Source organism: Mycobacterium seoulense, from assembly GCF_010731595.1.
Lineage (GTDB): Bacteria > Actinomycetota > Actinomycetes > Mycobacteriales > Mycobacteriaceae > Mycobacterium > Mycobacterium seoulense.
On the sequence record NZ_AP022582.1, the window covers coordinates 5,310,971 to 5,426,313 of the forward strand.

Genomic DNA, 115,343 nt, shown 5'->3' on the forward strand with positions numbered 1-115,343 from the left:
CGCAGGCCAAGGGATTTCACGAATTCGACGACGGCGATGCGTAGCTCCGGTTCGCCGTAGCGCGCGCCGGGGACGATGTCGGACCATCCCATGCCGGGCAGATCCAGCGCGTAGACCGTGAATTCGTCCCAGAGCCCGGGGATGACACGCTGGAAGTAGTCCAGCTGGGTGCGAACGGTGTGCAGCAGGACGAGCGGGGGTCCGGTTCCGGTCGTGAAGTAGCGCAACCGGGATCCGTCGGACCGTTGGAAGAAACTGGTCTCACCTCGGCCGCCGCTCCATTTCGTCGTGTAGCGCCGGTCTGGAATATCGTTGGGCTGCATGATATTCAGCGCCTGCAAATGGCCTGGACGGCCCGCAGGCGTCCGTCGGCAAGGGCGTGGGTGAGATTTTCGACTTTGCGTGGGAAGTCGGTGACGAAGGCGTGCAGGCCCAGCGGGTTGGCGGGCTGCGCCACGAGGGCCCGCATCACCGAGGCCGCCTCGTCGGTGAGGTCCTTCCAGTGTTCGACGGTGAACCCCGCCGACTCGACGGTGGCCCGCAATTCGTTGGGGGTGACCAGATGGCTGCGGCTAGGGTGATCGGCCCACGGCAGCGGATAGTCGAGTGGGGTGCCATCCCCAATCGCGATGTCCCACAGCGCAAGTAGTCCGCCATCTTTGAGCACCCGCCGTGCTTCAGCGTACAGGCGCGCCTTGTCGGCGATGTTCATCTGGACGTGCTGGCTGATGGCGGAGTCGAAAACCGCGTCGGGAAAGGGGAGTTCGGTGACGTCCGCTTGATGAACGGAAATCCGATCGTCGAGGCCGACGAGTCGATTGAGCCAGCGGTTCGTTTCGCAGTACTCGTCGGTGAGGTCGACGGCGGTGACCTGGCTGCCGTAGCGCCCGGCGATGTAACGGGCGGTGCCGCCGACCCCGCTGCCGGCGTCGAGCACGGCGCTCTCGCCGGTGATCTGCGCCAGCTCCACCAGCTGCGCGGTGGCGATGCGACCCATGGTGTGGAAGTCCTCCAGCAGGCCCAGGTCGGCGGGGGCGAGGCGGTCGAGGTCCTTCCCGGCGGAGCGTAGCGCCTGCTCGATGTTGTTGCGCGACAGGCCGGTCGAGTACTGGCTCTGGATCGTCTGGTTCATTTTTGCACCTTTGTCCATGCGGTGATGATGGGTGGCATCGTGATGAGGGCGTTGGCCGCGAGGGCCTCCTCCCGGAAGCGCGGCACGAAATTGTCGATGTCGGCGACCTCGTCGATGGCGAAGCCCCCTTGTCGTGCGATGGGGGACACCAGCCGCCAGACCTCCGCGGCGTAGGCCAGGATGTCGGTGTCGGCGGCCGTGCCGATCGGTGTGCCGAGGGTCAGCCGCGGCGCGCCCAGGCCGGCGTCGGCGAAGATCGTGTGCAGCGTGGTGCCGAACCGCGGACTGAGGCCCATGGCTTCGAAGGCGCGCACGATGCCCTCCGTCACCTGTCCGAACAGCGGCATGTCGGGGACGCTGCTCGCCCCGGTGATGTCGTTCTCGGAGAACGCGATCACCCCGCCGGGGCGAACCAACGAGCTGAGCCGGCGCAGTGTGGCGGCCGGGTCGGGCAGATGCATCAGGATCAACCGGCCGACGACCGCGTCGACGGGCTCGTGGACTTCGATCGCGTCTATCGCGCTCTGGATGAAGTGCACTGTGGACAAGCCTTGTTCGGCGGCGCGGGCGCGGGCCAGCTCGATCATCTTCGGGGCGGCGTCAACGCCCAGGACGCTGCCCGCCGGACCGACCAGCCGGGCGGCGATGAACGACACGTCACCGGGCCCGCAACCGATGTCGAGCACACGCATGCCCGGCCGCAGCCCGGCGAGTCGCAGCGCATGCTCGGTGTAGTGGTCGTACAGCCGGCCCTGCAGGAGCAGTCGCTGCACCTCGACGTCGGCGTGGCCCAGGACGTACGTGCTGCCGGTGGCAGACGACGACGGCGTCGTACTCATCGCGCATCGATCCTCTCCCGTGCAGGTGCCGGTTGGCCGGCCCGGGCGGGTAGCAGCCAGCCGACGATGATCGCCGCACTCAGCGCGATGCCCGCGCATACCAGGGAACTCACCTGCAGGCCGTCCAGGAATGCGTGATTGACGACGCCGCGGACGTAGCCGGCTTGTGACACCGGCAGCTGCTCGATCACCCCGTGCGCCAAGGCCATCGAGTGCCGCATCGGCTCGACGGGCAACCCCGGCAGGGCTGTCGCCCCGAGATGTCCCGAGTACACCGAGGCGAAGATGCTGCCCGCGATGGCCACGCCGAGCGTCCCCCCGAGTTCTCGGGTGGTGTCGTTGACGGCCGAGCCGACCCCGGCCTTGTCGGCGGACAGCGACCCCATGATCGCCTCGGTGGCCGGTGAAACGGTCAGGCCGAGGCCGCCGCCGAGCAGCAGCATCTGCGTGGCGATCTGGGTGTACGGCGTGGCGGCATCGGCGGTGGAAGCCCAGGCCAGCCCGGCGGCGAAGACGGTGAGGCCGGCGGCGACGACGCCGGTGCTGCCCACCCGTTCCACCAGTCGGGGACCCGCGATGCTGGCCAGCGCGATGGAGCCGGCGACCGGGAGCAACCGCACCCCACTCTGAAATGCGGTGTAGTCCTTGATGAATTGGAAGTACTGGGTGATGACGAAGATGAATCCGAACAACGTCAGGAAGCCGGCGGTCACCGCGAGGCTGCCGCCGGAGAATCGGCGGTTGGCGAACACCGACACGTCCAGCATGGGGTGGGTGCTGCGCCGCTCCCACAGCGCAAAGCCGGCGAGAACCATTGCGGCGACGGCGAATCCGGCCGCGGTCCGGACGTTGGTCCATCCCCAGGTGGGCGCCTCGATGACGGTGTAGACCAGCGCCGTGATGCCGACCGCGGACAACATGAGGCCGGGGACGTCGACGCGCGGGGCCGCCGGGTCGCGCGACGTCGGCACGAACAGGGCGCCCCCGACGATGGCCAGCGCGGCGATCGGGATGTTCACCATGAAGATCGACCCCCACCAGAAGTGTTCGAGCAGCCAGCCGCCGCTGATCGGCCCTACGGCCACCCCGACTCCCACCATGGCCGCCCACAGCCCGATTGCCTTGGCGCGCGGTACCGGGTCGGTGAAGATGTTGGTGATCAGGCCCAGCGTGGTCGGGAAGATCACCGCCGCGCCCACGCCCATGGCGGCGCGGGCCGCGATCAGCGCGTCGGACGAATGCACCTGTGCCGCAACGCCGGAAGTCACAGCGAACAGGGCGAGGCCGAGGCTCAGAGCGCCGCGTCTGCCGTACCGGTCGGACAGGCTGCCCGCCGAGAGCAGCAGGCCCGACATCACCAGGGTGTAGGCGTCGACGATCCATTGCAGCTGCGCGGTGTCGGCGCCGAGGTCGCGCGACAAGGTGGGCAGGGCGACGTTGACGATGGTGGCGTCGACGCTGATGACGAAGACCGCGAGGCAGATGACGGCGAGCGCGGCGATCGGGCGGTTCCGAAGCAGGGGTTCGTTGCTCATGAACAAGACGGTAAAGCTAGAAGACAAACAAATCAAGTAAAGAGTAGAAAAAGTTGTCTGTCGTGCTAGGATGGGCCGGTGGCGTCCCGCAGGAACTACAACCAGAACTGCCCGATCGCGCGCGGCCTCGACGTCCTCGGCGAGCGGTGGACCCTGCTGATCCTGCGCGAGCTGGTCGGCGGAGCCCGCCGCTACGGGGACCTGCGCGACGCGCTGCCCGGCATCGCGACCAATCTGCTGGCCGAGCGGCTCAAGGAGCTGCAGGAGGCCGGGCTCGTCGAAAGGACCGACCTGCCCGCCCCGATCGGGCGCACGGTCTACACGCTGAGCGACATGGGCTGGCAACGGGTGCTGCCGGTGTTGCGAAGCGTCGCGTTGTTCGGGTTGGACCGGCTGGACCCGATCGGGGACGGCCCGGCATCGCCGTTGAACGGATTCCTGGCCGGATTCCTGCTCGGCTTCGATTCGGGCGGCGCGGCCGGGCTGGAAGCGACGATCCGTATCGAGATCGACGGCCGCCGTTTCGAATTCGCGGTGACGCAATGCCGGCTCGCCGGCGCTCGCGGTGAACCCGCGGTGACGATCACCGCCCAGGCGGCGGATCTGGTCGCCGCACGCCTCGGGACCAGCGACGCCAAGCGCAAGGCGGCGCTGCGGCGCGTCACCTTCGATGGGGACCCGGACACCGTCGGGGCGGTGCGTCGGGCGTTTGCGCTGTAGAGCTCACTGTTCGAGCAGGGCGGCGATCCACGCCTGCGCGATGAACTTGCCGTAGCGCGTGGCCGACCAACCGCGTTCGAGGACGAGCAGCTCGTACAGCTCGGGTGCGTGATACGTCCACAAAATGTCACGCGCCTGTCTGGCGCTGACCCGGAGCTGTCCCGTGCCGGCCAGATCGGAGGCGAACATCGTCATGCCGGTCAGGGTTTCGTCCCTGATCTGCTTCCACACATTCGCGGCGTCCGGAGAGGAGGCCGCGCCGTCGCGCGCGAGCAGCTGGACCGGTGCGCTGCGCGGCATGCTGGCGGCCAGGTGCTTGGCGTAGAGCTCCAGCTTGTCGACTGCCTCGGTCGCGTTGGCCACATTCTGGATGACGTCTCGCTCGACCATCGGGATCGGTTCGTCGTCGCCGGCCACGGACACATCGAAAAGTGCTTTCAACACGCCCGCTTTCGTCGAGAAGGCCTTGTACACCGTCTCGACTGAGACGCCCGCGTCGCGGGCGATCTCGCCGATGGTCGTCGCCGCATAGCCCTGGGCCAGGAACCGCCGCCGGGCGGCCGCCAGCACCGCATGCCGGTTGTGCTGTGCCTGCTGTCTGCGACGGGTGGAGTCGTACCGCCGTGGAGGCTGGCGCTTGACAGATCCCATAATTCAGTACATTCGCCTATATCTAATACAAATCACTGTATCAGAAGTGGGGAGCTCGACATGACAACCGCAACCCGCCACGCCGCCGGCATTCCGGACGTCCGCCATCCCGCCGACGTGGCGCGCGCCCTGGCACCGGAAATCTCGCGGCGCGTCGCCGAGGCCGAAACGCTCGGCGCCTTGCCGATCGACTTGGTCGAACGGATGCGCGCCGCCGGTGTCTTTCGTGCCCTGCAACCACGCTCTCTCGGCGGATTCGAAGTGGCCCCGATCGCGTTCGTCGAGATGATCGAGGAACTGGCGCGCGCCGACGGTTCGGTGGGCTGGCTCGCGGCCATCGGGGCGGGCGCGCCCGCGTTCACCGCGTGGCTCGAACCCGCTGTCGCCGCAGCGCTGTTCGGCCCGGACGCCGACTTCCTCGCGGCGACGGTGTTCGCCCCCACCGGGCGTGCCGTCCCGGACGGCCGTGGCCACTTCGTGGTCGACGGCCGGTGGCCGTTCGCCAGCGGTTGCCGCCATGCCGAATGGATGCTGGGCGGGATGTTCGTCCTCGACGGTGACGCCCCGCGCATGATCGCCGAGCAGGGCCCGGACTGGCGCCTCGCGTTCTTTCCACGTGCCGACGCCGAGATCGTCGAGAACTGGGACGTCCTGGGGCTGCGCGCCACCGGCAGCAACGACGTGGTCGGCCGAGATCTCGACATCGCCGAGGAACACACCATCAGCCCCTTCTTCCGGTCGGCCCGCCACGACGGGCCGCTGTGGCGGTTACCGTTCTTCACGCTCGTGGGAGTAGGCCTAGTCGGTGTCCCGCTCGGGATCGCGCGGCGCGCACTCGACGAATTCGCCGAGCTGGCGGTGACGAAGACGCGTGCCGGCACGTTCGAGCCGGTCGCCGCCGACCCCGCCGCCCAAGTCGAATTCGCCCGTGCCGAAGCCGGTTTGAAGTCCGCCCGCGCCTTCGTTCTCGACGAGGCCGGCGCTTTGTGGGAAACCGCCCGCGCCGGCGATCCGCCGTCGCTGGTGCAGCGCGCCGGCTTCCAACTCGCCGCCCAACAGGCGATGCGCGCGGCGCTTCAAGCGGTGGATGCGGCGTTCAACCTGACCGGCGCCAGCGCGGTGCATGCGGGCCACCCGCTGCAGCGATGCTTCCGCGATATCCACACCGTCAGCCAGCACGTGTACTTCAGCCCGGCGGCCCTGAAGCGCTACGCCGGTACCCGATTCGGGATCGCTCAACCGACGCACCTGATGTGACGCGGCGACGGTACGGCCCCAGCCGGGCGGTCATCGCCAGCCACTAAGCTGGCAGCCGTGGAAACATCCTCCCCGCGGCCCGTGCTGGTGGTCGATTTCGGCGCCCAATATGCGCAGTTGATCGCCCGGCGCGTCCGAGAGGCGCGGGTCTTCTCCGAGGTCATCCCGCACACCGCCTCGATCGACGAGATCAAGTCCCGCCAACCGGCGGCGCTGGTGCTCTCCGGTGGGCCGTCCAGCGTCTACGAGGAGGGCGCGCCGCAGCTCGATCCGGCGGTGTTCGACCTCGGCGTTCCCGTGTTCGGCATCTGCTACGGATTTCAGGCCATGGCGCAGGCCCTGGGCGGGACCGTCGCCCGCACCGGCACCAGCGAGTACGGCCGCACCGAGTTGAAAGTGGTTGGGGGCGAGCTTCATTCGGGGCTTCCGGGCATCCAGCCGGTCTGGATGAGTCACGGTGACGCGGTCACGGCCGCGCCGGACGGATTCGACGTGGTCGCCAGCAGCCCGGGTGCGGCGGTGGCGGCCTTCGAGAACCGGGCACGCCGGCTGGCCGGCGTGCAGTATCACCCCGAGGTCATGCACACCCCGCACGGTCAGCAGGTGCTCAGCCGGTTCCTGCACGACTTCGCCGGGCTGGGCGCGGACTGGACGCCCGCCAACATCGCCGAGGCCCTGGTCGAGCAGGTGCGAGCACAGGTCGGTGACGGCCACGCGATCTGCGGGCTGTCCGGCGGGGTCGACTCGGCGGTGGCCGCCGCCCTGGTGCAGCGTGCCATCGGCGACCGGCTCACCTGTGTGTTCGTCGACCACGGGTTGTTGCGCGCCGGCGAGCGCGCCCAGGTGCAGCGCGACTTCGTGGCCGCCACCGGCGCCAACCTCGTCACCGTCGACGCCGCGGACACCTTTTTGGCCGCGCTGTCCGGGGTGACCAATCCCGAGGGCAAGCGCAAGATCATCGGACGGCAGTTCATCCGCGCGTTCGAGGGCGCGGTGCGAGATATCCTGAGCGACACCGGGTCTGAGGTCGACTTCCTGGTCCAGGGCACGCTGTATCCGGACGTGGTGGAATCCGGCGGGGGCAGCGGCACCGCCAACATCAAGAGCCACCACAACGTCGGCGGCCTGCCCGACGACCTGAAGTTCAAGCTCGTCGAGCCGCTGCGGCTGCTGTTCAAGGACGAGGTGCGCGCCGTCGGGCGTGAGCTCGGACTGCCGGAGGAAATCGTTGCGCGCCAGCCCTTTCCGGGCCCCGGCCTGGGTATCCGGATCGTCGGCGAGGTCACCGCGCGGCGGTTGGAGACCCTGCGGCGCGCCGACTTGATCGCGCGCGAGGAACTCACCGCCGCCGGCCTGGACAACATGATCTGGCAGTGCCCGGTGGTGCTGCTGGGCGAGGTCCGCTCGGTGGGTGTGCAGGGCGACAACCGCACCTACGGGCACCCGATCGTGCTGCGGCCGGTCTCCAGCGAGGACGCCATGACCGCCGACTGGACCCGGGTGCCCTACGAGGTGCTGGAGCGCATCTCCACCCGCATCACCAACGAGGTGGCCGAGGTCAACCGCGTGGTGCTGGACATCACCAGCAAACCTCCCGGCACCATCGAGTGGGAGTGACCGGCGGGGCGAAATCCCCGCCACATCACACCCATCCGCCCCACCGGTATCGATCGCATAAAGCCGCCCCTCGCGTTTCTTGACGGTTGTCGGAGGGCGGGTGTTTACTCTCAATTAGTCGAACATACTTTCGAAAATGGTCGTGCGAGAGCGGTGGTAGGAGGCTGGTCATGACTGCGGCTTTCGCCCCGGATCAACGCCGGGAAACCCGCGTTGAGCAGCTCGAATCGCTGCGCCGACGGATGGCCGTGATCGCCGGGAAGGCGCCGGGGCCCGCATCCGGCCGCGCCGGCGACCTGCTGCCGGAAACGGAATCCCAGCTGGCGCTGCCGCAGTGGCTGGCGGAGTCGCTGCCGGCGCCGCTGCCGCGGGGGACGGTGGCGGTGCTCTCGGGCGCCCGGTCGCTGCTGCTGGGCATGGTGGCCGCGGTGACGGCGGCGGGCGGCAACGTGGCAATCGTCGGCCAGCCGGACATCGGACTGCTGGCCGCCGCGGAGATGGGGGCGGATCTGAGCCGGCTCGCCGTGATACCGGATCCCGGCAACGATCCGGTGGAGGTGGCCGCGGTGCTCGTCGACGGCATGGATCTGGTGGTCCTCGGCCTGGGCGGGCGCCGGGTGCCGCATACCCGGGCGCGGGCGGTGGTGGCGCGGGCCCGCAACAAGGGGTGCACCGTGTTGGTCACCGACGGCGACTGGCAGGGGGCACCCACCCGGCTGGAGGCCCGGGTCTGCGGCTACGAGATCACGCCGGGGAGCCGCCCCGGATTCGGTCGGATCAGCCGGGTGCGGCTGCAGGTCAGCGGGGTGTGTGCGGGACGACGGGTGACCACCCGGGCACGAGCCGGGTGAATTCCGGTGACATCCCGGGTGTTGGCCATCTGGTGCATGGACTGGCCGGCGGTCGCGGCGGCCGCGGCCGCCGGCCTGCCCGCGACGGCCCCGGTGGCGGTCACGCTGGCCAACCGGGTGATCGCCTGCTCGGCGGCCGCCCGGGCGGCGGGGGTGCGGCGGGGGCTGCGGCGCCGGGAGGCGGCGGCGCGGTGCCCGCAGCTGCACGTCGGCACCGCCGACGCGGACCGCGATGCCCGCTTCTTCGAGGCGGTCATCGCGGCGGTGGACGACCTGGTGCCACGCGCCGAGGTGTTACGGCCCGGGCTTCTGGTGTTGCCGGTGCGCGGCGCGGCCCGCTATTTCGGCTCCGAGGCCGACGCCGCCGAGCGGCTGATCGACGCGGTGGCCGCAGCCGGCGCCGAGTGTCAGGTCGGGGTCGCCGACCGGTTGTCCACCGCGGTCTTCGCCGCGCGGGCGGGCCGGGTGGTCCCGCGGGGCGGTGACGCGAAGTTTCTGTCGGTGCTGTCGATCCGCCAACTGGCCACCGAGCCGAGCCTGTGCTGCCCGGGGCGCGAAGAGCTGACGGACCTGTTGTGGCGGTTGGGGATTCGCACCATCGGACAGTTCGCCGCGCTGTCGCCCACCGATGTGGCGTCCCGGTTCGGCGCCGACGGGGTGGCCGCGCACCGGTTGGCCCGCGGCCAACCCGAGCGCGGCCCGTCCGGGCGGGAGCCGCCCGAGGAGCTGGAGGCCGTCCTGGACTGCGACCCACCGATCGACCGGGTCGACGCCGCGGCCTTCGCCGGTCGCTCGCTGGCCGGCGCGCTGCACCGGACGCTGATGGCCGCCGGGGTGGGCTGCACCCGGCTGGCCATCCACGCCGTCACCGCCAACGGCGAAGAGCTGCACCGGGTCTGGCGGTGCGCCGAGCCGTTGACCGAGGACGCCACCGCCGACCGGGTGCGCTGGCAACTGGACGGCTGGTTGAGCAGCCGGACCGCGCGCAACCCCCGCCCGACGGCGGCGGTGACGGTGCTGCGGCTGCAGGCCGTCGAGGTGGTGTCGGCCGGGGCGCTGCAGTTGCCGCTGTGGGGCGGCCTGGGGGAGGAGGACAGGCTGCGGGCCCGCCGGGCCCTGGTGCGGGTGCAGGGCCTGCTCGGCCCGGAGGCAGTACGGGTGCCGGTGCTGTCCGGCGGGCGCGGGCCGGCCGAGCGCATCACGTTGACTCCGCTGGGTGACGAACTCCTCCCGCGGGCCGACCCGGGTTTGCCGTGGCCCGGCCGGCTGCCCGACCCGTCACCGGCGGTGTTGCTCGACGACCCGGTGGAAATGCTTGACGCCCAAGGCAACCCGGTGCGGGTGACCAGCCGGGGACTGTTCTCCGCCGACCCGGTAGCGCTGATGGTGCACGGCCGGGACGAGCGGCTGCACTGGTGGGCCGGGCCGTGGCCGGTCGACGAGCGGTGGTGGGATGACCGCCCGGTGGGCGGCCAAGGGGGTAGTCGCACCGCCCGCGCGCAGGTCCTGCTGGAGGGCGAGCGGGCGTTCCTGCTGTGCTATCGCCAGCGGCGCTGGTATCTCGAGGGCAGCTACGAGTAGGCCGGCTCGGCGCGGGCCGCCTGCGCCTGAGCCATCAGCCCGGCGCCGCCGGGCAGCGCGCCCACGACGGTGCGGGCCAACCGGTCGCGCCCGCTGACGCCGTCGGTCCTGGCCTTGCCGGCGCGCAGATGGCGCCAGCCCAGGCCCGCCCACGACGCCGCGACGGCGGCGTCGGTCACCCCGCCGCGGGCCCTCCGCCGATCGACCACGGCCAGGCCGAGCGCGCTGGCGGAGTGCACGGCGTCGACCCAGACGCCGGCCGCCAGCACCTCCGGGCCCGGGTTCACTCCCGACAGCAACGCCTGGCCGAGATGGCGAGCGCCCAGGATCCGGGTGACGACGAGCGCCTTGCGATCGACCTGCACCCCGTGGATGTGGTCGAGCACCTCGGACGGGGCGGCCAGCAGCACGGCGCCCCATCCCGCGCGCAGGACTTCAATGAGACGAACCTTCATGGAATAGGGGTAACCCGCGCGCGAAGGGCCCAACCCGTTCGATGTACCGGTCGAAGAAGGCCGCCGCGTCCACGTCGACGCCGATCAGCGCGTTGGGGTCCCGGCGGCCTGACCAATCGGTCACCGTCATGGCGCGGGTCAGCGTCCCCGTGAGTTCGATGTCCACCGTCGCGGGACGGGTGGTGACGAGCCCCGGATCCAGCGCCACGGCGGCGGCCAGCGGATCGTGCAGATGCGCCTGGTATCCGTGGCCGATGTCGTGGTAGGCCTCCAGGTAGAACCGCATCGCGTCCTCGATCACCCGGATCAACGGATTGGACGCCGTGGACCGGGTGCCGGGCTCGTCCTTGTCGCTCATCGGCGTCGCCGTCGACCCGGCGGCGGCCGCCAGCCTGGCGAGGTGATCCGGCGTCATCGCCACCTGGCGGGTCAGGTCCAGGCCGCACAGGATCGGAAGACGCTGTCGGCCAACGACTTCGGCGTCCCAGGCGGCCAGCACCTCTGCCGCGGCCTCGGGGTCCACGCTGATGTTCCACTCCGCGACCGCGGTGGTGTTGCCCCGGTGATCGTAGGAACCGCCCATGACGACCAGTCGGCGCAGCAGCCTCGGCAGCTCCGGTTCGGCGCGCAGCGCCAGCGCCAGATTGGTCAGCGGGCCGGTCGCGACGCCGATGAGCTCGCCGGGGAACGCGTGCGCGGCGCGCACCCAGGCGGTCGCCGAATCGTGGTCGGTGAGCCGGTGATCGGTGGGCGGCAGGTCGGCGTAACCCAATCCCCTCGGCCCGTGGACCTTTGACGGCAGGCGCATCGGTCCGGTCAGGGTTTCACCGGCACCCCGCGAGACCGGCACGCCGGTGACACCGCACAACTGCAGCAGGCCCAGATTGTTCTCGCAAACCTGCTGCACCGCAACGTTTCCCCCGGTGGAGGCGATGCCGACCACGTCGGCGTCCGGGCTGGCGAACAAGTAGATCAGTGCGAGCGCATCGTCGACGCCGGTGTCGACGTCGACGAAAACGGGCGACTTCATTGTGTCCAAGATACTCAGACCGGCGGTTAGGCTGTCACGATGCCAACGACGTCGGAGCCCCCCGAGGGGACAGATCTAACGCCGCACTTCGACGATGTGCAGGCCCACTACGACTTGTCGGACGACTTCTTCCGGCTGTTCCTCGACCCGACCCAGACGTACAGCTGCGCCTACTTCGAGCGCGACGACATGACGCTGGAAGAAGCGCAGATCGCCAAGATCGATCTCGCCCTCGGCAAACTCGGGCTGCAACCGGGCATGACCTTGCTGGACGTGGGCTGCGGTTGGGGCGCCACCATGATGCGCGCCGTGGAAACCTACGACGTCAACGTCGTCGGCCTCACCCTCAGCCGCAACCAGGCCCATCACGTCGAGCAGTTGATCGCCGAGTCCGACAGTCCCCGCTCGATGCGGATCCTGCTGCAAGGCTGGGAGCAGTTCGATGAGCCCGTCGACCGGATCGTGAGCATCGGCGCCTTCGAGCACTTCGGGCACGAACGCTACGACAAATTCTTCAGCCTGGCGCATGGCCTGCTGCCCGACGACGGGGTCATGCTGCTGCACACCATCACCGGGCTGCACCCGACGGAGATGGTCGAACGCGGCATGCCCTTGTCGTTCCTGTTTGCCCGCTTCGTCAAATTCATTGTCACCGAGATCTTCCCGGGCGGGCGGTTGCCGTCGATACCGATGGTGCAGGAGCGCGCGACCGCGAACGGCTTCACCGTGGGCCGCGTGCAATCGCTGCAGCCGCATTACGTGAAGACGCTCGACATCTGGGCCGCCGCATTGCAGGCGCACAAGGACCAGGCCATCGCGGTGCAATCCGAGGAGGTCTACGAGCGGTACATGAAATACCTGACCGGTTGCGCCGAGATGTTCCGCATCGGCTACGTCGACGTCAATCAGTTCACGCTGCTCAAGTAATTCCCGGCGCACCGCGCGGGCGGCCACCGGGACCTACTACGGCCAGGCCGAGGCGAAGGTGATCACCAGGACGTCGCGCTGCGCCGGGCCCGAGCCGTCGATCGGCCGGATCGGGGAGACGCCGTGCAGGGTGCGGCGGTCGTCGCCCAGCATCAGCGTGCCGGGCTCGGCCAGCGTCGTCGCCAGCAGCTGCCGGCCGTCCAGGTCGCACACCGCGCTCTCGCCGCCGATGGCGTTGCGCCGCCCGACCAGCAGCGAGCTGACCAGGGTGACGCCGTCGCGGTGCATGCCCTCGGGCGTGGGATGGCCGCCCTCGTCCGTCAGCGACCGAATCCGGAACGGATGGACCTTGACGTTCCACTCCGCCACCTCGTCGAGGGCCGCCGCCACCCGGGCCAGCAGCCCGATCAGCTTGTGCAGCAAGGGATCCCGGGCAAACGCATCCGTCAGCGGTTCGAAGTCGCGGTCCCTGCCGACGTAGAGGGGGTTGGAGTCCTGCGGCTGCACGAACGTGGTCCTGGGCATCGGGCGCAGCACGCCATCGCGCAACGAGTACCGGCCATACCGGCGCATTCGCTGCACACCGAGCTCGGCCGCGTAGGGGTCCGGGCCCAGCTGCTGCCAGTGCCGGGCGAACCGGGTCCACTCCTCGCGGGCCGCGCCGAGGCTGCGCGTTACGTCGAGCGAGGACATCACCGCGGCGCCCGTCGTGGCGACCAGCCGGGCCGCGGCGGCCACCGGGTCGGCGTCCGCCCGCTTCTCGGTAAGAGTCCGGGTCATCGCGCCGGAATACCGCAATCGGATGGGGTTGAAACGCCTGACCTACCAGTGCACGCCGGGCACCAGCCGCACCAACCGCTTGACTCCTCGCGGTGTCCGGATGCCGGCGGTGACCGCGCGGACGGGCCGCCTCGGCTTGCGTCGTGGCGGGGGAGCCGCGGCCGGTTCGGTGGGCAGGCCGCGGGCGGCGGCCGAGTCGGGGTAACCCAGGTAGAGCTGGTGCAGGATGCGCCGGGACGTCCGCGGTGCGAAGTAGTTGCCGGCCTCGGCGAGCGTGCCCAGCGGGGTGTCGATGCGCGCCGGCTTCTCCACCAGGGCCCGCACCACCATGGCGGCGGCCCGCTCCGGGCTGATCGCGGGCACCGGGTTGAGCCGGTGCGACGGCGCGATCATCGGCGTACGCACCAGGGGCATATGGATATTGGTGAACGTGATGTGGTCGGACAGCGTCTCCGAGGACACCACGTCGGCGAACGCGTCCAGCGCCGCCTTGGTGGGCAGGTAGGAGCTGTACTTGGGGTTGCGGGCCTGCACCCCGGCGCTGGAGACGTTGACCACGTGGCCGAAGCGGCGCTCGCGCCAGTGCGGCAGCAACGCCAGCACCATGCGCACCGCGCCGAAGTAGTTGACCGCCATCACCCGCTCGTAGTCGTGCAGGCGGTCGGTGGAGTTGACCACCGAGCGGCGGATCGACCGCCCGGCGTTGTTCACCAGGTAGTCGACGTGGTCGAACCGGCCCAGGATGTCCTTGATGGTGTGCTCGACCGAGGTGGAATCGGTGACGTCGCAGGTGAAGGCGTGCGCGTCGCCGCCGCCCGCGCGGATCTCGGCGACCAGTTGGTCCAGCGCGTCGGCGTTGCGGGCCAGAGCGAAGACCGTCGCGCCCTTTTCCGCCACCGCGATCGCCGCCGCCCGGCCGATGCCGCTGGAGGCGCCGGTGATGATGACGTGCCGCCCGCGCAGCGGATCGCTGCGCCGGGCGCGGTCGGGGTCGAGGTGTTCGGCCCAGTAGCGCCACAGCTTGGGGGCATAGCTGGAGAACTCGGGTACGCCGATTCCGCTGCCCCGCAGCGCTTCCCGGGTCTGGTCGCTGACGAAGGTGGGCTTGAGGTCGACGAGGTCGAAAACCTCGGCCGGGATCCCGAGCTGGGTGGCGGCCATGTTGCGCAGCACCCTGGCCCGACCGCGCACCTTCAGCACCGGTGCGGCCACCGAGCCGGGCAGCGACCCGCGCGCCGGCGGTAGCCCGGCCGCCTTCGCGACACCGCGGTAAATGCCGCGCAGCCCAACGGTTTTCGGGGCGGTGAGGTGGAACGCGCGGCCGTCCAAGCCGTCGATATGCATGAGCGCGACGAGCGCGTCGGCGACGTAGTCGACCGGCACGATGTTGGTGCGGCCGGTGTCGGGCAGCAGGATGGGCGTCAGCGACGGCAATGCCGCCAACTTGGCCAGCACGCCGAAGAAGTAGTACGGCCCGTCGACCTTGTCCATCTCGCCGGTGCGCGAGTCGCCCACCACCACCGCCGGGCGGTAGATCCGGTAGCGCAGCGCGGGCGCCGACCGCACCAGCAGTTCGGCTTCGAACTTCGTCCGGTGGTACGGGGTCGGCAGTCGCTGGCCGACGTCGAAGTCGTCCTCGGTGTACTCGCCGGGGTGCTCGCCCGCCACGGCGATCGAGGACACGTGATGCAGCGTCGCGCCCAGCCGTTGCGCCAGCTCGATGACGGCGCGGGTGCCCTCGACGTTGGTGGCCCGCTGCTCGGCTTCGCCGGCGGTGATGTCGTAGATGGCCGCGCAGTGCACGACATGGTCGATGCGGCCCAGCTCGGCGAGGGTCTCGTCGGTCAGCTCCAGCTCCGGCAGCCCCGCGACCAGTGGTTTGACCCGCTCACCCCACGCGGACGCGAGCCGTTCGAAGTGGCCCAGCGACGGCCGCCGGACCAGCACCCACACCTGTGCGTCGGGCCGGGCTTCCAGCAGGCGACCGACGACGTGGCGCCCAATAAACCCGGTACCGCCGGTAACGACATACCGCATGCAGCCATCGTGGCGGCTGGGGGCCACCGCGTCAACCGTTCCCCGCGCGTCAGCTGTGGAAGTCGCGAATGCCGTCCCAGTCCACCAGGGTCCAGCCGGTCACCGGGTTACCCGTGATCACCACGCGCCCGATGTTGGGCAGCGGGTGGCTGGTCAGCAGGGTGTCCTTGGCGTTCTTGGTGTTCATCAGCGTCCAGTACTCGATGGCGAACTTGTGCGAGAACAGCACGGGATTGTGCTGGCCGCTGGCGTAGACCTTCTGGATGGCCGCGGTGAACCTGTCGTTGAACTCCTTGCCGTTGATCGACCCGGGGATGCTGTCTTGCACGTCGCCCCTGAGCCAGTCCGCCGGCGCCAGCAGGTATGTCGCGCCCTCCTGGGCAACCGGCTTGCCCTCGAACCAGCCGGCGTTGATCTCCTGGATGCCTTGCAGCACCTCGACCTGCTTGCCCAGCTCGGCGGCCAGCGGCGCGGCGGTCTGCTGGGCTCTGGCCATGGTGGAGGCGTAGACGCCGTCGTAGTCCTTATGACCCGCCTGATGGGCGACCTGCTGGGCCTGCCCCTTGCCCTCGGGGCTCAGGCCCGGGCCCGGCACCGAGGTGTCGATTATCCCGCCGGCGTTGGCTTCGGACTCGGCGTGCCGGATGAACGTCACCGTGATGCTGCGTGCCTGCGGCGATCCGCCACAGGCGCCGACGATTACGGCCGCGGTGAGAACCGCGACGGCCTTCGAGACGGTCCGGACCAAGCTGCGCTTCGGCATGTCGATAGCCTGCCCTGCCGACGGTATCGGTGGGAAGGGTTTGCGATGGTTGAGTGGGAAAATACTTCAGAAGGAGACTCAGATGGCGATTGACCCGAGTGCCGTCGGCGCGGTGACCGAACCGATGCTGTTCGAATGGACCGACCGGGACACGCTGCTGTACGCGCTCGGCGTCGGCGCCGGCCTCGACGACCTGTCCTTCACCACCGAGAACAGCCACGGCATCGACCAGCAGGTGTTGCCCACCTACGCGGTGATCTGCTGCCCGGCCTTCGGGGCGGCCGGCAAGGTCGGGACGTTCAACTGGGCCATGCTGTTACACGGCTCGCAGGAGATCCGGCTGCACGCCCCGCTGCCGCCCGCCGGGAAGCTGTCGGTGGTCACCGAGGTCGCCGACATCCAGGACAAGGGCGAGGGCAAGAACGCGATCCTGGTGTTGCGCGGCCGGGGCACCGATCCCGACTCGGAGAAGCTGATCGCCGAGACGCTCACCACCCTGGTCATCCGCGGCGAGGGCGGGTTCGGGGGCGTGCCGGGGCAGCGGCCGGTGGCCCCGGAGATCCCCGACCGCGAGCCCGACGCCCGGGTCGCGCTGCCCACCCGGGAAGACCAGGCGCTGATCTACCGGCTTTCCGGTGACCGCAACCCGCTGCACAGCGACCCGTGGTTCGCCCGGGAGATGGCCGGGTTCCCCAAGCCGATCCTGCACGGGCTGTGCAGCTACGGGGTGGCGGGCCGCGCGCTGCTCGCCGAGCTCGGCGGCGGGGTCGCGGCCAACATCACCTCGATCGCGGCGCGGTTCACCTCGCCGGTGTTTCCCGGCGAGACGCTGACCACGCTGATCTGGCGCACCGAACCGGGCAAGGCGGTGTTTCGGACCGAGGCCTCGGGCGCCGAGGGTTCCGGCCCCCGCGTGGTGCTCGATGACGGCGCGGTGGAATACGTCCAGGCCTAGCGGGACAGCTGGCCCGCCAGGCGGGCGGTGAACTCGCTGGCCCGCGCGGGGCTGTCCAGCGCGAACTCCGCCGCGGTGGCCCGGTCGCCGTCGTCGTAGTGCCGCACCAGGATTGGCACGCCACCATCGTGGATCGCGTCGAACGCGTCCTCGTCGGTGATGTCGTCGCCGAGATAGACCGGCGTCCGCAGGCCGGCCTCGGCCTCGGTCAGGTGATCGAGCACCCAACGCAGCGTCTTGCCCTTGTCCCAGTCCAGGTCCGGGCGCAGCTCGATGACCTCGCGGCCGGTGGTCACCCGGAGCCCGTCGCGCCGGCCCGCCGCGCGCACCGCGGCCGCCACCTCGCCGACCCGGTCACGCGCCGCGTTGCGGTAGTGCACGGCGACGCCAAACCGCTTGTGCTCCACCACCACACCCGGGACGGAACCGAGTCGCTCCCGCAGCTCGCCGGCCGCGCGCTCCAGCACCGGCACGGCCGTCGCGGCGGCGTCGTTCTGGTGGTGCGCGCCGTCGGGCGCGGTCAGCTCGAAACCGTGACTACCGGCATACCAAATGCCTTGCACCCCAACCCGCTTCGTTACATCGGCCAGATCACGGCCCGACAGCACCGCGACCGGGCACCGGGCGGCCAGCTGCTGCAGCGCCTCGGTGGCGCCGGCGACCGGGGTGGCGGCATCCGGGTCGTTGACGATGTCGGACAGGGTGCCGTCGAAGTCGAAGAACACCGCCGGCCGGCGCGCGGCCAGGTCGTCGAGGGCCGTCAGCGCGTCGGGCAGCTGCGACATCCGCCGGTCCCCGGTGCGCACGGTCACCTCGCGGGGGTCCGCGACGACGGCGTCCGCGCCGGCGCCTCGCAGCGCGTCGCCATGTCCGGTGTCGACGCCGATGACCAACGCGAACCCGCCCGCACGTGCGGCCTCGACGGCCGCCTCGTCGGTGGTGACGACGACGCACCGCCCGGGTCGGGCGCCCAGGTCGTCGGCCGCCCCCGACAGGCTCTCGGGGGAGGAGAAAACGGCGGTGGCCACCCCGACCTCACGCAGCCGCCCGTCCAGGGTGGGTTCGGATGCGTCGAAGAGCACCGCGTCATGGCGGCGTGGGTCGATGACGACCGGCCCCGGCTGTGGCATGACCCAACCTTCTCACGGTGGCCGGACCGGCCGGGAGCGGGTCAGTGCCGCGCTTGTCCGGGGAACGGCGGGCGCGGCCCCGGCGCGCGGCCGGGGAACGCGCGCGGCGATCGCTTGCGGCGGCGACCGCTGAACAGCAGGACCGAGTCCTGGCTGAGCGCAACCAGCCGCGCCATGCCCAGCTCGATCCCGGCGGCCAGCTGCTTGACATCGAACGCGGCGCCGGGTTCGGCGGTGATGCCGAACACGAGTTCGTCGCCGTAGCTCAGCACCGCGACCCCGGTGCTCAACTGAACGGCGGTCGGCGGGATGGGCAGCACGCGCTCCATCGTCTGGCCCATCAGGCGCAGCCGGTACCGGGGTCCGGGCACGTTCGTCGTCAAGGTCACGATGGCGCGCTGCGGCAGCCGCGACAGCAGTTCGATGACGTTGTCCCGCACCACCGTCGGCAAGGAGTTGAGCGCCGACTCGACGATGCCGCCGGTGTGGGGCGGGGGAGTTGTCTTGTCATTCCACCTCGTCTGCACCGCGCGCAAGCGCTGGACCGGGTCGTCGTGTTCGACCGGCAGGTACGGCGAACGGGCGGGCGTCGGCACCAGGGCGCGCAGCGAATCCGCCCGCGGCTCCTCGCCGCGGCCGAGCAGCACCGTCCGGAAGCCCTCGGTGGTGGCGGCCAGCGCGACGTCGTTGATGGTGACACCGAACCGGCGGCAGACGCGGTCAACGTCGGCGATCGGGACCCGCACCGTGGCGTAGCGGCGCAGGACGGCGGCCCGGTCCTGCGTCCGCAGCGCGGGCCAGACCGCGGCGAGCACGGCGCCGGTCGCGGTCCACGACGCCCGCCACAGCGCATCGGCCCAGCCCTCGCGCCGCCTCGACGGTCGCGAAAGCTGCTTGTCCACAGGGGTGTTCACGAAGGCGTCGTCGTCGGCGTCGTCGCACAGCCTGGTGAGCAGGTGCGCGGGTGAGCTGCCCCCCAGCAGGCGGTGATGGGTCTTCATCAGGATCGCCCACCGGTTACCTTTCAGGCCCTCGATCACCCAGCACTCCCACGGCGGACGGTCCGGGCGCAGGGGCCGTTCGAGGGCGTGGGAGATGGCCCCGGCCAGCTCGGCGTCGTCGCCCGGCCGGGGGATCGCCACCCGGTGCACGTGCTGGGCGAGGTCGAATTCCGGGCAGTCGACCCAGTCCTGATGCGGCGGGTGCGCGCGCGGCAATTGCGTGCAGCGCGGTATCGTCCGAATGCGTTCGGCCAGAAGGCGACTGAGGCGCAGGTAATCGGGTGCGCCGTCCACGATCGCCACGGCGCCGATCGCCAGGCCGGCGTGCTGGTCGGGATCCCGCGCCGTCAGGAATGCCGTATCCAGTGCCTTCACCTGCGCCATGCTCGCCCCCGCCGAAAATTTCGCCTGGTTACCAGTGTCTGCCCGGTCCCTGCGCCCGCGGTAGGCGCGCGGCGTTAAGAGCTTGTTTAGGAGTTGAAGATCGGTTTAACAACCGTTGTCCCGGGCCGCGGCAATTCGAACACACATTCGATAGACTGTCGGCCGTGGGGTGGTTCAACGGCCCGCCGAGCTGGGCGGAAATGGAGCGGGTGCTCAACGGCAAGCCCCGCCATGCCGGCGTGCCGGTGGTGCCCGGGGAAGACGCCCCCCTGTCGCCCAAGCGCGGAACGTACCGGCCGCCGGACGACACCCGGGCGCCCCGCTCGTCCGTTCCATACGCCGAGCTGCACGCGCATTCGGCGTTCAGCTTTCTCGACGGGGCCAGCACGCCGGAGGAGCTGGTCGAGGAGGCCGCCCGGCTGGGGTTGCGCGCGCTGGCGCTGACCGACCACGACGGCCTGTACGGTGCGGTGCGGTTCGCCGAAGCGGCCGCCGAGCTCGACATTCGCACCGTGTTCGGCGCGGAACTGTCCCTGGGGCGCGGGGCCCGCACCGAGACGCCGGACCCGCCCGGCCCGCACCTGCTGGTGCTGGCCCGTGGCCCGGAAGGCTACCGGCGGCTGTCGCGTCAGCTGGCCGCCGCGCACCTCGCCGGCGGCGAGAAGGGCAAGCCGCACTACGACTTCGACGCGCTTACCGAGGCCGCCGGCGGGCACTGGCACATCCTCACCGGGTGCCGCAAAGGCCATGTCCGCCAAGCGCTTTCCAATGGCGGTCCGGACGCGGCGGAGCAGGCGCTGGCCGACCTGGTGGACCGTTTCGGCGCTGGCCGGGTCAGCGTCGAGTTGACTCACCACGGCCACCCGCTCGACGACGAGCGCAACGTGGCGCTGGCCGCCCTCGCGCCGCGCTTCGGCGTCGGCGTCGTCGCCACCACCGGGGCGCATTTCGCGGGGCCGTCGCGGCGCCGGCTGGCCATGGCTATGGGCGCCATCCGGGCCCGGCAGTCGCTCGATTCGGCCGCGGGGTGGCTGGCCCCGCTGGGCGGCTCGCACCTGCGGTCCGGCGACGAGATGGCCCGGCTGTTCGCGTGGTGCCCCGACGCGGTGGCCGCCGCCGCCGAACTCGGTGAACAGTGCGCGTTCGGGCTGGCGCTGATCGCCCCGCAGCTGCCGCCGTTCGACGTGCCCGACGGGCACACCGAGGACAGCTGGCTGCGGCAGCTGACGATGACGGGGGCCCGCGACCGCTACGGGCCGGCCGATGCCGCTCCGCGCGCGTACACCCAGATCGAACACGAACTGAAAGTCATTGCGCAGCTGACGTTTCCGGGCTACTTCCTGGTGGTGCACGACATCGCCCGGTTCTGCCGCCAGAACAACATCCTGTGTCAGGGCAGGGGGTCGGCGGCCAATTCGGCGGTCTGTTACGCCCTCGGGGTCACCGCGGTGGACCCGGTGGCCAACGAGCTGCTGTTCGAGCGGTTCCTGTCACCCGCCCGCGACGGCCCACCCGACATCGACATGGACATCGAGTCCGACCAGCGGGAAAAGGTCATCCAGTACGTCTACGACCGCTACGGCCGCGACTACGCCGCCCAGGTCGCCAACGTCATCACCTATCGGGGCCGGATCGCGGTGCGCGACATGGCCCGCGCCCTGGGCTTCTCGCAGGGGCAGCAGGACGCGTGGAGCAAGCAGCTCGGCCACTGGGACGGGCTGGCGGATTCGCCCGACGTCGAGGGCATCCCGCCGCCGGTGGTCGACCTGGCCAACCAGATCCGCAACCTGCCGCGGCACATGGGCATTCACTCCGGCGGCATGGTGATCTGCGACCGGCCGATCGCCGACGTGTGCCCGGTGGAGTGGGCGCGCATGGAGAACCGCAGCGTCCTGCAGTGGGACAAGGATGACTGTGCGGCAATCGGTTTGGTGAAGTTCGACCTGCTCGGGCTGGGCATGCTGTCGGCGCTGCACTACGCCATCGACCTGGTGGCCGAGCACAAGGGGATCGACGTGGACCTGGCCAGGCTCGACCTCTCCGAGCCGGCGGTGTACGAGATGCTGGCGCGCGCCGACTCCGTCGGCGTGTTCCAGGTGGAGTCGCGCGCGCAGATGGCGACCCTGCCGCGGCTGAAGCCGCGGATCTTCTACGACCTGGTGGTCGAGGTCGCCCTGATCCGGCCCGGGCCCATCCAGGGCGGGTCGGTGCACCCCTACATCCGGCGGCGCAACGGGCTGGACCCGGTCGTCTACGACCATCCGTCCATGGAGCCGGCGCTGCGAAAGACGCTGGGGGTGCCGCTCTTTCAGGAGCAGCTGATGCAGCTCGCGGTCGACTGCGCCGGCTTTTCGGCCGCCGAGGCCGACCAGCTGCGCCGCGCGATGGGCTCCAAGCGTTCCACCGAGCGCATGCGGCGGCTGCGCGGCCGGTTCTACGACGGCATGCGCGCGCTGCACGGCGCCCCCGACGAGGTGATCGACCGGACCTACGAAAAGCTGGAGGCCTTCGCCAATTTCGGCTTCCCGGAGAGCCACGCGCTGAGCTTCGCGTCGCTGGTGTTCTACTCGTCGTGGTTCAAGCTGCACCACCCGGCGGCGTTCTGCGCGGCGCTGCTGCGGGCGCAGCCGATGGGTTTCTATTCGCCGCAGTCGCTGGTGGCCGACGCGCGCCGGCACGGCGTCACGGTGCACGGCCCGGACGTCAACGCCAGCCTGGCGCACGCCACCCTCGAGAACGCCGGGACGGAGGTACGCCTGGGGTTGGGCACCGTGCGTCACATCGGCGACGATCTCGCCGAGCGGCTGGTCGAGGAGCGAAACACCAACGGCCCGTTTGCTTCCCTGCTGGACCTGACGACCCGGCTGCAGCTCTCCGTGCCGCAGACCGAGGCGCTGGCGACGGCCGGGGCTTTTGCCTGCTTCGGCATGTCCCGGCGCGAGGCGCTGTGGGCGGCCGGGGCGGCCGCCACCCAACGCCCGGACCGGTTGCCGGGCGTGGGCTCGTCGTCGCATGTCCCGGCGTTGCCCGGGATGAGCGAGCTGGAGCTGGCCGCCGCCGACGTGTGGGCCACCGGCGTGTCCCCGGACAGCTACCCGACGCAGTTCCTGCGGGCGGACCTGGACGCGATGGGGGTGGTGCCCGCCGAGAAGCTGCTGTCCGTACCCGACGGCGACCGGGTGCTGATCGCCGGCGCGGTGACCCACCGGCAGCGGCCCGGGACGGCCCAGGGGGTGACGTTCCTCAACCTCGAGGACGAGACGGGGATGGTCAACGTGCTCTGCACGCCGGCGGTGTGGGCGCGGCACCGCAAGCTGGCCAACACCGCGCCCGCGATGCTGGTGCGCGGTCAGGTCCAAAACGCCAGCGGCGCAGTCACCGTCGTCGCCGAGCGGCTGGGCCGCATCACCCTGGCGGTCGGCTCGCGCTCGCGCGACTTCCGGTGAGCCCGTGCGCCATCAACCGCCTCGGTAGTCTCCAGGCATGACCCTCAACCTGTCCGTCGACGAAGTCCTCACCACCACCCGCTCGGTCCGCAAACGCCTCGACTTCGACAAGCCCGTCGGCCGCGACGTGCTGATGGAATGCCTCGAACTGGCGCTGCAGGCGCCCACGGGATCCAATTCGCAGGGCTGGCAATGGGTGTTCGTCGAGGACGCCGAGAAGCGGAAGGCGATCGGCGACGTCTACCTCAAAAACGCCCGGGACTACCTGAGCGCGCCGGCACCGCAATACGGCGAGGGGGACACCCGGGGCGAGCGGATGGGCAAGGTCCGCGACTCCGCGACCTACCTCGCCGAGCACATGCACGAGGCGCCCGTGTTGTTGATCCCGTGCATCGAAGGCCGCGACGACCAGACGCCGTTGGGCGGGGTGTCGTTCTGGGCCTCGCTGTTCCCCGCGGTCTGGAGTTTCTGCCTGGCGTTGCGCTCCCGCGGGCTGGGCTCGTGCTGGACGACGTTGCACCTACTCCGCGACGGCGAGCGGCAGGTGGCCGACGTGCTGGGCATTCCCTACGACAAATACAGCCAGGGCGGCTTGTTCCCGATCGCCTACACCAAGGGCACCGACTTCCGCCCCGCCAAGCGGCTGCCCGCCGAGCAGGTCACGCACTGGAACGGCTGGTAAGACCTACACCGCCCCGTCATAGCCGTGTTGCCGCCACGCCTCGTAGACCGCGACGGCCGCGGCGTTGGACAGGTTCAGTGATCGGCGGCCCGCGAGCATCGGGATGCGCACCCGCTCGGTGATGTGCGGATCGGCCAGCGTCGTGGCGTCCAGGCCCGTGGGCTCGGGCCCGAACAGCAGCACGTCGCCCGCCCGGTAACCGACGTCGGCGAACGAGGTGGCCGACTGCGCGGTGAAGGCGAACACCCGCGCCGGCGAGAGCGCGTCCCACGCGGCCTGAAGCGACGGGTGGACGGTGACCGACGCCAGGTCGTGATAGTCCAGCCCCGCCCGCCGGAGCTGCGGCTCGGACAGGTCGAACCCCAGCGGCTCGACCAGATGCAGTTCGCAGCCGGTGGCCGCCGCGGTCCGGATGGCGTTGCCCGTATTCGGGGGGATGCGCGGGGAGTAGAACATCAGCTTGAACACAACGCGATAATGGTCGCATGGTCGAGCAGAGCCTCTGGATGCGGAAAGTCGCTGCCGATCCCGGACACTCGCACTGGTATATCGAGCGGTTCCGCGCCATGGTCCGGGCCGGCGACGATCTGGCCGGCGAGGCCCGCTTCGTCGACGCGATGGCGCCCCGCGGCGCCCGGATACTGGACGCCGGTTGCGGACCCGGCCGGCTGGGCGGGTACTTGGCCGCCGCCGGTCACCACGTCGTCGGCGTCGACGTCGACCCGGCGCTCATCGAGGCGGCCGAGCAGGACCACCCCGGCCCGCGCTGGCTCGTCGGAGACCTCGCCGAGCTGGACCTGCCCGCGCGCGGCATCGCCGAACCGTTCGACGTGATCGTGTCCGCCGGCAACGTCATGGCGTTCCTCGCCCCGAGCACCCGGGGCCGGGTGCTGAGCCGGCTGCGGGCCCACCTCGCGGACGACGGCCGGGCGGCGATCGGCTTCGGCGCCGGCCGCGACTACGAGTTCGCCGAGTTCCTCGGCGACGCGGCGGCGGCCGGGTTCGCGCCCGATCTGCTGCTGTCCACCTGGGACCTGCGACCGTTCACCGATGACTCGGATTTCCTCGTCGCGGTCCTCCGCCCGGCCTAGGTTTCCGGCGGCCCCTGTTTGCCAGGGCCGTCCGCCCGCGCGCGGGTTCACCTTGGAGGGGCCTGTCTGCTCAGTAAGGATTGTGGTGAGCTGGGCCGCGGGCTGTCATACTCGTCGGATTGCCACGTTGACGCGCTCGCGCCCATCTGGCGTGGCACGGGTGGATAAAGCAGGAAGTCTCATGAGCCTCTCGTTTTCTCGAGCGCTGAGCGTCAGCGCAGCGGCCGGTCGCACGGCCGTGACGACGTGACCATGTTCGCCCGCCCGGCCAACCCGGCCGAGGCGGCCGCCCCCGACACCGCACAGCCGTCCGGCGCCGTCGCGGCGCCGGGCAAACGCCCGCCGGCCTGGTCGCTGAGCAACTGGCCCGTCGGGTGGAAGGTCCTGGCGATCGTGCTCGTCCCGCTGCTGCTGGCGACGGTGTTCGGGGCGCTGCGCATCGAGGGCGCGATGGCGAACTCGAGTGGTCTGCGGCTGGCCGCCGCCCGCGCCGACGTGGTCCCGGTGATCACCAAATACATGTCCGCCCTGGACGTCGCCCTGGTGGCGGGCAGCACGGGGCGCGACGTCGAAGGGGCCAAGAAGAACTTTGAGGCGCGCAAGTACGAGCTGGACACCCGGCTGCGCGACACCGACGTGAGCCCCGAGGTCCGATCGGGAGTCAACAACCTGCTCGACGGCGGTCAGATGCTGGTGAACAAGGCGTCCGACACCGGCCTCGGCTTACGGGAGCGGGTGACCCTCTACGCCCCCATCCTGCTGACCGCGGAGGACGTCATCAACGCGTCGGTGCGCGTGGACGACGAGAAGATCCGCGCCCAGACCCAGGGCCTGAGCCGGGCGGTCGGGGCCCGCGGCCAGATGACGATGCAGAAGATCCTCGTCACCCGCGGCGCCGAGCTGCCCGAGCCGCAACTGCGGACGTCGATGATCACCTTGGCGGGGACCGAACCGTCGACGCTGTTCGGGATGAGCGAAGTCCTCGGCGCCGGTTCGCCCGAGGCCAAGACGCTCCAGCAGCAACTGGTGACCCGGATGGCGATCATGTCCGATCCGGCCAGCGTGCTCGTCGACAACGCCGACCTGCTGCGCTCGATACAGACCACCGACGAGACCGCCGACCAGGTCATCAAGGACGCCACCGCGTCGGTGACCAAGTCCGTGCACGCCCAGGCCGCCGACAAGCGCAACGCCGCGATCGTCGACACCGTCCTGGTGCTCTCCGCCATCGTCATCGCGCTGGGCGTCGTGCTGCTGGTGGCGCGCGCCCTGGTGCGGCCGCTGCGCATCCTGCGCGACGGCGCACTGAAGGTGGCCCACACCGACCTCGAGGAGGAGATCGCCCGGGTCAAGGCGGGCGGCGCCGAGCCGACGCCGCAACCGCTGCCGGTCTACACCACCGAGGAGATCGGCCAGGTCGCCCACGCGGTCGACGAACTGCACACCCAGGCCCTGCTGCTCGCCGGCGACGAGGCCCGATTGCGGCTGTTGGTCAACGACATGTTCGAGACCATGTCGCGGCGCAGCCGCTCGCTGGTCGACCAGCAGCTGTCGCTCATCGACCGGCTGGAGCGCAACGAGGAGGACCCCGAACGCCTGGACAGCCTGTTCCGGCTGGACCACCTCGCGGCCCGGCTGCGCCGCAACAGCGCCAACCTGCTGGTGCTGGCCGGCGCGCAGCTCGCCCGCGACCAGCGCGACCCGGTGCCGCTGTCGACGGTGCTCAACGCCGCGGTGTCCGAGGTCGAGGACTACCGCCGCGTCGAAATCGCCGGGCTGCCCGACAACAGCACGCTGATCGGTGCGGCCGCCGGCGGCGCCATCCACCTGTTCGCCGAGCTGATCGACAACGCCCTGCGCTACTCGCCGCCCTCGACGACCGTGCGGGTGTCGGCGGCCCGCGGCGGTGACGGGGGAGTCGTGGTGCGGATCGCCGACGCCGGCCTGGGCATGAACGACGCCGATCGGCGCATCGCCAACATGCGGCTGCAGGCCGGGGGCGAGGTCAGCCCCGACAATGCCCGCCACATGGGCCTGTTCGTGGTCGGCCGGATCGCGGCCCGGCACGGCATCCGGGTCGGGCTGCGCGGCCCGGCGGTCAACGAGACGGGCTCCGGTACCACCGCCGAGATCTACCTGCCGCCGGCCATCCTCGAGGGCGGCGCCCAGCCGGTCCGCACCGCGCGGATCCGCGCGGTTTCGTCGCCCAGCGCGCAACTCGCCGCGGCGATCGCCGCGCCGGACCCCACCGCCGAACCCACGCCTGAGCCGGCCGTCCAGCACGCCGCCGAGAACCCCGCGCCGCCGGTCACGTTGCTGCCGCGCCGCAACCCCGGTTCCAGCGGAATCACCGAGGTGCCCGCCCAGCCCGCCGAGCAGCCGCCCCGGCGGCACCGGCGCGAGCTGCCCACCCCGTGGTGGGAGAGCGGCACCCCGGCCGCCCCCGCGGGCCCGGCGGAGCCCGAGCCGAAGCCCGCGCCGGCGCGGACCGCGTCGGACACGTCGGCGTTCTTCTCCGCGCGCTCGCGCGAGGCCGACAAGCCGGCGACTCCGGCGCCGAGCGTGCCCGGCCCGTCGATCCCGGCCGCACCCAAGAGCGAGACGACGACCCCGGCTGACGACGACGTGATCTACCGGCGGATGCTGTCGGAGATGCTCGGCGATCCGCACGACCTCGTCAACAGCCCCGACCTGGACTGGCAGTCGGTGTGGGACCGCGGTTGGACGCTGGCCGCCGCGGCCGAGGACAAGCCCGTCGAGTCGCGCACCGCCGAGCACGGCCTGCCGGTCCGCACGCCCGGCGCCCGGCTGGTTCCCGGCGCGGCCAACGGGACGAGCCTGCCCGACCAGGACCAGCCGGCTGCCTCCGCCCGCGAGCCGCAGCACGCGGCCGCGGGCCGTGATCCCGAGGCGGTTCGCGCCACCTTCAGCAGTCACTTCGGCGGGGTGCACACCGGCCGGTCGCACGCCCGCGACGCGAGTCAGGGGTCCGATCAGGAATGACTTCACCGGACAACTTGGACTGGTTGGTGACGCGGTTCGCCCGCGAGGTTCCCGGCGTGGCGCACGCGCTGCTGGTCTCCGTCGACGGGCTGCCCATCGCCGCCAGCGAGGATCTGCCGCGCGAGCGCGCCGACCAGCTGGCCGCGGTGGCCTCCGGCCTGGCCAGCCTCGCGACCGGCGCCGCGCAGCTGTTCGAGGGCGGCCAGGTGCTGCAGTCGGTGGTCGAGATGCAGCACGGCTACCTGCTGTTGATGCGCGTCGGCGACGGCTCGCATCTGGCCACGCTGGCCGCGACATCGTGCGACATCGGTCAAATCGGCTACGAGATGGCCATCCTGGTCGAGCGGGTCGGGGGCGTGGTGCAGTCCACCCGCCGGTCTGGCGTCTCGTGAGCCGCGATGGACGAACGCGAGCCCCGGCCGACCGCACGTAAAGGCAACCTGGTCCGCCCCTACACCCTGACGGCCGGACGGACCGGCACCGACGTCGAGCTTCCCGTGGAAGCGCCGATTCAGACGCTGCAGGCCGGCCTGGTTCACCGATGGCCCCCCGACGACGCGAAAGGCAAGATCATTCAACTGTGCGTCGGCAGCCCGTCGGTGGCGGAAATCTCTGCCCGGCTGGATCTTCCGCTCGGCGTCACGCGCGTCCTGGTCGGTGATCTGGTTTTGTCCGGCTACCTTCGGGTGCATAGGACGTTGTCCGAGCGTTCGACCAGAGATGAGCGCCACGAACTGATAGGAAGGACGCTGCGTGGCCTTAAGGCACTCTGACGCGCACTCCGAGATGCGGCCCGATTCCGGGGCCCACGCCTCGACGAAGATCGTCATCGCCGGCGGGTTCGGCGCCGGCAAGACGACGTTCGTGGGGGCGGTGTCGGAGATCATGCCGTTGCGCACGGAGGCGATGCTCACCGACGCCTCGACCGCCGTCGACGCGCTGGACGCCACGCCGGACAAGCGGACCACCACGGTCGCAATGGACTTCGGCCGGATCACGCTGGACGAGGACCTGGTGCTCTACCTGTTCGGGACGCCGGGTCAGCGCCGGTTCTGGTTCATGTGGGACGACCTGGTGCGCGGCGCCATCGGGGCGATCGTGCTGGTGGACTGCCGGCGCCTGGAGGACAGCTTCGCCGCGGTCGACTTCTTCGAGCACCGCAACCTGCCGTTCCTGGTCGCGGTCAACGAGTTCGACGGCGCGCCACGCTATCCCGTCGCCGAGGTGCGCGAGGCGCTGACCCTGCCCGCGCATATCCCGGTGATCACGGTCGACGCCCGGGACCGCCGCTCGGCCACCGACGCGCTGATCGCGGTCAGCGAATACGCGCTGACCAGCCTGACTGCCAGTTGACCACGCCGTGGGCCGACCGCGAATTTTCCGGCCACGACTTCACCGACGAGGACCTCAGCCGGCTGCACACCGAACGGGTCGTGTTCGACGAATGCAACTTCAACGGCGCCAACCTGGCCGAGTCCCGACACCGCGGGTCGGCGTTCCGCAACTGCACGTTCCGACGAACATCGTTGTGGCACAGCGTGTTTACCCAATGCAGCATGCTGGGCTCGGTGTTCGTGCAGTGCCGGATGCGGCCCATCACCTTCGACGAGGTCGACTTCACGCTGGCGGTACTCGGCGGTAACGACCTGCGCGGCGTCGACCTGAGCGGGTGCCGGTTACGGGAGGCCAGCCTGGTCGAGGCCGACCTGCGCAAGGCGGTGTTGCGCGGCGCCGACCTGTCCGGGGCGCGGGCGACGGGCGCCCGGCTCGACGGCGCCGACCTGCGCGGCGCGACCGTCGACGCCTCGTTGTGGCGGGCCGCGTCGCTGGCGGGCGCCCGCGTCGACGTCGGGCAGGCGGTGGCCTTCGCGGCGGCCCAGGGCCTGCGCCTCGACGGCTGATCGGCTCAGTGCTTGAGCCGGATGCGCCAGCGCACCAGGCCGGCATAGGCGACTGACAACGCCGCGAGCATGCCCATGTCGAACAGCCAGGCGCCCGGCGTGTGCTGGAAGTGGCTGTCCCGCGGGTTCTGCGGGCCGGGCGCCACGGTCCACAAATCGACCGTCGACGCCTGCGCGGCGTACCCCCAGCGCGAGGGCACCACCCAGGACAGCTGGTCGAGGAAGATCCGGTTGGTGACCGGCACCATCCCGCCGGACAGCACCATCTGCCCCATCAGCGACACCACCAGCAGCGGCATGATCTGCTCGTTGGAACGTGCCAGCGCCGACAGCAGCAGCCCCAGCATCGCCGCGGCCACGCAGGTCGCCGCGACGGCGACGAACAGCTCGAGCGTCGCGTTGCCCAGCAGCACCGCCGGCCGCTTCGGCGTGCCCTTGCCGGCCACCACGATGGCCGTCGCGATGGCCGCCTGGACCACGGCGAACACGCAGAACACGGCAATCTTGGCCAGCAGGTAGGCCGTGGTCGACAGGCCGACCGCCTGCTCGCGCCGGAAGATCGGGCGCTCGCCGATGAGGTCGCGGATGGTCAGCGCGGTGCCCATGAACGCCGCCGCCATGGTCAGCAGGGTCAGGATCGTCCCGGCTTCGCCGGCCGAATCGCTCGTCGGGTCGGCGTAGCCGAAACCGGTGTGGCCCGGCACGGTCAGCGACAGCGCGCCCATGATGAACGGCAGCAGCGCCAGGAACACGAAGTAGGCGCGGTCGGAGACGACGAGGCGAACCTGGCGGCGGGCGACGGTGGAGAACTGGCGGCGCATGCCGGTGCGCGGCGCGACGCCCAGATCGGCCGGCGCCTCCGTCTCCACGGGCGGCGGCGGTTTGTTCTGCGCCAGGAAGCGCCTGTTGGCCTCGTCGGGGTCGGCGCCCACCTTCGCAAAGATCTGCGCCCAGTTGGTGGTCCCCATGACCGTCCCGATCTGGTTGGGCGGCCCCAGGAAGGCGGTCTTGCCGCCGGGCGCCATCAACAGCACCTGGTCGCACACGTCGAGGTAGGTCAGCGAGTGGGTGACCACCAGCACCACCCGGCCCGCGTCGGCCAGCTGGCGCAGCATCGTCATGACCTGCAGGTCCAGCGCCGGGTCCAGGCCCGAGGTCGGCTCGTCGAGGATCAGCAGCGAGGGCCCGGTGAGCAGCTCGAGGGCCACCGAGGCACGCTTGCGCTGCCCGCCGGACAGCTTGTCGACCCGGGTGTCGGCGTGCTGCGTCAGCCCCAGTTCGTCGAGCACCTGCGCGACGACCTCTTCGCGGTCGGCCTTGGTGGTGTCGGGCGGCAGCCGAAGCTCGGCCGCGTAACCGAGGGCCTGGTTGACCGTGAGCTGGCGGTGCACGACGTCGTCCTGGGGGACCATCCCGATCCGGGTCCGCAGCGACGCGTACTCGGTGTGGATGTTGTGGCCCTCGAAGGTGACCAGCCCCGAGGTCGGGGTGGCGTACCCGGCGATCAGCCGCGACAGCGTGGTCTTGCCCGCGCCGGACCCGCCGATGAGGGCGGTCAGCGTGCCCGGGCGGGCGGTCATTGAGATCTTCTCGAGCAGGTTCTTGCCGTTGACGGCGAAGTCGACGCCGCGCACCTCCAAACCGCCGGTGCGCGTCGCCGCCTCCTGACGGCGGACCAGGATGCCGCCGGAGAACACCAGGTCGACGTTTCCGATGGTCACCACGTCGCCCTCGGACAGCACGGCCGACGCGGCCTTGACGCCGTTGACGAAGGTCCCGTTGCTGCTGTTGGCGTCGCGGATCTCGGGCCCCGCGGGCGTCGGGGTCAGGAACGCGTGGTGGCGCGACGCCAGCACGTCGTGGATGACGATGTCGTTGTCGAGCGCGCGCCCGATCCAGGCGGGGCGGCCGGGCCGGTCGGTCAGCCGCTCGGCGTCGGGCCCCAGGTTCTTCACCCGGGTGGTCGGGAACTCCGCCGCCTGGCCGCTCACCCCGATCTCGGTCGGCTGGTTCACCTCGGGCGGCCCGCCGGACTGCGGCACCGACCGGGTCGCGGCGTCCGGGCGGACGATCGGGACGGCGGTGGTGCGACTCGGGCCCTGCCACGGCTGGGGGCGTGGCGGCCGGGCCGGGGGTTGGCGCGGCGGGGCCGGTGGCCGCTGCGCGCGGCCGGCGTCGCCGGGGGGCGCGATGACCGGGATCGACTCGGTGGTCGGCGGAAGCATGCCCACGCTCCCGGTGTGGTGGCCGATTTCGAACGTGATCCGGGGGCCGTCGGGTTTGCCGATGTTGATGGTCTGGCCGTCCTCGATGTCGACCAGCGGCACCCGCTGGCCGTTGACGTACAACCCGTTCAGCGACTTGTTGTCCAGCGCCACCCACTTGCCGCGATCGAAGCGCAGCAGCAGGTGCGCGCGAGCGACCAGCGGGTGTGCGACCCGCAGGTCCGCGCGCAGGTCGCTGCCGACGACCACGTCGCGGCCGGCCGCGAAGCTGCCCTTCGATCGGTCGGATCGAACGGTCAGCACGGGCTCGGCGGCTTGGGTCATCGGACCGCGGCTTCTCGCGACCGTGAGCTCAGCGTTTGAGCCGGATGTGCCACCGGACGAAGCCCGTGTAGGCGGCGGACAGCAACAGCAGCATGGCCATGTCGAACACGAAGATGTGTTTCGAGTGCTGCCAGATCGGGTCGTTGGTCGGGATCTGTTTGACCTTCACCAGCGACGGAAAGTCGATGGACGAGGCGCCCGCGGCGTAGCCCCAGCGTGCCGGTGTCAGCCATGCGAGCTCCTCGAGGCCGAAGCGCTGATAGACGGGAATCATGCCGCTGGAGAACACCAGCTGCGACATGATCGACACCACGAGCAGCGGCATGATCTGTTCGTTGGACTGCGCCAGGGCCGACAGCAACAGGCCGAGCATCGCCGAGGCCACGCAGGTGCCCGCGACGGTGACGAACAGCGAGAAGGTGGAGTTGCCGAAGAATTGGGGGTGTGCCGTCGGCGCACCCTTGCCCAGCCGGACGATGATCGTCGCGACCGCGGCCTGAGCGGTGGCGAAGACGCAGAACACCGCGATCTTGGCCATCAGATAGGCGGTGGTGGACAGGCCGACTGCCTGCTCCCTGCGGAAGATGGGGCGCTCCCCGATGAGGTCGCGGATCGTCAGCGCGGTCCCCATGAAGACGGCGCCGATGTTCAGCAGCACCATGATGTACTGCGGCTGGGTGGGGGCTACGCCCAACGGGTCGGCCGGGCCCAGGCCCGGTTTGGGGCCTTTCACCGTCAGCGACAACGCGCCGATGAGGAACGGCAGGACCGCCAAGAAGATCGTGTAACCGCGGTCCGACACCACCAGGCGAACCTGGCGGCGCGCGATCGTGGACAGCTGCCGCCAAAAATCGGTCTTCGGTGGCTCGCCCAGGTCGGCCGGGCTTTCCGGGGATGGCGGCTTGGCCGAGTGCTGGCTGCGTTCCTTGAAGCGGCGGTTGGCCTCGTCGGGATCCGCGCCCACCTTGGCGAAGATGTCGGCCCAGTTGCGGGTGCCCATGGCCGCCTCGACCTGGTCGGGCGGCCCGCAGAACGCGGTCTTGCCGCCCGGCGCGACCAGCAGGATCTGGTCGCAGACGTCCAAGTAGGACACCGAGTGCGTCACCACCAACACCACGCGGCCCGCGTCGGCGAGCTGGCGGAGCATCAGCATGACCTGACGGTCCAGCGCCGGGTCGAGGCCCGAGGTCGGTTCGTCGAGAAGCAGCAGCGAGGGCTGGGTCAGCAGCTCGAGCGCCACCGAGGCGCGCTTGCGCTGGCCGCCCGACAGCTTGTCGACCCGCGTCTCGGCGTGCTTGGTCATGTCCAGTTCTTCGAGGACCTGGGCGACGACCTGCGCCCGCTCGGCTTTGCTGGTGTCGGGCGGCAGCCGCAGCTCGGCGGCGTAGTTCAGCGCCTGGTTGACGGTCAGTTGGCGGTGCACCACGTCGTCCTGCGGCACCATCCCGATCCGGCTGCGCATCGACGCGTACTCGGCATGGATGTCGTGACCCTCGAAGGTCACCGAGCCCGACGTCGGACTGGTGTAGCCCACGATCAGCCGCGACAGCGTGGTCTTGCCGGCGCCCGAACCGCCGATGATGGCCGTCAGCGTGCCCGGCCGCGCGGTCAGCGAGATGTGGTCGATCAACTGCTTGCCGTGGTCGACGGCGAAGCAGACGGAGTTCACCTCCAGCCCGCCGGTGCGGGTCGCGGCCTCGGTGCGGCGGAGCAGCTCACCGCGGGTGAACACCAGGTCGACGTTGCCGATGGTGACCACGTCACCCTCGGTGAGTACCGCGGACCCCACCCGCACGCCGTTGACGAAGGTGCCGTTGACGCTGTGGGCGTCGCGGATCTCGGTGCCCAGCGGCGTCTGGGTCAGGAAGGCGTGATGGCGGGACGCGAGGACGTCCTGGATGACGACGTCGTTGTCGGTGGCGCGGCCGATCGTCAGTGCGCCGGACGGCTTCTGCAGCGCCCCGGACCGCGAAGGCCTGAGCGCCTGGAACATCTTCGTCGCCAGGTTCGCCACCTCGGGCTGCTTGGCGGCGCCGCGCGACATCTCGGTCTGCGGCGACGCCAGGCCGGAGATCTTGGGCTGCGGCGGGAAGTTGGGCGGCGGTGGCGGTGGGGCCGGCGCGCGTCCGGCGCCGGCATACGTCGGTTGCGGCGGCGGCGCGGGGCGCGGCCCCGGCGCGCCCGGGTGCGGCCTGCGCGGCGGCGACGCCCAGCCGGGCGGGCGGCCCGCCGGGCCCGGCGGCGGGCCGGGCGGGGCGGCGACCGGAGGACCCGCCGGCGCGGCGGACCACGCCATCCCGGACTGTTGGGCCGCCATCGGGATGCCCATCGACTCGGTTTGCGGTGGGCGCCCGGCCATCCCCTGGTGCCGCCCGACCTCGAACGTCAGTTGCGGCCCGTCCGGATTCCCGATGTTGAGGCACTGGCCGTCGTGGATCTCGACCACCGGCACGCGCCGGCCGTTCACGAAAGTGCCGTTGAGCGAGCCGTTGTCGATCGCCAGCCACCGGCCCTGGTCGAAGCGCAGCAACAGGTGCGCGCGCGAGATCAGCGGGTGCGTGATGCGCATGTCGGCGCGCAGATCGCGCCCCACCACCACGTCGTGACCGGCGGCGAAGGTGCGTTCTGACCCGTCATGGCGAACCGTCAAGACGGGCGGGGCTGGTGCACTCATCGGTCCAACTGTATCTCGTGAACCCGAGGCCACCCTGAGGCCCAAATGTGTGTTAGCGGTCCGGCTCTCGTCGGCGCGCTAGGTGCGATTGCCCGTCAAGACATCCGGGGCGCCCGTGACCACACACCGCGTCCGGGTGTAGATCGTGGGCATGCATTGGTTGCAGTGGGTGCAGGCCGACCGCACGCTGTGCTGGGCGCCGTCGGCGGCGATCCGATTGATCAGGTCCGGCTCGGCCAGCAGCGCGCGGGCCATCGCGACGAAGTCGAATCCCTCGGCCATCGCCAGGTCCATGGTTTCCCGGTTGGTGATACCGCCGAGCAGGATCAGCGGCATCGTCAGCTCCGCGCGGAACAGCTTGGCGTCGCGCAACAGATAGGCCTCGCGGTAGGGGTACTCGCGCAGGAACTTCTTGCCCGTCATGCGCATGCCCCAACTCAGCGGCGGTTTGAATGCACCGGCGAACTCCTTGAGCGGCGCGTCGCCGCGGAACAGATACATCGGGTTGACCAGCGAGCTGCCCGCGGTGAGCTCGATCGCGTCCAGGCCACCGTCGTCCTGCAGCCATTTCGCGGTGGTCAGCGATTCCTCGGTGCTGATGCCGCCGCGAACGCCGTCGGCCATGTTGAGCTTGGCGGTCACCGCGATCGGGGTGCCCTCCTTTTCCACCGCGCGGCGCACGGCCATGACAATGCCGCGGGCCACCTTCGCCCGGTTCTCCAGCGATCCGCCGAACTCGTCGTCGCGGCGGTTGATCAGCGGAGACAGGAACGAGCTCGCCAAGTAGTTGTGGCCCAAATGGATTTCGACCGCGTCGAAACCGGCTTCGATCGCCAGGCGGGCCGCGTTGGCGTGCCCCTCGATGACGTCGTTGATGTCGTCGCGGGTCGCCTTCTTGGCGAATCGCATTCCGATCGGGTTGAAGAACCGCACCGGCGCCAGGGCCTTGGCCTTGTTGGATTTGGCGTTTGCGACCGGGCCCGCGTGGCCGATCTGCGCGCTGACCGCGGCGCCCTCGGCGTGGATCGCGTCGGTGAGCCGCCGGAACCCGGGCACCGCCTCGGGGCGCAGCCAGATCCCGTTGCCCTCGGTGCGGCCGCCGGGGGAGATGGCGCAGTAGGCGACGGTCGTCATGCCCACGCCGCCTGCGGCGGGCTGCCGGTGGTATTCGATCAGATCGTCGGTCACCAGGGTGTCGGGGGTGCGGGCCTCGAAGGTGGCCGACTTGATGGTGCGGTTGCGCAGCGTGATCGGGCCGAGCTTGGCTGGGCTGAACACGTCCGGAGGGGTAGACATATCGGGAGCGTAAACCTTCGGCATGGAACACTGTCAGGCGTGGGCGCAATCACACTGGACGGCAAGGCCACCCGTGACGAGATCTTCGTCGACCTCAAACAACGGGTGGCCGCCCTGACAGCGTCGGGCCGCACCCCCGGCCTGGGCACCATCCTGGTCGGTGACGATCCAGGGTCGCAGGCCTATGTCCGGGGCAAGCACGCCGACTGCGCCAAGGTCGGCATCACGTCGATTCGCCGCGACCTGCCCGCCGACATCAGCACCGCGGCGCTGGAAGACACCATCGACGAGCTGAACGCCAACCCGGACTGCACCGGCTACATCGTGCAGTTGCCGCTGCCCAAGCATCTGGACGAGAACGCGGCGCTGGAGCGTGTCGACCCGGACAAGGACGCCGACGGGCTGCACCCGACGAACCTGGGCCGGCTGGTGCTCAGCGTTCCCGCGCCGCTGCCGTGCACCGCACGCGGGATCGTGCACCTGCTGCGGCGCTACGACGTCGAGATCGCGGGGGCGCACGTGGTCATCATCGGCCGCGGCGTGACGGTCGGTCGCCCGTTGGGGCTGCTGTTGACCCGCCGTTCCGAGAACGCCACGGTCACGTTGTGCCACACCGGAACTCGTGATCTGGCGGCCTACACCAGGCAGGCGGACATCGTCGTGGCCGCGGTCGGGGTGCCGCACATGCTGACCGCCGAGATGGTGCGTCCGGGCGCCGCCGTCGTCGACGTCGGGGTCAGCCGAACCGACAACGGATTGGTGGGCGACGTACACCCCGACGTGTGGGAGGTGGCCGGCCACGTGTCGCCGAATCCCGGTGGAGTGGGCCCGTTGACCCGGGCGTTCCTGCTGAGCAACGTCGTCGAGCTCGCCGAGCGGGAATGAACGCGAGGTCCGTCGTCAGGGCCCAGTGGCCAATCCTGCTGGTGGGCTTGACCTTCGCCGCGGCGCTTGTCCTGGTGGGGGCAAACTTCTGGCGTCGCGGTTCGCTGCTGATCGGGATCGGTGTCGGCCTGGCCGCGGCGCTGCGACTGGTGCTCCCCGATGAGCGGTCCGGTCTTTTGGTGGTGCGCAGCAAGGGAATTGACTTCGTCACCACCGCGACGGTCGCGACCGCGATGGTTTACATCGCGTGGACGATCGACCCGCTGGGCACCGGTTAGCTACCCGGCACCCGGCGAGATCTACCGCGGCAGGCTGGGGATCTGCCCCGCCATGCCGGGAATCTGTCCGGTCATGCCGGGGATCTGTCCGGTCATGCCGGGGATCTGCCCGGCCATCCCGGGCATTCCCGGCACCTGCGGCACCGAAAGATTGCCGTTGGCCAGGTTCGCCATCTGCTCGGGGCAGTAGGTCTGTATCGCGATGGTGGTGAACATGCGCGCCATCATCGGTGACATGCCGCGGCCGGAGACACTCGAGGCGGCCGCGGCGAAGTTGCCGCCCGGCTGGGCGAGCATCGGGCAGATGGACTGACCCACCGACATCGCATTTCCCGGTTCGCCGAAGTCGATGCCCGCGTGGTTGAGCGCGTCGATGAAGTTGTCGTCGGGGTTGTCCGCCCCGGCCGGCGCGGCGAACGCCGACGCGACGGTGAGCAGGCCCGCGGCAACGGCCAGCAGGCGAACGGTGAGGGGCTGATTCCGAAACAGCCAGACCCAGTGATGCGTTCGCGCCGCTGCCTTCATGCAGCCTCCCCCTCGTTCGTGGAGTGCGCCGAGGGCACTCGAATCACGTTACGAACTCTGAACCATCACAGTCACGTTTACGACACGTTGGGGTAAAGGTTCGCACAATAAGCGTTTTGCGAGGTCGCCGATCCTCGGACGTCGCTTAAAAGGCGCCACGCGCGGCGTCGGGCCGCCCGGCGGATCGAAGCCACACTGTGATCTGACACGGGCGCCCAGGCCGGGCTTTTGCGTGCGAAATGTTTGAGAATCTCCGCACATGACGACGAATCACAGCCGTCCGCCGGACCCGGGCTTGCAGCGGGCCATCTCGCGCCAGGCCTTCCTTCGCGGCGCCGTCGGAATGTTGGCCACCGGCGCGGTTTTGGGCACCGCACGGGCGGCCGCCGACCCCGTTACCGGCTGGGGCGGGCTGGCGTCCTCCATCGGCGGCAGCGTCGTGCTGCCCACCAACAGCGCTCAATTCGCCACCAGCAAAAAGGTTTTCAACTCGTTCTATGACAGCTCCAGTCCCGCTGCGGTAGTGACGGTTTCGTCGCAGGCCGACGTGCAGAAGGCGCTCGCGTTCGCGGCGGCCAACAATCTCAAGGTCGCCCCGCGCGGTGGTGGGCATTCATACGTCGGCGCGTCCAGCGCCAACGGCACATTGGTGCTGGACCTGCGCGGGCTCCCGGGCGGCGCCAACTTCGATGGCAACAACGTCACCGTCACCCCGGCGACCACGCTGTACGCGATCCAGCAGGCGTTGTCCGGCCGGGCGATACCGACCGGCACCTGCCCGACCGTGGGCGTCGCCGGACTCGCGCTCGGCGGGGGGATAGGCCCCGACAGCCGCCGCGCGGGCCTGACCTGCGACGCGCTGCAGTCGGCGACAGTGGTGTTGCCCAGCGGCGACGTGGTGACCGCGTCCGCCAACGACAATCCGGATCTGTTCTGGGCGCTGCGCGGCGGTGGCGGAGGCAATTTCGGGGTGACGACGTCGATGACGTTGTCCACCTTTGCGACGGCCGACAGCGACGTCGTGCGGCTCGACTTCCCGCCCGCGTCCGCCACCCAGGTGCTCGTCGGCTGGCAGTCCTGGCTCAGTGCCGCCGACCGGAACACCTGGGGCATCGTCGATCTCATGGTCGGCTCCGCCCCGAATTGCCATGTGCTGGCGACGTGCCCGGCGGGTGCCGGCTCCGGCGTGGTCGATGCGCTCAAGTCCGCGGTCGGGGTGGCGCCCACGTCGGTCTCGAACAAGACGATGAGCCGGACCGACTTGATGATGTTTCTGGCCGGCGGTACTTCGACGCCACCGGCGCGTTCGTTCGTCGCCGGGTCGGACGTCATCGGCCCGGTCGATTCCACCGCGGCGCACGCCATTGCCACCGCGATCGGGCAGTGGCCCTCAGGCGCCGGGCAGGCATCGGTCCTGGTCGACCCGCTCGGTGGCGCCGTCGCGGACGTGGCAGCGGGCGACACCGCGTTCCCCTGGCGCAATCAGTCCGCCGTCTTGCAGTGGTACGTCGAGCCGGCCGGCAACCAGGTCACCGCCGCGAACGCCTGGCTGAGCTCGGCACACCAAGCGGTGCAACAGATTTCGGTCGGCGGATACGTCAACTATCTGGAGGCCGGCGGCGCGCCGGCGCGCTACTTCGGCTCGAATCTGTCGCGGCTGACAACCGTGCGACAGAAGTACGACCCGAACCGGATCATGTTCTCCGGGTTGAACTTCTGAGGTTTGCGTCTGTCGGAACGTCCAGCGCGGGTCCTTTGGCCCACAAAGCGGGCCCGAAGGCCCTACCGAACGTGTTGGCCCGGTGCGGAAACTGTGCGTATCACGGCTCCACACCGAAGGCAGGTCAGACATGTTCACGCAGGTACTCAAGCGCTTGGCTGGTGCCGCCGTCGTCGCGGCGGGTCTTTGCGCCGTGGGCACACCGGGAACGGCCGGCGCCGACTACCCCGGCGTCCCGGAGTGGTACTCCCAGGCCCAAGAGCATCTGGCCAACACGGCGAATTACATGCAGGCGGTGGTCGACGCGATCAAAGCCAACGACCTCGGCGCTCTCCGATCGGCGTGTTCGGCCGTCCACGACGAGCAGACGATCGGCCTGCAGGCCCACCTGCCCACGCCGGACCCCGCGCTGACCAAAGCCCTGCAGTCCGAGATCAACGACTTCCACACGGCGACGCACCTCTGCATGTCGCTGGGGCCGAACAGCACGCTGGCCGATCTGGACCAAGCCGACTTGTTTACCCAGCGCGCGATCGACGACCTCAAGACGGTCAACGACATCCTCGTCGAAGACCTGGGCTGAGGCCTTTTCGGCCGGTGACCACGAGGTTCGTGGCGGCGTGCTCCCTCGTAGAACGGATGAGAGCGATCAGCCGCCGGTGGTGGTGGCGACGAGCCCCAGCCCGATCACCCGGCGAGCGTCGCCCTGATGCACACGGTGACATAGGGCAACGCCAGCCCGGTCGAATTCGCCAGCGCCGGATGGGTGGCCAGCAGTTCACGCACCTGGTCCAGGGTCCTGGTGCGGACCTCGGTGGGTGAGGTGATGCAGTAGCTGCGCGACGCGACGAGGTCGATCAGGGCTTGCGGCGTAAGGTAATTGGTCCACTCGACCTGGTGGCGCTCCGGCTCGGTGAACGCGTCGGACAATGCGACGTCGAAGCGGTCCCGGTCACCGTCGGAGCCGATGATCTCGCCCAGCTCCCGCACCCAGCCCAGCCGCTCGTCGCGGGTGTTCCACACCAGGCCCAGTCGCCCGCCCGGCCGCAGCACGCGGGCCACCTCGGGAATGGCGCGCTCGGGGTCCACCCAATGCCAGGCCTGGGCGACCAGGACGACGTCGACGCTGTCGTCCGGCAACGGAATGCCCTCCGCCGTGCCCAGCAGCGCCCGGGTCTCCGGCAGGGAGGTCCGCAACACCTCGAGCATGTCGGGAATCGGGTCGACGGCCACCACGTCCAGCCCGCGTTCCACCAGCCGGGTGGTCAGCTTGCCGGTGCCCGCGCCCAGGTCCAGCACGTGGCGCGCGCCGCGCGGCAACAGCCAGTCGATGGCCTCCGGTGGATAGGAGGGACGTCCCCGCTCATAGGCTGCGGCCGCCGAACCGAACGACAGGGAGCGGTCGTGGCGAGAGCGGGTCACCGCCGACACGTGCCTTCGGCCTCGCTGGTCAGCAGCGCCAGGTCCAGCGTCTTGCGAATCAGGTCGCCGACCGCCTCCGATTCCACCAGGAAGCCGTCGTGGCCGCAGATCGACTCGACAACCTGCAGGCCGCCGCAGCCCGGCAGCAGGTCGGCGAGCTCCTGCTGCAACCGCAGGGGGTAGAGGCGGTCGGAGGTGATGCCGCCGACGACGGCAGGCACCGGGCAACCGCGCAGGGCCTTGCGCACGCCCCCCCGGCCGCGGCCGACGTCGTGGCTGTTCAGCGCCTCGGTCAGGGTCACGTAGCTGCCCGCATCGAAGCGGGCCAGCAGCTTGTCGCCCTGATGTTCCAGATAGCTCTGCACCGCGTAGCGGCCGCCGCTGGCCGGGTCCTCGCCGGCCTGTGCGTCGTTGCCGAACCGGGTGTCGAGCTCGGCCTCCCCCCGGTACGTCAGGTGGGCGAAGCGGCGGGCGATGGTCAGCCCGGTGTCCGGCGTGCGGCCGGTGCCGTGGTAGTCGCCGCCCTGCCAGTTCGGGTCGGCCTTGATGGCCGCGATCTGCGTGGTCTGCGTGCCGATCTGGTCCGCGGTAGCCCGCGCGCCGACCGCCAGCAGCAGCCCGGCCCGGACCCGGCTGGGATGGCCCACCATCCACTCCAAGGCCCTTGCGCCGCCCATGGATCCCCCGACGACGGCGGCCACCTGTTCGATTCCCAGCGCGGTCAGGGCGGCGATATCGGCCTCCACCTGGTCGCGCACGGAGATCATCGGAAACCTTGAGCCCCAAGGCTTTCCGTTCCGAGCCAGCGAGCTCGGCCCGGTGGAACCGCGGCACCCGCCCAGCACGTTGGTGGCCACCGCGCACCAGCGGTCGGTGTCGATCGGCGCGCCGGGCCCGGCCACCCCGTCCCACCAGCCGCCGGTCGGATGTCCCGGGCCGGCGGGTCCGGTGATGTGCGAGTCGCCGGTCAGCGCGTGCAGCACCACCACCACGTTGTCGCGGGTCGGCGACAGCTCACCCCAACGCTGAACGGCGATGCAGACGTCGTCGATCACGGAGCCGCTCTCCGTGGTCAGCGAGCCGATGTGCACCAGGCCGATCTCGCCTTCGGCCGGCAGCGTCTGGGTGGGGACGTCGGAGATCGTCATGGCCGGGCTCCTAGAACGCCGCCACTGCTTGGGGGTCGGCGCCCGACGTTTGCGCGTCCGCACCAAACTTGCGCGCCGCGGCGAAGCCGAGTTCCAGGTCGGCCAGGATGTCCTCGATGCCCTCGATCCCGACGGCCAACCGCACCAGGCCCGGGCTGACGCCGGTGCGCAGCTGCTCGGCCGGGCTGAGCTGGGCGTGGGTGGTCGACGCCGGGTGGATCACCAGAGAGCGCACGTCGCCGATGTTGGCGACGTGGCTGTGCAGCTTCAGCGCGTTGACGAACGCCTTGCCGGCCTCTACGCCCCCGGCCAGCTCGAACGAGAGCACCGCGCCGGTTCCCTTGGGCGCCAGCTTCTTTGCCCGCTCGTGCCACGGCGAGCTGGGCAGCCCCGCGTAGTTCACCGACAGCACGCCGTCATGTCCCTCGAGGAATTCGGCGACCCGTTGCGCGTTGGCGACGTGGCGCTCGACACGCAGGCTCAGCGTTTCGATGCCCTGGGCCACCAGGAACGCGTTGAACGGCGAGGCGGCGGAGCCCAGATCGCGCAGCAGCTGCACGCGCGCCTTGAGCGCGTACGCCGGCGCTCCGAGCTCGGCGAACACCACCCCGTGATAGCTGGGGTCGGGCGTGGTGAACCCTGGAAAGCGGCCCTGCGTCCAGTCGAAGGTGCCGCCGTCGACGATCACCCCGGCGATCGCGGAGCCGTGCCCACCCAGGTACTTGGTGGCGGAGTGCACCACGATGTCGGCGCCGTGGGAGAACGGCTGGATCAGGTAGGGCGTGGCGATGGTGTTGTCGACGATCAGCGGTAGCCCGTTGGCGTGGGCGACGCCGGCCACCCCGGGGATGTCCAACACGTCGATCTGCGGGTTCGAGATGGTCTCGGCGAAGAACGCCTTGGTGTTGGGTCGCACCGCGGCCTGCCAGGAGTCCAGGTCGTCCGGATCGTCGACGAAGCTCACCTCGATGCCGAGCTTGGCCAACGAGTAGTGGAACAGGTTGTAGGTGCCGCCGTAGAGCCGCGGGCTGGAGACGATGTGATCCCCGGCACACGCGAGATTCAATATGGCGAAGGTCTCAGCGGCCTGGCCCGAGCTCAGGAACAGCGCGGCCACGCCGCCCTCGAGCGCGGCGACGCGCTGCTCGACCACATCGGTGGTCGGGTTGCCGATCCGGGTGTAGATGTTGCCCGGAACCTCCAGCCCGAACAGGGCGGCGGCATGAGAGGTGTCGTCGAAGGTGTAGGACGTGGTCTGGTAGATCGGCAGGGCGCGGGCGTGGGTGGCCGGGTCGGGTCGCTGACCGGCGTGCACCTGCTTGGTCTCGAACGACCAAAGCGCGGTCGGGTCGGCGTCGTCGTTGCTGGTGGTGCTGTTGTCGGGGCTCACGTGGGTTGCTTTCTGGGTCGAGATTGGCGAATCGGTATCGGGGTTGCCTGCGGCGGGCGGCCGCGGCTTAACAGCGAAACACGAGTCGACACATGAGCCGATCCGACGGAGGTGGAGATGTGCACATGACGTGTCCCCTCTAGTCAGGGGTCCGTGATGGCGGACCCGCGCTTGCCGCGCAGCCTGTGGCTACTAGACCTGGTCATCACCCGGGGCACCCCACCGCGGTTGGAGGGTTGCCGGCCAGCAAGCCGGGGCTTGATGCTGGCGCTCATGACCAATACGAAGACTAGCTTACTGTGCCGACTCAGTGCCAATGGCAGGTCGACACCTGCTTAAACGCCCTTGATAACGTGGCAGCAAGAACGCTGAGCCCCCCAAGGGAGGCTGACCCATATTTGAATATTTGACGCCGGGAGAGGGACCGTGAGCGCCGAACAGCCGACCGTCATCTACACACTGACCGACGAGGCGCCGTTGCTGGCGACCTACGCGTTCCTTCCGATCGTGCGCGCGTTCGCCGAGCCGGCGGGCATCGAGATCAAGACCAGTGACATCTCCGTGGCCGCACGGATCCTCGCCGAGTTCGGCGACGACCTGACCGAAGAGCAGCGGGTTCCCGACAACCTGGGGGAGCTGGGCCGGCTGACGAAGCTGCCCGATACCAACATCATCAAGCTGCCGAACATCAGCGCCTCGGTGCCCCAGCTGATCGCCGCCGTCAAGGAGCTGCAGGGCAAGGGATTCAAGATCCCGGACTTCCCGCAGAGCCCGAAGACCGACGAGGAGAAGGAGATCCGCGCCCGCTATGGCAAGTGCCTGGGCAGTGCGGTGAACCCGGTACTGCGGCAAGGCAACTCGGACCGGCGCGCGCCCAAGGCCGTCAAGGAGTACGCGCGCAGGCACCCGCACAGCATGGGGGAGTGGTCGCCGGCCTCGCGCACCCACGTCGCGACCATGCGGCACGGCGACTTCTACCACGGCGAGAAGTCGATGACCCTGGACCGCCCGCGCAACGTGAAGATGGTGCTGGAGACCAAGAGCGGGCAGACCCTCGAGCTCAAGCCCAGGGTCGAGCTGCGCGAAGGCGACGTCATCGATTCCATGTTCATGAGCAAGAAAGCCCTGGTCGAGTTCTACGAGGAACAGATGCAGGACGCCTACGAGACGGGCGTGATGTTCTCGCTGCACGTCAAGGCGACCATGATGAAGGTCTCGCATCCGATCGTCTTCGGCCACGCCGTGAAGGTCTTCTACAAGGACGCCTTCGCCAAGCACCAGGAGCTCTTCGACGAACTCGGGGTCGACGTCAACAACGGGCTGGTCGACCTGTACAGCAAGATCGAGTCGCTGCCCGCGTCGCTGCACGAGGAGATCATCCGCGACCTACACGCCTGCCACGAGCACCGCCCGGAGCTGGCGATGGTCGATTCGGCCAAGGGCATCACCAACTTTCATTCGCCCAGCGACGTGATCGTGGACGCGTCGATGCCGGCGATGATCCGGGCGGGCGGCAAGATGTGGGGCGCCGACGGGCGGCAGAAGGACACCAAGGCCGTCAACCCCGAGTCCACCTTCTCCCGCATCTACCAAGAGATCATCAACTTCTGTAAGACCCACGGGCAGTTCGATCCGACGACGATGGGCACGGTGCCCAACGTCGGCCTGATGGCGCAGCAGGCCGAGGAGTACGGCTCGCACGACAAGACCTTCGAGATCCCCGAGGACGGCGTCGCCAACATCGTCGACCTCGACACCGGGGAAGTCCTGCTGACCCAGAACGTGGAAGCCGGGGACATCTGGCGGATGCCGATCGTCACGGACGAAGCGATCCGCGACTGGGTCAAGCTGGCGGTGACCCGGGCGCGAAACTCGGGCATGACGGTGGTGTTCTGGCTGGACACCGAGCGGCCGCACGAGGTCGAGTTGCGCAAGAAGGTCAAGAAGTACCTGAAGGAGCACGACACCGAGGGCCTGGAGATCCAGATCATGCCGCAGGTGTGGGCCATGAGGTACACGCTGGAGCGCGCGATGCGCGGCCAGGACACCATCGCCGCGACCGGAAACATCCTGCGCGACTACCTCACCGACCTGTTCCCGATCCTCGAGCTGGGCACCAGCGCGAAGATGCTGTCCATCGTGCCGTTGATGTCCGGCGGCGGGATGTACGAGACCGGTGCGGGCGGTTCGGCGCCCAAGCACGTCCACCAGCTCCTCGAGGAGAATCACCTGCGCTGGGATTCCCTCGGTGAGTTCCTGGCCCTGGGTGCGTGTTTCGAAGACATCGGCATCAAGGCGCACAGCGAGCGCGCCAAGATTCTGGGCAAGACGCTGGACGCCGCGATCGGCAAGCTGCTGGAGAACAACAAGAGTCCGTCGCGCAAGGCCGGCGAACTCGACAACCGCGGCAGCCAGTTCTACCTGGCGCTGTACTGGGCCCAGGAACTCGCCGCGCAAACCGACGACGACGAGCTGCGCGAGCACTTCGCCGCGCTGGCCGAGTCGTTGAGCAAGAACGAGGACACCATCGTGGCCGAGCTCGCCGAGGCGCAGGGCGAGACGGTCGACCTCGGCGGCTACTACTACCCGGACAGCGAGAAGACGACTGCAGTGATGCGGCCGAGCAAGACGTTCAATGAAGCGCTAGCCGCTTCGCAGGGCTAAGGGCCGCGAAGAGAAAGTCGGACTCGACATGTCAGGCGAACACAAGATCAAAGTCAAGGGGCCCGTAGTCGAGCTCGACGGTGACGAGATGACCCGCGTCATCTGGAAGTTCATCAAGGACCTGCTGATCCTGCCGCATCTCGACGTCAACCTGGACTACTACGACCTCGGCATCGAAAACCGCGATCGCACCAACGACCAGGTGACGATCGACGCCGCCTACGCCATCAAGAGGCATGGCGTCGGCGTCAAGTGCGCCACCATCACTCCCGACGAGGCCCGCGTCTCCGAATTCAACCTGAAGAAGATGTGGCTGTCGCCCAACGGCACGATCCGGAACATCCTGGGCGGCACCATCTTCCGCGAGCCGATCGTGATCTCCAACGTGCCGCGCCTGGTGCCGGGCTGGACCAAGCCGATCGTCATCGGACGGCACGCCTTCGGCGACCAGTACCGGGCGACGAACTTCAAGGTGGACAAGCCGGGCACCGTCTCGATCACCTTCACGCCGTCGGATGGCAGCGCGCCGATGGTGCACGAGGTGGTGACCATCCCCTCCGACGGCGGCGTCGTGATGGGGATGTACAACTTCAAGGAATCCGTCCGCGACTTCGCGCGCGCCTCGCTGGCCTACGGCCTGAACGCCAGGTGGCCGGTGTATCTGTCCACCAAGAACACCATCCTCAAGGCCTACGACGGCATGTTCAAAGACGAGTTCCAGCGCATCTACGAGGAGGAATTCAAGGACAAGTTCGAGGCCGAGGGCCTGACCTACGAGCACCGGCTGATCGACGACATGGTCGCCGCCTGCCTCAAGTGGGAGGGCGGCTACGTGTGGGCCTGCAAGAACTACGACGGGGACGTCCAGTCCGACCTCGTCGCGCAGGGCTACGGGTCGCTCGGGTTGATGACGTCGGTGCTGATGACCGCCGACGGCAAGACGGTCGAGGCCGAAGCCGCGCACGGAACCGTCACCCGGCATTTCCGGCAGTACCAGGCCGGCAAGCCGACCTCGACCAACCCGATCGCCTCGATCTTCGCCTGGACGCGTGGGCTGCAGCACCGCGGCAAGCTGGACAACACGCCGGAGGTGATCGAGTTCGCGCAGACCCTGGAGGACGTGGTCGTGGCGACGGTCGAGAGCGGCAAGATGACCAAGGACCTCGCCATCCTCATCGGCCCCGACCAGGAGTGGCAGCAGAGCGAGGAGTTCCTCAACTCGATCGCCGAGAACCTGGAAAAGAAACTGGCTAACTAGCCGAGGGGTTGGCGCCCCGGCTCGCCGGGCTGCACTCCGCGAGGAACTCGGTGATCACCCGGGTGACGCGCTCGGGCGCCTCGAACATCGGGATGTGCCCCACGCCGTCGAGCTTGGTGACCTGGTGGTCGTCGGGCAGATGCGTGGTGAAATGCCGGCTGAACCTGGGCGCGGGCACGATCCGGTCCTTTTCGCAGATCACCAGGTGCGCCGGGACGGCGTTGTCGGCCAGCTCGCGCAGGCCGTGCAGCAGCAGCGACTTGACCAGCAGCTGGAAGTAGGCCGGGCAGTGCGCGACGTCGTCGATGCAGCCGAGCAGTTGCTCGTCGGTGACCCCGTCCGGCGTCGCGCTGATCGCGTAGGTGGCCAGGTGCCGGCTGAACGGCAGGCGCATCACCTTCGGGCCGAACAGCCAGGCCAGCACCAGCAGCGGGATGCCCAGGACGAATTTGGCGATCACCTCGAACTTGGCCGGGCTCCAGCGTGTCCACCCGCCGGCCGGGGCGATGCCCATCACGCTGCGCGCCCGTCCGCGCCGCTCGAGTTCGAACGCGACCCAGCCGCCCAGCGAGTTGCCCACGATGTGCGCGGTGTCCCAGCCCAGCTCGTCGAGTTGGTGCTCCACGTGGTCGGCCAGCACCCCCGAGGACAGGAACCAGGTGCCCGCCGGCGGCCCGCCGTTGTGGCCGGCCATCGTCGGGGCGAAGACCTCGTACCGCCCGGTGTCGGCCAGCCGCCGGGCGACGTCCTCCCAGACCGCCTGCGACAGCAGGAACGGGTGCAGCAACAGCACCGGCTCCCCCGAGCCGAGGTGGATCGGTGGCCGGGTCCCCGTGTTGCTGTTGGTCCGCTTGCTCCCCATACCGCCGACATTAAAGGCGGTACCGCCGGTACCGCAAGCGAGGTGCGGCGCGGGCGCCCGGCCGGCCGGGCATCCGAGGGCGAGCGCCCGGCTGGCCGGGGACTCGGCGGAAGCGGGTCGCGTGAAAAGATCGGGGCATCATGAGCACCGCTACCGGATCCCGCCGGATCTTCTCCGGCGTGCAGCCCACCTCCGATTCGCTCCACCTCGGGAACGCGTTGGGTGCCATCACCCAGTGGGTGGCGCTGCAGGACGACCACGACCCCTTCTTCTGCGTGGTCGACCTGCACGCCATCACCATCCCCCAGGACCCCGAGGCGCTGCGCCGCCGGACCCTGGTCACCGCCGCCCAATACCTGGCGCTGGGCATCGACCCCGCCCGCAGCACCATCTTCGTGCAGAGCCACGTGCCCGCCCACTCCCAGCTGGCCTGGGTGCTGGGCTGCTTCACCGGCTTCGGGCAGGCCTCGCGGATGACGCAGTTCAAAGACAAGTCGGCCCGCCAGGGCGGCGACTCCACCACCGTGGGCCTGTTCACCTATCCGGTGTTGCAGGCCGCCGACGTCCTGGCCTACGACGCCGAGCTGGTGCCGGTGGGCGAGGACCAGCGCCAGCACCTCGAGCTGGCGCGCGACGTGGCGCAGCGGTTCAACAGCCGGTTTCCCGACACGTTCGTGGTGCCCGACCTCCTCATCCCGAAGGTCACCGCCAAGATCTACGACTTGCAGGATCCGACGTCGAAGATGAGCAAATCGGCGGCCACCGATGCCGGGTTGATCAACCTGCTCGACGAACCGGCCGCGTCGGCCAAGAAGATCCGCTCGGCGGTCACCGACAGCGAGCGCGAGATCCGCTTCGACACCGACGCCAAGCCGGGCGTGTCCAACCTGCTGACCATCCAGTCCGCGGTCACCGGCGTCGGCATCGACAAGCTCGTCGAAGGTTACGCAGGGCGGGGTTACGGCGACCTGAAGAAGGAGACGGCCGAGGCGGTCGTCGAGTTCGTCAGCCCGATCAAGGCCCGCGTCGACGAATTGTTGGCCGACCCGGCCGAGTTGGAGGGGATACTCGCGGCCGGAGCGCAGCGGGCCGAGGATGTCGCCGGCAAGACCGTCCGGCGGGTCTACGATCGGCTGGGTTTCCTTCCGCAACGGGGATGAGTCACACCATGGGCGAGCCGGCCAAGGCGGGCATCCTCGACCGGCTGCGGGACCGGCACCGGTGGCTCGACCACGTCATCCGCGCCTACCAGCGCTTCGACGAACGCAACGGCGGGTTCTTCGCCGCCGCACTCACCTATTACACGATCTTCGCGCTATTCCCTTTGCTGATGGTCGGTTTCGCGGCCTTCGGGTTCGTCCTCGTCCGCCGGCCGGAACTGCTGAAAACGATCGACGAGCACATCCGGTCCCAGGTGACCGGCGCCCTGGGGGATCAGCTGCTGCACTTGATCAACTCGGCGATCGCCGCGCGGGCGTCGGTGGGCATCATCGGCCTGGCCACCGCGCTGTGGGCGGGCCTGGGCTGGATATCGCACTTGCGCCAGGCGCTGACGGAGATGTGGTGGGACGAGCGCATCGAGTCGCCGGGCTTTGCGCGCAACAAGCTCTCCGACCTGCTGGCCTTGATGGGGACGTTCGCGGTGACCATGGCCACCGTCGGTCTCACCACCCTCAGCCATGATGCGCCCCTCGCCGCGGCGCTGAAATGGCTTGGGGTGCCTGAGCTTTCGGTGCTGGACTGGCTCTTCGGGCTGCTGGCGATCGTCATCTCGACGGCGGTGTCGTGGTTGTTGTTCGCCTGGATGATCGCCCGGCTGCCACGCGAGAAGGTCAGCGTGGCCGATTCGGCGCGGGCCGCGCTGATGGCGGCGATCGGGTTCGAAGCGTTCAAACAGGTCGGCTCGATCTATCTGCGGGTGGTGCTGCGCAGCCCCGCCGGCGCCACCTTCGGCCCGGTGCTGGGTCTGATGGTGTTCGCCTACATCACCGCGTATCTCGTGCTCTTCTGCACGGCGTGGGCGGCGACGGCATCCGGTCGCCCACGCACCCGCCACATCCCGCCTCCCGCGCCGGCGATCATCGCGCCCCGCGTGCAACTGGACGAGGGGATCGGCACGCGGCAGACGTTGACCGCGATGGCGATGGGGGCGCTCGGGGCGCTGGCGCTGTCCCGCGTCACCCGGTGGCTGCGCTAGCCGCCCCCCGCCAGCGGCCGGCCACCATGACCGCGGCCACCCGCAGATTGCCGTCCAGCACAACGAGATTCGCGTCGTACCCGGTGCACAGGCCGCCCACCCGCTCGAGGCCCAGCGCCCGCGCCGGCGTCGCCGAGGTGGTCTGCGCCGCGACGGCCAGGCCCGCCTGGGCGTGCACGGTGCGAAAGATGCGGTCCATGGTGGCGGTGCTGCCCGCGATCGTCGGCGTCCCGCGCACCCGCGCCACACCGGACACGACGTCGACGGTGACCGCGCCGAGGCGAAACGCCCCGTCGTCGCGGCCGGCCGCGGCGATGGCGTCGGTGATCATCGCGACCCGCTCGGGCCCGGCGGCCTCGATCACCGCGCGCACGACGGCCGGGTGCACGTGCACGCCGTCGGCGATGACCTCCACGGTGACGCCAGGGTGGCGCAGCAGGGCGAGCGCCGGCCCGGGCTCGCGATGATGCAGCGGCGGCATGGCGTTGAACAAGTGGGTGCCGACCGTGGCGCCCAGCGCGACGGCGTGCTCGGTCTGCTCGTAGGTGGCGTCCGTATGCCCCACCGCCACAACGACTCCGGCGTCACGAAAACGCCGGATCGCATCGTCGGCCCCGGGCAGCTCGGGGGCCAGGGTGACCATCCGGATCGTGCCGGCGCCCGCGTCGAGTAGGGCGTCGATTTCGGCGGGGTCCGGGTCGCGCATCTGGGCGGGGTCGTGCGCGCCGCAGCGGGCCCGGCTCAGCCACGGCCCCTCCAGGTGGACACCCGCGACGACGCCTCGCCGGGTTGCGTCGGCGAGCGCGCGCACCCCGGCGAGCAACTCGGCGGGCGGGGCGGTCACCAAACTGGCGAGCGTCGTCGTGGTGCCGTGCCGCAGCCCGAATTCCGCCGCCGCGGTGATCCCGTCGGCGTCGGTGTAGGACGCCCCGCCGCCGCCGTGCACGTGCATGTCGACGAAGCCGGGCACCACCGTGCCGTCGGGAAAGTCGGCGTCGACCGGGCGGGGCGGAGCGCCCCCGCCGCAGGCCAGGATCCGCCCCCCGGCCGTTTCCAGCCAGCCCGGCCGGCGGACCTGCCCGTCGAGCACCATGGTGCCCGCGGCGATCACTGGCACGGGCCATCCCAGCGGCCGCCGTTTTCCCAGAAGTGCCGGATCTCCTCCAGCTGGCGTCCCTTGGTCTCCGGCGCGTACCGGTAGACGACGACGAGCGCGACCACCGCCAGGGACGCGAACACCGCGAAAGTGCCCGCGCCCCCCAGGGAATGCAGCATGGTGAGGAACACGGCGGCGACGATCGCGTTGGCCACCAGGTTCGACGTGAGCATCGTGCTCGACCCGATGGACCGTAGCCGGGACGGGAAGCTCTCGCTGGCGTACACCCAGCCCAGCGAGCCGAACCCCATGGTGTAGCCGATGATGAACAGCAGTATGCCGGCGAAGCCGAGGAATGCGCCGCCGAGGCCCCGCCCGAACACGGCCATCAGCACGACGTCGGCGGCGACCATCATGGCGATGCCGGACAACAGGATTGGGCGCCGGCCCACCCGGTCGACGAGCAGCAGCGACGCGCCCACGGCCGCGAGGCCGGCGACCTGGACCAGGGCGGGCAGGCCCAGCAACGCGAAATTGCCCGTGAAGCCCATGGCCGCGAATATCCGTGGGCTGTAGTAGATGATCGCGTTGATGCCGGTGATCTGGATCAGGAAACCGAGCGTGATCACGAAGGCGGTGGCCCGCGAATACGGGGGGCGCAGCATCTCCGACCAGCCGCCGCTACCTTCGCTCAGGGCGTGGCCGATCTCGGCCAGCTCCTCGTCGACCCGGGCGGTGGGCTCGACGCGCAGCAGCGCTCGGCGGGCCTCGTCGTACCGGCCCTTCAGGACGTACCACCGTGCCGTGTCGGGCGCTCGAACCAGCATGGGCAGCAACAGCATTGCGGGCACGGTGGCCAGTCCCAGCATCCAGCGCCAGCTGTGGGTGCCGGCCAGCAGGTAGCCGGTCAGATAGCCGACGATGAGTCCGCTGACGATGGCCAGTTGGTAGGCCGTCAGCAGCGAGCCGCGCACCGCCGTCGGGGCCGACTCCGCCACATATACCGGGACGACCACCACGGCCACCCCGAGGGTCAAGCCCAGCAGGAACCGGGCTGCCAACAGCATCGGTAGCGACACCGCGAGCGCGCCGAGCAGCGCGAACGCCGCGTAGGCGACCAGAAGCAGCACCACCGACTTCTTGCGGCCGATCGCGTTGGCCAGCACGCCCGCACCGAGTGCTCCGGCGATCTGCCCGAGCACCACCATCGTCGTCAGCAGCTCCTGTTGCCGCGTCGAGAGGCCGAAGTCCTCGGTGACGTACAGCTGCGCGCCGGCGATGATGGACAGGTCGTAGCCGTAGATGACGCCCACGCTGGCGGCGGTCAGCCCGACCAGCAATCCCCGCCGGTCGTTGGTCATCTGGGTGAGTTTAGTGGGGACTTGTCCCCCAATCGGGGGACCCGCAATTCCACCCGCAGTAGCCGATCGGCGGATGTTTCCCACTCTTCACCGGATCTAAATTCATTTGTTATGTCCGTCACGGTGATGCCCCCCTCGGCGCAGAGGAACTCGTTCGGGCGACTGCTGTCGCAGGGCACGCTCTACACGGCGGGGATGCAACTCAGCAATTGCGCCGTCGTCCTGCCCATCATCTGCACGCACCAGGGCATCAGCTGGGCGGCCGGCCTGATCTTTCCGGCGTACGGAATGGGCGCGATCACGGGAAACTCGATCTCGCCGGCGGTCCTGCAGCGATCGGGCCGGATGCGCCACCTGTTGCTGGCGGCGATCGGGGCGACGGCGGCGGCCATGGTCCTGCTTGACGCTTTGATTCCCTGGACGGGCAGGTTGACCGCCGCCGTGTTCCTGCTGACCTGCGTGGTCAGCGGGGTCGTCGTCGGGATCGGCTGCGTCGCCTACCCGGACATGGTGTCCAACAAGCTGTCGGCATCGCGGCGGGGCGAACTGTTGCTGGTCCAGGGGGCCATCGGGTCGGTGCTGGCCACCGGCGTCACGCTGCTGGTGGTGCCGATGCTGGCCCATGGCAACGAAATGGCATTTCGCCGCGACCTGCTGTGGCTGGGCGCGGCGGGGCTGGTCGCGTCCGCCGTCGCGGCGCTGTTCGTCGGCCCGATGCGGTCCGCGTCGGTCGCCACCCGGATGTCGGTGCGCGACACCTACCGCCAGGGCTTCGTGGTCGCCAGGTCCCAGCCGTGGTTCCGCCGGTACGTGCTGACGTACCTGTTGTTCGCTCCGGTCAACCTCGGCACCTTCTTCTACACCCTGCGCGCCGCCCACCACCACGGCAGCCTGCACGTGCTGATCGTCCTTTCCAGCATCGGACTGGTTGCCGGTTCGACGCTGTGGCGCAAGGTGTTCCGCGTGTTCGGGGTGCGCGGCATGCTCTTCGGCAGCGCCCTGCTCAGCGTCACGGCCGTCGTGCTGTGCCTCGCCGCGGAGTCGAGCGGCCAGTGGTCCCACGCGTGGGCGTACGGCACGGCGTTCTTCCTGGCGACGGTGGGAGCCCAGGCCATCTTCCCCTCGGCGGTCTCGTGGATCAGCGTCCTCGCCGCCGAACAGCACCGCGGGACGCTGATCGGCTTCGCCACGACACTGTTCAACGTCGCATCCGCGGTGCTGGGAGCCGCCCTCGGCGCGATCGCGCAGATCCACACCACGGTCTGGCCCGACGTCATCCTGCTGATCCTGACTGTCGCCGCGGCCCTTGCCGCGCTGGGCGCGCCCGCGCCGGAGCGGCGGCGGGCGGTCAAGTGTCGCGTCGCAAGCCCGGACCGGTCCCTGCCGGCGATGTCGCCGTCGCTGAGCCTGCAGGCCGCCTAGGGCCGCACCGTCTCCGGCGATTTGTCGGCGGGCGTCAGCAACAGGGCACGCACCAGACGGCGGGCCGCATAAGGCCGAAGCATCTGACTGGCCGGGCGTGGGCGCACCCGTTGCGGCCACCAGAACCACCGGCCGAGCAGCGCGGCGATCGACGGCGTCAGGAACGAACGCACGATCAGGGTGTCGAACAGCAGGCCCAGGCCGATGGTGGTGCCGATCTGGCCGATGATGCGCAGATCGCTGAACACGAACAGGGACATGGTGACGGCGAACACCAGGCCGGCGGCGGTCACCACACCCCCGGTGCCGGCCATCGCCCGGATGATTCCCGTGTTCAGGCCGGCGCCGATCTCCTCTTTGAGGCGGGAGATCAGCAACAGGTTGTAGTCCGATCCCACGGCCAACAGCAGGATCATCGACATCGCCAACACCAGCCAGTACAGGTCGATGCCGAGGATGTCCTGCCAGAGCAGGACGGACAGGCCGAAGGAAGAGCCCAATGACAGCAGGACCGTCCCGACGATGACGGCGGCGGCGATCACGCTTCGGGTGACGACCATCATGATGATCAAGATGAGACTGATCGCCGCCACCCCGGCGATCAACAGGTCGTACACGGCGCCCTCTTGGATGTCCCGGTACGTCGAAGCGGTGCCGCCCATCGAGATCTCAGCGCCCTGCAAAGGAGTTCCCTTGATGGCCTCCTTGGCCGCCAGCTGAATCGGCTCGACGCGAGAAATCCCCTGCGTCGTCGACGGATCTCCCTCCATCCCGATGATGAAGCGGGCCGCCTTGCCATCCGGGGACAGGAACATCTTCAGGCCGCGCTGGAAATCGGGATTGTCGAAGGCCGACTGCGGCAGGTAGAACGAGTCGTCCACCTGGGCGGCGTCAAAGACCCGGCCCATGGCGCCGGGGTCTTTGCTGTTCATCTCCTGCTCCTTGTAGAAGGACAACAGGGTGCCGTGCCAGACCACCAGCATGTCGCGCATGATCGTCATCGTCGAAATCATCGGCAGCATTTGCGCCCGCATCTCGGGCAGGAGCCGGGTGAGGACGTCCAGATCCTTGACCAGGCCCTCCAACTTCTGGCTCAGCTGATCGACGTTGTCGAACGTGTCGAACACCGACCGGATGGCCCAGCACGCCGGGATGTCGTAGCAATGCCTTTCCCAGTAGAAATAGCTGCCGATCGGCCGGAGGAAATCCGAGAGGTCCGCGAGGTGATCCCTGATGGTGTCGGTGGTGTTCGACATGTCGTGGGTGAGGTGGTCCATGTCGACGGTGTTGTCGACGATCTGACCCATCAGGTCATACATGTGCTTCATGGTTTCGATGGACACGGTCATGGCCTGCTGCTGCACCACCATGTCGTCCAACCGGTCCTTCATGAATTGCATGTTCTCCGCATTCGAGACGCCCTGCATGCTCATGATGAACGGGATCGAGGTGTGTTTGAGCGACGTTCCCAGGGGACGGGTTATCGATTTCACCTGAGCGATTCCGGGGCTGTGAAAGATATATTTCGCGACCTTGTCGAGCACCAGCATGTCGACCGGGGTGCGCATATCGTGATCGGTCTCGAGCAACAGCACATCGGGGTTCAGCAGCGCCTGCGAGAAGTGGCGACCGGCGGCCCTGTCCCCGACCAGGGACGGCATGCTGGCCGGCATGAACCCGCGCAGATCGTAGGTCGTCCGGTAGCTCGGCAGCGCCAGCAACCCGATGAACGCCACCGCGCAGGTCGCCGCGAGCACCGGGCCGGGCCAGCGAACGATTGCGGTGCCCACCCGGCGCCACCGCCGGGTGGCCATCCTGCGCCTGGGGTCGAAGAACCCGAAGAAGCTGGCGACGGTGAGCACCGCCGGCCCGAGGGTGAGCGCGGCCAGCACCGCGACCAACATGCCCACCGCGCAGGGCGGCCCGAGCGACTTGAAGTACGGCAACCGGGCGAAGCTGAGGCAGTACATGGCGCCGGCGATGGTCAGCCCGGAGCCCAAGATCACGTGCGCGGTCCCGTGAAACATGGCGAAGAACGCGGCTTCTCGATCGTTGCCCGCGTAGCGCGCCTCGTGGTAGCGGCCGAGCATGAAGATCGCGTAGTCCGTGCTGGCGGCGATGGCCAGCAGCGTGAGCAGGTTGACCGCGAAGGTCGAAAGGCCGAAAACGTTGTGGGAAACCAGAAGACTGACCACCCCGCGAATCGCCCCCAGCTCGATACCGACCATGGCGAGGACAAGGATCGTGGTGACCACGGACCGGTAGATGAAGAGCAACATCGCCGCGATCACCACACCGGTGATCAGGGTGACCCGCGCGATGCTCTTGTCGCCGGCCTCCGACTGATCGGCGATCATCGCCGTCATGCCGGTCACATACGCCCTGAGCCCGCGTGGCGCCGGCGTGGTGTCCACGATGTGCCGCACGGCGTAGACCGAATTGTATGCCGCCGTCTCGCTTTTGCCGGCGAGGTACACCACGACGTAGGCGGCCTTGTCGTCGGGGCTTTGCGATCCGCCCGCGGTCAGGGGATCACTCCAGAAGTCCTGGATGTGCGCGACATGCTTGGTGTCGGCCGAAAGGCGTTGCAACAGTTCGTTATAGAAGCGGTGGGCGTCGTCGCCGAGCGGCTTGCTGCCTTCCAGCACTATCGTGGCCACGTTGTCGGAGCCGGACTCGCCGAACACCTCGCCCACGCGCTTGAGCGCCTGAATCGAAGCGCCGCCCGCGGGGCTCATGGAAACCGAGTGCGCTTTGCCGACGGTTTCCAGCTGCGGGATAGCGATATTGAGGACGGCGGTGAGTCCCAGCCACAACAGGGCGATCGGCACCGCAAACCGGCGGATCTGCCGTGGAAAAGGCGGGGGCCGAAAGGCCGGAGCGGTGGTTGTTTCGCTCATCCGGCGTTGACCTGGCAGAAGGTCAGCGCTTTCGGCCCGGTCTCGGACCGCTCGTCCTTCGTTGCGCCGTTCACCTTGATGCGGCAGCCGATCTCGCCGCCGTTGCTTTGCGCCAACAGGTTGACGGTGACCGATGTCAGCGTCGTCGTCAGCGTTTCCGACCACGGCAGGGGAATGTCTTCCAGACGTTGCACGCGCGCGTCGGGATCCAGATAGGCGATCCTTGCGGTCGCGGCGGGGCCGAAGACCTCATAGGTGACCCGTTTCGGGTCGAACAATGGATCGTCGAGATCGGCTTTGACCCTGACAACGGGATGTCCGTGAACGCCGAACATGCTATGGAGACGATAGATACCGAAACTCGCGACACCGGCAATGGCGATGACGGCCAGCAGCAACCACATTCGCTTCACGGCTCTGGTAACCGAATTCATTTTTACCCTCGCGCTTTGCCCCGCGTCGCAATTTCTTGTCTCGTGCGATAGCGACGTAGACGCTACCGGCGAGGGAGCGCAGCATCGTGGGTTTTCAGCTAATCGTTATATGGCCTTTTCGAAAAGGCCGGGGTGGCGGTAGACCGAACCGCCGGGAACCCGTCAGGTGTTCGTCACCCGCTCCCGCAGCAGCTGGATGACCCGATCGGGGTCGTCGGGGCTGATGCACGGCCGCACGCGGCGGCCGAGCTCGAGCACCAGCAGCGTTCGCTTGCGGGGACGCCGGATGTCCAGTGGGAACCAGTAGCGGGGGTCGCCCGCTCCCCAGATCCTGCCCTTGCCGGAGTTCCAGGTCATCTGCTCGGCCTTGACGCCCCGGATCTGGCTGTATCGGATCCGCTTCGGGTTGGCCAACGGGAAGTAGTACCGCCGGATGGTGATTCCGTCTTCGTCGAACCGGAGGCCGGAGTCCTCGTACAAGGCTTCAGTCATCCGCACGACGGTGTCACGGCAAACTTCTGCGGTCAACGGTGGTGATGTTGGGGGCGGTGGTTCATCGACCTCGCCACCATGATCAATGCGAACACGATGAGGGCGCCGATGACGGCGACGCCCACCCGCACCGGCAACGCATCGGCCGACGGCAGCAGGCCGGCGGCCTGAGCGCCGTTGCCCTGTCGATCGGCGGCGCTGTCGCGTTTGGCGGGGGCCAGCGATGGGTCGGGCTCGATCAGATTGCCGATCTGCGTGCCCTGCGGCGTGCTGAACCCGTAGTCCAGCAGGTGCGCCGCCTGCTCCCACGGGGCGATCGGCTGCCGCGTCCCGTGCAGCAGCACCGCCATCAGGCGCCGCCCGTTGTGGTTGGCCGCGCCGACGAAGGTTTGGCCGGCGTCGTCGGTGTAACCGGTCTTGCCGCCCAGGGCGCCCGGGTACTTGTAGAGCAGCTGGTTGTCGTTTTCCAGCTCGTAGCCGGGGTGGTCGCCGTGGCCGGGGAAGTCGAACGTCCGCGTCGCCACGATGTCGGCGAAAGTCGGGTTCTGCCAGGCGTAGCGGTAGAACAGGCCGATGTCGTAGGCCGACGTGCTCATGCCGGGCCCGTCCAGCCCGGACGGCGTCGCCACCCGGGTGTCCTTGCCGCCGAGCTTGGCGGCCAGCACGTTGATCTTCTCCACCGCCTGCTGCATGCCGCCGAGTTGCATGGCCAGCGCATGCGCGGCGTCGTTGCCGGAGTGCATCAGCAGGCCGTGCAGCAGTTGGTTGACGGTGAACACGCCGCCCTCTTCGACGCCGACCTTGGTGCCCTCGGCTGCCGCGTCGTCGGCCGTTCCGGGAACCGACTTGTTCAGGTTCAGCGCGTTGATGGACGCCATCGCGACGAGCACCTTGATGATGCTGGCGGGGCGGTGACGGCCGTGCGGGTCCTTGGCCGCGATCACCGCGCCGCTGTCCAAGTCCGCCACCAACCACGCGTCGGCGGAGACGTCGGTCGGCAGCGCCGGCGTATCGGGGGCGGCGACGATGCCGCAGCCGCCCAGCGCATCGCCGCCGACCGGCTTGGCGGGCACCGCGAGCGGTATCGGCGGGTCGCCGGCCTGGGGAACCTCCGAGGAATCCACCGCGGGCGGGGTGTTCACCTTGAAGGGGCAGTTCGCGGGGGCGGCGTTGGGTTCGGCGCCGGGCTCGGCGCTCGCGATCGGCGCGGCGAATGCCACCGGAGCGGCCGTCAGGAAAAGGGCCGCTGCCAGGCATGATGCGGAACGTAAGAAGTCCATTGCTTGTGCAGACTAGGCGATCGCGGGCCCGATCCGAGGGAGCCGCGCTGTGACTGGTGGGGCGCAAGTTGCGATTTGATCGGCGCGCGGTGGTCGCGTCCAGCCCCTACACTGGCGGCTATTCCAAACGGTGGGTTGTGGTCTCGGCTGCGGGGGTCCCGCGATGGTGGCGGCGCGCCCGAGCGGCGCCCGCTGAAACACCTGATCAAGCAGGTCGAAAAGGCGACGCAGGTTCGCCGCTCGGGGCTCGACCGGGTGTTGACCGAGTTGAAGGCGCATCGTGACGCCACACCCGACGCCGACCTGCGCTCCGCGCTCGCCTGGCTGTGCAACGCCGTAACGCGGTTCGAGAACGAGCCGACCGCTCAGCGGGGCCGGGAGATGTCGTTGGCCGCCTACGAGGTGAATCGGATCCTCGCGACCAACTGAGCCCCGAGGTCCACCGATCGGGGGACACGCGATTCGTCCGCCAGTGTCCGATCGGGGGATAGTTTTGCCTGTTCAGCGCCCATAGCCTCGGTGTCATGGCCGTATCAGTCGAAGGGGCCGTGGCGCAGACAAACCCGTTCCCGCGCCTGCCTTCCCAGGGCGCGTTCTACACGGCCGGGATGCAGTTCAGCAATGGCGCCGTGGTGCTGCCGTTCATCTGCGCACACCTGGGTCTCACGTGGCTGGCCGCGCTGCTGTTTCCGGCCTACGGCCTGGGCTCCATCGTCGGAAATTCGGTGTCGCCTGCGGTGCTGCGGCGAGTCGGCCAGATGCGGCACCTGCTGCTGGCGGCGATGGCGGCGAGCGCGGCCGCGCTGATCTTGTGTGACGCGCTGATCGCCTGGAACGGCCTGCTCGCGGCGGCGGTATTTCTGCTGACGAGCGCCGGGGGCGGAGTCATCGTCGCGGTATCCAATATCGCCTGCCCCGACACGACCTCCGGCAAGCTGTCCGCGTTGAAGCTGCTGCTGGTCCAGGGGACCATCGCTTCGGTGGTGGCCACCATCGCCGCGCTGTTCGTCGTGCCGGGGCTGGCCACCGGCGACAAGATGGTGTTGCACCGCGATCTGCTGTGTCTCGGCGCATTCGGACTGGCTGCCTCCGGCTTCGCGGCCCTGTTCATCGGCCCGGCGCGGTCCACGTCAATCACGCCACGGATGTCCGTCCGTGACACCTGCAGGCAGGGCTTCGGAGTCGCCCGCACCCAGCCGTGGTTTCGCCGGTATGTGATCACGTGCCTGTTGTTCGCCCCGCTCACCCTGGGCACGACCTTCTACGCGCTGCGCACCGCACACCAGAGCGGCACTCTGCATGTGCTGGTGTTCCTGTCCAGCACCGGACTGGTCATCGGGTCCGCGCTGTGGCGCAAGATCCACCAGCTATTCGGGGTGCGGGGCATGCTGCTGGGCAGTGCCCTGCTCAGCGCCGCCGCCGGCGCGCTCTGCATCGCGGCCGAGTCGTGCGGCCAGTGGTCGCACATGTGGGCCTACGGCACCGTGTTCCTACTGGCGACGGTGGCCGCCCTGGCGGTCTTCGCCGCGGCGATCTCGTGGGTCGGCATGGTCGCGGCCGAACCCCACCGCGGCACGCTGATCGGCTTTTGTTCGACGCTGCTTGCCATCGAGACCACGGCACTGGGAGGCGCCCTCGGCGGCATCGCACAGAACCACTCCACGATCTGGCCGGTCGCCGTCGTCCTGATCCTGGCCGTCGCCGCCGCCGTCGCGGCACTGGGCGCGCCCGCGTCGCCGCCGCGGCGTGCGGCGGTGCCCGCCTAGCGCCGGGCCGTCCGCGGCGGCTGCTCGGCGGGCGTCAGCAACAGGGCACGGACCAAACGGCGGGCCGCGTAAGGCCGAAGCATCTGACTGGCCGGGCGCGGGCGCACCCGTTGCGGCCACCAGAACCACCGGCCGAGCAGCGCGGCGATCGACGGCGTCATGAACGAACGCACGATCAGCGTGTCGAACAGCAGGCCCAGGCCGATGGTGGTGCCGATCTGGCCGATGATGCGCAGATCACTGAACACGAACAGGGACATGGTGACGGCGAAGACCAGGCCGGCGGCCGTCACCACCCCGCCGGTGCCGGCCATCGCCCGGATGATCCCCGTGTTCAAACCGGCGCCGATCTCCTCTTTGAGGCGGGAGATCAGCAACAGGTTGTAGTCCGATCCCACGGCCAACAGCAGCATCACCGACATCGCCAACACCAGCCAGTACAGATCGATGCCGAGAAGGTCCTGCCAGACGAGCACGGACAGGCCGAACGAGGAGCCCAAGGAAACCAGCACCGTCCCGACGATCACGGCGGCGGCGATCACGCTTCGGGTGACGATCATCATGATGATCAAGATGAGACTGATCGCGGCCACGACGGCGATCAGCAGGTCGTAGAGGGCGCCCTCTTTGAGGTCTTTGAACGTCGCGGCGACGCCGCCCATCGAGATCGCGGCGCCCTGCACCGGAGTTCCCTTGATGGCCTCCCGCGCGGCCTGCTGGATGGGCTCGACGCGCGAGATGCCCTCGGGCGTGGCGGGGTCTCCGTCCAGGGAGATGATGAAGCGGGCCGCCTTGCCGTCCGGGGACAGGAACATCCTCAGGACCCGCTGGAAACCGGGGCTGTCGAAGGCCGACTGGGGCAGGTAGAACGAGTCATCGATCTGGGCGGCGTCAAAGACCCGGCCCAGTTCGCCGGGGTCTTTGCTGTTCATCTCCTGCTCCTTGTTGAAGGACGCCAGGGTGCCGTGCCAGACCACCAGAATGTCGCGCATGATCGTCATCGTCGAAAGCATTGGCAGCATCTGCGCGCGCATCTGCGGCAAAAGCGTGGTCAGGGTGTCCATATCCGTGGCGAGAAATTGCAGCTTCTCACTCAGCTGATCGATGTTGTCGAAAGTGTCGAATACCGACCGGATGGCCCAGCACGCCGGGATGTCGTAGCAATGCCTTTCCCAGTAGAAATAGCTGCCGACGGGCCGGAGGAAATCCGAGAGGTCCGCAAGGTGATCCCTGATGGTGTCGGTGATGTTCGACATGTCGTGGGTGAGGTGGTCCATGTCGACGGTGTCGTCGACCATTTCGCCCATGAGTTGATACATGCGCTGCATCGCCTCGATCGATGCATCCATCGCGCGCTCCTGGACCAGCATGTCGTCCAGCCGGCCATTCATGAATTGCATGTTTTCGGCGTTCATCACGCTTTGCATGCTGAGGATGAACGGGATCGACGTGTGCTTGATGGGCGTCCCCAGCGGCCTGGTTATCGCTTTGACCTGTGCGACCCCGGGGCTGTGAAAGACCGCCTTGGCGACCTTGTCCAGCACCAGCATGTCCACCGGATTGCGCATGTCGTGGTCGGATTCGATCAACAGCACCTCGGGGTTGAGCCGGGCCTGCGAGAAGTGCCGACCCGCGGCCGCATCGCCGACCAGGGACGGCATGTTAGGGGACATGAATCCGCGCAGATCGTAAGTCGTCTGGTAATTGGGCAATGCCAGCAGGCCGATGGACGCCACCGCGCACGTTGCGGCGAGCACCGGGCCGGGCCAGCGAACGATTGCGGTGCCCACCCGGCGCCACCGCCGAGTGTTCAGCCTTCGTTTGGGGTCCAAGAGTTTGAAGAAGCCGGCGACGGTCAGCACCGCCGGCCCGAGCGTGACGGCGGCAAGCACCGCGACCAGCATGCCGATGGCGCAGGGAGCGCCGAGCGTCTTGAAGTACGGCAGTCGGGCAAGGCTCAGGCAGTACATGGCGCCGGCGATGGTCAAGCCCGAGCCCATAATCACATGGGCGGTGCCATGAAACATGGTGAAGAACGCGGCTTTTCGGTCTTCGCCCGCGTAGCGCGCCTCGTGGTAACGGCCGAGCATGAAGATCGCGTAGTCCGTGCTGGCGGCGATGGCCAGGAGGGTAAGCAAGTTTGTTGCGAAGGTCGAAAGCCCGAAAACGTTGTGGTAGGCGAGGAATGCGACGACCCCGCGAATCGCCCCCAGGTCGATCCCGACCATGACCAGGACGAGAACCATGGTGACGACGGATCGGTAGATGAACAGCAGCATCACCGCGATCACCAAGGTGGTGATGACGGTGACCTTGGCGACGCTCTGGTCGCCGGCCTCGGTCTGGTCGGCGATCAATGCGTACGGGCCGGTGACATATGCCTTGACCCCGCGCGGCGCCGGCGTGCTGTTCACGACGTGCCGGACCGCGTGAACCGAGTTGTACGCCTGCGTTTCGTTGTTGCCGACGAGGTACACCACGACGTACGCGGCCCTGCCGTCCGCGCTTTGCGATCCCCCCGCGGTCAGCGGATCACTCCAGAAGTCCTGGACGTGCGCGATGTGCTCGGTGTCCGCCGAAAGCTTGCGCATCAGCTCGGTGTAGAACCGGTGCGCATCGGTGCCGAGTGGCTTGTCGGCTTCCAGCACAATCGTCACCGCGGTGTTGGAATCAAACTCACCGAACACCTGACCGATGTGCTTGATCGCCTGAACCGCGGCCGCGTCTTTCGGGCTCAACGACACCGAGTGCGCTTTTCCGACCACTTCCAGCTGCGGGACGGCGAGATTGAGGACCGCGGTGAGCCCCAGCCATAACAGCACGATCGGCACCGCGAAGCGGGTGATCATCCGCGGCAGAAACGGCGCTTTGCCAGCCGGTCCGGCCCCTGGTCCGGTCTTCACCCTGCCGCGGCTCCTTTAAAGGGTTCGGCTGAGAGCGCCCATCGCGGCGAACGTACACCTCCGAAGGCGGGGCGCGACTTGTATTTCAGTTAATCGTTATGTTTGCCGGCGCTCGCCGGGAGCGACTACACCTCGCGGAGCACGGTGCGCAGGATGGATTCGATGGTGTCGAACTCGGCCTGACCGCTGATCAGCGGCGGCGCCACCTGGACGACGGGATCGCCGCGGTCGTCGGCGCGGCAGTACAGGCCCGCCTCGAACAGGGCGGGCGACACGTAGCCGTGCAGCACCCGTTCGCACTCCTGCGCGCTGAACGTTTCCTTGGTGGCCTTGTCCTTGACCAGCTCGATGCCGTAGAAGTAGCCCTCGCCTCGGACGTCGCCGACGACGGGCAGGTCATACAGCTTCTCCAGCGTCGCGCGGAAGGCGGACGCGTTCTGCTTGACCCGGTCGTTGAGGCCCTCGCGCTCGAAGATGTCGAGGTTGGCAAGCGCCACGGCCGTCGAAACCGGGTGTCCGCCAAAGGTATAGCCGTGCGGGAAAACGGTGGCGCCGTCGTTGAACGGTTCGAACAATCGCTCGCTGGCGATCATCGCGCCCAGCGGCGAGTAGCCCGACGTCAGGCCCTTGGCGCAGGTGATCATGTCGGGCACGTAGCCGAAGTCGTCGCAGGCGAACATCGACCCGATCCGGCCGAAGGCGCAGATCACCTCGTCGGAGACCAGCAGCACGTCGTATTCGTCGCAGATCTGGCGCACCCGTTCGAAATACCCCGGGGGAGGGGGAATGGCGCCGCCCGCGTTCTGCACCGGTTCCAGGAAGACCGCGGCGACGGTCGCCGGGCCCTCGAACTCGATCGCCTCGGCGATCCGGTCGGCGGCCCATTGCCCGAAGGCCTTGGGGTCGTTGGCAAACGGTTCGGGCGCGCGGTAGAAGTTCGTGTTGGGCACCCGGAAGCCGCCCGGCGTCACCGGCTCGAACGGCGCCTTGTACGCCGGCAGGCCGGTGATGGCCAGGGCGCCCTGGGTGGTGCCGTGGTAGGCGATCGAGCGCGAAATCACCTTGTGCTTACCGGGTTTGCCGGTCAGCTTGAAATACTGCTTGGCCAGTTTCCACGCGGTCTCGACCGCCTCGGTCCCGCCGGTGGTGAAGAACACCCGGTTGAGGTCGCCGGGGGCGTAGCGCGCGAGGCGCCCGGCGAGCTCGATCGCGGTCGGGTGGGCGTATCCCCACAGCGGGAAGTACGCCAGCGTGCTCGCCTGCCGCGCGGCGACCTCGGCGAGTTCGGTGCGGCCGTGGCCCACCTGAACGGTGAACAGCCCGGACAGCGCGTCGAGGTAGCTCTTGCCGCGGTCGTCGTAGATGGTGACGCCGTCGCCGCGGACGATGATCGGCGGTGTGATGCCGGCGCCGTGCCGGGCGAAGTGCAGCCACAGGTGTTCTGTCATCTCGACGGTGAGCGTAACCCCCGCCCGGCTAGGCTCGGGATATGACCGGGACCGAACAGGTCTCACAATTCGAAGCCCTGCGGCCGCACCTCATGGCGGTCGCCTACCGGCTCACGGGCACGGTGGCCGACGCCGAGGACCTCGTCCAGGAAGCCTGGCTGCGGTGGGACGGCCAAGAGGCCGAGATCACCGACCTGCGGGCCTGGCTCACCACCGTGGTGAGCCGGCTGGCCCTGGACAAGTTGCGTTCGGCCGCGCACCGGCGCGAGACCTACACCGGCAACTGGCTGCCGGAGCCGGTGGTGACCGGCCTCGACCGCGCGGATCCGCTGTCGGCCGTGGTGGCCCGCGAGGACGCCCGGTTCGCGGCGATGGTGGTGCTGGAGCGCCTGTCGCCGGATCAGCGGGTCGCCTTCGTGCTGCATGACGGGTTCGCGGTGCCCTTCGCCGAAGTCGCCGCCGTGCTGGGCACCAGCGAGGCCGCGGCCCGCCAGCTGGCGTCGCGGGCCCGCAAGGCGGTCGCGGCGGAACCCCCGCCCAAGCCCGACCCGTCGCACGACGAGGTGGTGGGGCTGCTGATGGCCGCGATGGCCGCCGGCGACCTGGATACCGTGGTCTCGCTGCTGCATCCCGACGTCACCTTCAGCGGCGATTCGAATGGCAAGGCGCCCACGGCCGTTCAGATCATCCACGGCCCGGACAAGGTGGTGCGGTTCATGCTGGGCCTTGCGCAACGCTACGGGCCGGCGATGTTCACCTCGTATCAACTGGGGCTGGTCAACGGCGAACTGGGCATCTACACGGCCGGCTGTCCGGCTTCCGAGGGATACCGGGAGATGTTGCCGCGGATCACCGCGCTCACGGTGCGCGACGGAAAGGTTTGTGCCCTATGGGATATCGCCAACCCGGACAAGTTCACCGGCTCTCCGCTGCGGTCGATAAGGCCGCCAACCGGATAGCGACCAGCGGCTGGACGGTCTTGTTCCGGCAAGGGGTTTGGCCACCTCGGAGCCCGGATCCAGCAGAGCGCGACACGAGTGCTCGACGAGCGCGCGCACGCTGTCGATGACGGGTTTGCCCGCGATCTCGGCGTCGAGGACGCCGGAGAGCTCGGCGCAGTCGAGGAGCAGCGCGTCCACGTCGTCGGCGAGCCCGGTGATGGCCCGGAGGACTTCTCCCGGGATGGGGACGGGAATCCGTGACCGTCGCAGCGACTCGATGAACCGGTCGATGATCTCCTGATCGCGTGGGGCCGGTGCCACGACGGCGACCCCTACCTGGCCCAGACCGCGTTCGTACGCCGCCGTGGACACCATGATGCTCGACGCGAGAAGGCGAACCCGGCGGACGTTGAGCCGTTGCAGCGTCCGAGCCGTCGCCTCGACCATTCCGATGCATGCCGGTGCGCCCGCCGCGGGGTCGATCGTGGTGGCGTTGCATGCGACGGCGATGACGTCGGCACCGCCTCCGGCGAGCGATCGAGATGTCCGGGTCACCAGCTGCGGCAACCCCTCCGGGCGCCCGGGCCGGGACAAGCCGGTCGAGGCCGGTCTACCGAGGTGCCGCTGCACGGTGATGGTGTGCACCGTCACGTCCGGACTGGAACCACCCGTCAGCGCCCGATGGTGCTCGCACAGCATCGCGTAGAACCGGGCGGTGGCCTGGGGGCCCAGCCCGTCCACGACACCCAGCCGCCGTTGCCGCGCCCGCCGATCCGGCGCTGGGCTAATCAGTTGGTCCATGTCGGTTCTCCCGGTCAGGTCGCGTCCGCTTTCGGGCACACGACGACTATCCCCTTCGGGCCGGGCGATGTCTTTCCGCCGTTCGGCTCCCGCGGCGGGGGATTTGCCCTTCCCCGTATCGGACGATCTGGGCGTCCGACGATCGGGGGACGCTATCCGGCGCCGACTTCGTCGGCCCACGGAACGCGACAGGCGTCACCGGAGTTGAAGCCCTGTTCGGTGATGCCCAGCGCGGTGTTCATCCGGGCCCGCATGTTCTCCACGCCGATCTGATAGCTCAGCTCGATCACGCCGGCATCACCGAACCGGGTCCGCAGGTCGGCGACCTGTTCGTCGGTGACGGTGTGCGGATCGGTCGTCATCGCGTCGGCGTAGCGGATCGCGGCGCGCTCGTCATCGGTGAAAAGCGGTGAGCTGGCGTAGTTGTCGATGTCTTTGAGCCGCTCGATGTCGAGGCCGTCGAGACGCTGCAGCATGGTCCCGAAGTCGACGCACCACGAACAGCCGATGCTGCGCGCGGTCCACAACACCGCCAGCTCACGCACGCTGGCCGGCAGGACCTTCGACGCCCGGTCGAGCATCGTCTCGTGCACCGCGCCGGCGACCAGCAGCTTGCGGTGGTGGGCGGTCACGGTGAAGGGTTCGGGGACCTGGCCGTAGCGGCGCTTGGCGATCCGATACATCGCGCGGGTCAGCAGCCCGGCGCGCTCGGGGGGCAGGGGCTCGATGCGGGTTTTTGATGTCATACCCGTCAGACGGGATGGGCCGCGAAAGTGTGACGGGGTTTTCCGCCCAATGGGCGACTGCCGAACTTGATATCGCCGGCGCTATCAAATTCGCCAGGCGTCCCACGCAGAGGCGGCAATCTGCTTCGACGGCCGCGCGGGAGTCGTACCATGCCGCTAGCCACTCGGCGTCGATGACCAGTGGTCAGCAGGGGAGCCAACGATGACCGCGCTGTTCAGCCCATGGTGGCGCGCCGATCAGTATGACTGGCTCTCCGGTTACCTCGCGTCGCGACGCCTCAGCGGAGCCACCCGGGCGGTGATGGCCTCGATCGCCGCGTCGATGGTGTTGTGCCTTCTCGCGCTGCTGGCCGGTTCGGACGGTCCCCGCGGGCAGCTCCCGGTGGCGATGATGTGGCTTGCCGTCGCCGGCGGGGTCGCCGGAGTGTTGTTGTGGATATGGCGCTGGCCCACACGCCGGCAGTCCGTCGTCTTCGCCGTCACGTGCAACACCGCAGTGGCCCTGGCGTGTCTGGCGCACCCGAACCCGCTGGCCGCCCTGATCGGGTGCATCGCTTTTGCGACGTTCGGCGCCTACATGGCGTTCTTCCACACGACGGGATTGGTGCTGTACAACTTCGCGGTGGCCGCCGCGGTCGGCTCATGGGAGGCCTTGTCGCTGGCGCGATCCGGGCACCCCAACCTCGCCGGCGTGGATTTGTGGCTGGTGATCGAGGTCAATATCGCCCTGCCGTTGGCGATCCGGGTCCTGGTGCGCGCCCTGTCGGGCGACCTGCTGACTGCGGACCGCGATCCGTTGACGGGCCTGCTCAACCGGCGCGCATTTCAGCACGAGGCGCTGGGGATGATCCTGGCGCGCCGCGGCATCGACTCCCACCTCGTGGTCATGCTGATCGACCTCGACAGGTTCAAGGCCCTCAACGACAGGTGCGGCCACGCCGCCGGTGACCATGCGCTGGTCCAGGTTGCCCAGGCGCTGTTGGCTGCCGCCGACGGCCAGGCGGTGGTGGCGCGAAGCGGCGGCGAGGAATTCCTGTTGGCCGGCACTTCGGCGGCCTGCAACGCCGAGTCGTTGGCCGCGCGGATGTGCCGGGCCATCGCGGCCTCGACCGCGGGCGTCACCGCCAGCATCGGCACGGCCTGCGCCCGCCTCGACGACACCGCTGTCGAACCGCAAGCTCTTCTGGGCGAGTTGATCACCGCCGCCGACGCGGCGATGTATCAGGCTAAACGGTTGGGGGGCAACCGAAGTAGTCATCACGAACTCTGTTGACCCGCTGGTCAGCGCGTGAACATCAGCGCGCGCTTGACCTCCTGGATGGCCTTGGTGATCTGGATGCCGCGCGGGCAGCACTCGGTGCAGTTGAAGGTGGTGCGGCACCGCCACACGCCGTCCACCTCGTTGAGGATGTCAAGGCGTTCGGCGGCGGCCTCGTCGCGGCTGTCGAAGATGAACCGGTGCGCGTTGACGATCGCCGCGGGGCCGTAGTAGCTGCCCTCGTGCCAGAACACCGGGCAGCTGGTGGTGCAGGCCGCGCACAGGATGCATTTGGTGGTGTCGTCGTAGCGGGCGCGGTCGGTGGGGCTCTGAATGCGTTCCCGCGTAGGCGGATTCCCGCTGGTGACCAGGTACGGCTTGACCGCGCGGTAGGCGTCGAAGAACGGCTCCATGTTGACGACCAGGTCCTTCTCCACCGGCAGGCCGCGGATCGGTTCGACCGTGACGGTGAGTTGCTTGCCCTTCTTCTCGGGCAGCAGGTCGCGCATCAGCACCTTGCAGGCCAGCCGGTTGACGCCGTTGATGCGCATGGCGTCCGAACCGCACACCCCGTGGGCGCAGGACCGCCGGAAGGTCAGCGTCCCGTCCAGGTAGCTCTTGATGTAGATCAGCAGGTTGAGCAGCCGGTCGCTGGGCAGGCATGGCACCCGAAAGCTTTGCCAGCCACCGGTCTTCGCGAAGGCGTCGGGATCGTCGGGGTTGAACCGGGCGATCTTGACCGTCACCATCACCGCCCCCTCGGGGATGGGCGGCAAGGGCGGCTCCGGTCCGCGGTCCACCTCGACGTCGGCACTCTCGGACATCAGTACTTCCGCTCCTTCGGCTCGTAGCGGGTCTGCACGACGGGCTTGAAGTCCAGTGCGATGTCGCTCAGCAGAGCGGTGCCCTGTTTGTACGCCATGGTGTGGCGCATGTAGTTGACGTCGTCGCGGTTCGGGTAGTCCTCCCGCGCATGGCCGCCGCGCGACTCCTTGCGGTTCAGCGCGCCCACCACGGTGACCTCGGCCAGCTCCAGCAGGAAGCCCAGCTCGATGGCCTCCAGCAGGTCGCTGTTGAAGCGTTTCCCCTTGTCGTGCACGGTGATTCGGGAGTACCGCTCCTTGAGCGCGTGGATGTCGGTCAGCGCCTGCTTCAGCGTCTCCTCGGTGCGAAACACCGCGGCGTTGTTGTCCATCGACTGCTGCAGCGCACCGCGGATGTCGGCCACCCGCTCGTTGCCGTGCTCGTTCAGGATGTCGGCCACCCAGCCGACGACCATCGCCTCGGGATTCGGTGGCATCGCGACGAAGTCGTGCCCCCGCGCGTAGTTAACGGCGGCGATGCCGGCGCGGCGGCCGAAGACGTTGATGTCCAACAGCGAGTTGGTGCCCAGCCGGTTGGCGCCGTGCACCGACACGCACGCGCATTCGCCCGCCGCGTACAGGCCCGGCACCGTGGAGGTGTTGTCCCGCAACACCTGTCCGGTGACGGTGGTCGGGATGCCGCCCATCACGTAGTGACACGTCGGGTACACCGGGACCAGTTCGTGCACCGGGTCCACGCCCAGGTAGGTGCGGGCGAACTCGGTGATGTCGGGCAACTTGGCCTCGAGCACGTCCTCGCCGAGGTGGCGGACGTCGATGTAGACGTAATCCTTGTGCGGGCCGGCGCCGCGGCCCTCGAGCACCTCCAGCACCATCGAGCGGGCGACGATGTCGCGCGGCGCCAGGTCCACGATCGTCGGCGCGTAGCGCTCCATGAACCGCTCGCCTTCGCCGTTGAGCAGCCGGCCGCCCTCGCCGCGCACCGCCTCGGAGATCAAGATGCCCAACCCCGCCAGACCGGTCGGGTGGAACTGGTGAAACTCCATGTCCTCCAACGGAAGTCCCTTGCGGAACACGATCCCGATGCCGTCGCCGGTGAGCGTGTGCGCGTTGGAGGTGGTCTTGTACATCCGGCCCGAACCGCCGGTGGCGATCACCACGGCCTTGGCGTGGAAGACGTGGATCTCGCCGGTGGCCAGCTCGTAGGCCACCACGCCGGTGGCCACCGGCCCGCTCGGCGTCTCGGTGAGGACCAGGTCCAGCGCGTAGAACTCGTTGAAGAACTGCACGTCGTGCTTGACGCAGTTCTGGTAGAGGGTCTGCAGGATCATGTGGCCGGTGCGGTCGGCCGCGTAGCACGCCCGGCGCACCGGGGCCTTACCGTGTTCGCGGGTGTGCCCGCCGAACCGGCGCTGGTCGATGCGGCCCTCGGGGGTGCGGTTGAACGGCATCCCCATCTTTTCCAGGTCGAGCACCGCGTCGATGGCTTCCTTGCACATGATCTCCACCGCGTCCTGGTCGGCGAGGTAGTCGCCGCCCTTGACGGTGTCGAAGGTGTGCCATTCCCAGTTGTCGTCCTCGACGTTGGCCAGGGCCGCGCACATGCCGCCCTGCGCGGCGCCGGTGTGGCTGCGGGTGGGGTAGAGCTTGGTCAACACCGCGGTGCGCACCCGCGGACCGGCCTCCACCGCCGCGCGCATGCCGGCACCGCCGGCCCCGACGATCACGACGTCGTATCGGTGTTGCTGGATCACCTCAGCCTCCGATATTCGGGTCGAATGTCACCAGCACGTAGGTGCCGAGCACCAGCGTGAACCCCATCGACAACAGCAGCAGGCTGTTGAGCCAGAACCGGGTGCTGTCCTTGCGGCTGTAGTCGTCGATGATGGTGCGCAGGCCGTTGCCGCCGTGCAGCTGCGCCAGCCACAACAGCGCCAAATCCCAGAACTGCCAGAACGGCGAGGCCCAGCGCTGCGCCACATAGTTGAAGTCGATGCGGTAAACGCCGTCGTCCCACATCAGCATGATGAACAGGTGGCCGACGGCCAGGACGATGAGCGCGACCCCGGAGAACCGCATGAACAGCCACGCGAACTTCTCGAAGTTGGGGATGCCGGCCCGGCGCCGCGGCGAGCGCGGGTTGTCGAGGCTGGCGGGCCGGTCGTGGCTGCGCTGCCGCACCGGGGCCACCTGGCCCCGGCCGAGCTGCAGGTCGGGGGAGCTCATCGGAGGTGCTCGGTGATGTGGATGCCGGTCACCACGCCGGCCGGGACCATGAGCAGCAGGAAGACGACGCCGACGATCCAGAACATCACCTTCTGGTAGCGGGGGCCCTCGGACCAGAAGTCGATGAGGATGACTCGAATCCCGTTCAGCCCGTGGAAGAGCACGGCGGCCACCAGCCCGTACTCCATCAGGCCGACGACCGGCGTCTGATAGTCGTGGATCACCGCGTTGTAGGTCTGCGGGCTGACCCGCAGCATCGCGGCGTCCAGCACGTGGACGAACAAGAAGAAGAAGATCGTCGCGCCGCTGATGCGGTGCAGCACCCACGACCACATGCCCGGGTCACCCCGATACAGGGTCCGGGGTGGTCGCCGCCTGCGCGAGGGCGCAGATTCTGGTGCCGGATCCGCGGTCGTCGCCTGTGTGGTCACCCAGTCCTCACCGCCTTCTGACATCGGGGCAGTTCAGCCTAACCCCGCCGGGGCGGCGCCCGCGCCAAGCGGTCCGCCCATCCACGTGCCATGCCGGAGTTAGGGTGGCAGTCTCACGTCCCCTTAGACGAGCGGGGTTGCGTTATGCCGAATATCGATTGGAATGCGCTGCGTCACAAGGCAATCGGTGCCGCGGCGGGGGCCTACGCGCCGTACTCGCGGTTCCCGGTGGGGGCGGCCGCGCTGGTCGACGACGGCCGCGTGGTCACCGGCTGCAATGTGGAAAACATCTCATATGGCCTTGCTCTCTGCGCCGAATGCGGTGTGGTGTGCGCCCTACACACCACCGGCGGCGGCCGGCTGATCGCGCTGGCCTGCGTCGACGGCCGGGGAGCCACCCTGATGCCGTGCGGGCGATGCCGCCAGGTGCTGCTCGAGCACGGCGGCCCCGGGCTGCTGATCGACCATCCGGCCGGGCCCCGCCCCCTCGGCGAGCTGCTTCCCGACGCCTTCAGCGCCGACCTGCCACGGGAACCCCGTTGACCGACTTCGACTTCGACGCGCCGACGGTGATCCGGACCAAGCGCGACGGCGGCCGGCTGTCCGGCGCCGCGATCGAGTGGGTCGTCGACGCCTACACCCACGGCCGGGTCGCCGAGGAACAGATGTCGGCGCTGCTGATGGCGATCTTCCTGCGCGGCATGGACCGCGAAGAGACCGCCAGCTGGACTTCGGCGATGCTGGCGTCCGGTGACCGGCTCGACTTCCGCGACCTGCGGACCCCCACCGTGGACAAGCACTCCACGGGCGGCGTGGGGGACAAGATCACCCTGCCGCTGGTGGCCGTCGTCGCGGCGTGCGGCGCGGCGGTGCCGCAGGCGTCGGGGCGCGGGCTCGGGCACACCGGCGGCACGCTGGACAAGCTCGAGTCCATCGCCGGGTTCACCGCCGCGCTGTCCACCCGGCGGGTGCGCGAGCAGCTCCGCGACGTCGGCGCGGCCATCTTCGCCGCGGGCGAGCTGGCACCGGCCGACGCCAGGCTCTATGCGCTGCGCGACGTCACCGCCACCGTCGAGTCGCTGCCGCTGATCGCCAGCTCGGTGATGAGCAAGAAGCTGGCCGAGGGGGCGGGCGCGCTGGTGCTCGACGTGAAGGTCGGCTCCGGGGCGCTGATGGCCTCGGAGGCGGCCAGCCGCGAGCTGGCGCACACCATGGTCGAGTTGGGCGCGGCGCACGGGGTGCCCACCCGCGCCCTCCTGACGGACATGAACGCCCCGCTCGGCGCGACCGTCGGCAACGCGCTCGAGGTCACCGAGTCGCTGGAGGTGCTGGCCGGCGGCGGCCCGCCCGACGTGGTCGCGCTGACGCTGCGGCTGGCCGCCGAGATGCTCGAGCTGGCCGGGCTCGACGGCCGCGACCCCGCCGACACACTGAGCGACGGCACCGCGATGGACCGCTTTCGCCGGATGATCGCCGCGCAGGGCGGCGATTTGTCGGTTCCGTTGCCGATCGGTGCACATTCCGACACCGTGACCGCGGCCCGGGGCGGCACAATGGGCGATATCGACGCGATGGCAGTGGGGCTGGCGGCTTGGCGGCTCGGCGCGGGCAGGTCCCGTCCGGGCGAACGGGTGCAGGCCGGCGCCGGCATCCGGATCCACCGCCGCCCCGGCCAGCCGGTCGCGGCCGGCGCGCCGCTGTTCACCCTGTACACCGACACCCCGGAGCGGTTCGGCGCCGCGCTGGCCGAGCTGAACGGCGGCTACAGCGTCGGCGACGCGCCGCCGGCGGCGCGGCCGCTGATCATCGATCGGATCGTGACGTGACCACCCCACTGGGCCTCGAGCAGATCAGGAAGGCGCCCAAGGCGCTGCTGCACGATCACCTCGACGGGGGGCTGCGCCCGTCGACGGTGGTGGAGATCGCCGGCCAGGTCGGCTACGACGGGCTGCCCACCACCGACGTCGACGAGCTGGCCACCTGGTTTCGCACCCAGTCGCACAGCGGCTCGCTGGAGCGCTACCTGGAGCCGTTCTCACACACGGTGGCGGTGATGCAGACACCCGACGCCCTGCACCGCGTCGCCTACGAGTGCGTCGAAGACCTGGCCGCCGACTCCGTCGTCTACGCCGAGGTCCGGTTCGCGCCCGAGTTGCACATCGACCGGGGGCTGTCCTTCGACCGGATCGTCGACGCCGTGCTGGCCGGTTTCGCCGACGGGGAGAAGGCCTGCGCCGCCGCGGGCCGGCCGATCGTGGTGCGGCTGCTGGTGACCGCCATGCGGCACGCCGCGGTGTCCCGGGAGATCGCCGCGCTGGCGATCCGGTTCCGGGACAAGGGAGTTGTCGGTTTCGACATTGCGGGCGCCGAGGCAGGCAACCCGCCGACGCGGCACCTGGACGCCTTCGAGTACATGCGAGACCACAACGCGCGCTTCACCATTCACGCGGGAGAGGCGTTCGGGCTGCCCTCCATCCACGAGGCGATCGCGTTCTGCGGCGCCGACCGCCTGGGCCACGGGGTGCGCATCGTCGATGACATCGACGTCCTCGGCGACGGCGAAGTCCGATTGGGTAGGCTGGCATCGATCCTGCGGGACAAGCGAATTCCGTTGGAGCTGTGTCCCAGTTCCAACGTGCAGACGGGTGCGGTGAAAAGCATCGCGGACCATCCGTTCGACCTGCTGGCCCGCACGCGCTTCCGGGTGACGGTCAACACGGACAACCGGCTGATGAGCGACACCTCGATGAGCCTCGAAATGCACCGGCTGGTGCAGGCTTTCGGCTACGGGTGGAGCGACCTGGAGCGGTTCACCATCAACGCGATGAAGTCGGCGTTCCTTCCGTTCGACGAGCGGCTGGCGATCATCGACGACGTGATCAAGCCCCGGTACGCCGTGCTGATCGCGGGCTGATGCCGCTCGCCCGAAAAATGTGCGAGCGGACCAGCTTTCGGCTCAGCGGGTGAGGCGCGTGCCGGTGCGACGGCCCGTCAGCGCTTCGTAGAGCGCGATCAAGACGATGGCGGCGCCGACTCCGATGAAGAACGGAATCCACGCGATGCCACCGTTGGCGTTGTGGTATCCGAACTGGCTGGCGACCGCCGAGCCGATCAAACCGCCTACGGCGCCGATCACGACGGTCATGATCATGCCGACGTTCTGTTTACCCGGCATCACCAGACGCGCGACCACACCGATGATGGCGCCCACGATGATGGCGAGGATGATGGATCCGACCATTTCAGCTCCTGTCATAACGGCTCCCGGGGTGGGCGCCATCTTCGAGGGGGATTTCCCCGAAAAGACGGACTTCTAACACAATTCGGTCGGAAGCCGGATCAGGCGAGCCCGATGGCGCGCACCGTACCGGCCAGGTGCGTCTGCACCGCGCGCAGCGCCCGCGGGCCGTCGCCGTCGCGCAGCGCCTCGGCGATCTCGCGGTGCTCGTCCAGGATCGTCGTCGTCCGGTCGGGTTCGCGCAGCGCCGACTCGCCGATCATGCGCATCTGACGATCCCGCAGCGACGCATAGAAACCCGACAAGATGGCGTTGCCCGACTCGGCCAGCGTCACGGCGTGGAAGGCGCGGTCGGCGTCGAGGAACTCGGGCCAATCGGCGCGGTCGACGGCGGCGCGCTGCCGCGCCAGCTCGCCGGACAACCGCTGGAAAACCGCGGCGCACGCGGCCGGCCCGCGGCCCACCACCTTCGTCGCGGCGAACTGCTCGAGCACCAGCCGCGCCTCCATCACCGAGCGGACCTCGTCCGGCGACACGGGGACCACCAGGGCGCCGCGCTGCGGGTAGAGCCGCAGCAGCCCCTCGGCCTCCAGCCGCAGGAACGCCTCGCGCACGGGGGTGCGGGACATTCCCAGCGCCGCGGCGACGTCGCCCTCGCTGATCAGCTCCCCGCCCGGGAACGCGCCGGTGAGCACCTGCGTCTTGACGTAGTCGAGCGCGCGGTCCTTGGCCGTTGCCGGCCTGGCGTTCCCCGTTGCCACTGCAGCCTTCCGGTAGCTAAGTCGTATCCCAGCAGTGTGGTGACCGTACACCAGCGCGGGATTGACAACAGCGCAACTGAGATACAAGATAGATACGAGATAGACGCAAGATGCACTCGAGAGGCCCCCGAGCAGTTCGAAGGAGACGCGAAATGCCCGTCACGGAACAAGCCCTGACCCCGAACCTCGATCCGACGATCCCCGCCCCGATGGTCAACGTGGCCGAGTACGGGTTCGAAGGCCGTTTCCAGGACTGGGCCGAGGACGCGGAGTATTTCGAATACTCCAAGGCCGCCAACCCCATCGGCTCGGGCCATGTCCCGCAGGTCCCGGTTACCCGCTTCGACCCGGATGTCTACACCGATCAGCCCACCGGTGTGATCCCGCTGGATCTGTCCAGGGAGCTGGGCATCGAGACCGGCGCGGCGACCAGCCCCGCGCTGCTGGCCAACTTCGTGCGCATCCGCCCCGGTGAACAGGTCGACACCAGCCCCAACGCCACCTCGCAGCTGTACTACGTGCTCTACGGGCGGGGCTTCGCGGCGGTCAACGGCCAGCTGGTCGGATGGGAGAAGGGCGACTTCCTGACCCTGCCCGCGGGCACCCACTCGGTGTTCTACGCGGCCGCCGACACGGCCATGTACTGGGTGCACGACGAGCCGCTCATGCGCTACCTGGGCGCCCAAGCCACCCAGCCGCGGTTCCGCGCGACCAAGTTCCGCCGTTCGGACGCGGTGGCCAAGCTGGAGGAGATCGCGTCGCGCCCGGGCGCCAACGAGAAGAGCCGGGTCAGCGTGTTGCTGGCCAACGCCAACCAGGAACAGACGCTGACCATCACCCACGTGCTGTGGGCCATGTTCGGCGTGCTGCCGCCCAACCAGGTGCAGCGCCCGCACCGGCACCAGTCGGTCGCCCTCGACCTGATCCTCGACGCGCCGGCCCACGGCTGCTACACCCTGCTGGGCACCCGGCTCGACGAGCGCGGCGACATCGTCGACCCGATCCGGGTGGACTGGCGGGCGGGCTGCGCCTTCACCACCCCGCCGGGCATGTGGCACGCGCACTACAACGAGACCGACCAGCCCGCGCACCTGATCCCGATCCAGGACGCCGGCCTGCAGACCCACCTCCGCAGCCTCGACATCAAGTTCACGCAGCGCCGCGACCTCGTCGCCGGCTGACCCGCCGGACCGTGCACGGTCCACAGTTGCCGCATAGTGTGGCTGGACATGAAGTTGCCCCTGCTGGGCCCCGTGTCCGTCACCGGCTTCCAGAACGCGTGGTTCTTCCTGGTCTTGCTCGTCGTTCTGCTGGTCCTGGGCATCTACGTCGTGCTGCAGTTCGCCCGGCGCCGGCGCGTGCTGCGCTTCGCCAACATGGAGGTGCTGGAGCGGGTCGCACCGGCGCATCCCAGCCGGTGGCGGCACGTGCCCACGATCCTGCTGGCCACCTCGCTGGTGCTGCTGACCACCGCGATGGCGGGGCCGACCTCCGACGTCCGGATCCCGCTGAACCGGGCGGTCGTCATGCTGGTCATCGACGTCTCGGAGTCCATGGCCTCCACCGACGTCGCACCCGACCGGCTGACCGCCGCCAAGGTGGCCGGCAAGCAGTTCGCCGACGAGCTCACCCCCGCGATCAACCTGGGGCTGGTGGAGTTCGCCGCCAACGCCTCGCTGCTGGTCTCGCCGACGACCAACCGTGCGGCGGTGAAGGCGGCGATCGACAGCCTCAAGCCGGCGCCCAAGACCGCGACCGGCGAAGGACTGTTCACCGCGCTGCAGGCCATCGCGACGGTGGGCTCGGTGATGGGGGGCGGGGACGGCCCGCCGCCCGCGCGCATCGTGCTGGAGTCCGACGGCGCCGAGAACGTGCCGCTGGACCCCAACGCGCCGCAGGGCGCGTTCACCGCCGCCCGCGCCGCCAAGGCCGAGGGGGTGCAGATCTCGACGATCTCCTTCGGGACGCCCTACGGCACCGTCGAGTACGAGGGCGCCACCATCCCGGTTCCCGTCGACGATCAGACGCTGCAGAAGATCTGCGAGATCACCGACGGCCAGGCGTTCCACGCCGACAGCCTGGAGTCGCTGAAGACCGTCTATGCGACCCTGCAGCGGCAGATCGGCTACGAGACCGTCAAGGGCGACGCCAGCCTGGCCTGGATGCTGCTGGGCGCCGTCGCCATGGCCGGCGCAGTCCTGGCGGGCCTGTTCCTGAACCGCCGGCTGCCCTCCTGAGCGCTCAGACCGGCAGCCGCCGGTTGATCAGCAGGGCCAGCGCCGTCGCGATCAGCGCGGCCAGCACGCCCAGGCGCAGCCACCCGGCGCTGCCCGGTCCCGGCACGATGCGGTAGCCGATGTCCTTCTCGATGGCGTTGTAGCTCTTGTTCAGCTCGGCGATGTTGCCGGCGGTGTAGGACTGCCCGCCGGACAGTTTGGCGACCATCTTCATCTGGTCCGTCGAGACCGGGACGGCGACCCGCTGCCCGTCCATCTCGATCTCGCCCGTCTTGGTGCCGAACGAGATCGTCGAGATGGGCACCCCCTCGTCCCGGGCCAGCCGCGCCGCGGTGTAGACCCCGTCGTGCGGGTCGCTGGGGTTCGACGGCTTGTTCTCCCCGCCGTCGGAGAGCAGCACGATACGGGCCGGGGGCGGGGTGTCGCCGCCCGTGATGGCGGTGGCGCTGACCGCGTGCAGGGCGGTGAAGATGGCTTCGCCGGTGGCGGTGCTGTCGGCGAAGTCAAGCTTCTTGAGCGCGTCGATGGTCGCCTGGTGCTGCGGGGTCGGCGGCACCAGCAGGTACGGCGTGCCCGCGAAGCCGACCAGCCCGAGGTTGATGCCCGGCGTCAGCTGACTGGCGAACTGGCCGGCCGCCTCCTCGGCGGCCTTGAGCCGGTTGGGTGGGACGTCGGTTGCCCGCATGGACTGCGACATGTCGATGACGAGCACGATGACCGCCCGGTTGCGCGGGATCCGCATGTCATGGGTGGGCGTGGCCAGCGCGATGGTCAACAGGGTCAGGCTGAGCAATGACACCGCGATCGGGATGTGCCGCGTCGGCGACTGCGGCACGTCCGCCTCGGTGAAGCGGCGCAGCCGGCGGCGGCGGCGGGCCTGAACCAGGACGTAGACCGCGAGCAGAGCCAGCGGGAGCAGGCCGAACAACAGCATTCCCGGGCGTTGAAAGCCGTACAGCGGTAGCGGGCCTATCCCGGGAAGCGACACCCGCCAGTAAAGAGGAGACTTCCGGGCCCGTCAAACGGGGAGCCGCTCCCGCCCTACTCGCGCCTGAGCCGCCCGTCGACGAATTGCTCGAGGTTCTCCCATTCCCGTACCGCCGGGGCGTACGGGGCGGAGGGCTTGCCGACGGAGCCGGGCTCGAGCACGTAGGCCACGAGCTTGCCCAGCGGCCGGCCCGGCTCGAGCGCCTTGTCGACCGTGCCCTCTTCCGAGTAGTCGCCGATGTCGCGGAGCAGCTCGACGGCCAGGTCCAGCTGGTCGCGGTCGACGGCGCCCGGCCCGTCGGCGATGTCGTCGGCCAGCCCGCTGAGCACGTAGATGTTGTCCTCGGTCACCTTGACTTCCAGCGACCCGTCGGTGGCGGCGGTGCGGATGTCGTCGTAGGTGCTCAAGTCGGCCAAGTCGTGGTCGTGCTCATCGGCGAGATAGCGGGCCAGCGCGCGCTCCGAGCTGAACACGCTGATTCGCCCGTTGCGGCCCAGGAAGATCGGGCGGTCGTCCAGGTAGCACCGCAGCGTGAAGAAGGTGCCCGAACTCGTCATGATCCGAATCGGGTCGATGCCCACCTGCAGCCAGAAATCCTCGTCGCTGCCCAGGATGACGGTGTCGCCGGCCGCGCGCGATTCCTCCTCGTCTTCCTCGTCTTCCTCGCCTTCGTCGTCGGCCTCCGCGGACTCCTCGGCTTCCGCGTCGAGGTCCTCGTCGGCCTCCGCGACGGCTTCGGTGTCCTGCGCGTCGTCCTCCTCGGGCTCCTCGGGCTCCTCGGGCTCCTCGGCGAGCTCGTCGGCCGCCTTGGCTGACAGTTTGTCGTCGACCTCGGGGGTGGTGGCGATGTCGTCGATCGCGCCGAGCACGTCGTCCCAGCTGCGCCCGATGACCTCGCCGATCGCGTTCCAGCGCTTGAGGCCGGCCTTGCCGGTGAAGTGGTCGATCCCGCCCGACACCGTGCCCAGCGTGGGGTTGCCGTTGAAGAACTTCAGCACCGCCGCGAGCTCGCACACCGATCCGATGGACGAGACGAGCGCCAGCGTGCGGGCCAGCTCGGTCACCGACTCCTCGGTCGGCTTCTCCGACACCAGCTCCTCGACCGCGACCAGATCGAACTGCTTGTCCTCGGCCGGGGAGAACTTGTGCGCGTGCGCCGCGGTCAGGTCCTTCCACGCCGGGTGATCGACCAGGTCGTTGTCGGTATCGGAGCGCACGAACGCGACCAGGTCGGCGACGGAGGTGAAGACGTACAGGTCCTCGTCCTTGCCCAGGAACGCCTCCCACTCGTCGCCGGCGTCGCGCCAGCGGGGTGCCCACACGGTGTAGCGGTCACCGTCGGACAGGCTCAGGCGGATGGGCACGAGGTCAGCAGCCATGCGGCACACAATAGCGACGGCCCGGGGAGGTGCCCGCCGTCGGGACACCTAGCCCCAGATATCGGTGATCGGCGGCGCACCGGCCGCGTAGCCGGTTTTGGGCAGCCCGTACATCTCCTCGATCGTGGACAGCACGTTGTAGTGGTTGATCTGTTCGGCGTAATTGCCGGGACGGACGTGGGCGCCGTAGAACACCGTGGGGATCTGGTTGCGGGTGCCGCCGTCGTCCTCGTCGAACGTCACGATCAGCAAGCTGTTGTTGGCCGCCGCCCAGTTGGCGTAGCCCGACAGCTGACGGTTCAGCCAGGCGTCGGCCTGCGCGATGGAGCCGTCGTGCATGTTGTTGTCGTTGTTGGGGATGACGAACGACACGGTGGGCAGTCCGGCGTAGTTACCCATCGGGAACGCCGAGAACGGCAGGGAGTTCGCGGGTGGCACGTTGGCGAAGTTGGCCCAGGGCACGTGCTTGCGCGCGTACTTGCCGGCGGTGCACGCCGGCGAGCCGACCGCGGGCAGGCCTTCGGCGAAGCCGGCGAACGTGTAACCCGCGGCCAGCAATTCGGAACCCAGGTTGGGGGCGGCGCCGGCGTTGACCGGGCACAGGTCTCTGGTCACCCCGAAGGTGCTGCCGGCGAACAGCGCCAGGTAATTCGGCTCGCTGGGGTGTGTTTCGGCGAACGACTGGGTCATGTTGGCGCCGCCGGCGGCCAGCGCGGTGAGGAAGGGGGCCGACTTGTTGCCGATGATGCCGTTTTCGGAGTGGTTCTCCTCGACCACGATCACGATGTGCGCCGGCTGTGGAATGGCCGAAGCCACCAGGCCTATCCGCGAGGTGAGCGGGCCGGCCGCCAGTCCCACCAGGGCCAGCGCGCCGAGCAGCCGCAGGACTCGAAATGCGCTGCCCGTCAATCCTGTTGAACCCGTGACTCCGCTCAGCACCAAGGGAGCATAGGCGTGCAGCCGGCGCGGCGGCGGCGCCGACGCGGGCGGCTTCGGCGGGGCGTTAACGAATTGCGGCCGGATCGTTATATAGGGTCGAACACCGTGGAGGTGCGCGTTGTCGATCACCCGCTGGCGGTCGCCCGGCTGACGACGATGCGCGACAAACACACCGACAACGACGGTTTCCGGGCCGCGTTGCGGGATCTGACCGCGATGCTGATCTACGAGGCCACGCGGGACGCGCCCCGGGAGACGTTTCCGGTCCACACGCCGCTGGCCGAGACGCTGGGGGTGCGACTGGCGAAGCCGCCCCTGCTGGTGCCGGTGTTGCGGGCCGGGCTGGGCATGGTCGATCAGGCGCTTGCGCTGCTGCCGCAGGCCCGGGTCGGGTTCGTCGGTGTCGCGCGCAACGAGGAAACCCATCAGGCGAGTGGGTATTTCGAGTCGCTGCCCGACGACCTTTCCGGCCTGCCGGTGCTGGTCCTGGATCCGATGCTGGCCACGGGTGGATCGGTGAAGTACACGCTCGGCCTGCTGCTGGAGCGCGGCGCAACCGACATCACGGTGTTGTGCGCGGTGGCCGCGCCCGAAGGCGTTGCCGTGCTTGAGAAGACGGTGCCCGAGGCGCGTCTGTTCACCGTGGCGGTCGACGACGGACTCAACGAGAACGCCTATATCGTGCCGGGTCTCGGCGACGCCGGCGACCGTCAGTACGGGCCCCGCTAGCGCGCCTACAGGCCGCGCGCCGCGGACACCAGCTGCTCGCGCAACGCGCCGGCCCGCTGCCGCGCCTCGCCCAGGTCGCCGGTCACCGCGCAGCGAACCTCGATGTAGCACTTCAACTTCGGCTCGGTCCCGGACGGCCGCACCACCAGCCTGACCGACGTGTCGTCGGCACCGCCGGCGAAGATCAACGCGTCGGTGATGTCGGTGACGGTCGCGGCGTACCCGGCCAGCGTTTGCGGTGGCGTCGCCCGCAGCCGCCGCATCAGTTCGGCGGCCTCGGCGGCGCCGGCGACGCGACGCGACACCGCCGCGACGTCGTGCACGCCGTATTGCCGGGCGAGGTCGTCGAGCGCGTCGGCCACCGAACGGCCCTGGTCCTTCAGCGCGGCCACCAGATCGCACACCAGCACCGCGGCGCTGATGCCGTCCTTGTCGCGCACGGCGTCCGGGTCGACACAGTGCCCGATCGCCTCCTCGTAGGCGTACACCAGGGTGGCGCCGGGCACGTTCCCGTCGGCCCGCGCCAGCCACTTGAAGCCGGTGAGGGTTTGGTCAAACCCTCGAGCGCGGCTGCGATCGCGGCGCGTACCCGCCGGGGACGCACGCGACGTGGGTGGCTCCGCGGTGACGCGCGATCGCCGCCAGCATTCGCGACGACACCACGGTGCTGGCGACCACCGCCGTCCGGGGATCGGCGACCCGAGACAAGATGTAATCGCCTAGCAGCCAACCGGTTTCGTCTCCCGAGAGCATCCGCCATCCCGGCCCGGTGGGGATGGCGACCGCGCACCGGTCGGCGTCGGGATCCAGCGCGATCGCGACGTCGGCCCCGACGTCCGCGGCCAGCGCGAGCAGCGCGTCCGTGGCGCCGTGCTCCTCGGGATTCGGGAAGGCCACGGTGGGGAAGTCGGGGTCGGGCGCGAACTGGGCTCCGACGGTGTGCACCTGCCCAAAGCCCGCGCGCTGCAACGCTTCCACGGCCACAACGCCGCCCACCCCGTGCAGCGGGGTGAGGGCCACCCGCGCCGAACCGGTGGCGCGACGCACCCCGGCGGCCCGCGCGATGTAGCGCTCGACCAGATCGGTGACGGCGGGTTCCACCGGGGCCCGGCCGATTTCGTCGGCCGGGGGAGCCGCGGCCATCGCGGCCTCGATCTCGCGGTCGGTGGGGGAGACGATCTGGGTGCCGCCGTCGGCGTAGACCTTGTAGCCGTTGTCGGTCGGCGGGTTGTGCGAGGCGGTGATCTGTATCCCGGCGGCGGCGCCGGTGTGGCGCACGGCGAACGCGACCACCGGCGTGGGGACCGGACCGGGCAGCAGCTGCACCGAAAAGCCCTGGGCAGCAAGCACTTCAGCGGTGACGGTGGCGAAGACCGCGGAGCCGTGCCGGGAGTCGCGCCCGACGATCACGTGCGCGCCGGCCAGGCCCCGCCCACCCAGCACCTGAGCCACCGCCCAGGTCACGCGCGACACCACCGCCACGTTCATCGCGTCGGGCCCGCCGCGCACCGGGCCGCGGAGGCCCGCGGTGCCGAACACGAGGGGGTGGGCAAAGCGCGCGGCGAGCTCGTCGGGCCCGCACGCGGCGAGCTCGGCGGCCGTGGCGGGGTCGGGGTCGTGCGCGATCCACTCCTCGGGCGTCATCTACAACCGGGCCAGGACGTCGGCCAGCAGCGCGCCCATCCGGCTGGCCGACGCGGCGCCGGCGGCGAGCACCTCGGCGTGGCTCAGCGGCTCACCGCCGATCCCCGCGGCCAGGTTGGTCACCAGCGAGATCCCCAGCACCTCGGCGCCGGCCGCCCGGGCCGCGATGGTCTCGTGCACGGTCGACATGCCGACCAGGTCGGCGCCCAGCAGCCGCAGCATCCGCACCTCGGCCGGCGTCTCGTAGTGCGGCCCCGGCAGGCCGGCGTAGACACCCTCGGTCAGGTCGGGGTCGACGAGGCGCGCGAGCTCGCGCAGCCGCGGTGCGTACGCGTCGGTCAGGTCGACGAACTGCGGGCCGACCAACGGCGACCGCGCGGTCAGGTTGAGGTGGTCGCTGATCAGCACCGGCCGGCCGACCGCCATGTCGGGCCGCAGACCGCCGGCCGCGTTGGTGAGCACGACGATGCGCGCCCCGGCCGCGCAGGCCGCCCGCACCGGGTGCACCACATGGCACAGGTCGTGGCCCTCGTAGGCGTGCACCCGGCCGACCAGCACCAGCACGCGGCGCTCGCCGACGCGCGTCGACAACAGCTCACCGGTGTGCCCCACGGCGGTGGGCGGCGCGAAGCCGGGGACGTCGGCCTGCGGCAGCACGGCGGTCGGAACGCCGAGCGCGTCCGCTGCGGGGCGCCACCCCGAGCCGAGGACGACGGCGACGTCATGCTGGGGTGCGCCGGTGCGTTCGGCGATGAATTGCGCCGCCCGCCGAGCCAGGTCGTCGGGGTCGGTCGGGGGTTCGGCCACGGCCATCGACCTTAGCCCTGCGCAGGTGCCCGCCGGAATATGTGAAAATCTGCCGCATGAGTCTTCGTAGGTGGCCGGTAGTCGGCCTGGCCGTCGCCGTTGCGGCGGCGGTGTTTTCGATCACCAGCGGCGCGGTGCCGACGGCGCGGGCCGACGGGTGCCCCGACGTCCAGCTGATCTTCGCCCGCGGCACCGCCGAGCCGCCCGGCCTGGGGGTCGCCGGGGACGCGCTGCTCGACGCGCTGCGGCCGGCCCTCGGCTCGCGCAGCGTCGACGCCTACCCGGTGAACTACCCGGCCAGCTACAACTTCCTGCAGACCGCCGACGCTGCCAATGACGCCCGCGATCACATCGCCCAGATGGTCGACCAGTGCCCGGCGACCAAGCTGGTGCTCGGCGGCTTCTCGCAGGGCGCCGCCGCGGTGTCGATGCTGGCGGGGGTGCCGCCGCTGGGCGAGCGCATCGGCAACTTCGGGTCGGCCCCCGCGCTGGACCCCGGCCTGGCCAACAAGGTCGCGGCGGTGGCGGTGTTCGGCAACCCCGGCAACCGGTTCAACACGCCGCTTTCCACCGCGGGCCAGTTCGCCGGCCGCGCCATCGACATCTGCAGCCCCGGTGATCCGGTGTGCGTGGTCGGGGGTCGGGACCGGGAAGCCCACCACGATTACGGTGTGGCGCCCTACCCCGGACAGGCGGCGGGATTCATCGCCGGGCTGGTATAGCCCGGGCCTCACGGTCGCGGTGGGATACTGCGAGAATGCCCACCACCGCATTGGACAACGTCGAGGATGTCGTGCGGCGACGTGGCTCCGACCTGGTTGAGCTGTCCCACGCCATCCACGCCGAGCCCGAGCTGGCGTTCGCCGAGTATCGCAGCTGCGCCAAGGCCCAGGCGCTGGTCGCCGAGCGCGGTTTCGAGATCACCGCGCAGGCCGGTGGCCTGGCGACCGCGTTTCGCGCCGACTTCGGCAGCGGGCCGCTGACCGTCGGGATATGCGCCGAATACGACGCGCTGCCCGAGATCGGACACGCCTGCGGTCACAACATCATCGCCGCATCGGCTGTGGGCACCGCGCTGGCGCTGGCCGACGTGGCCGACGACTTGGGCCTGCGGGTGGCGCTGATCGGTACCCCCGCCGAAGAGATGGGCGGCGGCAAGGCGCTGCTGCTGCAGGCCGGGGTTTTCGATGACGTCGCCGCGGCGGTGATGCTGCATCCCGGACCGGCCGACATCGCGGCGGCCCGCTCGCTGGCGCTGTCGGAGGCGACCGTGCACTACCGTGGCAAGGAATCCCACGCCGCCGTCGCGCCGCATCTGGGGATCAACGCCGCCGACGCCGTAACCGTCGCGCAGGTGGCCGTCGGGCTGTTGCGGCAGCAGCTGGCCCCCGGCCAACTGGTGCACGGCATCGTCACCGATGGCGGCCAGGCGGTCAACGTCATCCCCGGGCACGCGACGCTGGAGTATGCGATGCGGGCGTTCGAGTCGGATTCGCTGAGACAGCTGGAGGGCAGGATGTACGCGTGCTTCGCCGCGGGCGCGTTGGCCACCGGCTGCGAGTACGAGATCGGCAACCCGGCACCCGCTTACGACGAACTCACGCCCGACGAATGGCTGGCCGACGTCTTCCGCGACGAGATGCGCCGGCTCGGCCGCGAGCCGGTGGCCCGCGAGTTCGAGGCGGCGCTGCCCATGGGCAGCACCGACATGGGCAACGTGACGCACGTGCTGCCGGGGATCCATCCGGTGGTCGGGGTCGACGCCGGCGGCGCCACGGTTCACCAGCGCGCGTTCGCCACGGCCGCCGCCGGCCCCAGCGGCGACCGCGCCGTCGTCGAGGGTGCGATCATGCTGGCCCGCACGGTGGTCCAGCTGGCCCAGACGCCCGCCGAACGCGACCGCGTGCTGGCCGCGCGGGAACGGCGGGCGTCCGCATGAGCCTGCCCGACGCCGCCACCTCCTGGCTGGCCGCACACCACGACGACCTGGTCGAATGGCGCCGGCACATCCACCGCTACCCCGAGCTGGGGCGGCAGGAGTACGCCACCACCCAGTTCGTCGCCGAGCGGTTGGCCGACGCCGGGCTCAACCCCAAGGTGCTGCCCGGCGGCACCGGGCTGGTCTGCGACCTGGGCCCCGAACACGAGCCGAGGATCGCGCTGCGGGCCGACATGGACGCGTTGCCGATGGCCGAGCGGACCGGCGCGCCCTACACCTCCACCATGCCCAACGTCGCGCACGCCTGCGGGCATGACGCCCACACCGCGATCCTGCTCGGCACCGCGCTCACCCTGGCGTCGGTGCCCGAGCTGCCGGTCGGAGTGCGGCTGATCTTCCAGGCCGCCGAGGAGCTGATGCCCGGGGGCGCGATCGACGCCATCGCCGCAGGCGCGATCTCCGGAGTGTCGCGGATCTTCGCCCTGCACTGCGACCCCCGGCTGCTGGTCGGCCAGATCGCGGTCCGGCACGGCCCCATCACCTCGGCGGCCGACCAGATCGAGATCACGCTGCACTCCCCGGGCGGGCACACCTCGCGCCCCCACCTGACCGCGGACCTGGTCTACGGCCTCGGCACGCTGATCACCGGGCTGCCCGGGGTGCTGTCGCGCCGCATCGACCCGCGCAACGGCACCGTGCTGGTGTGGGGGGCGGTCAACGCCGGGGTGGCCGCCAACGCCATCCCGCAGAGCGGGGTGCTGGGCGGCACGGTCCGCACCGCGAGCCGGCAGACGTGGGTCGGCCTCGAGGAGATCATCCGGGAGACGGTGTCGGCGCTGCTGGCGCCGCTGGGCATCGACCACACGCTGCAGTACCGGCGCGGCGTGCCGCCGGTGGTCAACGAGGACGTCTCGACGCGCATCCTCACCCATGCGATCGAGGCCATCGGCCCGGACGCGCTGGCCGATACCCGCCAGTCCGGCGGGGGCGAGGACTTCTCGTGGTACCTCGAGGAGATCCCCGGCGCGATGGCGCGCCTGGGGGTCTGGTCGGGGCAGGGGCCGCAGCTGGACCTGCACCAGCCGACGTTCGACCTCGACGAGCGGGCCCTGGCGATCGGGCTGCGCGTGATGGTCAACATCGTCGAGCAGTCGGCCGCGTTCTCCTCGGCCTAGGGCGTCCCGCCGCGAGCGTGCGTGTTTGCACGGCGACGCGCCGGATTGACCGGTGCCCATCGTCGCCGAAGATGTCAGACATCGGCGCCACGAACTCCTCGGCCGACTCAACACGTATCTGCGCCGGGCCGCCTGAAGCCAGGCGAAGGTGCGTACATTGCCGGGCGTGCCGGCGTGTCGTCGTACAAACACGCACGCCGGCGGCAACGGGCTCCCTAGGAGCCGGTTCCCGGACCGACGTTGTGGGCCGGCCGGGTACGCAGGTCATGCACGTAATCCGCCGGGGCCCCGGCGACTTCGGCCGCATCGGCCATCACACCGAGATAGCGCGCCGACGGCAGGCCGCCCTCCCAGGCGTCGAGCACGTAAAGCCACGCCAGCACGGGGTCGGTGGTGGTGTCCGACGAGATGCGTTCCACCCGGCAGCGGATCTTCTTGTGGACGCCGAACTCCGAGCCCTCCCACCGGTCGAGGTTCTTCTCGTCGGCCGGGGTCATGTCGTACAGGACGACGAACACCTTGCAGTTCGGGTCTTCGACGACGGTGGCCAGCGCGCCCTCCCAGCCGATGTCCTCGCCGCCGAACGTCAGCCGCCAGCCGTGCAGCCAGCCGGTTCCGGCCATCGGCGAATGGGGTGCGCGCTCGAGCATCTGCTCAGGATCCATGTTCGACCCGTAGGCGGCGTAGAGCGGCACGGGGAAATCTTAGACGTCACCCGCACGAGCGGTCGTGTCCCAAGGGTTCCGCCGCGCTGTCTGATGGCGCGGTTGCTCCTCACGCCGCGCTGCGCCGCGCTGCAGGGTGCCCGGTCTCCCCGCTAGGTTGGGGGCTGTGGCGACCCGCATCGTGATCCTCGGTGGCGGCCCCGCCGGTTACGAAGCCGCGCTGGTGGCCGCCACCTCCCACCCCGACACCACGCACGTCACCGTGATCGACTCCGACGGGATCGGCGGCGCGGCGGTGCTGGACGACTGCGTGCCGTCCAAGACGTTCATCGCCTCGACGTGGCTGCGCACCGAGCTGCGCCGGGCGCCGCGGCTGGGGTTGGACATCGACATCGACGACGCCAAGATCTCGCTGCCGCAGATCCACGCCCGGGTCAAGCAACTGGCCACGGAGCAGTCGGCCGACATCACCGAACAGCTGCTCAGCGTGGGCGTGCACGTGGTCGCCGGGCACGGCGAGCTGATCGACCCGACGCCCGGGCTGGCCTGCCACCGCGTCAGGGCGACCGCGGCCGACGGCACCGTCAGCGAGTACGAGGCCGACGTCGTGCTGATCGCGACCGGCGCCAGCCCTCGTGTCCTGCCCTCGGCCCAGCCGGACGGCGAGCGCATCCTGACCTGGCGGCAGCTCTACAACCTGGAGGCGCTGCCCGAGCACCTCGTCGTGGTCGGGTCGGGCGTCACCGGCGCCGAGTTCGTGCACGCCTACACCGAGCTGGGCGTGCCGGTGACGGTGGTAGCCAGCCGGGACCGGGTGCTGCCCTACGAGGACGCCGACGCGGCGCTGGTCCTGGAGGAGGCGTTCTCCGAACGAGGCGTCCAGTTGGTCAAGAACGCCCGCGCGCAGTCGGTCACCCGCACCGACGGCGGCGTGCTGGTCACCCTGGCCGACGGGCGCACCGTCGAGGGCAGTCACGCCCTGATGACCATCGGGTCGGTCCCCAACACCGGTGGCCTCGGCCTGGACCGGGTCGGCATCGAGCTGGGCCGCGGCGGCTACCTGACCGTGGACCGGGTGTCGCGGACCTCGGTGGCCGGCATCTACGCCGCGGGGGACTGCACCGGCTTGCTGCCCCTGGCGTCGGTGGCCGCCATGCAGGGCCGGATCGCGATGTATCACGCGCTGGGCGAGGGCGTCAGCCCGATTCGGTTGCGCACGGTGGCGGCGACGGTGTTCACCCGGCCGGAGATCGCGGCCGTCGGCGTGCCGCAGACGATGATCGACGACGGTTCGGTGTCGGCCCGCACGATCATGCTGCCGCTGCGGACCAACGCGCGGGCCAAGATGTCCGGGCTGCGACAGGGTTTCGTGAAGATGTTCTGCCGCAAGTCCACCGGTGTGGTCATCGGCGGCGTGGTGGTGGCCCCGATCGCCTCCGAATTGATCCTGCCGATCGCGGTGGCCGTCCAAAACCGCATCACCGTGACCGAGCTGGCGCAGACGCTCGCCGTTTATCCGTCGCTGTCCGGGTCCATCACCGAGGCCGCTCGTCGGCTGATGGCCCACGACGATCTGGACTAGCCTTGGTTCGACACCGTCCTACTGGCGAGTAACCGACAGGAGTTTCCCGGTGAGGAGTCCTCTGCCGTGAGCAACCCGATACAGGCGCCCGACAGCGCACAGACCTGGGCGGCTTCCACGTTGGGACCCCGGCAGCGCGCGTTGGCGTGGGAACGACTGGGTGCCGAGCAGTTCGACGTCGTCGTCATCGGCGGCGGCGTGGTGGGCTCCGGTTGCGCGTTGGACGCCGCCACCCGCGGGCTCAAGGTGGCGCTGGTCGAGGCGCGCGATTTCGCGTCGGGCACGTCGAGCCGCTCGTCGAAGATGTTCCACGGCGGGCTGCGCTATCTCGAGCAGCTGGAGTTCGGGCTGGTGCGCGAGGCGCTCTACGAGCGGGAGCTGTCGCTGACCACCCTGGCGCCGCATCTGGTCAAGCCGATGCCGTTCCTGTTCCCCCTGACCAATCGCCTGTGGGAGCGTCCCTATGTCGCCGCGGGGATCTTTCTCTACGACCGGATGGGCGGGGCGAAATCCGTTCCCGCGCAAAAGCATCTGACCCGGGCCGGCGCGTTGCGGCTGAGCCCTGGCCTCAAGCGCAGCGCGCTGATCGGCGGTATCCGCTACTACGACACCGTCGTCGACGACGCCCGGCACACCATGACCGTCGCCCGCACCGCCGCCCACTACGGCGCGGTGGTGCGGACCTCCACCCAGGTGGTCGCGATGCTGCGCGAGGGCGACCGGGTGACCGGCGTGCGGGTCCGCGACTCCGAGAACGGCGCCGTCACCGAAGTTCGCGGCCACGTCGTCGTCAACGCGACGGGGGTGTGGACCGACGAGATTCAGGCGTTGTCCAAGCAGCGCGGCCGGTTTCAGGTGCGGGCGTCCAAGGGCGTGCACGTGGTGGTGCCGCGTGACCGCATCGTCAGCGACGTCGCCATCATTTTGCGCACCGAGAAGTCGGTGATGTTCGTCATCCCGTGGGGGACCCACTGGATCATCGGCACCACCGACACCGACTGGAACCTGGACCTGGCCCACCCCGCGGCCACCAAGGCCGACATCGACTACATCCTGCAGACGGTCAACACCGTGCTCGCCATCCCGCTCACCCACGCCGACATCGACGGGGTGTACGCCGGGCTGCGGCCGCTGCTGGCGGGGGAGAGCGAGGAGACCTCCAAGCTGTCCCGCGAGCACGCCGTGGCGGTCCCCGCGCCGGGCCTGGTGGCCATCGCCGGCGGCAAGTACACCACCTATCGGGTCATGGCCGCCGACGCGATCGACGCCGCGGCCCAGTTCGTCCCGGCCCGGGTGGCGCCGTCCATCACCGAGAAGGTCAGCCTGCTGGGCGCCGACGGTTATTTCGCGCTGGTCAATCAGGCGGAACACGTTGCGGCGCTTCAGGGTTTGCATCCGTACCGGGTGCGGCACCTGCTGGACCGCTACGGCTCGCTGATCGGCGACGTGCTGGGTTTGGCGGCCGGCAACGCCGACCTGCTCAACCCGATCAAGGAGGCGCCGGGCTACCTCAGGGTGGAGGCGCTGTACGCGGTCACCGCCGAGGGGGCGCTGCACCTGGAGGACATCCTGGCCCGCCGGATGCGCATCTCCATCGAGTACTCGCACCGCGGCGTCGACTGCGCCCGCGAGGTCGCCGACGTGGTCGCGCCCGTGCTGGGGTGGAGCGCCGCGGACGTCGAGCGTGAGGTGGCCAACTACTCCGCGCGGGTGGAGGCCGAGGTCTTGTCGCAGGCCCAGCCCGACGACGTGTCGGCGGACGAGTTGCGGGCCAGCGCCCCGGAGGCGCGCGCCGAGATCCTCGAACCGGTACCCCTCAATTGAGGCCTGCGCCGCTTCCGGTGCGGGACGGGCTCGGCCCGGCGCGGGTGCGGCTGCGTGGCGGGCCGGTGCTGGACGAGCTGACCGACCGGTTCGGCGCGCCGGCGCGGGTGAAGGTCCTGGCCGGGGAGGTGGTCGACGCCGACGGCGCGGTGGTCGACGAGGCCACGGTGCTTGGTGCCGGGTCCCTCGTCTACCTGTATCGGGAACTGCCCGACGAGGTGCCCGTGCCGTTCGAGATCACGGTGCTTCATCGCGACGCGGACATCGTGGTGGTCGACAAGCCGCACTTTCTGGCGACCATGCCCCGCGGCCGGCACGTGGCGCAGACGGCGCTGGTGCGGCTGCGCCGGGAGCTGGGCCTGCCCGAGCTGAGCCCGGCCCATCGGCTCGACCGGCTGACCGCCGGCGTGCTGCTGTTCACGGTGCGCCGCGACGTGCGCGGCGCCTATCAGACCCTGTTCTCCCGCGGGTTGGTGCGTAAGACGTATCTGGCGCGCGCGGCCGTCGACCCCGCCCTGGTGTTGCCGCGCGCGGTGCGCAGCCGGATCGTCAAGCGGCGCGGGGTTCTGCAGGCCGCCTGCGAACCGGGCGCCCCCAACGCGGAGACGCTGGTGGAGCTCGTCTGCCCGGACGGCCTGTACCGGCTGACCCCACGCACCGGGCGCACCCATCAGCTGCGTGTGCACATGGCCGCGCTGGGCGTGCCGATCGACGGGGATCCGTTGTACCCCAACGTTATCGACGTGCCACCCGGAGACTTCAGCACGCCGTTGCGGTTGCTGGCGCAGCGCATCGAGTTCGACGATCCGGTGACGGGCGCTCGGCGTGAGTTCGTCAGCCGTCGAACGCTGGACTGAACTTTTTGTCGGACCGTGGTGGCATGATCGAACCTATGTTCGATTCGAGGGTGTCGTCGGCGGGGGTGATCGCGGAGTTCGATGAGCTCTTTGAGCGGCGGTATCCGTCGACGACGGCGCAGTCGGCGGGGCTGCTGGAGCGGATCGGCTGTTTTGCGCGGGTGGAGAATCGGGCGGTGGCCGCGCAGTTGGCGGCGATCGGGGAGTTGTTTGCCTATCGGCTCTCGCGGTGTGGTGAGACCGAGGATTGGGCTATCGATACCGAGGCGGCGGTGGCCGCTGAGGTGGCTGCGCAGTTGCGGATCGGTCAGGGGTTGGCGGCCAGCCGGGTGCGTTATGCGCGGGCGCTGCGTGAGCGGTTGCCGCGGGTGGCCGAGGTGTTCGCGGCCGGGGACATCGATTTTCGGATGGTGGCGACGCTGGTGTTTCGCACCGATTTGATCACCGACCCTGAGGTGGTGGCGGCCGTGGATGCGCGGTTGGCCGCGCAGGTGGGGCGTTGGCCGTCGCTGACCCCGGCCCGGCTGGCGGCGCGGGTGGACAAGGTGGTGGCGGGCGCGGACGCCGATGCGGTGCGCCGGCGTCGGGACCGCGCGGCGGGGCGCGAGGTGTGGATCGGTGAGATGGGTGAGGGGTTGGCGCGCATCGAGGGCGTGGTGTGCAGCCCGGATGCGGCCGCCCTGGACAACCGGCTGGATGCGCTGGCGGGCACGGTGTGCGCCCACGATCCGCGCAGCCACCAGCAGCGCCGCGCCGATGCCCTGGGCGCGTTGGCCGCCGGGGCCCAGCGGCTGGGCTGCCGCTGCGGGCGCCCGGATTGCGCGGCCGGTGACCGGGCGCCCGCCGGCCCGGTGGTGATCCATGTCATCGCCGAACAGGCCACGCTCGAGGGCGGCGGCGGCGCCCCGGGCTGCCAGCTGGGGGCCGAGGGGTTGATCCCCCCCGAGTTGCTCGCCGAGTTGGCCGGCGCGGCCACGCTGGTGCCGCTGGTCCACCCCGGCGACGCCCCACCCGAGCCCGGGTATGTGCCCTCTGCGGCGTTGGCCGATTTCGTGCGGTGCCGGGATCTGACCTGCCGCTGGCCGGGCTGTGATCACCCGGCGGTGTCCTGCGACCTCGACCACACCCTCCCCTCTGCTCTGGGTGGGCCCACCCACGCGGGCAACCTCAAATGCTTGTGCCGCACCCATCATCTGGTGAAAACCTTCTGGGGCTGGCAGGACAAACAGCTGCCCGACGGCACCCTGATCTGGACCTCCCCGGCCGGGCACACCTATGTCACCACCCCGGGCAGTGCGCTGCTGTTCCCCAGCCTGAGCCGGGCCGTGGGCGGCATGCCCGCCCCCGAAGCCGACCCCCCGCAGGACTTCTGCGCCGGGCGCACCGCGATGATGCCGCGCCGGCGCCGCACCCGCACCCAGGACCGCGCCACCCGCACCGCCACCGAACGCCGACACAACCGCCAGGCCCGCCAACCCGCCCCGGTCACCACAGCCGACCCCGACCACGACCCCCCGCCCTTCTGACGGCCGGCCGTCGTCGATTTCAAGCGGAAGCGACACCGAAGAGGCGCCACTGCCCGGGCACGCCCTTGAGTGCGTGAGCGCCACGGTCCTCGAACTCGAGTCCTGATCCGATCACGAGGTCGCGCAGCGTGCTGGACACCAGTACGTCGTTCGGCCCCGCCAGCGCGCTCACTCGTGCGCCGATGTGCACCGCGATCCCACCGATGTCGTCACCGCGGACCTCGCACTCGCCGGTGTGCAAACCGGCGCGCACCTCGATGCCCAGCGCGTGCACCGCGTCACGAATCGCCATGGCGCAGCGGATCGCTCGCTGCGGGCCGTCGAACGTCGCGAGAAAGCCGTCGCCGGACGTGTTCACCTCACGGCCACGGAAGCGGTTGAGTTGTGACCGCACGATGGCATCGTGGGCATCGAGCAACGCGCGCCACTCACGGTCGCCCATCGCTACGGCGCGCCGCGTCGAGTCCACGATGTCGGTGAACAGCACGGTGGCGAGAACGCGGTCGTCGGCCACGTCGGGCTGCTCGCCGGTAAGGAACTTGGCGATCTCCTGGAAGGACTCGCGCCATGGTTCGACGACGTGGTAGAAGTTGCGCCCCGGAATCTCAACGAATTTCGCGCCCTCGATGAGATCGGCGACTTCCTTGCCCTTCTCCGGCGGTAGGAACGGATCGTCGCGGTGATGCACCACGAGGGTGGGTACGCGGACGGTCGGAAGGATCGCAAGCGCGCTCACCTCGGAGACGAGCGGCAACATGAGCTCGGCGGTTCGCGGGCTCGCCGCCAGGCGCTCGTGCCGCGCCCAGGCGGCGCGGATTTCCTCGTTCCACGGCATGTCCGGATTGATCAGATGTTCCAATTCGCCGGTTCCCCACAGGACCGGAGCAACAGTGGCGAGTCCATCCATCAGCTCGGTGCGCACTGTCGCGTCTATCGTGCTTTCGAGCAAGACGAGCGCGGTGGTGCGGGACGGATGCGTGGCCGCGAACAACGCCGAGGTAGGGGATGCGCCGGCGTATGTGACCAGAACTGCTTCCGGGATGTCGAGGGCGTCGAGCACCGCGGTGATGCTGTCGGCCCATTGCTCCAAGGTCGGCAGCGCGCCCGGCTCGACCGGATCGGACGCCCCGCTGCCCGGCTGGTCGAAGAGGATCAATCGACCCAGCGACGTCATCGCTTCCATCCAGCCCCGAACGCCAGGCAGCTCGGGGAAGACCTCGCAGTTGGTGAACCAGTTCGGCACGAAAACGATGTCGCGCTCACCGTCGCCCGCCGTGCGATAGGCGACGCGCAAGTCCCCGTTCATCGCGTACCGCGTCTCCGAGAACACGGCGAGGGCTCAGCCGTCGATGTGCGTCGGCGGGTCGGCGAAGGTGAAATCCGAAGGGGGGCGGCCGGGACCCATCACGTCGCAGTGCCCGTCGGGCACGAGGTAGGAACTGGCGCCGTTGGGGATCAACCGGGCGACTGCCACGCAACGTTGCCAGGTGCCGTCGGGCTGGACGGGCCCATCGCACCTGCTGAGAACCCCTCCTCCGTACTGGCAGCCGGCCCCGGCCGGTGGCGCCGAGGCGACCAGCTCTGCGGCCATCAGCAGGGCGGCCACTCCTGCGACGACGCCGCGCTTCATGGTTGCCTCCCGTCACCTCGCCGCTGGGGGCGGTGCCGAGCGCATGTGGTGCCAACGCCGTCGACAACCCAGCCAGCAACCTTTGACGCTACCGCCTTTGTGGGATCGGTAGCGAACCTTTTGTGGTCTGCTGATTGACGTAGTCCACATCGGAAAGGCGCGAGGCAATGTCGCACAATCGCAAGCTCGGGAAGGTTATTGCCGGGGCGCTGCTGGCCGGCGGCATGGCGGCGGCCGGTGTGGGGCTCGTCGCCGGCGCCGCCCAGGCGGAGCCCGGCGCCGCGCCGCAATTCAATCGCCCACTGCCCGTCGACAACTTCACGGTCCCGCACGACTGGTGCCCCGGGCAGCCGCTGCCGATGCCCGATGTGCGTTGGGACATGGGCGTCTGCCACCACTGGTATTGGGTCCCCGTCGGGGGCATGGGCAACGTCGGCCAATTCGTGTGGGAAGGAGACGCGCCGCGTCGCCCACTGGGCCCGCCGCCCTGCTACGGAGCCCCCATCTGCCTGCCGGGCCTGTAGCCGGCATCGAAGGCATGGCCGCCTGAAAAGGGCCAGGTCGGTAAATACTTTGGTTACCCTAACGACACGGGTATATCGTTCGTCACATCCGGGACTCGACGGGGAAGGATATGGGGGGCACCCTGGGGGGGAATGCGTAATGTTTCCTGCGACTTTGCAACCTGGTAAACGAAATTTTCCGGCCGCGTACTCGGCGTAGACAATGTGAGATGTGATGGACTTATTCGCGCCACCCGAGGTCACCTCGACGCTCATCCACTCCGGACCGGGAGCGGGTTCGCTGATCGAGGCCGCCGGCGCGTGGCAGCAGCTGGCCGTCGAGCTGGAGAACTCGGTGGCGGGCTATGCGTCGTCCCTGTCGACGCTCATCGAGTCCTGGGACGGCCCGTCCTCGATGGCGATGCTGCAGGCCGTGCAGCCGTATCTCATCTGGCTGCGCACCACCGCACAGCAGGCCCAGCAAATGGCCACCTCGGCGGAGGCCGCGGCGACGGCATTCGCCGCCGTCCGCTCGGCGGTGGTCACTCCCGCGCAGGTGACCGCCAATCGGACGCGGCTGGCGCAACTGCTGGCCACCAACCGGTTTGGCCAGAACACGGCGGCGATCGCCGCGACCCAAGCCGAATACCAGACCATGTGGGCCAACAACTCGGCGGCGATGACGCAGTATCAGGCGGCCACGAACCAGACCACGAGCCAGCTGTCCCAATTCAATTCGCCCATGGCCGTCACCGACCCGGCGGCGTCGATCAACCAAAACGCCGCGGTGTCCAATGCTTCCTTGCTCAGCACGGCCTCGAGCACGGGGAACGCCATCGACCAGCTCGGGGTCACCCCCTTCGACCCCAACGCCGGTTGGTTCAGCTATTTCAGCACCTGGGGCAACCAGTTCATCTCGTCCGGCTTCCCGATCAACATGCTCAGCTACCTGGCGCAGAACACCTCGGCCCAGGCGCTGCAGGGCGTGGGCAGCGACATCGGCCTGGGCCTCTCGGAGGGCGAGGGGGCACTGGCGTCGTCGGTGACCAGGCTGGCAAGTGCCCTACAAGCCGCTCCCGGGGGGGCGGCCACGGGGGCGATGGGGGTCGGGGTTTCGCTGGGCAAGCTGACCGCGCCGCCCGCAGTGGTGGGGCTGCTCCCGGCGACCCAGACGCCGGTGCAACTCGCCTCCTCGGTGTCGCCCCTGCCGGCCGACGCCGGGCTGACCGGGATGCCGCTGATGCCGATGATGGCGCCTGCGACGAATTCGGCGGGCAGCGGGTGGCGCAAGCGCAAGCAGCAGAAGTTCGAGGACCTTGAATACGGGGCGGAACTCCCGAAGAAGGTGATTCACCGACCGCCAAGCGGGGGATGAGAGCCGATGACGGTCCCTCACTACTCCGGAAGTCGAATTTCGTCGCCGGATAGGTCAATGGCGGCGCGACCGTTTGGTTGCGCCCGCGCGGTAAATCGCGCGTGGCATGTCTGTATGGGTGACCCGTGATCGATTTTGGGCTGCTGCCGCCCGAAATCACCTCCGCACTGATCCATGCCGGACCCGGCGCCTGGTCGATGATCGACGCTGCCGCCGCGTGGCAAGAGCTCAGCGCCGAATTGGAGGGGGCCGCAAGCAGTTATGTCTCGGAGCTGGCGTCGCTGACGGCGACCTGGCGCGGCCCGTCCGCGCTGGCCATGGCGCAGGCCTTCGAGCCCTACCTCGCCTGGTTGCGCACCACCGCGGCGCAGTGCCAGGAGATCGCCGCCTCGGTGGAAATCGTCACGGCCTCATTCGAATTGACCCACTGGACGGTCGTGCATCCCTCCGTCGTGGCGGCCAACCGGGCGCGATTGGCGCTGTTGCTGGCCACCAATTTCTTCGGGATCAACGCTCCGGCCATCGCCGAAACCGAAGCCGAGTACAACGCCATGTGGGTGAACAACTCCACGGCGATGTACCGGTACGGCGCGACGTCGCTGAACGCCGTCCGGCTGTCCCAGTTCTCCTCGCCGCCGCAGGTTGCCAACCCCTCGGCGGTCTCCACCCAGGCCACGATCGTGCCCTCGGCGAACGCGCTGACCAGCGCCTCGACCACCGGCACGGGGTCGGTTCTCGACGCGCTCGGCGTCACCCCCTTCGACCCCAACAAGGGCTGGTTCGGGTATTTCAGCACCTGGGGTGACCAGACCATCGCGGGCGGACTTCCCATCAACCTGCTCAGCTATATCGCGCAGGTCCACGCGGCCCAGGCGCTTCAGGGTGTCAGCAGCGACATCGGCCTGGGCCTGTCGGAGGGGTCGGCCGCCTTGGCGTCGGCGGAGGCACGGCTGGTCGGCGCGATCGGCTCCGCCGGTTCGGGTCTCGCCCCGCGCGGCGCGCTGGGTGTCTCGGTCCTGGTGGGCAAGCTGAGCATGCCGCCCGCGACGGTGGGGATGCTGCCCGGCGTCCAGCCGCCGGTGCAGCTGGCCTCGGCGGTGTCCGCGCTCCCGCCGGGGGCGGCGCAGCCGTCCGGGGTACCGGTCGCCCCGATCCGGCCGCCGCTGGGCGGCAAGGGTGGTCGTGGGGAAGGGCGGGACTACGACGACATCGAAATCGGCGCCGAGCTGCCCGGCACCGTCATGAAGCGGCCGCCGTCAGCGGGATAGCTCGTGCCCCAACGTCTGACGGCGCTCCGGCGGTGGCGGACCGGGCTCGTCGCCGGCCAGCGTGAAGTAGCTTTCCTCCTCCTGCAGGAAATGCAGCCGTAGCAGGGCATGCAGCCCGTAAAGGCACGAGAGCAGGTCGTCGACCTGGTCGGGGCCGATCGCTCCGGTGCTTTGGGCCAACGCCAGGTGGGTGCCGATCCGGTCGGAGAGTCGCTGGATCTCCGCGTGGGTTCGGCTCATCGTGGCCGTCGCTTCGCTGGTGCCCAGCGGGTGGGCGAGCGCGGGATAAAGCTGCGTCTCCTCGGCGCGTTCGTGCGGGATGATCCGCTCGGTGAGCACGGTGTGGGCGTGGCGGACCGCCTCCATAGCCGGCTGATCGGCCGCGGCGGTCAATTGGTCGGCGGCGTCGCGCAACAGGTCCACGGCGTCGCGCAGTTCGTCGTGTTCGGCGTCGAAACGCCGCAGCATCTGTTCGGTCTTCGCGGGGAGGTCGACCTCGATGTCGGGATTGCCGCGCAGGGCGCGCAGCGCGTTGAGGATCACGGCGACGTCGATGCCCTCCTGCACCAGCGCACCGACGGCCGGGGGGAGCCATCCCACGGCGGCGACGGCCATCGCGGCCAGCGACAGGGTCATCCCGGCCACCGCGCTCTGCACGGCGATGCGCCGTGACCACCGGGCGATGTCCATCGCATCGGCGAGCCGCTCCAGCCGGTCGGTGGTCAACACGATGCCGGCGGCCTCCGAGGACGCGGTGGCGCCGCGGGCGCCCATCGCCACGCCGACGCTGGCCGCGGCCAGCGCGGGTGCGTCGTTGACCCCGTCGCCGACCATCACCGTCACCGCGCGGTCCTTCTCGGCGCGCACGGCGGCCACCTTGTCGGCCGGACTCTGTTCCGCGTACACCTCGTCCAACCCCAGCACGGCGCCGACCTCCCGGGCGGGCTCGGCGCGGTCTCCGGTGAGCATGACCAGCCGGTTCAACCCCGCCTCGCGCAGCCGGCGCACGGTGCGCGGTGCGTGACGCCGCAGCGGGTCGCGCAGCAGCACCGCGCCCGTTGCCCGGTCGTCGACGCACACCCACGCGATGGCGGCCCCGTCGAGCAGGGCGCGATTCACCACCGCGCGGGCCCATTCCGCGTTCGCGGTGTCGCGGGAGAGCTTGCCGACGTGGACCCGCCGACCGTCCAGGGTGGCGGTGACCCCGCGGCCGGGCTCCTCAATGACGTCGGCCGGCAGCGACAGCTGCAGACCGCGGGCCCGCGCCGCGGTGACGATCGCCTCGGCCAGCACGTGCGGGGACATCTGATCCACCGATGCCGCCACCCGCAGGATCTCGATGGCGTCGCGGCCGGGCGCGGCGGCGACGTCGATGACGACCGGGCGCCCCATGGTCAGGGTGCCGGTCTTGTCCATCACCAAAGTGGTTGCGTGGCCGAGGTTTTCCAGTGCGCCGCCGCCGCGGATCACCACGCCGCGACGCGACGCCCGCGACAGCCCGGACACGATGGCGACCGGCGCCGCCAACAGCAGCGGGCACGGGGTCGCCACCACCAGCACCGCCACCGCCCGCACCGCTGAACCGCTGGCCAGCCATGCCGCACCGGAGACCAACAGCGTCAACGGCAGGAACCACGCCGCGTACCGGTCGGCCAGCCGCACCACCGGCGCGTTCTCCGCTCCGGCCTCCGCGGCCAGGCGGACGATCTGCGCGTACGTGCTGTCCGCGGCGGTCGCGGTGGCCTGCATCTCGAAGGCGCTGCCCGCGTTGACCACCCCGCTGCGCAGCGGCTCGCCGGCGGTGCGCTCCACCTGCAGCGGTTCGCCGGTCAGGACCGATTCGTCGAGCACCGCGACCGGGCTGGCCATGCGCCCGTCGACGGGCACCACTTCGCCGGGGCCGACCACCAGCAGATCGTCGACCGCCACGTCCGCCAGCGCGATGACGTCCACCGCCGCCCCGACGCGGCGGCGGGCGAACCGCGGCGCGTGTTCCAGCAGCGCGCGCAGGTCGTGGGACGCGCGGCGCTCGGCCGCCGCCTCCAGGGCCCGCCCACCGGCCAGCATCACCGCGATCAACGCACCCGCGAGATACTCGCCCACCAGCAGCGTGCCGACCAGCGACAACACCGCAATCAGATCTACGCCGAACCGGCCCCGGCGCAGCGCGGCGAGCACCCACACCACCGCGGGGACCACCGCCAATACCGTGCCCGCGATCCAGCAGCCGTCGGCGACCCGCGGCGCACCGGCCAACCAGGCGATCCCGCCGGCGGTCAGGGCGACGGCGGTCACCGCGGCAAGGACCGGTTCCACCAGCCGCGCGGGCCACCTCCACCGCTCGCGTGCGGGCGCATCCATGCTTGCCAGCCTTCCGCGGCGCGCCCGCGAAGGCTAGGGCCGGATGGACGCGGATTGAGGACTCAGGTCACTAGCCCGGGGTGAGAGGTCCCCGCCAGCATGGTGACGTGAGCGACAGCAATTCCGCCGGGTCCCTGCCGATCTCGACCATCACCGGTGACCCCGTGGCCCGCGTCCCCGCCGACGCCACGATTGCCGACGTGGCCCGGGCCATGGTGACCTGCGACGTGGGCGCGATCGCGGTCGGCGACGACGCGCTGCCCACCGCGCTGGTGAGTGAGCGCGACATCGTGCGGGCGGTGGCGGCCGGGCGGAATCCCGCGACCGCCCCGGTCTCCGCCGTGGCCAGCACCAAGCTGGTGTGGTGTGACGCCGAGGCCACGGTGGATCAGGTCGCCGCGCGGATGATGGACCGCTACATCCGCCACGTACTGGTGGAGCGCGACGGCGCGCTGCTCGGCATCGTCTCGGCCCGCGACCTGCTGGGCGTGTACACGGATTTCGATTCTTGAGGCCGCGAGCGGTGGCCGCGCTGGTTGGCGGGGGCCTGGCCGGGCTCACGGGATGGGACCTGCTGCAGCGCCGCCACACCATCCTGCGCAACTACCCGATCATCGGGCACCTGCGGTTCCTGCTGGAAGCGGTAGGCCCGGAGCTGCGCCAGTACATCGTCACCGACAACGACGCGGAACGGCCGTTCAGCCGCGACCAGCGTCGCTGGGTGTACACGTCGTCGAAGCTGGGCAACCGATATTTCGGCTTCGGCACCGACAACGACCTGGAACGGGTGCACAACTATCCCATCATCAAGCACGCGGCGTTCCCCGTCGCGGCGCCAGCCGGCGAACCCGAGCATCTGGACCCGGCCGTGCCGTTGCCGGCGGCGAAGATCCTCGGCGGCGCGCGGGGCCGCGCCCGGGCCTTCCGCCCGTCGTCGCTGGTCAACATCTCCGGGATGAGCTTCGGCGCGCTCGGCGGCGCGGCCACCACCGCCCTGAACAAGGGCGCGGAAATCGCCGGCGCGCTGCACACCACCGGCGAGGGCGGGGTGTCGCCGTATCACCTGGCCGGCGGCGACCTGGTCTGGCAGATCGGCACCGGCTACTTCGGCTGCCGCGACGACGACGGGCGGTTCAGCCTGCCCCGGCTGATCGAGCGGGTGGCGGCCACGCCGGCGATCCGCGCCATCGAGATCAAGCTCAGCCAGGGCGCCAAGCCCGGCCTGGGCGGCGTGCTGCCGGGTGCCAAGGTCACCCCGGAGATCGCCGCCATTCGCGGCGTACCGGCCGGGGTGGACTGCAGGAGCCCCGCCGGCCACTCCGCGTTCGCCGACGTCGACGGGCTGCTCGAGCTGGTGGAGACCATCGCCGCCGAGACGGGGCTGCCGGTCGGCATCAAGTCGGCGGTCGGCGAGGGGCGGTTCTGGTGCGACCTGGCCGCGCGGATGGCGCGCACCGGCACCGGTGTCGACTTCGTCACCGTCGACGGCGGGGAGGGCGGCACCGGCGCGGCCCCACTGGTGTTCACCGACCACGTCGCCCTGCCGTTCAAGTGGGCCCTCCCGCGGGTCTACCGGGCCTTCGCCGAGCACGGGCTGCACCGCGACGTGGTGTTCATCGGGTCGGGCAAGCTCGGCATCCCGGAGAACGCGCTGCTGGCGCTGGCCACGGGCTGCGACATGATCAACGTCGGCCGGACGGCCATGTTCGCCATCGGCTGCATTCAGGCCCAGCGCTGCCACACCGGCCGCTGCCCCTCGGGCGTGGCCACCCAGTCGCCGTGGCTCCAGCACGGACTCGACCCGGCCCTGAAGTCGGTGCGCTGCGCCAACTATCTCGCCACCCTGCGCTTCGAGCTGCTGCAGCTGGCCCGCACCTGCGGCTACGTCCATCCGGCGCTGGTGCCGCTGGACGCCATCGAACTTCTCGACATCGACATGAAGACGGTGCGAGTCGACGAGTTGTTGGACTACCAGCCCGACTGGGGGCTGCCCGGCCCGGCCGACATCGAGGCGATCACCGCCGTGATGTCCACCGGCGCAGGACGAGTTTGCGGATCTCGCTGACCCACAGGACCGTGCTGGCCATCGCGATGCACACCAGCCACTGGCTCAGCGACAGCGGCGTGGTGGTGAACGCCGTGTTCAGGACGGGCAGCTGAACGACGGCGACCTGCAGCAGCGCCGACAGCCCGATCGCCGCCCACAACCACCGGTTGGCGAAGAACCGGTGAAAAGCGGACCGGGTCTCCGAGCGGGCGTTGATGCAGTTGATCAGCTGGGCGACCACCAGCACGGTGAATCCCGCGGTGCGGGCGGTGTCCAGGGAGGACGGCATGGGCCCGCCGGGCGAGTAGAGCCGGATCGTGACGAGCGTGGCGGCCGCCACCGCCGCGCCGATCACGATGATGTTGTTCCACATCCACCCATCGATCACCCGGTCCGAGGCCGAGCGCGGCGGTCGGCCCATGACGTCCTCGGTGTGTGGGTCCACGCCCAGCGCCAGGGCCGGCGCGCCGTCGGTCAGCAGGTTGATCCACAGGATCTGCGTGGCCAGCAGCGGCAGCGCGACGGTATCGCCCTGCGACAGGCCGACCGTCCCGGCCAGCACCACGCCGAAGAAGACCGTGAAGATTTCCCCCATGTTGGAGGACAGCAGGTAGCGCAGCGACTTCTTGATGTTGGAGAAGATGCCCCGGCCCTCACGAATCGCCTGGACGATGGTCGCGAAGTTGTCGTCGGCGAGGATCATGTTCGCCGCCTCCCTGGCGACGTCGGTGCCGCTGCGGCCCATGGCGATGCCGATGTCGGCCGACTTCAGCGCGGGCGCGTCGTTGATCCCCTCCCCGGTGACGGCGACGATCTCATGGTCGGCCTGCAGCGCGTCGATGATGCGCTGTTTGGCCGCCGGATCGACCTGGGTGTATTGCGAGTGCAGGCGCACCGTTTCCCGCAGCTGCTCGTCATCCAGCGTCGCGAGCTGAGCGCCGGACACCGCCGACTCGCCGTCCTCGATACCCAGCTTCCGGGCGATGCGCGCCGCGACCCGGGGATGGTCGCCGGTGATCATCACGACCCGGACGCCGGCGCGGCGCGCCTCGGCGATCGCCGTCGCCGCCTCCGGTCGCGGTGGATCGGTGATCCCCACCATGCCCAGGTACACCAGGTGCCCGTCGGACCGGCAGGCGACCGCCACGGTGTGCAGGGCGTCGAGCGCCAGCCGCTCGGCATCGCTTCGGATCGTGGCCTTCGCCGAGTGGTCGAGCGGCACCAGCCGATCACCGGCCTGTAGGTGCGTGCAGCGGCCGAGCACATCGTCGGGCTCGCCCGTCGTCACGTCAGCCGGAGTCGGGCGGGGCCCGCCGCCGAGCTTCCCGCGGGCAACCAGGAAGGCCGCGTCGACGGGATCGCCCCGCACGATCCACCGACCGTCGCACTCGTCGAGGGCGGCATCACGGCCGGCGGCGGCGCCGTCGAGCACCAGGGCGGCCTGGCGCCACAGGTCGTCGCCCTCACCGAGCGGCACGCCGCCATGCTCGAGGCGACCCTCGGGCCGATATCCGGCGCCGGTGACCCTCACCTCCCCCAGTGGGGTGACGACCCGCACGATGGTCATCTCCCCGGTCGTGAGCGTGCCCGTCTTGCCCGAGCACACCACCGACGCCGAGCCCAGGGTCTCGGCGTCGGACAGCTCCTTGACGACGGCGTTCAGACCGGCCATCCGTCGCATGCCCAGGGCGAGCACGACCGACATGATGGCGGGCAGGCCTTCCGGCACGGCCGCCACGGCGAGCGAGACGCCCAGGAGCACGGCCGTCACCGCGTCGTGGGCGTTGTGGATGCCGAAGACCACGACGATGGTCGCGATCACCACCACGGCGATCACGAGCACGGCGATCCCCAGCAACCGGCTGGCGCGGGCCACCTCACGCTGCAGCGGTGTCGGCTCGTGGTCGGCGGTGCGCACCAGGCCGGCGATCTGACCGGTCTGGGTCGCCATCGCCGTCGCGGTGACCACCGCCCGCCCGACGCCCTTGGTGACCGCGGTGCCCTTGAACACCATGTCCGCCCGGTCGCCGAGCGCCGCCGGCTCCACCAGCGTCCGGGCGTCCTTGAGGACGGGTTCACTCAGGCCCGTCAGCGCCGCCTCGGACACCTCGAGCCCCGCGGACGAGAGCAACCTGGCATCGGCCGCCACGGCGTCGCCCTCGGTGAGCAGCAGCACGTCGCCGGGCACCACCTCGCTCGCGGGGACGGCGCGACGCGCCCCGTCGCGGACGACCGTCGCCGAGGTGGCGGCCATCCGCGCCAACGCGCCGACCGCGCGCTCGGCCCTCGCCTCCTGCGCGTAACCCAGGATCGCGTTCAGCACGAGGATGACGGCGATCACCACCGCGTCGACCGGCCAGTCGCCGGCCCCCTCGACGACCCAGACCGCGAGCGAGGCGACCAGCGCGGCGAGCAGCAGGTAGATCAGGGGGCTGCGGAACTGGGCCAGCAGTTTTTTCCAGGCCGGCGCCGGTGGAACGGTCTCGATGTCGTTCGCGCCCACCACGGCGAGCCGGCGCGCGGCTTCCGCCGCGGTCAGTCCGAGTTCCGGGTCGGTGCGCAGCTTTTCGACGACGGCTGTGGCGTCGAGGAGCGCGGGGTCGGGGTCGAGCAGTGCGGCGTCCACCGAGCGCGCTCAGCCGTTCAGCGGTGGCTGGCCGGCAGCCGCGACTGGGCTTCCCTGCGCGACTCCACCATGCGGTTGCGCACGATGTGTTCGACCAGGATCGGCACGAAGGTCTGGAGGGGCGCGTCGACGAACTGCTCGGCGGCCTCCTCGGACCAGCGCTTGATCTGGGCGGTCCGCTGCTCGTCGTCGAAACCCTCATGGCGGGCCAGCTTGTCGGCGACGTCGGCCACGGATCGGGCCACCATCGAATGGCTGTGCTGCGGTACCGCGTCGTCGGCGGGGGTTCGCACCTGCTCCAGCGCCTGCCGGGCGACCTCTTCGCTGGCGTCCGGGCGGATGACATGCACGGTGAGGTGGTGGCCGTCCGCGCCGATCAGGATGACGGTGGACGGCTCGTCGCTGGTGAAGGGCAGCAGTTCGATCGTCTGGCCGTCGATTTGCGCCAGCGGAGGCGTCTCCTGCCAGCCGTTGCGGCGGTAGCCCACCATCACGACCGGGCCGAGCCGCTCGGCCACCGACGTCAGCAGGGCCGGTAATTCGTCGACCAGGTTCATGGTGCGCGGCCACCAGGCACCGTCGACGTGCTCCGATACGGACCGATAGGGCTTGAGCTGTAAGCGATCTTCCATATGCACGCCTCAATCGTCGTCGGGGCGGTCGGAACCCGACAGGGTCTGCCGCACCGAAGGGACGGGACTTTCTGCTCTTTCTGACTCGGTCGCCGGCTCGACGCCGAGCCAGCGCCGCTGCATGCCCTGCGACGCGCGCAGCAGCAGGCCGGGTGCGACCGTGGACAGGGTGCTGGCCGCCGACGCGGCCAGCAGGCCCTGGCCCCAGGCCAACGGGTCCAGCGGGGTGCAGCCGAACAGCTGGCTGAGCCCGGGGGTGCTGATCACCACCGCGAGCGCCCCCATCGAGCCGACCGACGTCAGCACCACCAGCGGGGCGCGGGAGTCGACCAGGGTCTGGGTGAGTTGCGCGCCCACCAACGCGACCAGCGCGACCGTCCCGGCGCGGCGCTGCGTGCCGGTCACGCTGGCCATCGCCCAGCCCGCCGTGGCGCCGACGGTGGTGGCGGCGCCGCGGATGCCGATCGCCCGCCACATCGCCGCCTCGTCGCGGTCGACGCCGGCGGTGCTGGTCTGGGGGCTGACGGCCAGTGCGGCCGCCGGCAGCGCGTCGGTCAGCATGTTGACCAGCAGCATCTGGCGGGCGTTGAGCACCGAACGTCCGGTCAGCATGGTGGTGATCAGGGCGAAGCACACCTCCCCGAGGTTGCCGCCCAGCAGCATCGACACCGCGGATTGCACGCGGCGCCACAGCTGTTCGCCCTCGTCGAGGGCGTCGAGCAGCGCCTCGATCCGTTCGTCGAGCAGCACCACGTCGGCCGCGGTGCGGGCCGCGTCGCTGCCGCGCGCCGCCACGCCGATGCCCACGCTGGCCGCCCGGATCGCGGCCGCGTCGTTGACGCCGTCGCCGACCATCGCGGTCACCAGCCCGGCCCGCTCGAGGGTCTGCACGACGTCGATCTTGTGCTCCGGCGTCATCCGCGCGAACACCACCCGCGACGCGGCCGCGGCGGCCCGCCCGTCGGCGGACAGCGCCTCCCAGTCGCTCCCGGTCATCACCTGGTCGGGCGTGACGTCGAGCCCCATCTCCTGGGCGATCACCGCCGCGGTCGCCGGGTGATCACCGGTGATCAGCCGGACACCGATGCCACGCTCGCCGAGCTCCTTCAGCAACGCGGGGGCCGCGGCCCGCGGGGTGTCGGCCAGCCCGAGCAGGCCGATCGGGGTGAGCCCGCCGGCGCACAGCGCCTCCAATTGGTCGGGATCCTTGGCGGCGGCCGCCGCTTCTTCCGGGCTGAGTTCGCGCTCGGCCACCGCCAGCACCCGGAATCCGTTGGCCGCCATCTCGTCGACCCGTTGCGTCAGGGGGTGGTCGTCGTGCAGCAACGCCGACGCGAGCACCTCCGGTGAGCCCTTGATGGTCAGCCGGGTGCCGACGAGCGCGGCCGCGAACGGGCGGCCGGACTGGAACGGCAGGAACGCGTCGCGGGTCAGCCGCTGCGGCTTCGAGCCGTCGCCGCGCAGGGCGGCGTCGCCGGCGGCCCGGTGTATCGCGTCGTCGGTGGCGTGGTCGACCCGGTGGGTGTGCCTGGCGTAGCTGGTGCTCAGCGCCGCGTCCAGCACCGCGCTGGGGGTGTAGCCCGTCAGCGGGTGCACCGCCTTGACCTTCAGCCGGTTTTCGCTCAGCGTGCCGGTCTTGTCGAAGCACACCACGTCCAGCCGGGCCAGCGCCTCCACCGAGTGGGGGTTGCGGATCAGCACCGATTGTCCGGTGAGCCGGCGCGCGGCGGACAGCTGGGCCAGCGTCGCCACCAGCGGCAGGCCCTCCGGAATGGCGGCGACGATCAGGGTGACCGCGCTGGACACTGCCTCGCGCAGCCCGGTGCCCCGCGCCACGCTGAGCAATCCCACCAGGGCGCCGCCGGCCACGCTGAACGGCAGGGCCCGACGGGTGATGTGCCGCAACTGCCGCTGCAGGCCGATCTCCTGCAGCTTCCTCGGCGCCATCGCCAGCGCCCGGCGCGACTCGGACCTTGATCCCACGGCGGTGACCACGGCCACCGCCGTCCCGGCGACCACCGTGGTGCCGGCGTAGAGCATGCAGGTCCGTTCGGCCAGCGGCGCGCCCGGCGTGGGTTCGGTCTGCTTGGCCACCGGCAGCGACTCGCCGGTCAGCGTCGACTCGTCGACCTCGACGTTCGAGGCGTGCAGCAGCCGGGCGTCCGCGGGGACCACCTCGTCGGCGTGGACTTCGATGATGTCGCCCAGCCGCAGCCGCTTGGTCGGCACCTTCTCGCGGCGCTTGGCCTCCAGGGCGCCCACCCGCCGTCTGGCGGGCGGATCCTGCACGGCCAGTAGGCGATTCAGCGTGCGCTCGGCGTGCAGCTGCTGCTCGGCCGACAGGGCGGCGTTGACCAACAGCACGCTGCCCACCAGCACGGCGTCCAGCGGCGAGCCAAGCAGGGCGCTGGCCGCCGCGCCGGTGGCCAGCAGCGGGGTGATGGGGTCCGCCAGGTCACCGCGCATCTCCTCGGCGAAGTCGCGGACGGCTCCCCACGACGCCACGCTCGCGCCGTGCAGCGCGCGAACCGGGGGCACCTGCTGCCACCACGCGGGCGCCGCCTCCTCGCGGTCCTCCTCGGTCGGGCGGGGCAGCAGCCGCTGCACCTCGGCGACCGGCAGCGCGTGCCAGTCGTGGCTGGTTTCGGGCTCCGGCAGCGGATCCCGCAGGGTCTTGATGGCGGCCCGGTACCCGAACCACAGGCTGGCGACCATGCCGACATTGACCGAGGCCGAGCTGCGCCCGGGCACACCGGGAATGAGCATCAACGCGCCGATCGCGGATGCCGAGGCCGACAGCCGGACCGCGCCTTCGGTGGCGGCGCGCGCGGCGGGCAGCGCGTGCAACACCCGCCAGGCGTCGGTCAGGTCGTTTGCGATCACGTCGGCGGCCCACGGCGGGGCATGCCCGGGCCGCAGGAGGCCGATCGTGACGTCGGAGCGGTGGGCGGCCCGCATGTCCGACGTGGTCAGCAGCGCCACGGTGTTCCCGGCGGCCTTCAATTCCGCCACGGCCGCCGCCACGGCGTGGTCGATCGACCCGTCCGCGGGATAGAGCTGGTCGAAACCCTGTGCCAGGGAACGCAATCCGTCGTCATCGAGGGAATAGACGCGCGGTTGTGACCGCCGCGCTTCGGTGAGCACCGCCGCCGCGAGCGGGTCGCGGACCGGGCTGATGAGCGCCTCACCGACGTCGCCGGCCCCGGGGATGTCGGCCAGCTGGTGCCAACCCGGCTCCAGGCCGTCATTGCCGAGCGCGGCCCGCACCGCCTCCCAGGCGTGGGCGCGAGCCGAATTCTCCACTCCGAGAACACGACTGACCGTCAGTTCGTCGGTGTACAGCGCCCGCGGGTCGACCATGATCGCGTCAACCCGGTCGAGGGTCCGCAACACGCGGGGGCGCAGCACCAGCGCGTCGTGGCGGCTGGACAGGCCGCGGTTCATCGTGCAGCCGAACGCTTCCCGCACGGTCCGCAGCGGCTTGGGGACGGCGGCCAGCGCGGCGGCGCCGGCCGCGTCGGGGTTGCGGGTGAGCAGGCCGACCGCCGCGGCGGCGCCGATGCCGGCCAACCCGGCGCGGTTGGCGTACCGTTCCGCGGGCCCGTCCGGCGGGGCCGGGTTGGCGATGGGCGCCAGCGCCGCACCGTCGGGCACCGGCCGGTCGGCCAGCCCGGGCTCGTGCCGGATCCACGCCAGCCTGCCGTTCCACGCCTCCGCGGCCAGCATGGTGCGGGTGGCGGCCTCGGCGGCCGCCGCCGCCGGCGACAGCGTCAAGGCGGCGGAGGCGGCGTTGACGATGCCGAACAACACATCGGTGCCGTCCGGCCCGAGGCGCCGCTCCAGCTCTCGCCGCACCCGCGGCAGGTGGTCGGCCACCGTCGTCGGCACGGCCACCAGGTCGGGGAGCCGGGGCAGCCGCAGCAGGCTGCCCGTCAGCGAAAGGCCGAACCCCACGGAGGCGGCCGTGGCCGCCACCATCCGGCCCATCAGCACAGCGTCGTCACCCGGCAGGCTGGCCGGCAGCGACCTGCCCGGGCTCCTTCCGTGGCGTCGTTCCGCATGGGCGACGGCCCGGCACAGCTCGGCCGCCGAGGGTCCGTCGTCGGCGACGGTCACCACCGCCCGGCCGAGGGTGCCGTTCAGGTAGGCCTGCCGCACGCCGGGCATCGCCCGGATGGCCGCCAACACGTCGGCGGCGATCGCCGCGCCGTGCTCGCCCCCGAGCCCGCGCACCTCGATCCAGCGCCTCTGCCCGTTGTCGCTCACCCGCCGGGCCGGTGGCCCGCCCGCCGCCTCCAGCATCGCGCCCGCCGCCGCGCGGGTCAGCGCGGGAACGTCCGGCGTGGCGTGCGCCAGCGATTTGCCCAGGCTCGCCGCGACGTGGCCGCCCAACAGGGCCGTGCCGGCGGCGATCTCGGTGCCCAGCACGGCCACGCGCAACGGCGCCGTCAGCAAGCCCAGGCCGGGCAGGCCCCGTCGTGTGCTCACGTGTTCTCCGGCTCGGGTGGGTTTACTACCAGTGTCGTCAATGCCGCAAGGGTTCCAGCGGAAGCTTAACGGGCGGTGACGAGCGTGGGAAAAGTCGTTCAGGCCCTTTTCGGGTGCCTTTTGTCCCTTGTCAAAAGCGCTCGCATTGGCCACCGTTGCGCTATGCGAACCGCTTATCACCACCAGCTGGCCGAGTTGACCGGCCAGCTCGGCGAGATGTGCGGCCTGGCCAACGAAGCCATGCGGCGCGCAACCCAAGCCTTGTTGGAGGCAGACCTCGACGCCGCCGAACGCGTCATCCGGGAGCATGACCGGTTGGTGGAGATGCGGGCGCGAGCGGAGCGAGAAGCGTTCGCCCTGCTGGCGCTGCAACAACCGGTCGCCAGTGAGTTGCGGGCGATCTTCAGCGCCATCCAGATCATCGCCGACATCGAACGCATGGGCGCGTTGGCGGTGCACATCGCCAAGATCGCCCGGCGGGAGCACCCGAACCGGATGTTGCCCGACGACCTCCGCGCGTGTTTCGCCGACATGGCCAGGGTGGCCGTCGTGCTGGGCGAAAGCGCAAGACAGGCGCTGGCTTCCCGCGACCCGGAGCAGGCCGCCCGGCTTCGCGAACAAGACGACGCCATGGACGAGCTGTACGGGAGCTTGTTCACCGCGCTGCTGGATGACGACTGGCGGGACAACATTCCCGTCGCCGTGGACGCGGCGTTGCTCGGTCGCTTCTACGAGCGCTTTGCCGACCATGCCGTGGAAATCGGCCGGCGCATCGTCTTCGTGGTCAGCGGTGATCTCCCCGCGCCGGACGAGATCTCGACCTACTGAAGGGCGCTGGTGGGACCGGGCTGGGAAGATTGCGCCGTGCAGGGCACACCGAACATCCAGGGCCGCGTCTGGCGCCACGGTAAGCCGCAGGAAGACTTCACGTTCGACGACGTATCGGACTACCTGCGCGAGTCCGAGGCCCTCGTCTGGGTGGATTTGTGCGCCCCCGACCACGACGCGTTGTGCGACCTGGCGGCCGAGCTCGGCCTCAACACGTGGGCGGTCGAAGACGCCGTCGCGGCGGCCGAACGGGTGAAAGCCACCGCGTACGACACGCACACCTTCTTCACCGTCTACGCCGTTCTGGTCGCGGCGGACGCCGGCGACGAGCCGCGACGGATGCTGTCCATGCACCGGATTTCGGCGTTCGTGCTTCCCCGCGGCCTGATCACGGTGCGCCTGACGACGGACTTCGACATGACTCAGGTCGCGCGGCGCTGGGAGGAGATCGGCGCCCAGCAGTACGGTGTGGGCGCCCTGGTGCACGGGTTGCTCGACGTCGTCGTCGACAGTCACTTCGCCGCGGTGGAGGCCCTCGACGACTGCGTCGAGGACATCGAGGACGAGCTGTTCGACGGCACGCCCCGCCAGGCCGGCTTCCAGCGCCGCACCTTCCAGATGAGACGCGACCTGGTGGCGCTGCGGCGGGTGGCGCTGCCCATGCGGGAGGTCGTCAACTCGATCCAGCACCACCGCCACGAGGTCGGCACGGCCCGGGAGCTGGACCCGCTGTATGCCGACCTGTACGACCACGTGCTTCGCGTGTCGGAGTGGACGGAGTCGTTGCGGGACATGGTCACCACCATTTTCGAAACGAACCTGTCGCTGCAGGACGCCCGGCTGAACACCATCATGAAGAAGCTGACGGGATGGGCGGCCATCATCGCGGTCCCCACCGCGATCACGGGCTTCTACGGCCAGAACGTCCCCTACCCGGGCTTCGGCCACGCCGCCGGCTTCCTTGCCAGCACCAGCCTGATATTCGTCCTGATGGTGCTCATCTACGCGATGTTCAAACGACGGGACTGGCTGTGACCGCTGACCTGCTACCCGACACCGCGGCCCCGAACACGGCGCTGGTCGCCGCCGCCGACGTCGACGACGTGCTGCGCCGGCTGGACAGCTCGACCGCGGGGTTGTCCAGCGCGGAGGCCGCCGCCCGGCTGACGCGCCACGGACCCAACGCGGTGCAAACCCATCACGTCAATGTCTTTGCGGTGCTGGGCCGTCAACTGCGCAACGCCGTGCTCATCCTGCTGGCCGGCACCGCCGTCGTCTCGTACTTTCTGGGCGACAGCATGCAGGCCGTCATCATCTTCATCATCCTGGCGGCCAGCATCGGCCTGGGCTTCATCAACGAATACCGCGCCGAGCGGGCCGCCGCCGACCTGCACGCCAGCGTGCACCACAACGCCGTGGTCTGCCGCGACGGGAAGTTCGTCTCGCTCGCGGTGACCGCGCTCGTGCCGGGCGACGTGATTCGGCTGTCGCTGGGGGAGGCCGTGCCCGCCGACATCCGGCTGATCGAGGTCAACGGCCTGGAATGCAACGAGAGCATTCTGACCGGGGAATCGACCGGATCGGAGAAATCCGCGCAGCCGGTGCCCGCCGGCACCGGCTTGGCCGACGCCACCGACCTGGCCTTCATGGGCACCATCGTCAGCGCCGGCGAGGGCATCGGGGTGGTGTACGCCACCGGAAGAGACGCCGAATTCGGGCGGATCGCATCGGGTTTGGACGAACGCCAGCCCGAAACCAGCTTCCAGGTGGGACTGCGCCGGTTCTCCTACCTGCTGCTGCAGGTCGCCGCCGCGCTGATGGTGATCATCTTGGTCAGCAACCTGCTGCTGGCCAAACCGATCATCGACTCCGTGCTGTTCTCGCTGGCGATCGCCGTCGGGATCACGCCGCAGCTGCTGCCCGCCGTCGTCAGCACCGGCCTGGCGACCGGATCACGGCAGCTGGCCAAGGCGAAGGTGCTGGTGAAGCGGTTGGTGTGCATCGAGGACCTCGGCGACATCGACATCCTGATCACCGACAAGACCGGAACCCTGACCGAAGGCCGGCTCCGTTTGGTGGACTCCATCGATCCCGCCGGTGCGCACAGCGACCCGGTGCGTCGGCTGGGGCTGCTGGCCTCGGATGTGGACCCGGAAACCGCCGGCGCCAGCGCCAATCCGCTCGACGCCGCACTCTGGGAGTCCCCCGATGCGCGGGAATTGGCGGCCGGTGCCGCGCACCGGGTGGCGATGCTGCCGTTCGACCATGAACGCCGGGCGACGTCGGCCCTGGTCGACGTCGACGGGGGCCGGCTGCTGGTGGTCAAGGGG

Annotated in this window: 95 protein-coding genes, 3 pseudogenes and 1 riboswitch (2 of these 99 running past the window's edge); of the genes and pseudogenes, 49 read left to right on the plus strand and 49 right to left on the minus strand. The window is 69.8% G+C overall.

Annotation, left to right across the window (positions count from 1 at the left end; all coding sequences use genetic code 11):
- The 4 genes in view from G6N37_RS24795 to G6N37_RS24810 are tightly spaced (at most 5 nt apart) and all read right to left on the minus strand, a layout consistent with a single transcriptional unit that may run on beyond the window.
- Window positions 1-323: the 5' end (the start) of an alpha/beta fold hydrolase gene (locus G6N37_RS24795; protein ID WP_163684051.1), read on the minus strand. Its footprint begins 571 nt before the window's first position; 323 of the gene's 894 nt are visible here — the first part of the coding sequence; it begins with the start codon at window positions 321-323; its stop codon lies beyond the left edge, outside the window.
- A gap of 5 nt (window positions 324-328) precedes the next feature.
- Window positions 329-1,132, minus strand: a complete 804-nt coding sequence (locus tag G6N37_RS24800; protein WP_163684053.1) for a class I SAM-dependent methyltransferase — start codon at window positions 1,130-1,132, stop codon at window positions 329-331.
- Window positions 1,129-1,971 (minus strand): class I SAM-dependent methyltransferase, encoded by an 843-nt coding sequence (locus G6N37_RS24805; RefSeq protein WP_163684055.1) that lies wholly within the window; start codon window positions 1,969-1,971, stop codon window positions 1,129-1,131. Before G6N37_RS24805 ends, G6N37_RS24800 begins: the two co-directional genes overlap by 4 nt.
- Window positions 1,968-3,506, minus strand: coding sequence for an MFS transporter (locus tag G6N37_RS24810; protein ID WP_163684056.1), 1,539 nt, complete (start codon window positions 3,504-3,506; stop codon window positions 1,968-1,970). Before G6N37_RS24810 ends, G6N37_RS24805 begins: the two co-directional genes overlap by 4 nt.
- 78 nt (window positions 3,507-3,584) lie before the next feature.
- Here G6N37_RS24810 and G6N37_RS24815 point away from each other — a divergent pair, with 78 nt between their 5' ends.
- Window positions 3,585-4,226: a winged helix-turn-helix transcriptional regulator gene (locus G6N37_RS24815; RefSeq protein ID WP_163684057.1), complete on the plus strand. Its 642-nt coding sequence runs from the start codon at window positions 3,585-3,587 to the stop codon at window positions 4,224-4,226.
- 3 nt (window positions 4,227-4,229) lie between these two features.
- Here the strand turns inward: G6N37_RS24815 and G6N37_RS24820 are convergent, their stop codons facing one another.
- Window positions 4,230-4,796, minus strand: coding sequence for a TetR/AcrR family transcriptional regulator (locus tag G6N37_RS24820; protein ID WP_197745719.1), 567 nt, complete (start codon window positions 4,794-4,796; stop codon window positions 4,230-4,232).
- 141 nt (window positions 4,797-4,937) lie between these two features.
- Between G6N37_RS24820 and G6N37_RS24825 the strand changes: the two genes are divergently transcribed.
- The 4 genes from G6N37_RS24825 (at window position 4,938) to G6N37_RS24840 (ending at window position 10,183) form a co-directional block, all read left to right on the plus strand.
- Window positions 4,938-6,134, plus strand: a complete 1,197-nt coding sequence (locus G6N37_RS24825; RefSeq protein WP_163684061.1) for an acyl-CoA dehydrogenase family protein — start codon at window positions 4,938-4,940, stop codon at window positions 6,132-6,134.
- Between the two features lie 57 nt (window positions 6,135-6,191).
- Entirely contained in the window at window positions 6,192-7,751 is a 1,560-nt protein-coding gene (gene guaA, locus G6N37_RS24830) for a glutamine-hydrolyzing GMP synthase (RefSeq protein ID WP_163684063.1), read from the plus strand.
- Between the two features lie 170 nt (window positions 7,752-7,921).
- A complete protein-coding gene (locus G6N37_RS24835; protein WP_163684065.1) occupies window positions 7,922-8,602 on the plus strand; it encodes a hypothetical protein in 681 nt (226 codons plus the stop codon).
- Window positions 8,603-8,638: 36 nt separating this feature from the next.
- On the plus strand, window positions 8,639-10,183 hold the full coding sequence (locus G6N37_RS24840; RefSeq protein WP_276066873.1) for a DNA polymerase Y family protein: 1,545 nt from the start codon (window positions 8,639-8,641) through the stop codon (window positions 10,181-10,183).
- Here the strand turns inward: G6N37_RS24840 and G6N37_RS24845 are convergent.
- Window positions 10,174-10,638: a hypothetical protein gene (locus tag G6N37_RS24845; protein WP_163684066.1), complete on the minus strand. Its 465-nt coding sequence runs from the start codon at window positions 10,636-10,638 to the stop codon at window positions 10,174-10,176. The two genes, G6N37_RS24840 and G6N37_RS24845, sit on opposite strands and share 10 nt — an antisense overlap.
- A complete protein-coding gene (locus G6N37_RS24850) occupies window positions 10,619-11,668 on the minus strand; it encodes a nucleoside hydrolase (protein WP_163684068.1) in 1,050 nt (349 codons plus the stop codon). The genes G6N37_RS24845 and G6N37_RS24850 overlap by 20 nt, the downstream gene beginning before the upstream one ends.
- 39 nt (window positions 11,669-11,707) lie before the next feature.
- On the opposite strand from G6N37_RS24850, the gene cmaA1 reads away from it, so the two are divergent.
- Window positions 11,708-12,595, plus strand: a complete 888-nt coding sequence (gene cmaA1 / locus G6N37_RS24855; protein ID WP_163684069.1) for a cyclopropane mycolic acid synthase CmaA1 — start codon at window positions 11,708-11,710, stop codon at window positions 12,593-12,595.
- Window positions 12,596-12,631: 36 nt separating this feature from the next.
- On the opposite strand, the gene G6N37_RS24860 is transcribed toward cmaA1, so the two are convergent.
- Genes G6N37_RS24860 through G6N37_RS24870 form a run of 3 tightly spaced genes read right to left on the minus strand, consistent with a single transcriptional unit; the run spans window position 12,632 to window position 16,175 of the window.
- Complete coding sequence (locus tag G6N37_RS24860) at window positions 12,632-13,375, minus strand: 2OG-Fe dioxygenase family protein (RefSeq protein ID WP_163684070.1); 744 nt, start codon at window positions 13,373-13,375, stop codon at window positions 12,632-12,634.
- A 42-nt stretch (window positions 13,376-13,417) separates the two neighbouring features.
- Window positions 13,418-15,412 (minus strand): SDR family oxidoreductase, encoded by a 1,995-nt coding sequence (locus tag G6N37_RS24865; protein ID WP_163684071.1) that lies wholly within the window; start codon window positions 15,410-15,412, stop codon window positions 13,418-13,420.
- Window positions 15,413-15,461: 49 nt separating this feature from the next.
- Window positions 15,462-16,175, minus strand: a complete 714-nt coding sequence (locus tag G6N37_RS24870) for a histidine phosphatase family protein (RefSeq protein WP_163684072.1) — start codon at window positions 16,173-16,175, stop codon at window positions 15,462-15,464.
- An 82-nt stretch (window positions 16,176-16,257) separates the two neighbouring features.
- Here G6N37_RS24870 and G6N37_RS24875 point away from each other — a divergent pair, with 82 nt between their 5' ends.
- Complete coding sequence (locus G6N37_RS24875) at window positions 16,258-17,130, plus strand: MaoC family dehydratase (RefSeq protein WP_163684073.1); 873 nt, start codon at window positions 16,258-16,260, stop codon at window positions 17,128-17,130.
- Here the strand turns inward: G6N37_RS24875 and otsB are convergent.
- Together otsB and G6N37_RS24885 are read right to left on the minus strand one after the other, a co-directional pair.
- Entirely contained in the window at window positions 17,127-18,260 is a 1,134-nt protein-coding gene (gene otsB / locus G6N37_RS24880; protein ID WP_163684074.1) for a trehalose-phosphatase, read from the minus strand. The genes G6N37_RS24875 and otsB overlap by 4 nt on opposite strands.
- Before the next feature lie 41 nt (window positions 18,261-18,301).
- Window positions 18,302-19,645 (minus strand): wax ester/triacylglycerol synthase domain-containing protein, encoded by a 1,344-nt coding sequence (locus G6N37_RS24885; RefSeq protein WP_163684075.1) that lies wholly within the window; start codon window positions 19,643-19,645, stop codon window positions 18,302-18,304.
- Between the two features lie 164 nt (window positions 19,646-19,809).
- Between G6N37_RS24885 and G6N37_RS24890 the strand changes: the two genes are divergently transcribed.
- On the plus strand, window positions 19,810-23,091 hold the full coding sequence (locus tag G6N37_RS24890; RefSeq protein ID WP_179961867.1) for an error-prone DNA polymerase: 3,282 nt from the start codon (window positions 19,810-19,812) through the stop codon (window positions 23,089-23,091).
- A gap of 37 nt (window positions 23,092-23,128) precedes the next feature.
- Window positions 23,129-23,773, plus strand: coding sequence for a nitroreductase family protein (locus G6N37_RS24895; RefSeq protein ID WP_163684076.1), 645 nt, complete (start codon window positions 23,129-23,131; stop codon window positions 23,771-23,773).
- Window positions 23,774-23,776: 3 nt separating this feature from the next.
- Here the strand turns inward: G6N37_RS24895 and G6N37_RS24900 are convergent, their stop codons facing one another.
- Window positions 23,777-24,241: a tRNA (cytidine(34)-2'-O)-methyltransferase gene (locus G6N37_RS24900; protein ID WP_163684078.1), complete on the minus strand. Its 465-nt coding sequence runs from the start codon at window positions 24,239-24,241 to the stop codon at window positions 23,777-23,779.
- A gap of 17 nt (window positions 24,242-24,258) precedes the next feature.
- Between G6N37_RS24900 and G6N37_RS24905 the strand changes: the two genes are divergently transcribed.
- The 6 genes from G6N37_RS24905 to G6N37_RS24930 all read left to right on the plus strand — a co-directional run bounded on the left by G6N37_RS24905 (window position 24,259) and on the right by G6N37_RS24930 (window position 29,768).
- Window positions 24,259-24,864 carry a class I SAM-dependent methyltransferase gene (locus G6N37_RS24905; RefSeq protein WP_163684080.1) on the plus strand — a complete coding sequence of 202 codons (606 nt, stop codon included), beginning with the start codon at window positions 24,259-24,261 and terminating at the stop codon, window positions 24,862-24,864.
- Between the two features lie 252 nt (window positions 24,865-25,116).
- Window positions 25,117-27,867: a sensor histidine kinase gene (locus G6N37_RS24910; protein WP_174813981.1), complete on the plus strand. Its 2,751-nt coding sequence runs from the start codon at window positions 25,117-25,119 to the stop codon at window positions 27,865-27,867.
- Window positions 27,864-28,259, plus strand: a complete 396-nt coding sequence (locus G6N37_RS24915; RefSeq protein ID WP_163684083.1) for a serine protease inhibitor — start codon at window positions 27,864-27,866, stop codon at window positions 28,257-28,259. Before G6N37_RS24910 ends, G6N37_RS24915 begins: the two co-directional genes overlap by 4 nt.
- A gap of 6 nt (window positions 28,260-28,265) precedes the next feature.
- Window positions 28,266-28,640 (plus strand): DUF742 domain-containing protein, encoded by a 375-nt coding sequence (locus tag G6N37_RS24920; RefSeq protein WP_163684085.1) that lies wholly within the window; start codon window positions 28,266-28,268, stop codon window positions 28,638-28,640.
- Window positions 28,621-29,220 (plus strand): GTP-binding protein, encoded by a 600-nt coding sequence (locus G6N37_RS24925; RefSeq protein ID WP_163684088.1) that lies wholly within the window; start codon window positions 28,621-28,623, stop codon window positions 29,218-29,220. The genes G6N37_RS24920 and G6N37_RS24925 overlap by 20 nt, the downstream gene beginning before the upstream one ends.
- On the plus strand, window positions 29,217-29,768 hold the full coding sequence (locus tag G6N37_RS24930; RefSeq protein WP_163684090.1) for a pentapeptide repeat-containing protein: 552 nt from the start codon (window positions 29,217-29,219) through the stop codon (window positions 29,766-29,768). Before G6N37_RS24925 ends, G6N37_RS24930 begins: the two co-directional genes overlap by 4 nt.
- 5 nt (window positions 29,769-29,773) lie before the next feature.
- On the opposite strand, the gene G6N37_RS24935 is transcribed toward G6N37_RS24930, so the two are convergent.
- The 3 genes from G6N37_RS24935 to G6N37_RS24945 all read right to left on the minus strand — a co-directional run bounded on the left by G6N37_RS24935 (window position 29,774) and on the right by G6N37_RS24945 (window position 36,287).
- Window positions 29,774-32,317: an ATP-binding cassette domain-containing protein gene (locus G6N37_RS24935; RefSeq protein WP_174813890.1), complete on the minus strand. Its 2,544-nt coding sequence runs from the start codon at window positions 32,315-32,317 to the stop codon at window positions 29,774-29,776.
- 28 nt (window positions 32,318-32,345) lie between these two features.
- Window positions 32,346-34,991 (minus strand): FHA domain-containing protein, encoded by a 2,646-nt coding sequence (locus G6N37_RS24940; RefSeq protein WP_163684092.1) that lies wholly within the window; start codon window positions 34,989-34,991, stop codon window positions 32,346-32,348.
- A gap of 78 nt (window positions 34,992-35,069) precedes the next feature.
- Window positions 35,070-36,287, minus strand: coding sequence for an NADH:flavin oxidoreductase (locus tag G6N37_RS24945; protein WP_163684093.1), 1,218 nt, complete (start codon window positions 36,285-36,287; stop codon window positions 35,070-35,072).
- 39 nt (window positions 36,288-36,326) lie between these two features.
- Between G6N37_RS24945 and G6N37_RS24950 the strand changes: the two genes are divergently transcribed.
- Both G6N37_RS24950 and G6N37_RS24955 read left to right on the plus strand, forming a co-directional pair.
- Window positions 36,327-37,172, plus strand: coding sequence for a bifunctional methylenetetrahydrofolate dehydrogenase/methenyltetrahydrofolate cyclohydrolase (locus G6N37_RS24950; protein WP_163684095.1), 846 nt, complete (start codon window positions 36,327-36,329; stop codon window positions 37,170-37,172).
- Entirely contained in the window at window positions 37,169-37,450 is a 282-nt protein-coding gene (locus G6N37_RS24955) for a DUF3017 domain-containing protein (protein WP_163684098.1), read from the plus strand. Before G6N37_RS24950 ends, G6N37_RS24955 begins: the two co-directional genes overlap by 4 nt.
- 21 nt (window positions 37,451-37,471) lie before the next feature.
- On the opposite strand, the gene G6N37_RS24960 is transcribed toward G6N37_RS24955, so the two are convergent.
- A complete protein-coding gene (locus tag G6N37_RS24960) occupies window positions 37,472-37,975 on the minus strand; it encodes a DUF732 domain-containing protein (protein ID WP_163684100.1) in 504 nt (167 codons plus the stop codon).
- A gap of 295 nt (window positions 37,976-38,270) precedes the next feature.
- On the opposite strand from G6N37_RS24960, the gene G6N37_RS24965 reads away from it, so the two are divergent.
- Both G6N37_RS24965 and G6N37_RS24970 read left to right on the plus strand, forming a co-directional pair.
- Complete coding sequence (locus G6N37_RS24965) at window positions 38,271-39,695, plus strand: FAD-dependent oxidoreductase (protein ID WP_167527443.1); 1,425 nt, start codon at window positions 38,271-38,273, stop codon at window positions 39,693-39,695.
- 130 nt (window positions 39,696-39,825) lie between these two features.
- The gene (locus tag G6N37_RS24970) at window positions 39,826-40,278 is read left to right on the plus strand and encodes a hypothetical protein (protein WP_163684103.1); all 453 of its coding nucleotides are present in this window, start codon (window positions 39,826-39,828) and stop codon (window positions 40,276-40,278) included.
- A 104-nt stretch (window positions 40,279-40,382) separates the two neighbouring features.
- Here the strand turns inward: G6N37_RS24970 and G6N37_RS24975 are convergent, their stop codons facing one another.
- Genes G6N37_RS24975 through G6N37_RS24985 form a run of 3 tightly spaced genes read right to left on the minus strand, consistent with a single transcriptional unit; the run spans window position 40,383 to window position 43,655 of the window.
- Entirely contained in the window at window positions 40,383-41,117 is a 735-nt protein-coding gene (locus tag G6N37_RS24975) for a class I SAM-dependent methyltransferase (protein WP_163684105.1), read from the minus strand.
- On the minus strand, window positions 41,114-42,265 hold the full coding sequence (gene metX / locus G6N37_RS24980) for a homoserine O-acetyltransferase MetX (protein ID WP_163684107.1): 1,152 nt from the start codon (window positions 42,263-42,265) through the stop codon (window positions 41,114-41,116). The genes G6N37_RS24975 and metX overlap by 4 nt, the downstream gene beginning before the upstream one ends.
- Window positions 42,266-42,275: 10 nt before the next feature.
- Window positions 42,276-43,655 carry a bifunctional o-acetylhomoserine/o-acetylserine sulfhydrylase gene (locus G6N37_RS24985; RefSeq protein ID WP_163684109.1) on the minus strand — a complete coding sequence of 460 codons (1,380 nt, stop codon included), beginning with the start codon at window positions 43,653-43,655 and terminating at the stop codon, window positions 42,276-42,278.
- A 162-nt stretch (window positions 43,656-43,817) separates the two neighbouring features.
- A riboswitch (SAM riboswitch) is annotated at window positions 43,818-43,934 on the minus strand.
- A gap of 147 nt (window positions 43,935-44,081) precedes the next feature.
- Here G6N37_RS24985 and G6N37_RS24990 point away from each other — a divergent pair.
- On the plus strand, window positions 44,082-46,319 hold the full coding sequence (locus G6N37_RS24990; protein WP_163684111.1) for an NADP-dependent isocitrate dehydrogenase: 2,238 nt from the start codon (window positions 44,082-44,084) through the stop codon (window positions 46,317-46,319).
- 28 nt (window positions 46,320-46,347) lie between these two features.
- The gene (locus tag G6N37_RS24995) at window positions 46,348-47,577 is read left to right on the plus strand and encodes an NADP-dependent isocitrate dehydrogenase (RefSeq protein WP_163684113.1); all 1,230 of its coding nucleotides are present in this window, start codon (window positions 46,348-46,350) and stop codon (window positions 47,575-47,577) included.
- Here G6N37_RS24995 and G6N37_RS25000 read toward each other — a convergent pair.
- A complete protein-coding gene (locus tag G6N37_RS25000) occupies window positions 47,570-48,367 on the minus strand; it encodes an alpha/beta fold hydrolase (protein WP_167527444.1) in 798 nt (265 codons plus the stop codon). The two genes, G6N37_RS24995 and G6N37_RS25000, sit on opposite strands and share 8 nt — an antisense overlap.
- A gap of 212 nt (window positions 48,368-48,579) precedes the next feature.
- Here G6N37_RS25000 and trpS point away from each other — a divergent pair, with 212 nt between their 5' ends.
- Window positions 48,580-49,599: a tryptophan--tRNA ligase gene (gene trpS / locus G6N37_RS25005; RefSeq protein WP_163684115.1), complete on the plus strand. Its 1,020-nt coding sequence runs from the start codon at window positions 48,580-48,582 to the stop codon at window positions 49,597-49,599.
- Between the two features lie 8 nt (window positions 49,600-49,607).
- Window positions 49,608-50,636: an inner membrane protein YhjD gene (gene yhjD, locus G6N37_RS25010; RefSeq protein ID WP_163684117.1), complete on the plus strand. Its 1,029-nt coding sequence runs from the start codon at window positions 49,608-49,610 to the stop codon at window positions 50,634-50,636.
- Here the strand turns inward: yhjD and nagA are convergent.
- Together nagA and G6N37_RS25020 are read right to left on the minus strand one after the other, a co-directional pair.
- Window positions 50,617-51,753, minus strand: a complete 1,137-nt coding sequence (nagA, locus tag G6N37_RS25015; protein ID WP_163684119.1) for an N-acetylglucosamine-6-phosphate deacetylase — start codon at window positions 51,751-51,753, stop codon at window positions 50,617-50,619. The genes yhjD and nagA overlap by 20 nt on opposite strands.
- Entirely contained in the window at window positions 51,744-53,093 is a 1,350-nt protein-coding gene (locus G6N37_RS25020; protein WP_163684121.1) for a sugar porter family MFS transporter, read from the minus strand. Before G6N37_RS25020 ends, nagA begins: the two co-directional genes overlap by 10 nt.
- A 111-nt stretch (window positions 53,094-53,204) precedes the next feature.
- Here G6N37_RS25020 and G6N37_RS25025 point away from each other — a divergent pair, with 111 nt between their 5' ends.
- Window positions 53,205-54,515: an MFS transporter gene (locus G6N37_RS25025; RefSeq protein WP_163684123.1), complete on the plus strand. Its 1,311-nt coding sequence runs from the start codon at window positions 53,205-53,207 to the stop codon at window positions 54,513-54,515.
- On the opposite strand, the gene G6N37_RS25030 is transcribed toward G6N37_RS25025, so the two are convergent.
- The 4 genes from G6N37_RS25030 to G6N37_RS25045 all read right to left on the minus strand — a co-directional run bounded on the left by G6N37_RS25030 (window position 54,512) and on the right by G6N37_RS25045 (window position 59,621).
- A complete protein-coding gene (locus tag G6N37_RS25030) occupies window positions 54,512-57,415 on the minus strand; it encodes an MMPL/RND family transporter (RefSeq protein WP_163684125.1) in 2,904 nt (967 codons plus the stop codon). The genes G6N37_RS25025 and G6N37_RS25030 overlap by 4 nt on opposite strands.
- A complete protein-coding gene (locus G6N37_RS25035; RefSeq protein ID WP_163684127.1) occupies window positions 57,412-57,849 on the minus strand; it encodes an MmpS family transport accessory protein in 438 nt (145 codons plus the stop codon). Before G6N37_RS25035 ends, G6N37_RS25030 begins: the two co-directional genes overlap by 4 nt.
- A 162-nt stretch (window positions 57,850-58,011) precedes the next feature.
- On the minus strand, window positions 58,012-58,341 hold the full coding sequence (locus tag G6N37_RS25040; protein WP_163684129.1) for a PH domain-containing protein: 330 nt from the start codon (window positions 58,339-58,341) through the stop codon (window positions 58,012-58,014).
- Between the two features lie 32 nt (window positions 58,342-58,373).
- Window positions 58,374-59,621 (minus strand): D-alanyl-D-alanine carboxypeptidase family protein, encoded by a 1,248-nt coding sequence (locus G6N37_RS25045; protein WP_163684131.1) that lies wholly within the window; start codon window positions 59,619-59,621, stop codon window positions 58,374-58,376.
- A gap of 192 nt (window positions 59,622-59,813) precedes the next feature.
- Between G6N37_RS25045 and G6N37_RS25050 the strand changes: the two genes are divergently transcribed.
- Together G6N37_RS25050 and G6N37_RS25055 are read left to right on the plus strand one after the other, a co-directional pair.
- Window positions 59,814-60,050, plus strand: coding sequence for a hypothetical protein (locus tag G6N37_RS25050; RefSeq protein WP_174813982.1), 237 nt, complete (start codon window positions 59,814-59,816; stop codon window positions 60,048-60,050).
- Window positions 60,051-60,145: 95 nt separating this feature from the next.
- A pseudogene (locus tag G6N37_RS25055) lies at window positions 60,146-61,351 on the plus strand (MFS transporter); the annotation flags it as partial.
- Window positions 61,352-61,383: 32 nt separating this feature from the next.
- Here the strand turns inward: G6N37_RS25055 and G6N37_RS25060 are convergent.
- Window positions 61,384-64,236, minus strand: coding sequence for an MMPL/RND family transporter (locus tag G6N37_RS25060; RefSeq protein WP_163685489.1), 2,853 nt, complete (start codon window positions 64,234-64,236; stop codon window positions 61,384-61,386).
- A 179-nt stretch (window positions 64,237-64,415) separates the two neighbouring features.
- A complete protein-coding gene (locus tag G6N37_RS25065) occupies window positions 64,416-65,738 on the minus strand; it encodes an aspartate aminotransferase family protein (protein ID WP_163684137.1) in 1,323 nt (440 codons plus the stop codon).
- Between the two features lie 41 nt (window positions 65,739-65,779).
- Here G6N37_RS25065 and G6N37_RS25070 point away from each other — a divergent pair, with 41 nt between their 5' ends.
- Window positions 65,780-66,697 carry a sigma-70 family RNA polymerase sigma factor gene (locus G6N37_RS25070; protein WP_163684139.1) on the plus strand — a complete coding sequence of 306 codons (918 nt, stop codon included), beginning with the start codon at window positions 65,780-65,782 and terminating at the stop codon, window positions 66,695-66,697.
- Here the strand turns inward: G6N37_RS25070 and G6N37_RS25075 are convergent.
- Both G6N37_RS25075 and G6N37_RS25080 read right to left on the minus strand, forming a co-directional pair.
- A complete protein-coding gene (locus tag G6N37_RS25075) occupies window positions 66,626-67,480 on the minus strand; it encodes an aspartate/glutamate racemase family protein (protein ID WP_163684141.1) in 855 nt (284 codons plus the stop codon). The genes G6N37_RS25070 and G6N37_RS25075 overlap by 72 nt on opposite strands.
- Window positions 67,481-67,632: 152 nt before the next feature.
- Window positions 67,633-68,259, minus strand: a pseudogene (locus tag G6N37_RS25080) (carboxymuconolactone decarboxylase family protein); the annotation flags it as partial.
- Window positions 68,260-68,428: 169 nt separating this feature from the next.
- On the opposite strand from G6N37_RS25080, the gene G6N37_RS25085 reads away from it, so the two are divergent.
- Window positions 68,429-69,499 carry a GGDEF domain-containing protein gene (locus G6N37_RS25085; protein WP_163684145.1) on the plus strand — a complete coding sequence of 357 codons (1,071 nt, stop codon included), beginning with the start codon at window positions 68,429-68,431 and terminating at the stop codon, window positions 69,497-69,499.
- A gap of 8 nt (window positions 69,500-69,507) precedes the next feature.
- Here the strand turns inward: G6N37_RS25085 and G6N37_RS25090 are convergent, their stop codons facing one another.
- The 4 genes from G6N37_RS25090 to sdhC are packed head-to-tail and all read right to left on the minus strand — an operon-like array spanning window position 69,508 to window position 72,869.
- Window positions 69,508-70,308, minus strand: coding sequence for a succinate dehydrogenase iron-sulfur subunit (locus G6N37_RS25090; protein ID WP_163684147.1), 801 nt, complete (start codon window positions 70,306-70,308; stop codon window positions 69,508-69,510).
- Window positions 70,308-72,062, minus strand: coding sequence for a succinate dehydrogenase flavoprotein subunit (gene sdhA, locus G6N37_RS25095; protein ID WP_163684149.1), 1,755 nt, complete (start codon window positions 72,060-72,062; stop codon window positions 70,308-70,310). Before sdhA ends, G6N37_RS25090 begins: the two co-directional genes overlap by 1 nt.
- A 1-nt stretch (window position 72,063) precedes the next feature.
- The gene (locus G6N37_RS25100) at window positions 72,064-72,534 is read right to left on the minus strand and encodes a succinate dehydrogenase hydrophobic membrane anchor subunit (protein ID WP_007168001.1); all 471 of its coding nucleotides are present in this window, start codon (window positions 72,532-72,534) and stop codon (window positions 72,064-72,066) included.
- A complete protein-coding gene (gene sdhC / locus G6N37_RS25105) occupies window positions 72,531-72,869 on the minus strand; it encodes a succinate dehydrogenase, cytochrome b556 subunit (RefSeq protein ID WP_232075608.1) in 339 nt (112 codons plus the stop codon). Before sdhC ends, G6N37_RS25100 begins: the two co-directional genes overlap by 4 nt.
- A gap of 240 nt (window positions 72,870-73,109) precedes the next feature.
- On the opposite strand from sdhC, the gene G6N37_RS25110 reads away from it, so the two are divergent.
- Genes G6N37_RS25110 through G6N37_RS25120 form a run of 3 tightly spaced genes read left to right on the plus strand, consistent with a single transcriptional unit; the run spans window position 73,110 to window position 75,879 of the window.
- A complete protein-coding gene (locus tag G6N37_RS25110) occupies window positions 73,110-73,508 on the plus strand; it encodes a cytidine deaminase (protein WP_163684153.1) in 399 nt (132 codons plus the stop codon).
- The gene (locus G6N37_RS25115; RefSeq protein ID WP_163684155.1) at window positions 73,505-74,791 is read left to right on the plus strand and encodes a thymidine phosphorylase; all 1,287 of its coding nucleotides are present in this window, start codon (window positions 73,505-73,507) and stop codon (window positions 74,789-74,791) included. The genes G6N37_RS25110 and G6N37_RS25115 overlap by 4 nt, the downstream gene beginning before the upstream one ends.
- On the plus strand, window positions 74,788-75,879 hold the full coding sequence (locus G6N37_RS25120; RefSeq protein WP_163684157.1) for an adenosine deaminase: 1,092 nt from the start codon (window positions 74,788-74,790) through the stop codon (window positions 75,877-75,879). Before G6N37_RS25115 ends, G6N37_RS25120 begins: the two co-directional genes overlap by 4 nt.
- Before the next feature lie 42 nt (window positions 75,880-75,921).
- On the opposite strand, the gene G6N37_RS25125 is transcribed toward G6N37_RS25120, so the two are convergent.
- Both G6N37_RS25125 and G6N37_RS25130 read right to left on the minus strand, forming a co-directional pair.
- The gene (locus tag G6N37_RS25125; protein ID WP_067943778.1) at window positions 75,922-76,206 is read right to left on the minus strand and encodes a GlsB/YeaQ/YmgE family stress response membrane protein; all 285 of its coding nucleotides are present in this window, start codon (window positions 76,204-76,206) and stop codon (window positions 75,922-75,924) included.
- A gap of 98 nt (window positions 76,207-76,304) precedes the next feature.
- Window positions 76,305-76,964, minus strand: a complete 660-nt coding sequence (locus G6N37_RS25130) for a GntR family transcriptional regulator (RefSeq protein ID WP_163684159.1) — start codon at window positions 76,962-76,964, stop codon at window positions 76,305-76,307.
- Between the two features lie 152 nt (window positions 76,965-77,116).
- Here G6N37_RS25130 and G6N37_RS25135 point away from each other — a divergent pair, with 152 nt between their 5' ends.
- Together G6N37_RS25135 and G6N37_RS25140 are read left to right on the plus strand one after the other, a co-directional pair.
- A complete protein-coding gene (locus tag G6N37_RS25135) occupies window positions 77,117-78,145 on the plus strand; it encodes a cupin domain-containing protein (RefSeq protein ID WP_163684161.1) in 1,029 nt (342 codons plus the stop codon).
- Between the two features lie 48 nt (window positions 78,146-78,193).
- Window positions 78,194-79,201: a VWA domain-containing protein gene (locus G6N37_RS25140; RefSeq protein ID WP_163684163.1), complete on the plus strand. Its 1,008-nt coding sequence runs from the start codon at window positions 78,194-78,196 to the stop codon at window positions 79,199-79,201.
- A 4-nt stretch (window positions 79,202-79,205) separates the two neighbouring features.
- On the opposite strand, the gene G6N37_RS25145 is transcribed toward G6N37_RS25140, so the two are convergent.
- Genes G6N37_RS25145 through G6N37_RS25155 form a run of 3 tightly spaced genes read right to left on the minus strand, consistent with a single transcriptional unit; the run spans window position 79,206 to window position 82,477 of the window.
- Window positions 79,206-80,189 (minus strand): VWA domain-containing protein, encoded by a 984-nt coding sequence (locus G6N37_RS25145; protein WP_163684165.1) that lies wholly within the window; start codon window positions 80,187-80,189, stop codon window positions 79,206-79,208.
- A gap of 53 nt (window positions 80,190-80,242) precedes the next feature.
- Complete coding sequence (satS, locus tag G6N37_RS25150; protein WP_163684166.1) at window positions 80,243-81,568, minus strand: protein export chaperone SatS; 1,326 nt, start codon at window positions 81,566-81,568, stop codon at window positions 80,243-80,245.
- A gap of 48 nt (window positions 81,569-81,616) precedes the next feature.
- Complete coding sequence (locus G6N37_RS25155) at window positions 81,617-82,477, minus strand: alkaline phosphatase family protein (protein WP_372514740.1); 861 nt, start codon at window positions 82,475-82,477, stop codon at window positions 81,617-81,619.
- 135 nt (window positions 82,478-82,612) lie between these two features.
- Here G6N37_RS25155 and upp point away from each other — a divergent pair, with 135 nt between their 5' ends.
- The gene (upp, locus tag G6N37_RS25160; protein WP_163684169.1) at window positions 82,613-83,236 is read left to right on the plus strand and encodes a uracil phosphoribosyltransferase; all 624 of its coding nucleotides are present in this window, start codon (window positions 82,613-82,615) and stop codon (window positions 83,234-83,236) included.
- Window positions 83,237-83,241: 5 nt separating this feature from the next.
- On the opposite strand, the pseudogene G6N37_RS25165 reads toward upp, so the two are convergent.
- Both G6N37_RS25165 and G6N37_RS25170 read right to left on the minus strand, forming a co-directional pair.
- A pseudogene (locus G6N37_RS25165) lies at window positions 83,242-84,880 on the minus strand (phospho-sugar mutase).
- Window positions 84,881-85,687 (minus strand): purine-nucleoside phosphorylase, encoded by an 807-nt coding sequence (locus tag G6N37_RS25170; RefSeq protein WP_163684170.1) that lies wholly within the window; start codon window positions 85,685-85,687, stop codon window positions 84,881-84,883.
- A 56-nt stretch (window positions 85,688-85,743) separates the two neighbouring features.
- Here G6N37_RS25170 and G6N37_RS25175 point away from each other — a divergent pair, with 56 nt between their 5' ends.
- From G6N37_RS25175 to G6N37_RS25185, 3 genes are read left to right on the plus strand one after another with little or no spacing between them, the layout of a single operon-like run.
- The gene (locus G6N37_RS25175; protein ID WP_163684172.1) at window positions 85,744-86,409 is read left to right on the plus strand and encodes a cutinase family protein; all 666 of its coding nucleotides are present in this window, start codon (window positions 85,744-85,746) and stop codon (window positions 86,407-86,409) included.
- 35 nt (window positions 86,410-86,444) lie between these two features.
- Window positions 86,445-87,626, plus strand: coding sequence for a M20 family metallopeptidase (locus G6N37_RS25180; protein WP_163684174.1), 1,182 nt, complete (start codon window positions 86,445-86,447; stop codon window positions 87,624-87,626).
- A complete protein-coding gene (locus G6N37_RS25185) occupies window positions 87,623-88,801 on the plus strand; it encodes an amidohydrolase (RefSeq protein ID WP_163684176.1) in 1,179 nt (392 codons plus the stop codon). Before G6N37_RS25180 ends, G6N37_RS25185 begins: the two co-directional genes overlap by 4 nt.
- Window positions 88,802-89,016: 215 nt before the next feature.
- Here G6N37_RS25185 and G6N37_RS25190 read toward each other — a convergent pair whose 3' ends face one another.
- Window positions 89,017-89,496: a gamma-glutamylcyclotransferase gene (locus G6N37_RS25190; RefSeq protein ID WP_163684178.1), complete on the minus strand. Its 480-nt coding sequence runs from the start codon at window positions 89,494-89,496 to the stop codon at window positions 89,017-89,019.
- A gap of 136 nt (window positions 89,497-89,632) precedes the next feature.
- Between G6N37_RS25190 and G6N37_RS25195 the strand changes: the two genes are divergently transcribed.
- The 4 genes from G6N37_RS25195 to G6N37_RS25210 all read left to right on the plus strand — a co-directional run bounded on the left by G6N37_RS25195 (window position 89,633) and on the right by G6N37_RS25210 (window position 95,255).
- A complete protein-coding gene (locus G6N37_RS25195; protein ID WP_163684180.1) occupies window positions 89,633-91,048 on the plus strand; it encodes an NAD(P)H-quinone dehydrogenase in 1,416 nt (471 codons plus the stop codon).
- Window positions 91,049-91,114: 66 nt separating this feature from the next.
- A complete protein-coding gene (locus tag G6N37_RS25200; RefSeq protein ID WP_163684182.1) occupies window positions 91,115-92,872 on the plus strand; it encodes a glycerol-3-phosphate dehydrogenase/oxidase in 1,758 nt (585 codons plus the stop codon).
- The gene (locus G6N37_RS25205) at window positions 92,869-93,729 is read left to right on the plus strand and encodes a pseudouridine synthase (protein ID WP_163684183.1); all 861 of its coding nucleotides are present in this window, start codon (window positions 92,869-92,871) and stop codon (window positions 93,727-93,729) included. Before G6N37_RS25200 ends, G6N37_RS25205 begins: the two co-directional genes overlap by 4 nt.
- Window positions 93,730-93,764: 35 nt before the next feature.
- A complete protein-coding gene (locus G6N37_RS25210) occupies window positions 93,765-95,255 on the plus strand; it encodes an HNH endonuclease signature motif containing protein (RefSeq protein WP_163684185.1) in 1,491 nt (496 codons plus the stop codon).
- Window positions 95,256-95,274: 19 nt separating this feature from the next.
- Here G6N37_RS25210 and G6N37_RS25215 read toward each other — a convergent pair whose 3' ends face one another.
- Both G6N37_RS25215 and G6N37_RS25220 read right to left on the minus strand, forming a co-directional pair.
- Complete coding sequence (locus tag G6N37_RS25215; protein ID WP_163684187.1) at window positions 95,275-96,585, minus strand: adenylate/guanylate cyclase domain-containing protein; 1,311 nt, start codon at window positions 96,583-96,585, stop codon at window positions 95,275-95,277.
- A 9-nt stretch (window positions 96,586-96,594) separates the two neighbouring features.
- Entirely contained in the window at window positions 96,595-96,885 is a 291-nt protein-coding gene (locus tag G6N37_RS25220; protein WP_163684189.1) for a CDGP domain-containing protein, read from the minus strand.
- A gap of 167 nt (window positions 96,886-97,052) precedes the next feature.
- On the opposite strand from G6N37_RS25220, the gene G6N37_RS25225 reads away from it, so the two are divergent.
- The 3 genes from G6N37_RS25225 to G6N37_RS25235 all read left to right on the plus strand — a co-directional run bounded on the left by G6N37_RS25225 (window position 97,053) and on the right by G6N37_RS25235 (window position 100,031).
- Window positions 97,053-97,409, plus strand: coding sequence for a hypothetical protein (locus tag G6N37_RS25225; protein WP_163684191.1), 357 nt, complete (start codon window positions 97,053-97,055; stop codon window positions 97,407-97,409).
- A gap of 214 nt (window positions 97,410-97,623) precedes the next feature.
- Window positions 97,624-98,763: a PPE family protein gene (locus G6N37_RS25230; protein WP_163684194.1), complete on the plus strand. Its 1,140-nt coding sequence runs from the start codon at window positions 97,624-97,626 to the stop codon at window positions 98,761-98,763.
- A gap of 128 nt (window positions 98,764-98,891) precedes the next feature.
- Window positions 98,892-100,031 (plus strand): PPE family protein, encoded by a 1,140-nt coding sequence (locus G6N37_RS25235; protein WP_163685493.1) that lies wholly within the window; start codon window positions 98,892-98,894, stop codon window positions 100,029-100,031.
- On the opposite strand, the gene G6N37_RS25240 is transcribed toward G6N37_RS25235, so the two are convergent.
- The gene (locus tag G6N37_RS25240; protein WP_163684196.1) at window positions 100,020-102,392 is read right to left on the minus strand and encodes a heavy metal translocating P-type ATPase; all 2,373 of its coding nucleotides are present in this window, start codon (window positions 102,390-102,392) and stop codon (window positions 100,020-100,022) included. The two genes, G6N37_RS25235 and G6N37_RS25240, sit on opposite strands and share 12 nt — an antisense overlap.
- A gap of 107 nt (window positions 102,393-102,499) precedes the next feature.
- On the opposite strand from G6N37_RS25240, the gene G6N37_RS25245 reads away from it, so the two are divergent.
- Together G6N37_RS25245 and G6N37_RS25250 are read left to right on the plus strand one after the other, a co-directional pair.
- Entirely contained in the window at window positions 102,500-102,904 is a 405-nt protein-coding gene (locus G6N37_RS25245; RefSeq protein ID WP_163684198.1) for a CBS domain-containing protein, read from the plus strand.
- Complete coding sequence (locus tag G6N37_RS25250) at window positions 102,901-104,457, plus strand: FMN-binding glutamate synthase family protein (RefSeq protein ID WP_163684200.1); 1,557 nt, start codon at window positions 102,901-102,903, stop codon at window positions 104,455-104,457. The genes G6N37_RS25245 and G6N37_RS25250 overlap by 4 nt, the downstream gene beginning before the upstream one ends.
- On the opposite strand, the gene G6N37_RS25255 is transcribed toward G6N37_RS25250, so the two are convergent.
- From G6N37_RS25255 to G6N37_RS25265, 3 genes are read right to left on the minus strand one after another with little or no spacing between them, the layout of a single operon-like run.
- On the minus strand, window positions 104,408-107,065 hold the full coding sequence (locus tag G6N37_RS25255) for a cation-translocating P-type ATPase (RefSeq protein WP_163684202.1): 2,658 nt from the start codon (window positions 107,063-107,065) through the stop codon (window positions 104,408-104,410). The genes G6N37_RS25250 and G6N37_RS25255 overlap by 50 nt on opposite strands.
- A 17-nt stretch (window positions 107,066-107,082) precedes the next feature.
- The gene (locus tag G6N37_RS25260) at window positions 107,083-107,697 is read right to left on the minus strand and encodes a DUF5994 family protein (protein ID WP_232075610.1); all 615 of its coding nucleotides are present in this window, start codon (window positions 107,695-107,697) and stop codon (window positions 107,083-107,085) included.
- A gap of 9 nt (window positions 107,698-107,706) precedes the next feature.
- A complete protein-coding gene (locus G6N37_RS25265) occupies window positions 107,707-112,185 on the minus strand; it encodes a cation-translocating P-type ATPase (RefSeq protein WP_163684206.1) in 4,479 nt (1,492 codons plus the stop codon).
- A gap of 162 nt (window positions 112,186-112,347) precedes the next feature.
- Here G6N37_RS25265 and phoU point away from each other — a divergent pair, with 162 nt between their 5' ends.
- The 3 genes in view from phoU to mgtA are tightly spaced (at most 36 nt apart) and all read left to right on the plus strand, a layout consistent with a single transcriptional unit that may run on beyond the window.
- Entirely contained in the window at window positions 112,348-113,013 is a 666-nt protein-coding gene (gene phoU, locus G6N37_RS25270; protein WP_163684208.1) for a phosphate signaling complex protein PhoU, read from the plus strand.
- A gap of 36 nt (window positions 113,014-113,049) precedes the next feature.
- The gene (locus tag G6N37_RS25275; RefSeq protein ID WP_163684210.1) at window positions 113,050-114,048 is read left to right on the plus strand and encodes a magnesium transporter CorA family protein; all 999 of its coding nucleotides are present in this window, start codon (window positions 113,050-113,052) and stop codon (window positions 114,046-114,048) included.
- A protein-coding gene (gene mgtA / locus G6N37_RS25280; protein WP_163684212.1) for a magnesium-translocating P-type ATPase crosses the window boundary here: on the plus strand, window positions 114,045-115,343 show its start. Its footprint extends 1,335 nt past the window's final position; the window shows 1,299 of its 2,634 coding nt (coding positions 1-1,299); its start codon is at window positions 114,045-114,047; its stop codon lies beyond the right edge, outside the window. Before G6N37_RS25275 ends, mgtA begins: the two co-directional genes overlap by 4 nt.

What these genes read in the sequence shown, in the direction of transcription:
- G6N37_RS25040 (WP_163684129.1), bottom strand. Translation starts at nt 58,341, where the DNA reads ATGACTGAAGCCTTGTACGAGGACTCCGGCCTCCGGTTCGACGAAGAC.
- G6N37_RS24915 (WP_163684083.1), top strand. Translation starts at nt 27,864, where the DNA reads ATGACTTCACCGGACAACTTGGACTGGTTGGTGACGCGGTTCGCCCGC.
- G6N37_RS25135 (WP_163684161.1), top strand. Translation starts at nt 77,117, where the DNA reads ATGCCCGTCACGGAACAAGCCCTGACCCCGAACCTCGATCCGACGATC.
- G6N37_RS24805 (WP_163684055.1), bottom strand. Translation starts at nt 1,971, where the DNA reads ATGAGTACGACGCCGTCGTCGTCTGCCACCGGCAGCACGTACGTCCTG.
- satS (WP_163684166.1), bottom strand. Translation starts at nt 81,568, where the DNA reads ATGGCTGCTGACCTCGTGCCCATCCGCCTGAGCCTGTCCGACGGTGAC.
- sdhC (WP_232075608.1), bottom strand. Translation starts at nt 72,869, where the DNA reads ATGTGGTCGTGGGTGCTGCACCGCATCAGCGGCGCGACGATCTTCTTC.
- G6N37_RS25240 (WP_163684196.1), bottom strand. Translation starts at nt 102,392, where the DNA reads ATGGATGCGCCCGCACGCGAGCGGTGGAGGTGGCCCGCGCGGCTGGTG.
- G6N37_RS24845 (WP_163684066.1), bottom strand. Translation starts at nt 10,638, where the DNA reads ATGAAGGTTCGTCTCATTGAAGTCCTGCGCGCGGGATGGGGCGCCGTG.
- metX (WP_163684107.1), bottom strand. Translation starts at nt 42,265, where the DNA reads ATGACGATCTCCGACGTCCCCACCCAGACGCTGCCGGCCGAAGGCGAG.
- G6N37_RS25110 (WP_163684153.1), top strand. Translation starts at nt 73,110, where the DNA reads ATGCCGAATATCGATTGGAATGCGCTGCGTCACAAGGCAATCGGTGCC.
- G6N37_RS25075 (WP_163684141.1), bottom strand. Translation starts at nt 67,480, where the DNA reads ATGGACCAACTGATTAGCCCAGCGCCGGATCGGCGGGCGCGGCAACGG.
- G6N37_RS25065 (WP_163684137.1), bottom strand. Translation starts at nt 65,738, where the DNA reads ATGACAGAACACCTGTGGCTGCACTTCGCCCGGCACGGCGCCGGCATC.
- otsB (WP_163684074.1), bottom strand. Translation starts at nt 18,260, where the DNA reads ATGCCACAGCCGGGGCCGGTCGTCATCGACCCACGCCGCCATGACGCG.
- G6N37_RS25260 (WP_232075610.1), bottom strand. Translation starts at nt 107,697, where the DNA reads ATGGAAGATCGCTTACAGCTCAAGCCCTATCGGTCCGTATCGGAGCAC.
- G6N37_RS25225 (WP_163684191.1), top strand. Translation starts at nt 97,053, where the DNA reads ATGTCGCACAATCGCAAGCTCGGGAAGGTTATTGCCGGGGCGCTGCTG.
- G6N37_RS24970 (WP_163684103.1), top strand. Translation starts at nt 39,826, where the DNA reads ATGTTCACGCAGGTACTCAAGCGCTTGGCTGGTGCCGCCGTCGTCGCG.
- G6N37_RS24955 (WP_163684098.1), top strand. Translation starts at nt 37,169, where the DNA reads ATGAACGCGAGGTCCGTCGTCAGGGCCCAGTGGCCAATCCTGCTGGTG.
- G6N37_RS24935 (WP_174813890.1), bottom strand. Translation starts at nt 32,317, where the DNA reads ATGACCCAAGCCGCCGAGCCCGTGCTGACCGTTCGATCCGACCGATCG.
- G6N37_RS24905 (WP_163684080.1), top strand. Translation starts at nt 24,259, where the DNA reads ATGGTCGAGCAGAGCCTCTGGATGCGGAAAGTCGCTGCCGATCCCGGA.
- trpS (WP_163684115.1), top strand. Translation starts at nt 48,580, where the DNA reads ATGAGCACCGCTACCGGATCCCGCCGGATCTTCTCCGGCGTGCAGCCC.
- G6N37_RS25035 (WP_163684127.1), bottom strand. Translation starts at nt 57,849, where the DNA reads ATGAATTCGGTTACCAGAGCCGTGAAGCGAATGTGGTTGCTGCTGGCC.
- G6N37_RS25070 (WP_163684139.1), top strand. Translation starts at nt 65,780, where the DNA reads ATGACCGGGACCGAACAGGTCTCACAATTCGAAGCCCTGCGGCCGCAC.
- G6N37_RS25090 (WP_163684147.1), bottom strand. Translation starts at nt 70,308, where the DNA reads ATGTCCGAGAGTGCCGACGTCGAGGTGGACCGCGGACCGGAGCCGCCC.
- G6N37_RS25060 (WP_163685489.1), bottom strand. Translation starts at nt 64,236, where the DNA reads ATGATCACCCGCTTCGCGGTGCCGATCGTGCTGTTATGGCTGGGGCTC.
- G6N37_RS25030 (WP_163684125.1), bottom strand. Translation starts at nt 57,415, where the DNA reads ATGAGCGAAACAACCACCGCTCCGGCCTTTCGGCCCCCGCCTTTTCCA.
- G6N37_RS24870 (WP_163684072.1), bottom strand. Translation starts at nt 16,175, where the DNA reads ATGCCGAAGCGCAGCTTGGTCCGGACCGTCTCGAAGGCCGTCGCGGTT.
- G6N37_RS25140 (WP_163684163.1), top strand. Translation starts at nt 78,194, where the DNA reads ATGAAGTTGCCCCTGCTGGGCCCCGTGTCCGTCACCGGCTTCCAGAAC.
- G6N37_RS24835 (WP_163684065.1), top strand. Translation starts at nt 7,922, where the DNA reads ATGACTGCGGCTTTCGCCCCGGATCAACGCCGGGAAACCCGCGTTGAG.
- G6N37_RS25025 (WP_163684123.1), top strand. Translation starts at nt 53,205, where the DNA reads ATGTCCGTCACGGTGATGCCCCCCTCGGCGCAGAGGAACTCGTTCGGG.
- phoU (WP_163684208.1), top strand. Translation starts at nt 112,348, where the DNA reads ATGCGAACCGCTTATCACCACCAGCTGGCCGAGTTGACCGGCCAGCTC.
- G6N37_RS24885 (WP_163684075.1), bottom strand. Translation starts at nt 19,645, where the DNA reads ATGGCGCAGGTGAAGGCACTGGATACGGCATTCCTGACGGCGCGGGAT.
- G6N37_RS24800 (WP_163684053.1), bottom strand. Translation starts at nt 1,132, where the DNA reads ATGAACCAGACGATCCAGAGCCAGTACTCGACCGGCCTGTCGCGCAAC.
- G6N37_RS25100 (WP_007168001.1), bottom strand. Translation starts at nt 72,534, where the DNA reads ATGAGCTCCCCCGACCTGCAGCTCGGCCGGGGCCAGGTGGCCCCGGTG.
- G6N37_RS24840 (WP_276066873.1), top strand. Translation starts at nt 8,639, where the DNA reads ATGGACTGGCCGGCGGTCGCGGCGGCCGCGGCCGCCGGCCTGCCCGCG.
- G6N37_RS24960 (WP_163684100.1), bottom strand. Translation starts at nt 37,975, where the DNA reads ATGAAGGCAGCGGCGCGAACGCATCACTGGGTCTGGCTGTTTCGGAAT.
- G6N37_RS25125 (WP_067943778.1), bottom strand. Translation starts at nt 76,206, where the DNA reads ATGGTCGGATCCATCATCCTCGCCATCATCGTGGGCGCCATCATCGGT.
- G6N37_RS25180 (WP_163684174.1), top strand. Translation starts at nt 86,445, where the DNA reads ATGCCCACCACCGCATTGGACAACGTCGAGGATGTCGTGCGGCGACGT.
- G6N37_RS24865 (WP_163684071.1), bottom strand. Translation starts at nt 15,412, where the DNA reads ATGCGGTATGTCGTTACCGGCGGTACCGGGTTTATTGGGCGCCACGTC.
- G6N37_RS25220 (WP_163684189.1), bottom strand. Translation starts at nt 96,885, where the DNA reads ATGAAGCGCGGCGTCGTCGCAGGAGTGGCCGCCCTGCTGATGGCCGCA.
- G6N37_RS25045 (WP_163684131.1), bottom strand. Translation starts at nt 59,621, where the DNA reads ATGGACTTCTTACGTTCCGCATCATGCCTGGCAGCGGCCCTTTTCCTG.
- yhjD (WP_163684117.1), top strand. Translation starts at nt 49,608, where the DNA reads ATGGGCGAGCCGGCCAAGGCGGGCATCCTCGACCGGCTGCGGGACCGG.
- G6N37_RS24850 (WP_163684068.1), bottom strand. Translation starts at nt 11,668, where the DNA reads ATGAAGTCGCCCGTTTTCGTCGACGTCGACACCGGCGTCGACGATGCG.
- G6N37_RS24940 (WP_163684092.1), bottom strand. Translation starts at nt 34,991, where the DNA reads ATGAGTGCACCAGCCCCGCCCGTCTTGACGGTTCGCCATGACGGGTCA.
- G6N37_RS24875 (WP_163684073.1), top strand. Translation starts at nt 16,258, where the DNA reads ATGGCGATTGACCCGAGTGCCGTCGGCGCGGTGACCGAACCGATGCTG.
- cmaA1 (WP_163684069.1), top strand. Translation starts at nt 11,708, where the DNA reads ATGCCAACGACGTCGGAGCCCCCCGAGGGGACAGATCTAACGCCGCAC.
- G6N37_RS24825 (WP_163684061.1), top strand. Translation starts at nt 4,938, where the DNA reads ATGACAACCGCAACCCGCCACGCCGCCGGCATTCCGGACGTCCGCCAT.
- G6N37_RS25185 (WP_163684176.1), top strand. Translation starts at nt 87,623, where the DNA reads ATGAGCCTGCCCGACGCCGCCACCTCCTGGCTGGCCGCACACCACGAC.
- G6N37_RS25230 (WP_163684194.1), top strand. Translation starts at nt 97,624, where the DNA reads ATGGACTTATTCGCGCCACCCGAGGTCACCTCGACGCTCATCCACTCC.
- G6N37_RS25085 (WP_163684145.1), top strand. Translation starts at nt 68,429, where the DNA reads ATGACCGCGCTGTTCAGCCCATGGTGGCGCGCCGATCAGTATGACTGG.
- G6N37_RS24895 (WP_163684076.1), top strand. Translation starts at nt 23,129, where the DNA reads ATGACCCTCAACCTGTCCGTCGACGAAGTCCTCACCACCACCCGCTCG.
- G6N37_RS25175 (WP_163684172.1), top strand. Translation starts at nt 85,744, where the DNA reads ATGAGTCTTCGTAGGTGGCCGGTAGTCGGCCTGGCCGTCGCCGTTGCG.
- G6N37_RS24860 (WP_163684070.1), bottom strand. Translation starts at nt 13,375, where the DNA reads ATGACCCGGACTCTTACCGAGAAGCGGGCGGACGCCGACCCGGTGGCC.
- G6N37_RS24910 (WP_174813981.1), top strand. Translation starts at nt 25,117, where the DNA reads ATGTTCGCCCGCCCGGCCAACCCGGCCGAGGCGGCCGCCCCCGACACC.
- G6N37_RS24810 (WP_163684056.1), bottom strand. Translation starts at nt 3,506, where the DNA reads ATGAGCAACGAACCCCTGCTTCGGAACCGCCCGATCGCCGCGCTCGCC.
- G6N37_RS25210 (WP_163684185.1), top strand. Translation starts at nt 93,765, where the DNA reads ATGTTCGATTCGAGGGTGTCGTCGGCGGGGGTGATCGCGGAGTTCGAT.
- G6N37_RS24945 (WP_163684093.1), bottom strand. Translation starts at nt 36,287, where the DNA reads ATGTCTACCCCTCCGGACGTGTTCAGCCCAGCCAAGCTCGGCCCGATC.
- G6N37_RS25020 (WP_163684121.1), bottom strand. Translation starts at nt 53,093, where the DNA reads ATGACCAACGACCGGCGGGGATTGCTGGTCGGGCTGACCGCCGCCAGC.
- G6N37_RS24995 (WP_163684113.1), top strand. Translation starts at nt 46,348, where the DNA reads ATGTCAGGCGAACACAAGATCAAAGTCAAGGGGCCCGTAGTCGAGCTC.
- G6N37_RS24920 (WP_163684085.1), top strand. Translation starts at nt 28,266, where the DNA reads ATGGACGAACGCGAGCCCCGGCCGACCGCACGTAAAGGCAACCTGGTC.